This window comes from Cognatundibacterium curvum (assembly GCF_014284235.1).
Taxonomy (GTDB): domain Bacteria; phylum Pseudomonadota; class Gammaproteobacteria; order Burkholderiales; family Burkholderiaceae_D; genus Undibacterium; species Undibacterium curvum.
The window spans coordinates 263,893-364,912 of the sequence record NZ_JACOGD010000006.1 but is presented as its reverse complement, the minus strand read 5'-3'; the positions used below and the strand labels follow the sequence as shown (position 1 = coordinate 364,912).

General features: G+C 51.0%; 96 protein-coding genes. 54 read left to right on the top strand and 42 right to left on the bottom strand.

Annotation, left to right across the window (positions count from 1 at the left end):
• Window positions 1-559: 559 nt before the first annotated feature.
• A complete protein-coding gene (locus H8K43_RS13465; RefSeq protein WP_186904341.1) occupies window positions 560-1,198 on the top strand; it encodes a hypothetical protein in 639 nt (212 codons plus the stop codon).
• Window positions 1,199-1,372: 174 nt separating this feature from the next.
• Entirely contained in the window at window positions 1,373-2,641 is a 1,269-nt protein-coding gene (locus H8K43_RS13460) for a tetratricopeptide repeat protein (RefSeq protein WP_186904312.1), read from the top strand.
• 235 nt (window positions 2,642-2,876) lie between these two features.
• Here H8K43_RS13460 and H8K43_RS13455 read toward each other — a convergent pair whose 3' ends face one another.
• The 3 genes from H8K43_RS13455 to H8K43_RS13445 are packed head-to-tail and all read right to left on the bottom strand — an operon-like array spanning window position 2,877 to window position 5,577.
• Complete coding sequence (locus tag H8K43_RS13455) at window positions 2,877-4,457, bottom strand: ammonium transporter (RefSeq protein ID WP_186904311.1); 1,581 nt, start codon at window positions 4,455-4,457, stop codon at window positions 2,877-2,879.
• Between the two features lie 21 nt (window positions 4,458-4,478).
• Entirely contained in the window at window positions 4,479-4,817 is a 339-nt protein-coding gene (locus H8K43_RS13450) for a P-II family nitrogen regulator (RefSeq protein WP_162019765.1), read from the bottom strand.
• A gap of 13 nt (window positions 4,818-4,830) precedes the next feature.
• Window positions 4,831-5,577, bottom strand: a complete 747-nt coding sequence (locus H8K43_RS13445; protein ID WP_186904340.1) for a TorF family putative porin — start codon at window positions 5,575-5,577, stop codon at window positions 4,831-4,833.
• A gap of 514 nt (window positions 5,578-6,091) precedes the next feature.
• Here H8K43_RS13445 and H8K43_RS13440 point away from each other — a divergent pair.
• The 5 genes from H8K43_RS13440 to H8K43_RS13420 all read left to right on the top strand — a co-directional run bounded on the left by H8K43_RS13440 (window position 6,092) and on the right by H8K43_RS13420 (window position 11,702).
• Window positions 6,092-6,334: an accessory factor UbiK family protein gene (locus H8K43_RS13440; protein WP_186904310.1), complete on the top strand. Its 243-nt coding sequence runs from the start codon at window positions 6,092-6,094 to the stop codon at window positions 6,332-6,334.
• Window positions 6,335-6,350: 16 nt separating this feature from the next.
• A complete protein-coding gene (locus tag H8K43_RS13435) occupies window positions 6,351-7,868 on the top strand; it encodes a YifB family Mg chelatase-like AAA ATPase (RefSeq protein ID WP_186904309.1) in 1,518 nt (505 codons plus the stop codon).
• Between the two features lie 55 nt (window positions 7,869-7,923).
• The gene (locus H8K43_RS13430) at window positions 7,924-8,634 is read left to right on the top strand and encodes a DUF2076 family protein (protein WP_186904308.1); all 711 of its coding nucleotides are present in this window, start codon (window positions 7,924-7,926) and stop codon (window positions 8,632-8,634) included.
• Window positions 8,635-8,872: 238 nt separating this feature from the next.
• Window positions 8,873-10,462, top strand: a complete 1,590-nt coding sequence (locus H8K43_RS13425) for a DUF1800 domain-containing protein (RefSeq protein ID WP_186904307.1) — start codon at window positions 8,873-8,875, stop codon at window positions 10,460-10,462.
• Between the two features lie 16 nt (window positions 10,463-10,478).
• Window positions 10,479-11,702: a DUF1501 domain-containing protein gene (locus H8K43_RS13420; protein WP_186904306.1), complete on the top strand. Its 1,224-nt coding sequence runs from the start codon at window positions 10,479-10,481 to the stop codon at window positions 11,700-11,702.
• Window positions 11,703-11,750: 48 nt separating this feature from the next.
• Here H8K43_RS13420 and H8K43_RS13415 read toward each other — a convergent pair whose 3' ends face one another.
• Window positions 11,751-13,940 carry a PAS domain S-box protein gene (locus H8K43_RS13415; protein WP_186904305.1) on the bottom strand — a complete coding sequence of 730 codons (2,190 nt, stop codon included), beginning with the start codon at window positions 13,938-13,940 and terminating at the stop codon, window positions 11,751-11,753.
• A gap of 389 nt (window positions 13,941-14,329) precedes the next feature.
• Here H8K43_RS13415 and H8K43_RS13410 point away from each other — a divergent pair, with 389 nt between their 5' ends.
• Window positions 14,330-14,617, top strand: coding sequence for a DUF1161 domain-containing protein (locus tag H8K43_RS13410; RefSeq protein ID WP_186904304.1), 288 nt, complete (start codon window positions 14,330-14,332; stop codon window positions 14,615-14,617).
• On the opposite strand, the gene H8K43_RS13405 is transcribed toward H8K43_RS13410, so the two are convergent.
• Both H8K43_RS13405 and H8K43_RS13400 read right to left on the bottom strand, forming a co-directional pair.
• Complete coding sequence (locus H8K43_RS13405; protein ID WP_186904303.1) at window positions 14,601-15,104, bottom strand: GNAT family N-acetyltransferase; 504 nt, start codon at window positions 15,102-15,104, stop codon at window positions 14,601-14,603. The two genes, H8K43_RS13410 and H8K43_RS13405, sit on opposite strands and share 17 nt — an antisense overlap.
• Window positions 15,105-15,114: 10 nt before the next feature.
• Window positions 15,115-15,489 (bottom strand): hypothetical protein, encoded by a 375-nt coding sequence (locus tag H8K43_RS13400; RefSeq protein ID WP_186904302.1) that lies wholly within the window; start codon window positions 15,487-15,489, stop codon window positions 15,115-15,117.
• Window positions 15,490-15,711: 222 nt separating this feature from the next.
• Between H8K43_RS13400 and H8K43_RS13395 the strand changes: the two genes are divergently transcribed.
• From H8K43_RS13395 to H8K43_RS13335, 13 genes are all read left to right on the top strand, one after another.
• The gene (locus H8K43_RS13395; protein WP_186904301.1) at window positions 15,712-16,644 is read left to right on the top strand and encodes a DMT family transporter; all 933 of its coding nucleotides are present in this window, start codon (window positions 15,712-15,714) and stop codon (window positions 16,642-16,644) included.
• A gap of 14 nt (window positions 16,645-16,658) precedes the next feature.
• Window positions 16,659-17,186 (top strand): hypothetical protein, encoded by a 528-nt coding sequence (locus H8K43_RS13390; RefSeq protein ID WP_186904300.1) that lies wholly within the window; start codon window positions 16,659-16,661, stop codon window positions 17,184-17,186.
• Between the two features lie 125 nt (window positions 17,187-17,311).
• A complete protein-coding gene (locus H8K43_RS13385; protein ID WP_186904299.1) occupies window positions 17,312-17,656 on the top strand; it encodes a DUF1840 domain-containing protein in 345 nt (114 codons plus the stop codon).
• 4 nt (window positions 17,657-17,660) lie between these two features.
• Complete coding sequence (locus tag H8K43_RS13380; RefSeq protein ID WP_186904298.1) at window positions 17,661-18,530, top strand: alpha/beta hydrolase; 870 nt, start codon at window positions 17,661-17,663, stop codon at window positions 18,528-18,530.
• A gap of 177 nt (window positions 18,531-18,707) precedes the next feature.
• The gene (gene rsmB / locus H8K43_RS13375) at window positions 18,708-20,105 is read left to right on the top strand and encodes a 16S rRNA (cytosine(967)-C(5))-methyltransferase RsmB (protein WP_186904297.1); all 1,398 of its coding nucleotides are present in this window, start codon (window positions 18,708-18,710) and stop codon (window positions 20,103-20,105) included.
• 54 nt (window positions 20,106-20,159) lie between these two features.
• Window positions 20,160-20,747, top strand: coding sequence for a DUF4390 domain-containing protein (locus tag H8K43_RS13370; protein WP_186904296.1), 588 nt, complete (start codon window positions 20,160-20,162; stop codon window positions 20,745-20,747).
• A complete protein-coding gene (locus tag H8K43_RS13365; RefSeq protein WP_186904295.1) occupies window positions 20,744-23,089 on the top strand; it encodes a sensor histidine kinase in 2,346 nt (781 codons plus the stop codon). Before H8K43_RS13370 ends, H8K43_RS13365 begins: the two co-directional genes overlap by 4 nt.
• 89 nt (window positions 23,090-23,178) lie before the next feature.
• Window positions 23,179-23,874: a response regulator gene (locus tag H8K43_RS13360; protein WP_186904294.1), complete on the top strand. Its 696-nt coding sequence runs from the start codon at window positions 23,179-23,181 to the stop codon at window positions 23,872-23,874.
• 1 nt (window position 23,875) lies between these two features.
• Window positions 23,876-24,280 (top strand): GTPase, encoded by a 405-nt coding sequence (locus H8K43_RS13355; protein WP_186904293.1) that lies wholly within the window; start codon window positions 23,876-23,878, stop codon window positions 24,278-24,280.
• Window positions 24,281-24,487: 207 nt separating this feature from the next.
• A complete protein-coding gene (locus H8K43_RS13350) occupies window positions 24,488-24,745 on the top strand; it encodes a BTH_I0359 family protein (protein ID WP_186879477.1) in 258 nt (85 codons plus the stop codon).
• Between the two features lie 215 nt (window positions 24,746-24,960).
• Complete coding sequence (xdhC, locus tag H8K43_RS13345; protein WP_186904292.1) at window positions 24,961-25,839, top strand: xanthine dehydrogenase accessory protein XdhC; 879 nt, start codon at window positions 24,961-24,963, stop codon at window positions 25,837-25,839.
• A complete protein-coding gene (locus tag H8K43_RS13340) occupies window positions 25,836-26,873 on the top strand; it encodes an adenosine deaminase (protein WP_186904291.1) in 1,038 nt (345 codons plus the stop codon). The genes xdhC and H8K43_RS13340 overlap by 4 nt, the downstream gene beginning before the upstream one ends.
• A gap of 190 nt (window positions 26,874-27,063) precedes the next feature.
• Window positions 27,064-27,594 (top strand): DUF6985 domain-containing protein, encoded by a 531-nt coding sequence (locus H8K43_RS13335; RefSeq protein WP_186904290.1) that lies wholly within the window; start codon window positions 27,064-27,066, stop codon window positions 27,592-27,594.
• Here H8K43_RS13335 and H8K43_RS13330 read toward each other — a convergent pair.
• The 5 genes from H8K43_RS13330 to H8K43_RS13310 form a co-directional block, all read right to left on the bottom strand.
• A complete protein-coding gene (locus H8K43_RS13330; RefSeq protein ID WP_186904289.1) occupies window positions 27,591-28,439 on the bottom strand; it encodes a type 2 periplasmic-binding domain-containing protein in 849 nt (282 codons plus the stop codon). The genes H8K43_RS13335 and H8K43_RS13330 overlap by 4 nt on opposite strands.
• A gap of 150 nt (window positions 28,440-28,589) precedes the next feature.
• A complete protein-coding gene (locus H8K43_RS13325) occupies window positions 28,590-29,681 on the bottom strand; it encodes a porin (RefSeq protein WP_186904288.1) in 1,092 nt (363 codons plus the stop codon).
• Between the two features lie 180 nt (window positions 29,682-29,861).
• The gene (uraD, locus tag H8K43_RS13320) at window positions 29,862-30,389 is read right to left on the bottom strand and encodes a 2-oxo-4-hydroxy-4-carboxy-5-ureidoimidazoline decarboxylase (protein ID WP_186904287.1); all 528 of its coding nucleotides are present in this window, start codon (window positions 30,387-30,389) and stop codon (window positions 29,862-29,864) included.
• Window positions 30,386-31,345 (bottom strand): allantoinase PuuE, encoded by a 960-nt coding sequence (gene puuE / locus H8K43_RS13315; RefSeq protein ID WP_186904286.1) that lies wholly within the window; start codon window positions 31,343-31,345, stop codon window positions 30,386-30,388. The genes uraD and puuE overlap by 4 nt, the downstream gene beginning before the upstream one ends.
• The gene (locus H8K43_RS13310) at window positions 31,342-32,067 is read right to left on the bottom strand and encodes a GntR family transcriptional regulator (RefSeq protein WP_186904285.1); all 726 of its coding nucleotides are present in this window, start codon (window positions 32,065-32,067) and stop codon (window positions 31,342-31,344) included. The genes puuE and H8K43_RS13310 overlap by 4 nt, the downstream gene beginning before the upstream one ends.
• 252 nt (window positions 32,068-32,319) lie before the next feature.
• Here H8K43_RS13310 and uraH point away from each other — a divergent pair, with 252 nt between their 5' ends.
• The 7 genes from uraH to H8K43_RS13275 all read left to right on the top strand — a co-directional run bounded on the left by uraH (window position 32,320) and on the right by H8K43_RS13275 (window position 39,302).
• Entirely contained in the window at window positions 32,320-32,685 is a 366-nt protein-coding gene (gene uraH, locus H8K43_RS13305) for a hydroxyisourate hydrolase (RefSeq protein WP_186904284.1), read from the top strand.
• A 39-nt stretch (window positions 32,686-32,724) separates the two neighbouring features.
• Complete coding sequence (locus H8K43_RS13300) at window positions 32,725-33,933, top strand: urate hydroxylase PuuD (protein ID WP_186904283.1); 1,209 nt, start codon at window positions 32,725-32,727, stop codon at window positions 33,931-33,933.
• Between the two features lie 10 nt (window positions 33,934-33,943).
• Window positions 33,944-34,969, top strand: coding sequence for an allantoicase (gene alc / locus H8K43_RS13295; protein ID WP_186904282.1), 1,026 nt, complete (start codon window positions 33,944-33,946; stop codon window positions 34,967-34,969).
• A 70-nt stretch (window positions 34,970-35,039) separates the two neighbouring features.
• Complete coding sequence (locus H8K43_RS13290) at window positions 35,040-35,534, top strand: ureidoglycolate lyase (protein WP_186904281.1); 495 nt, start codon at window positions 35,040-35,042, stop codon at window positions 35,532-35,534.
• Window positions 35,535-35,587: 53 nt separating this feature from the next.
• Entirely contained in the window at window positions 35,588-36,430 is an 843-nt protein-coding gene (locus H8K43_RS13285; RefSeq protein ID WP_186904280.1) for a DUF817 domain-containing protein, read from the top strand.
• 1,052 nt (window positions 36,431-37,482) lie between these two features.
• On the top strand, window positions 37,483-38,679 hold the full coding sequence (locus H8K43_RS13280; protein WP_186904279.1) for a M20 aminoacylase family protein: 1,197 nt from the start codon (window positions 37,483-37,485) through the stop codon (window positions 38,677-38,679).
• A 17-nt stretch (window positions 38,680-38,696) separates the two neighbouring features.
• A complete protein-coding gene (locus H8K43_RS13275; RefSeq protein ID WP_268971145.1) occupies window positions 38,697-39,302 on the top strand; it encodes an ATP-dependent Clp protease proteolytic subunit in 606 nt (201 codons plus the stop codon).
• A gap of 75 nt (window positions 39,303-39,377) precedes the next feature.
• Here the strand turns inward: H8K43_RS13275 and H8K43_RS13270 are convergent, their stop codons facing one another.
• The 6 genes from H8K43_RS13270 to H8K43_RS13245 form a co-directional block, all read right to left on the bottom strand.
• Window positions 39,378-41,123 (bottom strand): methyl-accepting chemotaxis protein, encoded by a 1,746-nt coding sequence (locus H8K43_RS13270; protein WP_186904277.1) that lies wholly within the window; start codon window positions 41,121-41,123, stop codon window positions 39,378-39,380.
• A gap of 62 nt (window positions 41,124-41,185) precedes the next feature.
• Window positions 41,186-42,775, bottom strand: a complete 1,590-nt coding sequence (locus tag H8K43_RS19095) for a methyl-accepting chemotaxis protein (RefSeq protein WP_186904276.1) — start codon at window positions 42,773-42,775, stop codon at window positions 41,186-41,188.
• 215 nt (window positions 42,776-42,990) lie between these two features.
• Window positions 42,991-43,407, bottom strand: coding sequence for a type 2 periplasmic-binding domain-containing protein (locus H8K43_RS13260; RefSeq protein WP_408058539.1), 417 nt, complete (start codon window positions 43,405-43,407; stop codon window positions 42,991-42,993).
• Window positions 43,408-43,414: 7 nt separating this feature from the next.
• Window positions 43,415-44,611 (bottom strand): hypothetical protein, encoded by a 1,197-nt coding sequence (locus H8K43_RS13255; protein ID WP_186904275.1) that lies wholly within the window; start codon window positions 44,609-44,611, stop codon window positions 43,415-43,417.
• A gap of 428 nt (window positions 44,612-45,039) precedes the next feature.
• Entirely contained in the window at window positions 45,040-46,506 is a 1,467-nt protein-coding gene (locus H8K43_RS13250; protein WP_186904274.1) for a metallophosphoesterase family protein, read from the bottom strand.
• Window positions 46,507-46,515: 9 nt separating this feature from the next.
• Complete coding sequence (locus H8K43_RS13245) at window positions 46,516-47,712, bottom strand: serine hydrolase domain-containing protein (protein WP_222611042.1); 1,197 nt, start codon at window positions 47,710-47,712, stop codon at window positions 46,516-46,518.
• Window positions 47,713-47,753: 41 nt separating this feature from the next.
• Between H8K43_RS13245 and H8K43_RS13240 the strand changes: the two genes are divergently transcribed.
• The 5 genes from H8K43_RS13240 to H8K43_RS13220 all read left to right on the top strand — a co-directional run bounded on the left by H8K43_RS13240 (window position 47,754) and on the right by H8K43_RS13220 (window position 54,117).
• A complete protein-coding gene (locus H8K43_RS13240; protein ID WP_186904273.1) occupies window positions 47,754-49,022 on the top strand; it encodes a glycerate kinase type-2 family protein in 1,269 nt (422 codons plus the stop codon).
• Between the two features lie 227 nt (window positions 49,023-49,249).
• Window positions 49,250-50,830 carry an ABC transporter ATP-binding protein gene (locus tag H8K43_RS13235; RefSeq protein ID WP_408058536.1) on the top strand — a complete coding sequence of 527 codons (1,581 nt, stop codon included), beginning with the start codon at window positions 49,250-49,252 and terminating at the stop codon, window positions 50,828-50,830.
• Between the two features lie 31 nt (window positions 50,831-50,861).
• A complete protein-coding gene (locus H8K43_RS13230; protein WP_230403947.1) occupies window positions 50,862-51,887 on the top strand; it encodes an ABC transporter permease in 1,026 nt (341 codons plus the stop codon).
• A 3-nt stretch (window positions 51,888-51,890) separates the two neighbouring features.
• The gene (locus tag H8K43_RS13225; protein ID WP_186904270.1) at window positions 51,891-52,802 is read left to right on the top strand and encodes an ABC transporter permease; all 912 of its coding nucleotides are present in this window, start codon (window positions 51,891-51,893) and stop codon (window positions 52,800-52,802) included.
• A gap of 175 nt (window positions 52,803-52,977) precedes the next feature.
• A complete protein-coding gene (locus H8K43_RS13220) occupies window positions 52,978-54,117 on the top strand; it encodes a BMP family ABC transporter substrate-binding protein (RefSeq protein WP_186904337.1) in 1,140 nt (379 codons plus the stop codon).
• 86 nt (window positions 54,118-54,203) lie between these two features.
• Here the strand turns inward: H8K43_RS13220 and H8K43_RS13215 are convergent, their stop codons facing one another.
• Entirely contained in the window at window positions 54,204-55,130 is a 927-nt protein-coding gene (locus tag H8K43_RS13215) for a LysR family transcriptional regulator (protein ID WP_162019667.1), read from the bottom strand.
• Complete coding sequence (locus tag H8K43_RS13210) at window positions 55,127-55,909, bottom strand: class II glutamine amidotransferase (RefSeq protein ID WP_186904269.1); 783 nt, start codon at window positions 55,907-55,909, stop codon at window positions 55,127-55,129. The genes H8K43_RS13215 and H8K43_RS13210 overlap by 4 nt, the downstream gene beginning before the upstream one ends.
• A gap of 150 nt (window positions 55,910-56,059) precedes the next feature.
• On the opposite strand from H8K43_RS13210, the gene H8K43_RS13205 reads away from it, so the two are divergent.
• Window positions 56,060-56,404, top strand: coding sequence for a hypothetical protein (locus H8K43_RS13205; RefSeq protein ID WP_186904268.1), 345 nt, complete (start codon window positions 56,060-56,062; stop codon window positions 56,402-56,404).
• Between the two features lie 47 nt (window positions 56,405-56,451).
• Here the strand turns inward: H8K43_RS13205 and mnmE are convergent, their stop codons facing one another.
• The 5 genes from mnmE to rpmH all read right to left on the bottom strand — a co-directional run bounded on the left by mnmE (window position 56,452) and on the right by rpmH (window position 61,254).
• Window positions 56,452-57,858: a tRNA uridine-5-carboxymethylaminomethyl(34) synthesis GTPase MnmE gene (mnmE, locus tag H8K43_RS13200; protein ID WP_186904267.1), complete on the bottom strand. Its 1,407-nt coding sequence runs from the start codon at window positions 57,856-57,858 to the stop codon at window positions 56,452-56,454.
• Window positions 57,859-58,604: 746 nt separating this feature from the next.
• The gene (gene yidC, locus H8K43_RS13195; protein ID WP_186904266.1) at window positions 58,605-60,335 is read right to left on the bottom strand and encodes a membrane protein insertase YidC; all 1,731 of its coding nucleotides are present in this window, start codon (window positions 60,333-60,335) and stop codon (window positions 58,605-58,607) included.
• A gap of 8 nt (window positions 60,336-60,343) precedes the next feature.
• Window positions 60,344-60,598 (bottom strand): membrane protein insertion efficiency factor YidD, encoded by a 255-nt coding sequence (gene yidD / locus H8K43_RS13190; protein WP_408058544.1) that lies wholly within the window; start codon window positions 60,596-60,598, stop codon window positions 60,344-60,346.
• A 55-nt stretch (window positions 60,599-60,653) separates the two neighbouring features.
• Entirely contained in the window at window positions 60,654-61,064 is a 411-nt protein-coding gene (gene rnpA / locus H8K43_RS13185) for a ribonuclease P protein component (RefSeq protein WP_162019657.1), read from the bottom strand.
• Window positions 61,065-61,119: 55 nt separating this feature from the next.
• Window positions 61,120-61,254: a 50S ribosomal protein L34 gene (rpmH, locus tag H8K43_RS13180; protein WP_061535510.1), complete on the bottom strand. Its 135-nt coding sequence runs from the start codon at window positions 61,252-61,254 to the stop codon at window positions 61,120-61,122.
• A gap of 643 nt (window positions 61,255-61,897) precedes the next feature.
• On the opposite strand from rpmH, the gene dnaA reads away from it, so the two are divergent.
• The 4 genes from dnaA to H8K43_RS13160 all read left to right on the top strand — a co-directional run bounded on the left by dnaA (window position 61,898) and on the right by H8K43_RS13160 (window position 68,732).
• Window positions 61,898-63,292: a chromosomal replication initiator protein DnaA gene (gene dnaA, locus H8K43_RS13175; protein ID WP_186904265.1), complete on the top strand. Its 1,395-nt coding sequence runs from the start codon at window positions 61,898-61,900 to the stop codon at window positions 63,290-63,292.
• Window positions 63,293-63,584: 292 nt separating this feature from the next.
• Window positions 63,585-64,691, top strand: a complete 1,107-nt coding sequence (gene dnaN / locus H8K43_RS13170; RefSeq protein WP_162019655.1) for a DNA polymerase III subunit beta — start codon at window positions 63,585-63,587, stop codon at window positions 64,689-64,691.
• Window positions 64,692-64,993: 302 nt separating this feature from the next.
• Window positions 64,994-67,492 carry a DNA topoisomerase (ATP-hydrolyzing) subunit B gene (gene gyrB, locus H8K43_RS13165; protein ID WP_186904264.1) on the top strand — a complete coding sequence of 833 codons (2,499 nt, stop codon included), beginning with the start codon at window positions 64,994-64,996 and terminating at the stop codon, window positions 67,490-67,492.
• A 313-nt stretch (window positions 67,493-67,805) separates the two neighbouring features.
• Window positions 67,806-68,732 carry a nucleoside triphosphate pyrophosphohydrolase family protein gene (locus tag H8K43_RS13160; protein ID WP_186904263.1) on the top strand — a complete coding sequence of 309 codons (927 nt, stop codon included), beginning with the start codon at window positions 67,806-67,808 and terminating at the stop codon, window positions 68,730-68,732.
• A 19-nt stretch (window positions 68,733-68,751) separates the two neighbouring features.
• Here the strand turns inward: H8K43_RS13160 and H8K43_RS19270 are convergent, their stop codons facing one another.
• Entirely contained in the window at window positions 68,752-69,072 is a 321-nt protein-coding gene (locus H8K43_RS19270) for a helix-turn-helix domain-containing protein (RefSeq protein ID WP_186904262.1), read from the bottom strand.
• 47 nt (window positions 69,073-69,119) lie between these two features.
• Between H8K43_RS19270 and H8K43_RS13150 the strand changes: the two genes are divergently transcribed.
• Genes H8K43_RS13150 through H8K43_RS13140 form a run of 3 tightly spaced genes read left to right on the top strand, consistent with a single transcriptional unit; the run spans window position 69,120 to window position 71,314 of the window.
• Window positions 69,120-69,428 carry a DUF4031 domain-containing protein gene (locus H8K43_RS13150; RefSeq protein WP_186904261.1) on the top strand — a complete coding sequence of 103 codons (309 nt, stop codon included), beginning with the start codon at window positions 69,120-69,122 and terminating at the stop codon, window positions 69,426-69,428.
• Between the two features lie 9 nt (window positions 69,429-69,437).
• Window positions 69,438-70,649: a nucleoside triphosphate pyrophosphohydrolase family protein gene (locus H8K43_RS13145; RefSeq protein WP_222611041.1), complete on the top strand. Its 1,212-nt coding sequence runs from the start codon at window positions 69,438-69,440 to the stop codon at window positions 70,647-70,649.
• Window positions 70,646-71,314, top strand: a complete 669-nt coding sequence (locus H8K43_RS13140; protein WP_186904260.1) for a uracil-DNA glycosylase — start codon at window positions 70,646-70,648, stop codon at window positions 71,312-71,314. Before H8K43_RS13145 ends, H8K43_RS13140 begins: the two co-directional genes overlap by 4 nt.
• Here H8K43_RS13140 and H8K43_RS13135 read toward each other — a convergent pair.
• The 5 genes from H8K43_RS13135 to H8K43_RS13115 are packed head-to-tail and all read right to left on the bottom strand — an operon-like array spanning window position 71,311 to window position 74,435.
• Window positions 71,311-72,138: a thymidylate synthase family protein gene (locus H8K43_RS13135; protein WP_186904259.1), complete on the bottom strand. Its 828-nt coding sequence runs from the start codon at window positions 72,136-72,138 to the stop codon at window positions 71,311-71,313. The two genes, H8K43_RS13140 and H8K43_RS13135, sit on opposite strands and share 4 nt — an antisense overlap.
• A 2-nt stretch (window positions 72,139-72,140) precedes the next feature.
• Window positions 72,141-72,776, bottom strand: a complete 636-nt coding sequence (locus H8K43_RS13130) for a C1 family peptidase (RefSeq protein WP_186904258.1) — start codon at window positions 72,774-72,776, stop codon at window positions 72,141-72,143.
• Complete coding sequence (locus H8K43_RS13125; RefSeq protein ID WP_186904257.1) at window positions 72,773-73,810, bottom strand: ImmA/IrrE family metallo-endopeptidase; 1,038 nt, start codon at window positions 73,808-73,810, stop codon at window positions 72,773-72,775. Before H8K43_RS13125 ends, H8K43_RS13130 begins: the two co-directional genes overlap by 4 nt.
• A complete protein-coding gene (locus tag H8K43_RS13120; RefSeq protein WP_186904256.1) occupies window positions 73,810-74,178 on the bottom strand; it encodes a helix-turn-helix domain-containing protein in 369 nt (122 codons plus the stop codon). The genes H8K43_RS13125 and H8K43_RS13120 overlap by 1 nt, the downstream gene beginning before the upstream one ends.
• Complete coding sequence (locus H8K43_RS13115) at window positions 74,175-74,435, bottom strand: hypothetical protein (protein ID WP_186904255.1); 261 nt, start codon at window positions 74,433-74,435, stop codon at window positions 74,175-74,177. The genes H8K43_RS13120 and H8K43_RS13115 overlap by 4 nt, the downstream gene beginning before the upstream one ends.
• Before the next feature lie 165 nt (window positions 74,436-74,600).
• Between H8K43_RS13115 and H8K43_RS13110 the strand changes: the two genes are divergently transcribed.
• Together H8K43_RS13110 and H8K43_RS13105 are read left to right on the top strand one after the other, a co-directional pair.
• Complete coding sequence (locus H8K43_RS13110) at window positions 74,601-75,290, top strand: DUF2971 domain-containing protein (RefSeq protein ID WP_186904254.1); 690 nt, start codon at window positions 74,601-74,603, stop codon at window positions 75,288-75,290.
• Window positions 75,291-75,460: 170 nt separating this feature from the next.
• Window positions 75,461-77,776, top strand: a complete 2,316-nt coding sequence (locus H8K43_RS13105) for a tetratricopeptide repeat protein (RefSeq protein ID WP_186904253.1) — start codon at window positions 75,461-75,463, stop codon at window positions 77,774-77,776.
• 71 nt (window positions 77,777-77,847) lie between these two features.
• Here H8K43_RS13105 and H8K43_RS13100 read toward each other — a convergent pair whose 3' ends face one another.
• The 6 genes from H8K43_RS13100 to H8K43_RS13075 all read right to left on the bottom strand — a co-directional run bounded on the left by H8K43_RS13100 (window position 77,848) and on the right by H8K43_RS13075 (window position 82,798).
• A complete protein-coding gene (locus H8K43_RS13100; protein ID WP_186904252.1) occupies window positions 77,848-78,801 on the bottom strand; it encodes a caspase family protein in 954 nt (317 codons plus the stop codon).
• A gap of 33 nt (window positions 78,802-78,834) precedes the next feature.
• Window positions 78,835-79,251, bottom strand: coding sequence for a TIR domain-containing protein (locus H8K43_RS13095; protein WP_186904251.1), 417 nt, complete (start codon window positions 79,249-79,251; stop codon window positions 78,835-78,837).
• 41 nt (window positions 79,252-79,292) lie between these two features.
• Window positions 79,293-79,796 (bottom strand): hypothetical protein, encoded by a 504-nt coding sequence (locus tag H8K43_RS13090; protein WP_186904250.1) that lies wholly within the window; start codon window positions 79,794-79,796, stop codon window positions 79,293-79,295.
• 249 nt (window positions 79,797-80,045) lie between these two features.
• The gene (locus H8K43_RS13085; protein ID WP_186904249.1) at window positions 80,046-80,978 is read right to left on the bottom strand and encodes a DUF4928 family protein; all 933 of its coding nucleotides are present in this window, start codon (window positions 80,976-80,978) and stop codon (window positions 80,046-80,048) included.
• A 176-nt stretch (window positions 80,979-81,154) separates the two neighbouring features.
• On the bottom strand, window positions 81,155-81,568 hold the full coding sequence (locus H8K43_RS13080; RefSeq protein WP_186904248.1) for a very short patch repair endonuclease: 414 nt from the start codon (window positions 81,566-81,568) through the stop codon (window positions 81,155-81,157).
• A gap of 24 nt (window positions 81,569-81,592) precedes the next feature.
• Window positions 81,593-82,798: a DNA cytosine methyltransferase gene (locus H8K43_RS13075; protein WP_186904247.1), complete on the bottom strand. Its 1,206-nt coding sequence runs from the start codon at window positions 82,796-82,798 to the stop codon at window positions 81,593-81,595.
• Between the two features lie 373 nt (window positions 82,799-83,171).
• On the opposite strand from H8K43_RS13075, the gene H8K43_RS13070 reads away from it, so the two are divergent.
• The 11 genes from H8K43_RS13070 (at window position 83,172) to H8K43_RS13020 (ending at window position 95,065) form a co-directional block, all read left to right on the top strand.
• Complete coding sequence (locus H8K43_RS13070; RefSeq protein WP_186904246.1) at window positions 83,172-83,546, top strand: helix-turn-helix domain-containing protein; 375 nt, start codon at window positions 83,172-83,174, stop codon at window positions 83,544-83,546.
• Window positions 83,547-83,987: 441 nt separating this feature from the next.
• Complete coding sequence (locus H8K43_RS13065; RefSeq protein ID WP_186904245.1) at window positions 83,988-84,662, top strand: TnsA endonuclease N-terminal domain-containing protein; 675 nt, start codon at window positions 83,988-83,990, stop codon at window positions 84,660-84,662.
• Window positions 84,634-86,037, top strand: coding sequence for a DDE-type integrase/transposase/recombinase (locus H8K43_RS13060; protein WP_186904244.1), 1,404 nt, complete (start codon window positions 84,634-84,636; stop codon window positions 86,035-86,037). Before H8K43_RS13065 ends, H8K43_RS13060 begins: the two co-directional genes overlap by 29 nt.
• Window positions 86,034-86,684, top strand: a complete 651-nt coding sequence (locus tag H8K43_RS13055; RefSeq protein WP_186904243.1) for a hypothetical protein — start codon at window positions 86,034-86,036, stop codon at window positions 86,682-86,684. The genes H8K43_RS13060 and H8K43_RS13055 overlap by 4 nt, the downstream gene beginning before the upstream one ends.
• Window positions 86,681-87,634, top strand: coding sequence for a TniB family NTP-binding protein (locus H8K43_RS13050; protein WP_186904242.1), 954 nt, complete (start codon window positions 86,681-86,683; stop codon window positions 87,632-87,634). Before H8K43_RS13055 ends, H8K43_RS13050 begins: the two co-directional genes overlap by 4 nt.
• Window positions 87,631-89,463 carry a TniQ family protein gene (locus tag H8K43_RS13045; RefSeq protein WP_186904241.1) on the top strand — a complete coding sequence of 611 codons (1,833 nt, stop codon included), beginning with the start codon at window positions 87,631-87,633 and terminating at the stop codon, window positions 89,461-89,463. The genes H8K43_RS13050 and H8K43_RS13045 overlap by 4 nt, the downstream gene beginning before the upstream one ends.
• Window positions 89,448-91,313: a TniQ family protein gene (locus H8K43_RS13040; protein ID WP_222611040.1), complete on the top strand. Its 1,866-nt coding sequence runs from the start codon at window positions 89,448-89,450 to the stop codon at window positions 91,311-91,313. The genes H8K43_RS13045 and H8K43_RS13040 overlap by 16 nt, the downstream gene beginning before the upstream one ends.
• Before the next feature lie 170 nt (window positions 91,314-91,483).
• Window positions 91,484-92,926: a metallophosphoesterase gene (locus H8K43_RS13035; protein WP_186904239.1), complete on the top strand. Its 1,443-nt coding sequence runs from the start codon at window positions 91,484-91,486 to the stop codon at window positions 92,924-92,926.
• A gap of 37 nt (window positions 92,927-92,963) precedes the next feature.
• A complete protein-coding gene (locus tag H8K43_RS13030) occupies window positions 92,964-93,416 on the top strand; it encodes a 3'-5' exonuclease (protein WP_186904238.1) in 453 nt (150 codons plus the stop codon).
• Window positions 93,417-93,502: 86 nt separating this feature from the next.
• Window positions 93,503-94,282 (top strand): metallophosphoesterase, encoded by a 780-nt coding sequence (locus tag H8K43_RS13025; RefSeq protein WP_186904237.1) that lies wholly within the window; start codon window positions 93,503-93,505, stop codon window positions 94,280-94,282.
• Window positions 94,283-94,432: 150 nt separating this feature from the next.
• Window positions 94,433-95,065, top strand: coding sequence for a class I SAM-dependent methyltransferase (locus H8K43_RS13020; RefSeq protein WP_186904236.1), 633 nt, complete (start codon window positions 94,433-94,435; stop codon window positions 95,063-95,065).
• 89 nt (window positions 95,066-95,154) lie between these two features.
• Here the strand turns inward: H8K43_RS13020 and H8K43_RS13015 are convergent, their stop codons facing one another.
• From H8K43_RS13015 to H8K43_RS12990, 6 genes are all read right to left on the bottom strand, one after another.
• Window positions 95,155-95,865, bottom strand: coding sequence for a hypothetical protein (locus H8K43_RS13015; RefSeq protein WP_186904235.1), 711 nt, complete (start codon window positions 95,863-95,865; stop codon window positions 95,155-95,157).
• 139 nt (window positions 95,866-96,004) lie between these two features.
• Window positions 96,005-96,448, bottom strand: a complete 444-nt coding sequence (locus H8K43_RS13010) for a hypothetical protein (RefSeq protein WP_186904234.1) — start codon at window positions 96,446-96,448, stop codon at window positions 96,005-96,007.
• A 179-nt stretch (window positions 96,449-96,627) separates the two neighbouring features.
• Window positions 96,628-97,512, bottom strand: coding sequence for a plasmid partitioning protein RepB C-terminal domain-containing protein (locus H8K43_RS13005; RefSeq protein WP_186904233.1), 885 nt, complete (start codon window positions 97,510-97,512; stop codon window positions 96,628-96,630).
• A gap of 2 nt (window positions 97,513-97,514) precedes the next feature.
• Entirely contained in the window at window positions 97,515-98,411 is an 897-nt protein-coding gene (locus tag H8K43_RS13000; RefSeq protein ID WP_186904232.1) for a ParB/RepB/Spo0J family partition protein, read from the bottom strand.
• The gene (locus tag H8K43_RS12995; protein ID WP_222611039.1) at window positions 98,408-99,973 is read right to left on the bottom strand and encodes a recombinase family protein; all 1,566 of its coding nucleotides are present in this window, start codon (window positions 99,971-99,973) and stop codon (window positions 98,408-98,410) included. The genes H8K43_RS13000 and H8K43_RS12995 overlap by 4 nt, the downstream gene beginning before the upstream one ends.
• Window positions 99,974-100,063: 90 nt before the next feature.
• The gene (locus H8K43_RS12990; RefSeq protein WP_186904231.1) at window positions 100,064-100,537 is read right to left on the bottom strand and encodes a hypothetical protein; all 474 of its coding nucleotides are present in this window, start codon (window positions 100,535-100,537) and stop codon (window positions 100,064-100,066) included.
• Between the last annotated feature and the right edge of the window lie 483 nt (window positions 100,538-101,020).

The following is a 101,020-nucleotide window of genomic DNA, read 5'->3' as shown; positions in this document are numbered from 1 at the left end:
GTCACCGCCGGACCGGAAATGCTGAGCGCACGCGGGTGGTGGAAGCGTTGGGGCATGATGGGGCTCCTGGATGGGAAACAGAAATGAATGCCTGTCATTAAGCGACAATTGCTAATTGTCAATAAATCAATGACTTTTGTATATTAATTGAGTTTCTAAGCTGGCTGCACAGCGCTGCGCGCTAACTGACAATTGTTTGCATTCAATGCAATATCTTGGACTTTGATGCACAACTGCATTTCATCTAAGCTGAAACAGTAACAAAATCGTCAACACATATTAATGAGGACTTACGCAAAATTGTCCCGGCAAGGCTTGGCGACGCAGGCAGTACGAGTTGTACGACAAGGAGCCATAAAGCCGCTGGGGCGGTTTTGCGTAAGTCCTGTCATTGTTGACCTCGAGCAAGCATGAATAGTCCCGGTGGCATTATTTGGCAATACTCAAAAAATAGTCATTTAGATAAAGTTATCTCAGCTAGACTAAGCTCCTTATTGAAGCCTAAGGCATGCATTCAGGCGCTTACGGCCTGGACTAAGTCATCGTAAAGGATAAGCCCGTGCAAGTTTTTCCATCGCAATTTGAGCCGCGTTTCCCGGCGCAGCGCCAGTTGCCAGCCCTGTTACTGGTGCTGGCAATCCATATGGTGTTTTGGCAGGCGTGGCAACATCAGCGCCAGCAGCATCAAACTGAAGCCCAGACGGTGCGGTATCTGGATTTGTTTCAGGTAACGCCAGCGAAACCCGCAACCAATACTGTCAAAGAAGCGCTTCCACCCAGCAAGGTACCCAGAACAACACCTGCGATCCGGAGTAAGCCCGTGAACAAATCTCAGGCCCTCACTGAACCCACTACTGACGCTAAGGCTGAAACCCGCCCGGCTTTTCCGCTTATCACTGAGACTGAACCCGTACCAGCCCAAAGCCATGCTGAAACCAGTAGCACCAGTAATAGCAGCAGCCCAGGCATCGATCAGTTGCGTAAGAGTGGACTACAAATCGATAAAGAAATACAAAAAAGCACGATAGCCCAGATTCAGGCCAGCCATTTGCGCATAGACACGCTGGAGACTGAATTGGCGAAAGGTACGAAAAAAGCCGAGCGCAAGGATTGCCGTAAAGCCTTTGCCGGACTCGGCTTACTGGGACTGGTCCCGCTGGCAGCCAGTACGGTGACGGATTTGGGTTGCAAATGGTAAGCAAGATAAGTTATTTCCGTCTTTGCAAGTCTGCGTTTTGCCGTAACCCTGCCGGAAAGCCTCAGTTATAATGCGCGCTTCGGCCTCAGCACTGTCAACAGACCCTGGTGACTGCGCGTTATGCAGCGCAGAGCCGTAACGATACGGTCATCCAACTTTTTTAGCGGATCATTCATGAAAAAAACGTCTTTCCTGTTCGCTGCAATGTTAGTTGCAGCAATCGGCTCTGGTTTCAATCCTGTCAGCATTTCCAGTGTTCATGCACGTGCGGACGAATCCGCGGAAAAGCCAAAAAACACAGTCCGTAAAGAATTCGGCGTAGCACTGCCAGACATACAAAAATTGTTAGACGATAAGCAATATCCACAAGCGATGGAAAAAATCGCTGCACTGGAAGCAATGGATAAAAAAACGCCTTACGAGGAATTCGCGCTGCACCGTATGCGTGCCATCGTTGCTTCCAGCACCAACAACACACCCTTGCTGGCGGCATCGTTTTCCGCCATGATCAACTCTGAATTCCTGAAAGACAATGAAAAACTGCGTCTGATGGAAGGTCTGGCGGGCACCTTTTACAACGAGAAAAAATACGATGAAGCGATACAATGGGCCAATCGTATGCTGGAAAAAGATCCGGCGAATCTGCAAACCCATAATCTGATCGCCAAAGCCTATTATCTGAAACAGGATTACCAGGCTTCGATCAAAAAGATCAATGAAATCCTGGCACTGGACGATGCAGCGAAACGCGCACCCACCGAAGAAAGCCTGCGTCTGCTGGCCAGCTGCTATCAACATTTGAAAGACAACGCCGGTTACACGACTGTACTGGAACGCATGGTGGCGCATTACCCGACGCGCGAATACTGGGGCGACATGATATACCGCACCGAACACAAAGCCGGTTTCTCTGACCGTCTGCGTCTGGATCTGTATCGCCTGATGCTGGCGACTGGCAATATGGATGATGCAGGTCAGTATGTAGAAATGGCTGAGCTGGCATTGCTGGCGGGTTTGCCAGCAGAAGCAAAAACCGCGATGGATGCAGGCTATGCAGCAAATCTGCTGGGCGTTGGTAAAGAAGGTGTCAAGCATAAGCAATTACGTGACCGCGTCAATAAGCAGGCATCGGAAGATCTCAAGACGCTGGATGCAGGTGAAGCCTCTGCGAAAACCGCAAAAACCGGTACCGGTCTGGTCAACATTGGTTACAACTATGTGATCAATGGTCAGGCTGAAAAAGGCATACCGCTGATGGAACAAGGTATCGCCAAAGGTGGCCTGAAGTCGGTCGATGAAGCCAAACTGCATCTGGGTATGGCTTATCTGAAATCAGGTAATCGCGACAAAGCAAAGGAATTATTCCAATCACTGCAAGGCAATGATGGCGCAGCAGATATAGGCCGGCTGTGGCTGTTGGTACGTCCGCTGGCTGACAAGTAATTACATCCGGCATCAATGAAAACCAGACCTGCGGGTCTGGTTTTTTTTACCCTGTCGGATGAACGTCAACTGGCTGAAGTATCTGCCACTTATCAGCAGGTATGCCGGGAATGAGGGTTCGATGACATACAAAAATCACGAAAAAAAGGTGGTTCTGCTATCGCAAAACCACCTGTGAATTCAGCACTGTGCGCTCTATACACGTACTGAGGATACTACTTGCACTTCACTCCGGTCAGGAATGATAAGCCGACTCGCCGTGGCTGGTGATATCCAGACCTTCGCGTTCCTCATCTTCAGGAACACGCAGTCCAATCACAAGATCAACCAACTTGTAGGCAATCACTGAGACCACGGCAGACCAGATGATGGTGACACCAACTGCGGTAGCCTGGGTGGTAACCTGAGCGAAAATCGAGTAAGGATCTGCCGACATTTTATTCGTCACGTAGTCGAAGATACCCTGGCCACCGAGCGATGGTGCGGCAAACACACCCGTGAGCAGAGCACCCAAAATACCGCCTACACCATGTACACCAAATACATCGAGCGAGTCATCAGCACCGATCAGGCGTTTCAGGCCATTCACGCCCCACAGACAAACCACACCAGCGATCAGACCGATCATCAATGCGCCCATAGGACCGACATAACCGCAAGCTGGCGTAATCGCGACCAGACCAGCCACCGCACCGGATGCACCACCCAGCATCGATGGCTTACCTTTGGACATCCATTCACCAAATACCCAGGATACAGTCGCTGCAGCCGTTGCCAGCAAAGTATTCACGAATGCCAGTGCTGCCACATCGCCTGCTTCCAGTGCAGAGCCGGCATTGAAACCGAACCAGCCCACCCACAGCAAGGAAGCACCAATCATCGTCATCGTCAGCGAGTGAGGCGCCATCGCTTCTCTGCCATAGCCTACCCGTTTGCCTATCATGATCGCACCGACCAGACCGGCTATCGCGGCATTGATATGCACTACCGTACCGCCAGCGAAATCGAGTGCACCTTTTTGCCACAGATAACCGGCTTTGGCAGTTTCAGTTGCCAGTGTGGCCGCATCTTTGATCGCATCCGGCCCCGTCCAGAACCAGACCATATGCGCTATCGGCAGGTAGCTGAAGGTGAACCAGATCACGACAAATGCCAGCACTGCAGAAAACTTGGCACGTTCAGCAAATGCACCGATGATCAGGCCGCAAGTGATGGCTGCGAAAGTTGCCTGGAATGCGACATACACAAACTCAGGAATTACAACGCCCTTGCTGAATGTGGCAGCAGTGGTGAAGCTGGCTTTAGCCGGGTCCCAAATTCCTTTAAGGAAGACGCGGTCAAAGGAGCCGATGAAATTGCCGCCTTCGGTAAATGCCAGTGAATAGCCGTAGATACACCATAAGACGATGATTACAGCAAAAATCATGAACACCTGCATCAGCACAGACAGCATGTTTTTGGTGCGTACCAGGCCACCATAAAACAGCGCCAGGCCTGGCAGAGTCATCAGAATGACCAGCAAGGTAGCAACCAGCATCCAGGCTGTATCCCCTTTGTTGGGAACTGCAGCAGGTGCGGCAGCGGCAGAAGCAGGTGCCGCCTCAGCAACCGGCGCGCTGGCTGGTGCAGTGACGACAGTTGCGGCCGGTGCTGCGCCAGTGGATGCGGCAGCGCTGTCTGGCGCCGCTGCAGGAGCGGATGCAGGCTCAGCCACCACCACCGCTGGTTTCACATCATCTGCCATCACCAGCTGACTGCTGCCAGCACCCAGCAATAAGGCACTGGCCAGTATTACGCTTTTTAAAATCCGTTTCATATCAAGTCCTCGCTTCGCGTATCAAAGGGCGTCATTGCCGGTTTCACCGGTACGGATACGCACTACTTGTTGCAGGTCGTAGACGAAAATTTTGCCATCGCCGATTTTTCCGGTACGTGCCGCACCTTCAATCGCTTCTATTGCACGGTCAACGATCGCATCGTCCACGGCAGCCTCGATCTTAGTCTTAGGCAGGAAATCCACTACATACTCGGCGCCGCGGTACAACTCGGTATGGCCTTTCTGACGGCCGAAGCCTTTGACTTCGGTCACGGTAATACCCTGCACGCCCATTTCGGACAGTGCTTCACGGACTTCATCCAGTTTGAAGGGTTTAATAATCGCGGTAATGAGTTTCATACTATCCTCGGATTCAGAAGGTTTTGACTGCAGTCAGTACCAGGGTGGTTTTGCCTGTAAATTTGCCGGATGGTGTGACATAAACGGTTTTGTCTGCATTGGTACCCAAAGCAGCCAGGCTGAAAGTCACACCAAAAAATTCTTTGCTGACGCCGACTTTCCAGTCGCTGTAAGAAGCAGCCGAGTTATTTTTCACGATCTGACGACCCGCATGCAGGTTCAGGGTATAGCCGTCTTTGAGTTCAAGATTGGCACCCAGGTCCAGGTAGCCACTGTTTTTGCTATTAACGAAACCGAACAGATTAGTCACTGCATGGGAATATTTCGCATACACTGGGCCAGTCCCGATCTGACCGTAGATTTCCGTAGTGTTTGCATTTGCAAATCCAGCCACCTTATCCAGACCATTAGATGGATAAACATAAGTCAGCACACCGACGTCGTAGCTGACATCCTTCGTGATTTCGCCTTTTTTACCAGCGTAAATATCCCACTCAACATCACCACCACCGCCGGCATCTTTAGTCCATTTAATGGTCGATAGCCAGGTTCCGGCATAAAAGCCGCTAGGATTGTGAGTGTAGTCAGCACCACCCTGCAGCGCAGGATCCAGACGTGATTGCGAAATCGCACGATAGCGGTATTCGCTGGCGACACCGACATTAAAACTGACTTCATGTTCCGGCTTAGCGTCTTCTGCTAAAGCAAATCCACTGACAAACGTAGTGGCAACTGCAGCGGCGAGTACTAATTTTTTCATCATGCTTCTCCTGATATGTATGTCTAACATTGAGATTGAATAAAAAACTAAAACTGAACTCACTTCGTGAACCACCGGTAGACATAGCCGGAAGATCATTCGCGGCTCTGTTAGAAATGAAGTTTGAAATCGAGAGTTACCGGCTTATTAGCAGGAGTCGTGCCAGCAGCCCGCCGGGTATGAAAATTATGCACTTTGTGCGTCTGCAACCTGACCTGCGAGCGACACCCGATTTCGCTCCAATCATTGACGCGTATAAACATCTGAACAGTGCATTAGGCACTCCCTGCGCTTTGGAGTATGATTTCTCTTTCGACAAAATCAGCAAACACAAAGACACGGACAGGCTCAAAAATCTGCACCAATTTGACGCGCATTCTCTGACTGCAACTACAGCATAGGATTTACGCACCAGTTATGTGCAATTTTTTTTTGTGGTCCGCAAGCTGCTATCGCATGTGGTGGTTTGCCGGGTCAGCTGGTATGGTCGGCCCCTTCAGGTATGGAGCTCAAGATGGATAAGCAAAATTTTTTAAATGACATACAGGCTAAATTCAGCGCTGCACTGGAAAACTCCCCCGCTAAAGACTTGGAAAAAAACGTCAAAGCGATGATGACTCAAGGCTTTTCCAAACTGGATCTGGTCACACGTGAGGAGTTCGACATTCAGGCACAGGTATTAGCCAAGACCCGTGCGCGCCTGGAAGCACTGGAAGCACGTGTAACTGCGCTGGAAGCGCAACTGAGTCAGAAGTAATTCAGCCTGTAGCGCTATGTCGCTGGCCGTTCTGAAAAGCCGGGCATTGAACGGCATGGATGCACCTCAGGTCACAGTTGAAGTGCACCTGGCTAACGGCTTACCGGCCTTCACCATCGTGGGGCTACCGGAAACGGAAGTCAAAGAATCCAAAGACCGGGTCCGCGCTGCCTTACAAAATGCGCGCTTTGATTTTCCGGCACAAAGAATCACGGTCAATCTGGCACCGGCCGATTTACCCAAAGAGTCAGGCCGTTTCGATCTGCCGATTGCACTCGGCATACTCGCGGCCTCAGGCCAGATTCCAGCCGATGCGCTGGACGGCTATGAATTTGCCGGTGAATTATCCCTGTCCGGCGAACTGCGTCCTATCCGTGGCGCACTCGCCATGACCTTCGCGATTTGTCAGAGTCATCACGCGACGCAAGCTGCCTTTATCCTGCCGCAAGCCAATGCCGCCGAAGCCGCACTGGTCAGCGATGCCGCCATTTATCCGGCCCGCTCACTGCTCGATGTTTGTGCTCACTTCGCCGCAGTCAGTGAAGACAGCAAGCTAAGTCGTTATCGACCAGACTTACAGGCGGTACGTCCTGCCTACCCGGATTTTTCTGATGTCAAAGGCCAGCTACCCGCCAAACGCGCACTGGAAGTCGCCGCTGCGGGCGCTCATTCGGTGCTGATGCTGGGCCCGCCCGGTACCGGTAAATCCATGCTGGCTGCCCGTTTCCCAGGCATTCTGCCCGGTATGACCGATCAGGAGGCGCTGGAATCGGCGGCGGTGCAATCCCTGACCTCCGGCTTTTCCATAGAGCGCTGGAAAGCACGCCCATTTCGCTCACCACACCATACCGCCTCAGCGGTGGCCCTGGTCGGCGGAGGCAGCACACCGCGACCAGGTGAAATTTCACTGGCCCATCGGGGCGTGCTGTTTCTGGATGAATTGCCTGAATTTGACCGCAAGGTATTAGAAGTCCTGCGTGAGCCTATGGAGTCAGGACGCATTCATATTTCACGCGCCGCGCGTCAGGCAGAATTTCCGGCGGCGTTTCAACTGATCGCCGCGATGAATCCCTGTCCCTGCGGCTATCTGGGTCATCCGAACGGTAAATGTCGCTGCTCCCCGGATCTGATCGCGCGCTATCAAGGTAAGATTTCCGGCCCGCTGGCAGACCGTATTGATGTACAGATTCAAGTTGGGGCACTGCCCCAGGCAGATTTAACCCGTCAGGCCGATGGCGAATCCAGTAGCGCCATTCATGCACGGGTGGAAGCGGCGTTTGCACGTCAATTGCAGCGCCAGGGCTATGCCAATAGCTTACTCAATACCCGTGCCATCGACACCTATTGCCGTACTGACCAGCGCGGCGAAGCACTGCTGCAGCAAGCCATGCAAAAGTTCAGCTGGTCAGCCCGCGCCTACCACCGCGTGCTCAAACTGGCACGCACCATCGCTGATCTGGCTGACAGTGAGCTGATACAGCCGCCGCATATCGCCGAAGCCATACAATACCGGCGCGCGCTGGCCGAGCATTGAAATCAGCGCAGACATGACCAGATAGGGGAAGTACTGTCTTCCTCAGGAGTCCATCATGTCCCCACAAGAAACCCAGGTATTACAGAATTTTCTGGAGCAGTTAGTTCAGGTCAGCGCTGTGAATCCCGACCCGCAGGCACAAACCCTGATACAGCAGGCGGTCAGCAAACAGCCGCATGCCAGTTATCTGCTGGTGCAGCGTGCATTGCTGCTGGAACAGGCGCTGGCAGACGCTAACAGCCAGATCGCCGCATTACAAGCGGATATACGTGAACAAAAAGCACTCAATCAATTGAATCAACAGACCAATAGCCAGACATCACCGCGTTTTCTGGATGCGGGCAATACAGGCTGGGGCAATAGCGCAGTGACGCGCCCGGCAGCGACATCTCCATTGGCAGCAAGCACCTATCCGGCTACGACGCCTTCCACTCCGGCCTGGAATCCCGCACCGGCAGCGGGTTCCGGCCTGTTCGGCCAGTCTGGCTCCATGCTGGGCACGGTCGCAGCAACGGCAGCAGGCGTGGCAGCCGGCGCCTTTTTGTATCAGGGTATCAGTCACATGATGGGCAGCCCGGCACAACAAGGGCTGGCTTCCGCCCCATCCGGTGCCGCCAGCCTGAGCAATAACGATGGCGGACTACAGCCCGGCTATTTTGATCAGAATCAGCCGCTCAGTTCACCACTCGAGAGTCTGGATCAGGACAGTGTACAGGCGCTGGATGACAGCGCAGGTTTAGACAGCAGTGACATGGATCTGATCTGAAGATACCCGCAGCTCAGTCCGGCCCCGCACAGGAATCCCATTCCGGCGGGGCTTTTTCTTTTTTTGGGCAGCCACACATAGTCAGGCGCAGGCAGACGATACAAAGCGTAACATAGGCATACATTTCTTTAGCGAACTACTTTTAAAATCAGTCATCCAATACGGATTGGATTCGTTGTATGCTCACGGGCAACCATACCTATCTAGTGTCTGACGTACCTGAAGAAAAAGAGAGCTCATGTTTACCGCAACAAGACTGCAAAAAATTCTCAGCATCAGCGTTATCTGTGGGCTGAGTGCATGTACCGGACTGAACTCCTCCCGCCCGGAACACAGCCGTCCCGTCCTGCCGCCGCCATCCAATACCTTGACCAAAGCGGGTGTAACGCCTGAAGCCTTACTGAACCGCATTACCTGGGGCAGTAACTTCAGCACCAAACAACAAGTACAGGCTGTCGGATTGGATCGCTATCTGGACCAGCAACTGCGTGGTCAGACCAGTGTGGTGCCGCCAACGATACAGAATCAGATCAATGCACTGACGATTTCTCAGAACTCATTTGAAAGTCTGGTGCGGCAAATGGAGGCAAAACGTATCGCCTCCGAACAGCAAAAGGGCACTGACGACACTTTGCGTAAAGAGTATCAGCAAGAGATGAACCGGCTCGCCAAAGAAGCTGCCAGCCGCTCGCTGCTACGACAGATTTACGCCAGTAATCAACTGCATGAACAAATGAGCTGGTTCTGGATGAACCATTTCAACATGCACAATAGCAAACACAATCTGCGTGTCATGATAGGTGATTTTGAAGAGCATGCGATACGTCCGTATGCACTCGGTAATTTCCGCGATTTATTGCGCGCCACAGTGTTTCATCCGGCCATGCTGCGCTATCTGGACAATGAATATAACGCTGTCAATCGTATTAACGAAAACTATGCGCGTGAGCTGATGGAGTTACATACCATGGGCGTCAATGGCGGTTATAGCCAGCGCGATGTGCAGGAGCTGGCGCGGGTACTGACCGGCGTTGGGGTCAATCTGAGTAACGACGCGCCGAAAATTAAGCATGAAATCAGCCATTTATATATAAGACGCGGTTTGTTTGAGTTCAATCCGCAGCGTCACGACTTTGGCGATAAACAACTGCTGGGCAGCACGATCAAAGGCAGGGGCCTGAAAGAAGTGGATGAAGTGCTGGACCTGCTGGTCAGACAACCGGCGACTGCGCATTTCATCAGTCAAAAACTAGCTAATTTCTTTGTCTCTGACCAGCCTTCGGAGGTCCTGGTCAACGCGATGGCGCAAAGCTTCCTGAACAGCGATGGCGATATTGCCTTCACCTTGCGCACCTTATTTGACTCGCCGGAATTTATCGCTTCGCTGGGTAAGAAATTCAAGGACCCGCTGCATTACGTCGTGTCCTATGTCAGGCTGGCCTATGATGGTTCTGCCATTACCAATACTTCACCGTTGCTGAACTGGCTCAATACCATGGGTCAGCCATTTAATGGCCGCCAGACACCGGATGGCTATCAAATGACGGCCAGTGCCTGGGCCAGTCCGGGCCAGATGAGTACCCGTTTTGAAATCGCCCGCCTGCTGGCGAATGGCAGCCCGAATCTGTTTAAACCTGAAAAAACCGAGAGTAACGCTGCGGTTCTGGCACCGGCCAGTATTCCATCAGCCAACCTAGCCAGCTCTGCCTACCTGAAAAATTGGGTAAAAAGCGCCAGTCCACGCACACAGGAAGCGCTGGCTAAATCTGGCTCTCCGACAGAGTGGAATCTGTTCTTCCTGTCTTCACCAGAAATGATGCATCGTTAATTGTAAGGAATCCACTATGCAACGCCGTCAATTTTTGAGCGCCATCGCTGCGCTGTCCGGTGCCAGTGGCCTGAGCTGGAGCAGTCAGGTAATGGCAGGTGCCGCCAACGCAAGTTCACAAGCGCGTTTTCTGCTGGTTTTTCTGCGCGGTGGCTATGATGCGAGTCATTTCCTGATCCCGCACAGCAGTCAGTTTTATTATGATTCCAGGCCAAATATCGCGATCGCCCGCCCTGGTAGTCAGCCTGACAGCGGCTTATTGCTCAATAGCGAATGGGCGCTGCATCCGGCCTTACGCGAAAGTCTGTACCCGATGTTTCAACAGGGTGAAGCCAGTTTCATTCCATTTGCCGGAACCGATGATTTGTCGCGCAGCCACTTTGAAACCCAGGACAGTATAGAGATGGGACAAGCCTTGCAAGGCAGTCGTGATTTCCATTCCGGTTTTCTGAACCGGCTGTCGACCGTATTACAAGGCAGTCAGGGCGTCGCCAGCATGGCATTTACCGATCAATTACCGATTATTTTACAGGGGGCGACCAGTACCACCAATCTGGCCCTGAAGAACCCGTCGAAAACCAGTGTTGATGAGCGCCAGCGTGCCATCATCAGCGAAATGTATGGAGACAGCGGGCTCGGTGCTCAGGTCAACACCGGTTTTCAGACCCGCGCCGACGTGATCAAAGAGCTGCAGGAAGAAATGAATTCAGCCAACAGAAATGCGATCACAACGAAAGGATTTGCGCTGGAGGCACAGCGGATTGCCAAATTGATGCGCGAAAAATATGCCTTAGGTTTCGTCGATGTCGGTGGCTGGGATACCCACGTAGATCAGGGAGGGGCGAGAGGCACGCTGGCTGGAAAATTTGAAGAGCTGGGTCGTGGTCTGCAAAGCTATCGCGAGGAAATGGGCAGCCAGTGGAAAAACACCACGGTGGTCGTCATCAGTGAATTTGGCCGCACCTTCCGTGAAAATGGCAAACGCGGTACCGATCATGGCCATGGCACGGTGTACTGGGTGCTCGGTGGTGGCCTGAATCGCAACCAGGGTCAGGGTCGTATCGCGGGTGAGCAAATCATACCGGCACCGGGTAAATTATTTCAGAACCGCGACTATCCGGTACTGAATGAATACCGGGCGGTATTCGGCGGTCTGTTTGCACGTATGTACGGTTTAAACAGCAAACAGCTCGATACTGTGTTTGCGGGAGTGAAAAGCAAAGACCTCAGCATCCTTTGAGTTCTGCGCAATGCACGCCTGACTGTCTCACGTCAGGTATGCTTTGCGCTACGCTTTTACCGTTGTGGTCTGCAAGGGCAGATCGATGTAAAAATGCGCACCGCCGCCTTGTTCAGGGCTGGCATTATAAAAGCCGATGTCACCATCCATGTAATGCACGATGACTTTCGAGATTGCCAGCCCCAGACCGGTACCGCCCTTAGAGCGTGTGTCGGAAGAATCGGCCTGTGAAAATTTTTCAAATATGCGGTCACGGAAATTCTCAGGTACCCCCTCCCCCTGATCGGCCACTACGATACGCACCCGATTCGCAGCAATCATTTGCGTCATGACACGGACTTGTCCACGGTCCGGTGAATATTTACAGGCATTAGAAATCAGATTCGCCATGACTTGCTGGAAGCGTCCGGCATCGACCCGTAATAACATCGCCCCCAACACGCTCAAATCTTGCTCAGCAGACTCATCCAGCAACAGCGAAACGCCGAGACTGGCCGCCATGCTTTGATTCTGTTGTATAGCATTGTCCAGTAACTGACGCAGCGGGAAAGAAGCGAATTCAAAATCCATTTTTCCGGCTTCAATTTTTTGTACATCGAGCAGATCATTGATCAGCCGGGTCAGGCTTTCGCTATTCTTTTGAGCAATCTGGATCAGACTGCGCATTTTCTCCGGCACAAAGCCGATCGCCCCGCCACCGATCAGTCCCAGCGCACCGCGTATCGAGGTCAGCGGCGTGCGTAACTCATGACTCACGGTAGATATAAACTCAGCCTTCATGCGCTCTATCTTGCGCCGTTCTGAAATGTCGCGCACGATGATGATCAGCTTGCGTTCGCCAGCAAGCTGATAGGCACTGATAGATAACTCGGCCGGAAAAGGTGTGCCATCCTTACGTACCCGCTCTGTTTCCAGGCGCGCTTTACCAGTCAGTTGGAAACTTTGCTGTGATAAGGCGAGTTCCAGTAAATCCTGCTTACCTGGGGGTGCAAACAGCTGGCTGTTTTTACCTATCACCTCTTGCGCACTGTAACCATAAATCGCTTCTGCCACCGGATTGACCGCCTCGACCTGGCCCTTATGATCGATCATCACAATGCCGTCGGCTGCATTTTCGAATATCGCGGCGAGACGATCTGAAGATACTTTCAGTGCAGTTTGCTGTTCAGTCAGATTCTCCAGCAAAGTGGTTTGATTTTGATTAATCACATCAGCTTCACGTTTTAAGGCGGTCATAACCTGCATATCGCGTTCACGCTGCAGAAATAACTGGATCAAAATACGGAATGCGGCAATCACCGCTGCAATCGCGCCTGCTGTGACGATGGCAATTGCCATGCTGATTTTGCGCCAGTCTGCCAGATAGAATTCTTCATCCACAGAAAAATTCAGAATCAGCGGATATTTATCCAGGGTCTTAATCGCCGTCATACGTGTCGTGCTCCTGGCCGGATCTGCGCTGGGTACCGGCTCAGTGATAAATATGCCGGAACGTTTTTCCTGCTCATGTACGCGTTGATACATACTCCCGTCCTGCACATTGCGCTGGCCTATTACCACATTGTTTTCCGGCCAGCGCGCCAGATAGGTCAGGTCTTCGCGTAACAGGGAAATCGAGGCACTGCCATTAACGCTGAGTTTTTCATACATTTGCGCATAAAAATTCGGCGATAAACCCACAATCACGACACCGATGAACTCACCGTCGCTGCCAGTCAGGCGATGACTCAGAAAAAACAGCCATTCGCCAGTCGCTTTACTGCGCACAGGATTGCTCAGATAGATCCCTACTGACGGGCTGTCACGCTGCACTTCAAAATAATCACGATCTGCCAGATTGTATTTAGGTGCAGGGTACATTCTTGAGCTACTGACGACATTGCCATTCACATCCACGACTGAAATCACTTCTATGGCAGGGAAAAAAGCAACTTTCTCGCTCAGCACCTGATGAAAATCTTCGGTACTCAACTGCTTAGTCAGATACTCGGCACTGACACTCCAGCGATCCTGAATGCGTTCGGCCACACTGGAGATTGCCGTGTAGGCGAAGTCCATCTGCTGGCTGGTGTTTTCCGCCAATACCAGACTGAAGGTTTCCGCCTGTTTCTCCCATTTATGAATTTCCTGCAACCTTAAGGTCCAGATAAATGCACTGGCGGCCAGCAAGATAGCCAACACCAGGCAGAATCCAAATGCCCGTGCAATGCGACTGGTACGTACTCCTGCAGGTTTCATGATGTAATTTCGAGACAGGTCAGATCAATAGTGTTGCTTATCAACATATTTCCTGATTGCACTTTATATAAATTTTGTGAAATGATAGGGCATTACTGGCAGAGGTTTCTATGTTAATTGCAATTAATTCCCGTTGGAAACATTTATTTCCTGCCAGCGTTAACCTGCATGCAAGTCCGGCGTCCTCGGCATGATGTCTGACAGTCTGAACAATGGTGTTTTCATGATCGGCAAAAAAATAAAGGAAAGTCAGGCAAGATAACTGTAAGCCAGTCTTCGCGCTGAATAACGCATTTTTGAACGGTGTGTCGCAAATTCACCAATTTCAATAAGCAACAATTTCTACCTGGCAACAAGTAAGCATCCATCACCTATGAGGAGAACGCTGTATGAAACATGCAATGATCAAGACTGGTCTGTTACTCGGTATGCTGCTGTCATTCGCACCGGCCCACGCGGCCAAACTGGCCTGCGATGCGATCATAGAAAAAATCAATACCAAGCTCGATGGCAAAGGCGTACACGACTACACCCTCAAGGTGATCAGTAAAAATACAGAAACGAAACATAGAGTGGTGGGCGTGTGCGAGGGTGGTAGTCAGAAGGTGATCTATATCCGAAAAAAAACGGCCAAAAAGAATGATGCGGCTGACGCAGAGCCTAAGGCAGGTGCCTGAGGCAGTAATAGGCGGAACCGGAGTAGGTAGCTAGCAAAGCCTCTTGCTCCGGCGTCAGCATAGTTTCTTGCTCGAAACCAAAACGCTGCCAGAAGGAAAGTGTGTTTTGTACTGATACCAGACACAATGCAGCATAACTGCGCTGCCTGGCCAGCTGGGTCGCTGCCTCAAATAAACGCGCGGCCACCCCTTGCCCTGCCAAACGTGGCGCCACTGCCATATCATGCAAATACAATGCATTGGCCGCAGAAGCCGGTGCAAAGTCTGCCCCCAAAGGCGAGATTTTTCCGGTCACCGACGGATAGCCAGCCAGATAAGCACCGACACCTGCCTCATCTTCGGCAACCCATGCGGTATCCGGTGCCACTTGCAAACGTTCAAGTAACAGAGATTGCGGTTCTACCATAGCCGCGACATAGACTTGCGCCTGCACTGCGTAAACGGCAGACACATCATCAACACGCATCGCGCGTATACTGATTGGCATAACTAAAAACTTATTTTTTTGATTTGGCGGAGGCCGAGGCGGAAGCAGAAGCTGACGCTGAACTTTCTTCCTCGCTGTGTTCTGCTTTGGGCGGAGGCGGCTCGTTCGGTGCGATTTCGGGTTTGACGTTCTCTATTTTGTTTTCGCGCATATAGTCGTTCATTTCTTTCCAGCCTGCGTAGACCGCTGCTCTTGCCGCATCTGGATTGAGCGCATAACAATCTTCAATCGCACGGCCAGCATGGCGACAGGCGCTGCCGGTCGCCTTGGCATCAGATTCTTTTTGCGCCGCTTCCTTGGCCGGATCAGCCAGACCAAGGCGATCGCAAGCAGTGGTCAACAACAAGAGTGCTGCAGCAATAGCGAGAGAAGAACGAAGCGACATAACTCCACCAGAATAAAATGAGCAGAAGTCCTGACCGGGCTCCAGCGAAAAGGTTTGCCATCCTGCACAATAGTGACCAGGATGTAAATTCGGGTTTATGATACCCCAGTGTAGCCAAGCTTAGGCAATCCTTATCATGCGTTTAAACATGCAAAACCCTTTCTGTTCGGCGCTTACCCCTATTTCTGCTTTTTATCTGTCTATGCCAATCACGGCGCATTCATGCTGAGCGGGATCTTAGCCGCGCTGAGTGCAGGCATAGTGTGGGGCCTGGTGTTTGTCACTCCCCTGATCTTGCCGGATTACACTGGCATACAATTATCATTTGGCCGTTACCTGGCCTTCGGTCTGATAGCCTTGCTACCGGCCTGGCTGGACAGACCTCAGATGCGCAAGCTCACACGCGCAGACTGGCTATGCGCATTCCGGCTGGCACTGGTGGGTAATCTGATTTACTACGCGGCATTGGCCAGTGCGATACAACTGGCTGGTGCGCCCCTACCCACGCTGATTATCGGCACCTTGCCAGTCGTGATTGCGATCTGTGCTAAATTATTTGCGACTGAAGAGGACCATCACATCGCCTGGCGCCATTTAGTGTTGCCACTGGGGCTGATCGCCAGCGGACTGGCGCTGGTCAACAGCGCAGAGCTTGCCCAGCTCCATCCCGGACAATGGCGCAGCTATTGGCAAGGCGCATTACTGGCCTGTATCGCGCTGGCCGCTTGGACCTGGTACCCGCTGCAAAACAGTCGCTATCTGCAACAACATACGCATATTTCAGCCAGCACCTGGGCCAGCGCCCAGGGCCTGGCCACACTGCCCCTGGCTGCAGCCGGCATGCTGGTCTATGTTCTGTTACAGGACTCCAGCCTCCCCATTTACGCGCGGCTGACCGGGCCAGAGCCCTTAAGCTATCTGGGCCTGATGCTGGTACTCGGTTTTTTCGCCTCCTGGCTCGGCACCCTGCTATGGAATTACGCCAGTCAGCAATTACCACGCGGCCTGAGTGGACAGCTCATCGTGTTTGAAACACTGGCTGCACTGACCTACGCCTATTGCTGGCGTCAGGAATGGCCCGCACCCGCCATCCTGCTTGGGATCGCCCTGCTGGTCTTAGGTATCATGGCAGCCTTAAAACGTTTTCAATCCTGAATGAGGTGGAAGCTGTGTATAACTACGTTTTTTCAAGATGCGCAAAATACGCCTGGCTGGCATCCCTGAGCCTGCTGCTGTGCGCGTGTAGCCCACGCTTTGACTGGCGCGAGGTCACAGGCAGCGAGCAGCCTTATCAAGTCTTAATGCCAGCCAAACCAGCATCGATGTCCAGAGTGGTCCAATTGGCAGGACAACAGTTAAGCATGCACATGTTGGCGGCGGAAGCCGGGCAGATCAGCTTTGCCGTTGGCAGTGTGCAGGTAGCAGACCCCGGACAAGCCGGACTGGTTGCCAAAGCGATGCGCGAAGGCATGCTGGCAAATCTGCGTGCTAAACCCGAACAAATACAAACGCTGGCTAACGGTAACATCATCGCCAGCGGCAGCAGTCCGCAAGGCCAGCCCTTAAAAATGGCAGCGCGCTTCATCATTGATGGCAAATGGGTGTATCAACTCGTGGCCATCGGGCCGGAACAGGCTTTACAGGACGAAGTGGCAGACAATTTTTTGCAATCTTTTAAAGTGAATAAATCGAAATGAACCTTTCAGGTACAGAATTCGGATTATGATAGAAGTGCCTGCAATTTATGTTCTGCAGGCAATTCTGTGTCATGGTAAGTAGCACAGAATGAAACGATTCCATCCCAAATCAAGGAGAACCGACCATGCTGATCACATTCAAATCAAAAGCGGCAAGCGAGATCACCATGTACAAAGAGCATGCCAAACGCATACTCGAAATCCTGCAAAAAGATGTGGAACGCGGCGTAATTACGCCAGCTGAGCTGCCGCATGCGATAGAAAAAATTGAAGCCGCCGTCGCCGACAGCAAAGCCCATCCGATTTCCGATGAAGTCAGCCGCGATGTGAATGCCCACCATAACGCCAACGGTGATGACAATGATCACGAAAAGCCTGAACCTGTGACCTTTGCCACCCGGGTCTATCCGGTACTCGAAATGCTGCACGCCGCCAATAAAATGCAGCGAGAGGTGATGTGGGGAGTGTGAGCGCATGAGCGCCCATATCGAACCAACCCGGGAATGGGAATACATCAGCACTGATGGTATTCCCTTATTCGTCAGGGACTGGCCGGGCCCGTCTGCAGGCAGCGCGCAGGATCAGGGCGTACTGATTTTGCATGGCATTGGTGAACACTGCGGACGGTATGCGCATCTGGCGCGTTTTTTCAACCGGCTGGGCTTCAGCGTCAGAACCTATGATCATCGAGGCCATGGTCAATCCGGCGGACGCCGCGGTGACGTACCCGACAGCCAGCGCATCTTGCACGATGCACAGGCTGTGTTGCAGGAATTCCGCAGCCATCTGGGCAGCGATCCGCTGCTGTTTGGCCACAGCATGGGAGGACTGTTCGCGGCCCGGCTGGCGACCGGCAATCTGGTCAAGATACGCGCGCTGATCCTGTCCTCACCGGCGCTGGCGATACGGATGAACCGGGCGCAACAGTTATTGGCTGCGGTCGCACTCAGGCTGTTTCCGGGAGTGCCGGTACCTAACGGCTTGCACACCCGTTATCTGAGCCATGATGCTGAGGTAGTACGTGCCTATGAAAACGACCGTCTGGTTCACGGTGGCATCAGTGCGCGGCTGCTACATTGCATGCTGGACGCCATGCAAGCCAGTCATACGCAGGCGGCCAGCCTGACTATCCCGGTATTACTGCAATTTGCCGGCGATGATCACCTGGTTGATCCGGCAGGAAGTCTGCGCTTTGCCAGTCAGTTACCCGCCAGCTTGTTGACCATGCATCAGTATGCGGGCTTGTATCATGAAATTTACAATGAACTCGATGCCAGCACGGTGTTTGATGACCTGCGCAGCTGGCTGGAGCAACAACAAATCACCCCGATTGTGGCTGACTGAACCCTGCATGCTGCGCTGTCGCTGATGTGCTGAACAACACCATAACAGCCCCGCTTCAGCGCAATACCAGACCGATTTCCGTCAACAGAACTGAATCTGTCATAGCGGTACTACGATGCTCACTGTTACACTAGGGGCTGTTTACATCATGCCAGAAACCGGTATTCACCTATATATATGCAAGATCAACCAAGAAAAACCCTGACCAGACCCAGCCGCCCTGCGAGCGCCAAACCCTCGGAAACCAGCATACCACTGCTGGACATCAAACCGGATTCACTGGCTTTCAGCCTGGCCGGTGCGGCTCAGGCCGTTGCCTATGTGCTGGAAGGTACCGCACTGCCGCAGGCCCTCAGCAAGGTATTTGCGCAAACCGATGCACAGCCTCAGGCACGCGGAGCGATTCAGGATATTTCTTACCGTACCATGCGTAAGGTCGGAAAAGTCGATGCGCTGCTCAAGGCCATGACCAATAAAACACCGGAACCTGCTTTGCTGTACGGCTTGTTATGCTGCGCACTGACTTTGTTGGTGCGCAATGAAGGCGAAGAAGCACCTTACGAAGATTTTGTGGTGGTTGATCAGGCGGTCAATGCGGCCAGCTCGAACTCGCACATGGTGTTTGCCAAGGGCATGGTCAATGCGGTACTGCGCCGTTATCTGCGTGAAAAAGACGAATTACTCAAACTGGTCAGCAAGCAACCGGCGGCTGTCTGGAATTATCCGCAGTGGTGGGTCGATCAGACTAAGGCCGCCTGGCCACAAGACTGGCAGACGATACTCAACGCTGGCAATGTCGCACCACCGATGACGCTACGCGTGAATCAACGTCAGACCAGCCCGCAAGCCTATCTGGCCCTGCTGGCAGAACACGGTATCGCCGCCAGTCAGATTGGCCCGGTCGCGATCAAACTCAAAAAACCGATGCCGGTTCAACTGATACCCGGCTTTGAAGATGGCATGGTCTCGGTACAGGATGCCGCAGCACAGCTGGCGGCCCCTTTACTCGACATCGCGCCCGGCATGCGGGTATTGGATGCCTGTGCGGCACCCGGCGGCAAAACCGGGCACTTGCTGGAACTGGCAGATATCGACTTACTGGCGCTGGATGTCGATCCGGTGCGGATAGAAAAAATCCATAATAATCTTGCCCGTCTGAAATTATTCGGCGCCATTAAAGATGGTGATGCGAGTCGCTCCGGCTGGTGGGGCAGAAAGCCATTCGACCGCATCCTGGCCGATGTGCCGTGTACCGCATCCGGCGTGGTCAGGCGTCATCCTGACAGCCGCTGGTTACGCCGCAAAACTGATACTGCGCAACTGGCTGCCTTATCCACCCGTATTTTGGATAATCTGTGGCGCATGCTGGCACCAGGCGGAAAAATGCTGATGGTAACCTGCTCGGTCTGGCCCGCAGAATCTGAATTGCAGGCCGCCGCATTTGCAGAACGTCATGGCGCGATCCGTCTTGCTGCGCCAGGTCAGTTATTGCCTAGTCTGGGTAATCCGTCCGATCCTGACAACGAACATGACGGATTATTCTATGCCTTGTTCCAAAAGCCCATGCAAAACTGACGAGCTGCTCTGCTTCAAGTTATTATTCAGTTCCACAATTTTTTTTCACTTTGCATGCTCCTGAGTCTGAAAGATAAGTTAAACCGTTTGCTGCTGACATGCGTGTTAGCGCTGACGGCTATACTCATCTGCCCACAGACCCGGGCAGCGGAAGTGGAAATTACCTCGGCACGGATAGAAACTTCAGACGAAGGCTATAAGCTGTCGGCCAGCTTTGCATTCGAACTCAGTCATGGACTAGTCGATGCGATTTCCAAGGAAATTCCAATTTCATTCACCACCGAGGTGGAACTGACCCGGCCACGCTGGTATTGGTTCGATGAAAAAACCATACGTGCCGTGCAAACCGTACGTATAGGTTATAACCCCTGGACCCGGCAATACACCGCCAGCATCAACAATGGCTTGCAGCAAAGCTTTCCCACACTGGAAGAAGCGATGGCGCTGGTACTGCGGCCACGGCGCTGGGTGGTAGCGGACAAGGGTACGCTGACCAATGGTGCAGTCTACAACGTGGCAGTCAAACTGAAACTCGATCTCAGTTATCTGCCTAAGACCTTCCTGATTACCTCAATTAATAACAGCGACTGGCGCTTCTCCTCGGATTGGAAACGCTTTACTTTCAAGGCTGAAGACAAGTGACACGATTTTTGCGGTATGCCTTAATCATAGGCGGGGCTCTGATGAGTATCCTGCTTTTTTTACTGACCACCGCATCGGAAAATTCCGCGCGTTTTGAACAGTATTATGGCTGGTTACTGGCATCCAATGCGGTCGTCGCTTTGGCGCTGCTGGCTTTGATTGTCGCCTTGTTGTGGCGATTGTTCAGTCGTTTCCGCAGCCGTGAATTCGGCTCACGCCTGATGACCAGACTGGTGTTATTGTTTGCGCTGGTCGGTATTTTGCCAGGCTCGGTGATCTACATGGTTTCCGTCACCTTTGTGTCGCGCTCGATTGAATCCTGGTTCGACGTCAAAGTCGAATCTGCACTCGACTCCGGAAAAAATCTGGGTCTGAGCGCGATGGATTTCCTGCTGGCGGATCTGCAATCCAAAGCGCGCGACATGGCCAGCGAATTATCCACACCGTCCGAGACACCGCTCAGTATCCATCTGTCACGCCTGCGTGAACGCGCTCAGGTACAGGAAGCCACCATCGTCAACAGCCGTGGCCGCGTAGTGACCAGTGCGACCCAGAATGTCGCCAGTCTGGTGCCGGAATTACCGACCGCTGACATGATACGACAAGCCAGAAACAGCCGTATGTATGCGGCGATAGACGAAAAAATTCTGGCTAGCGAGAGTGGTGATAAGAACGAAACCAATGGTGCGAAACGGCCTATCCTGGCACAGGAACCGGCCAAAACACTACGCACCCGGGTCGTGATCCAGCTACAAAACAGTGACATGGCCTTGTCCATGAATCGGGATACTTACTTCCTGCAACTGATACAAGCTGTCCCGGAAAATATCGCACGCCATGCTGAAGCCTTGCGCAACGCCACCAGTGAATATCAGGTACGCTCACTTGGCCGTAACAGTCTGAAGACGATGTATATTTTCACGCTGACCTTGACGCTGCTGCTGGCAATTTTTGCAGCGATCACCAGTGCCTTCCTGATTTCCGGTGAATTGGCGCGCCCTTTGCTGTTACTGGCGGAAGGTACCAAAGCAGTCACCGAAGGGAATTTCTCACCGCGTCCTATCGTCGCCAGTTCTGATGAACTGGGCAGCCTGACTCAGTCATTTAACACCATGACGCGCCAGTTATTCGACGCCAGATCAGCTGTGGAAAAAAACCGTGCTGAACTGGAAAACGCGAAAGCTTATCTGGAATCCGTACTCGCCAATATGTCGGCGGGGGTGATGGTGCTCGATCAGTCCGGCAAGCTGGTGACTTGTAATGAATCGGTAGAGCGCATCTTGCAGCGTCCGCTGGAAAGCGAAATCGGCAAGCCATTCGCCGACATCCTTGGCATGCAGACGTTTGCCGATGCGATTGATAAAGCATTCTCGGAACAACATGCACAAACTGCGGCTGGTGGCGATCAGCAGGAACAACACTGGCAACAGCAGATAGAAGTACCGCGTCCGGATGCAGACCCTGAGCAGGAAACAGCTGCCGATGCGATGCCTGATCAGCAAAAACAAAGCATTACCCTGCTGGCGCGTGGTTCGCATTTACCGGTTGGTGCCGGCGAAGGCTATGTCATCGTGTTCGATGACATCAGCAATATCATTTCTGCCCAGCGCTCTATCGCCTGGGGTGAAGTGGCACGCCGCTTGGCGCATGAAATCAAAAATCCGCTCACACCTATCCAGTTATCGGCCGAACGTCTGCAAATGAAATTGCAGGATAAACTCAACGAAGCTGACGCCGCGATACTCAATAAGAGCACCACAACCATCGTCAATCAGGTCAGTTCGATGAAGCGCATGGTCGATGATTTCCGTGATTACGCCAGAACACCGCCCGCCGTCCTGGCACAGCTGGATCTGGGAAATCTGATCGATGAAGTGGTGCATCTGTATCTGGCTGGCGATGGACGCGATATCATCCGTCTGCAGCTCGCACCGGACCTGCCTAAAATCATGGGCGATGCAACTCAGCTGCGTCAGGTCATACATAATCTGCTGCAGAATGCGCAGGATGCTGTGACGGATCAGCCTGATCCCGGTTATCCGCCGCGCATCGATGTGATCACAGAACTGGTCCGTTATGCAGGCAAAGGCAATGATATGCAATCCGCCGTCAAACTCTCTATCATCGATAATGGGCCTGGATTCTCCAGCAAAATTCTGGCGCGTGCGTTTGAACCTTATGCCACCTCCAAACCACGCGGTACCGGTTTAGGACTGCCTATGGTGAAAAAAATTATCGATGAACATGGTGGCCGAATAGATATTCAAAATCGTAGCGATACAAACGGTGCAAAAGTAGCGATTTTGCTGTTAAAGTTAGCACCGGATACAAATGCAGTATAAAAAAGCGTGCAGGTCTTCACCTGACATTTCCAGCAGAGAAATGCAGGTATAAAAATCAAAAACCACAGGGGCAGTAATAGGGTAAATTTATGGCAAATATTCTGGTCGTAGATGATGAAATGGGGATCCGTGAATTACTCTCGGAGATACTTGGGGATGAAGGACATGTAGTACAACTCGCGGAAAATGCGCAGCAGGCGCGCGCCGCACGACAAGAAGCAAAACCGGATTTAGTCTTGCTCGATATCTGGATGCCGGATACCGACGGTGTCACCTTGCTCAAGGAATGGCAGCGTGACGGTTTGCTCAATATGCCGGTCATCATGATGTCGGGTCATGCGACTATCGATACCGCGGTGGAAGCGACACGCATCGGCGCATTGAATTTCCTGGAAAAACCTATCGCTTTGCAGAAGTTACTCAAAGCGGTACAACAAGGTCTGACCCGGACACCGGAACCGGTAAGGCCTGCCGCACCTGCCATGCGTGTGATGAATGCGGAACCGGTCAACACAGCGGCAAACAACTTTGAAAACCGCGGCTTCAATGCGGCGGCGGCAACACCGGCGGCACCGGTGAATCAGTTCGCCAGCCTGTCTTTCGATCTGCCTTTACGTGAAGCGCGCGATGCGTTTGAACGTATTTATTTCGAATACCATCTGCATCGTGAAAGCGGCAGCATGACACGGGTGGCCGAAAAAACCGGGCTGGAACGTACCCATCTGTATCGCAAACTGAAACAGTTAGGCGTGGAGTCCGTCAAGTTCGCCAAACGCGGCGAATAATATGCCGCCTGCGATAGCGCTGACGCTGGTTGCCGGTGGCAGCTATGCTCAGCGTGAGCAGGCGATAGCAGAACTCTGTGAGACTGACGCAGCATCAGTTGCACCATCAGCCGCACCATCATCCTGCATCGCAGTGGTACTCGAAGGCTTGCCTGCAGGTGACTTTTTGTTGCAGAGCTCTGGTCGCTTGCTGGTACACAGAATTGCGCCGGGTTGTTTTTGCTGTATCGGCAATCTGACCATGAAAGTCACGCTGAACCGCTTGCTGCGGCAGCCACTCTCCCACCTCTATCTGGCAGTCGCCAGCAGCACGCATCTGGATAACATACAGCTAACACTGACACAGCCACCGTATGACAACTGGTTTACAGCGCCCAGGCTGCTCGGACTGGATGCCGGGCCATAGTGGGGCTATAAGAAATTGTTGCACATTGTTGCCAACACTCAGCAAACACTGGCGCAGTGCGCAAAATATTCATACACTGCAAATGTAAGGTTCAGGTTTTGCACTATCGCCTTACAGTCTGCCCTTATCGCTTGAAAATCGCCGTAATCAGCACCATGTCCGGTTAACCAGGAGGTCCAGCCTCCACAGCCAGAAAGGATGCCAATAATGAATCTCATTTATAACAGCGACAACTTCAGTGTCATTGAATACGGTGCCGATGCAGATCATGAAGCACTACGCTTTGGTGGCTTTGAAATTACAGACAAAACTGTAAAACGTGAATGGTTTATCGGCGGCCCGTCGGCACTGAATTTCCGCAATGATGTGACCGAACTGATTGCCGGTGAACCCAGCATGGAAGAAGTGGATGACTTCCTCGGTCAGTACCATGGTCTGGTCACACAAAACGTCTATTTGCACTGATATCCTACCCGCTATAGCCAGCATCACGCTGGCTATATACTTAACTTCCGGCAAACTGCTATCGTGTTTCTCTACACTGTTGTAGAGACTGATGCTCACTGTAACTGCCAGGCCTTGTTTCACGCTTTGTCAGTTACTGTGTCTGTCATTGTGTCTGTCACTTTGTCATACGCTACAACCTGAGCGCCTTACCACAGCCGGATGGAGTAAACCTGATGCACAGCGCCCCCGATTATCTGCAAGCCTTGCAACGACTGACTCCGGCAGATAAAGCCGTGCTGATCACCATCACTGACGCCAAGGGCTCCACCCCGCGCATTAGCGGAACCCGCATGTTAGTCACTGCGGCGACACAGTTCGATACCATAGGCGGCGGCCATCTGGAATGGAAAGCTATCGCCACCGCCCGGCTATGGCTGGCCGAGGCGGGCGCACCAGGACCGGCCCGCGAATTACATCTGGCACTAGGCCCCAGTCTGGGTCAGTGTTGTGGCGGCGCACTGAGCCTGAAACTGGAAAGAACTGACGGCTGGAGTCAAGCCGAATGGCAGCAACAGACAACCAGCATGCAGCGCGAACGTGCAGCTTTGCCCCAGCTGTATCTGTTCGGCGCTGGCCACGTCGGTCAGGCGCTGGTCAATATTTTACAAGCCACGCCCTGCCAGATTACCTGGGTCGATGAACGTGATCATTTGTTCCCGGCGAACCTGCCACCACAGGTGATATGCGAAGCGACTGATACGCCGGAAGCAGTGATTGCAGCCGCGCAGCCGGGTGCCAGCTTTCTGGTCATGACTCACCATCACGGACTGGATTTACTGCTGACTGAGCACATCTTAAAGCGTGTGGATGCAGGCTGGTTCGGCCTGATCGGTTCGCAAACTAAACGTGCGCGTTTCGAACACCGTTTAATCGAACGCGGCATCGCAAAGCAAGACTTAACACGCATGGTTTGTCCTGTCGGATTGCCCGGTATCAAAGGCAAAGAGCCAGGCGTGATTGCCGTGGCTGTTGCTGCACAGTTATTGCAAGTCTGGGCCGCGCGCCCTACACTCTCGCCCTTCACCCCTCAGCTGATTCAGGACGCACGATGAGTACAGAACTCCACCAATTTATCCGTGGCTTGCCCAAAGCCGAACTGCATTTACACATAGAAGGCTCACTGGAGCCGGAAATGATGTTTGCACTGGCCCAGAAAAATGGCGTCAAGCTGCCTTATGCCTCGGTCGCCGAAGTGCGTGCGGCGTATCAGTTCAGCGATCTGCAATCCTTTCTCGACCTGTATTATGCAGGCGCTGCAGTACTGCAGACAGAACAGGATTTTTATGATCTGACCGCGGCCTACATCCAGCGTGCCCTTGCAGACAACGTACGCCATGTCGAATTGTTTTTCGATCCGCAAACCCATACCGCGCGCGGCATCGCGATTGAGACCGTGTTTGCAGGCATCGCCTCAGCCTTACGCGATGCCAAGACACAGCATGGTTTTTCCGGCAGCATGATACTGTGCTTCCTGCGCCATCTGAGTGAGGAAGATGCCATGTCCACGCTGGAATCTGCACTGCCGCTGCGCGACGCGTATGCCGATGTCTGGATAGGGGTAGGACTGGATTCATCCGAAGTTGGCAATCCACCGGAAAAATTTGCCCATGTGTTCACCATCGCTCAGGCCATGGGCTTACACGTGGTTGCGCATGCGGGTGAAGAAGGCCCACCCGCCTACATCCACGACGCTTTGGATGTGCTGCAGGTAGAACGTATCGATCACGGCGTACGCGCAGAAGAAGACCCAGCTTTGATGCAGCAACTGGCAGCCAGCCGCATGCCGCTGACGGTTTGCCCTTTATCCAATCTGAAGCTATGCGTGGTCAAGGATTTGCGCGATCACAATCTGGCCCGTATGTTGCGCGCCGGCTTGTGCGTCACGATTAACTCTGACGATCCGTCTTACTTCGGCGGCTATATGAATGACAATTTCATCGCTACCGCCGATGCGCTGGATCTGAGCCGCGCTGAGCTGCTGCAGATCGCACGCAATGGCTTTGAAGCGGCCTTCGTGAGTGAACAACAGAAGCAAAGCTGGTATGCAGAACTCGATGCCTATCAAGCCACACAGGCCACTATTTAAGCAGGCATAGCGCAGCGGCAGGCAACAACGGCAGCCAGCACTCACACTGGCGCCTGAATTGACTAATACAGCTTAATACCGCTTAACAAAAGGTGCAGGATAGTCCCCAAGCCTGCTCATGCTTGGTAGAATGCGGCGTTCCGCGGGCATCTGTGCTTCGCGGCTGCTGCAGACTACCGGGAAAATCACTATGCATATCGCTCCATTTGGCAACTTCATCAAAGACGAAGAAAATGACTGGCTGATCAGTCCGCCGCTGGCTCTGCCACTGTTTGATCAGGTCGATTGCGAATTCCTGCTGGAGGGCTATGAGACTGACTCTCAACAGGCTGAGTTTGTGAGTGCCATCCAGAATTTCCTGAGCCTGGATCAGTCCGCGCTCAAGGCCGCACAGGATGCGATTTTCCATTACTACCTTGATTGCTCACGGCTGGCCAAAGCAGATGGCCTGCACTGCGTAGAGATCGCAGCACCACAAGACGTATGGCAGCACATCCAGCCTGGCTGGGAAGCGCTGGTATGCCGTCGTCAGACTGGCGATCAGGCAGTGTATGTGCTGTTTGAATGTGACTGCGACTGGAATGAAGAAGAAGGCTTACAACTGGTCTTCAAAAACGGCCAGCAGATCAGCAAAGTCGGCCCTTTTGATGACTTCCTGAGCTATGCCGATGTGTATGGCTTGCCTGAGCTGGATAAGGTGTTGTACCAAAGCCGCGGCTAGGGCCTGCCGTTTTTCTTTTTTGGCGCAGTCTGATTTTCCAGCTCTTCACGCAGCTGCGCCAGCGTCGTCCACAGTTGTTCTATGCGTTCAGGATGCGTGTGATAGACCTCTTTATTCACTAACAGGAAATAGGGTTTTTCTATCAGTGGGATGGGCAGGCGTTCTATTGCCCCCGCATAGGGTGGGCCTTTCAACAGACGATCGCCTTCTTCGGCAAATACTGCGGCCACCTGTGCACGCCCCGCCAGCAGCTTACGCATGACCACGTCCACCGTACCCGGTGTTTCATCCGTCGCGACGCCCAGATTACTCAGATCCTTGATGACAGAATAGCCTATCTGCGCGACCACAGGTCCATTCAGATTGAAGAAATGTTTGCCATCCCAATCCACATCCGTACCACGCACACGGTATAAGGCATAAGTTCCGTAACGCAGACGCCGGCTAACATCGAGCTTTCCCTGGGGCGTACCAGGATAATACGCGTAGGCAGCACGCTCCTCACTGTAGCTGCCGTCGACCGCACCGGAGCGCAGCCCCATACTGACGTCACGCAGACAACGCTTCCATGGCAAAGGATCAAGTTGTATACGCAGATTCAACTTTTCCTGCGCAATACCAAGCAAGCGATTGAGTACACCTCTGCCGTTATGTGTCAGCCAGAGTTGGGTGACCGCAGAGTCGTAGCAAAAAGACAGACGTAATGGTTCGGCAGCCAATGCAGCCCGGGACTGCAGCAATACAGCACTGCATAACAGCAGACATCCTTGCCGCAGCAAACGCCGGGAATAAGGACGGATCAGTTTTGTAGCCATGTCGACATTGACAGACGGAAAAGGCTTCATGCTGGCTGCGCAGGGTAATCAGTTGGATTTTTCCATCACTGTACCATAGGGGCTGAGCAGCAAGGACAACAAAAAGGCCGGGAACTATCACGGCCTTTTCCATCATTCTGAATTACAGGCAGCTGCATGACACAAGACTGCCTGTCGCGATCAGAACTTGTGACGGATACCTGCTGCCACGCTGTTAGCACGATCAGCAGTGCTGAGTTTATCGCTCATCACCAACGCATAGACATCAGTACGTTTGGACAGATTGTAGTCATAGCCAGCGCTGAAGGTATCGCGTTTCAGCTCAGCACCGACCAGGTCGCCACTGCGCTTGGTGCTGGCAAAACTGGCCAGGATGTCGCCGCCGCCAGCCGGGATTTTTGCGCCCAGTGTATAGGTTTTGTCATCCATGCTTTTCGCCACGGCTGTGTCGTTTTTATTTTTAGAATAAGTCGCGTACAGCTTAGCGACTGTCAGGTCATAGCTGGCACCAACAAAAAAACTTTTCTGATTATTGATCGCCGCGAAATTCACTGGTGCAGCGGTCGCATCAACGATAGCACCCGGTGTAGGATTGCCGACTTGTACCTGATGGTAATAGGTACTCAGGGCCAGCGGACCGCTGAAATACATCGCATTGAAACCCAGATTTTTGCTGCCAGTATCGCCAGCTTTTTCACCAAATTGGTAATGGAAGTTTGCGCTCAGACCATTGATGTCAGGCGTCGAATAAATGATTTCATTACTCCAGCCAGAATCACCTGCGGCGCTGTTCGCCCAAGTACGTTTGCCGAAATCACCGCTAGGAACCCAGGTATGCAGTACCAGTGGCGAGAAGCTGAAGGAATCGCCGAAAGGATTGAAAATCACGGTAGGCAGGAAATTAGGTGCCAGATCGCGACCGATAGAAACGCGGCCAAAAGAACCGGACAAAGCCACATTCGCATCACGTGAAAACATGGTGTCGCCAAAGAAGCGGCCAGATGCGCCGGTATCGGCTTGCAGGAAACTGGTCAGCGCAAATTCCGCCTTGAGGCCACCACCCAGATCTTCCACGCCTTTGAAACCCAGCCAGGATGTGGTCATACCGCCACTGTTGACCGAGCTGCGCGCACCGTTATCGCCACTGAATTTGACCGAGCCGGCATACACATCGACCAGACCTTGTACCGTCACATTGGATTGCGCCATTGCGCTGCCAGCCAGCAGGCAGGAGCCGATTGCCAACACCAGAGATTTTTTTGAAAATTGCATAGGTTTTCCTTTAAAGAGTGAAAACAGAAGTTAAAAATAGGACTTACGCAAAATTGTCCCAACAAGGCATGGCGACGCAGGCAGTACGCAGTGTACGACAAGGAGCCATAACGCAGCTGGGGCGGTTTTGCGTAAGTCCTAAAAAATTCTGTGCAGCCCGGCTCCGGTATCAGACCAGACTCAGTCGGCCGGTATCAGGTCAGCCAGCCGGAAAGCGGCGATCCTGGCGATCTGCTCTATACATTCCTGCATTTCCTGCTCACGTGGAGCCTGTATGCGCTGCGAAAAATGCCGGATGATACTTTGTCTGTCATGCCCGCGTACAGCAATAATGAAAGGAAAACCGAATTTTTTGTTGTAATCGGCATTCAGTTGCTGCAATTGCGCGAACTCTTCCGGACTGCATTGATTCAAGCCCGCACCACTTTGTTCCCGCGTCGACTCAGCGGTCAGCTCGCCACAAATAGCAGCTTTGCCAGCCAGTTCAGGATGGGCCTGTATCAGGGTCAGGCGCGCGGTTTCGCTGGCAGCGCGGACCGCAGCCGCCATCGCTGCATGTAAATCCCTCACACTGGCAAATGGACGTTGTGGCAGCACCGCTTCCGCGACCCAGGGTGAATGTTCAAAAATGCCGCCCAGAATATGCACAAATTCTGCCGCTTCAGCTTGATTCAGCGCTTGCAGGCTTAAGGTTTGAGCTTGATTCATGCTTGATTACCCTTGTCAGACGAATACGGATGCTGTTGCATCCAGTGTTGCGCGATATCGATACGGCGGCAAATCCAGACTTGCTCATGCGCCTGCACATAATCGAGGAAGCGTTGTAAGGCACGGAAACGTCCGGGTCTGCCTAACAAACGACAATGCATACCGATAGAAAGCATTTTGGGCGCATTGTCACCCGCCGGATCGCCTTCTGCGTACAAGACATCAAAGCTGTCTTTCAGATACTGGAAAAAATGATCTCCGGTATTGAAGCCCTGCGGCGTGGCAAAGCGCATGTCATTGCTGTCCAGCGTGTACGGCACGACCAGATGCGGTTTGCACTCGCCCTGACTGGTTTCAACCTCGGTCCAAAATGGCAAATCATCGCCGTAATAATCAGCATCGTAAGCAAAACCGCCGTGCTCCACCACCAGCCTGCGGGTATTTGGCGAGTCGCGTCCGGTATACCAGCCCAGCGGCGCCTGACCGGTCAGCTCACGCATGATCTGCACCGCTTGCTGCATATGGGCGCGCTCGGTGGTTTCGTCCATGTGCTGATAATGTATCCAGCGCAAACCATGGCAGGCGATTTCATGGCCGAGTTCAGCAAACGCCTGCGTCAATTCCGGATGGCGCTGCAAGGCCATCGCGACGCCAAACACGGTCAGCGGCAACTGGCGCTTTTCAAATTCACGCAAAATGCGCCAGACCCCGGCACGTGAGCCATATTCATAAATCGATTCCATCGACATATGACGTGCTTCATACGCGGCAGCACCAACGATTTCCGATAAAAACTGCTCTGAAGCGGCATCACCATGCAGCACACAGTTTTCACCACCTTCTTCGTAATTCAGCACAAACTGAACGGCAATTCTGGCCTGTCCCGGCCAGTTAGCATGCGGCACATGGCGGCCATAACCAATCAGATCACGCGGATAAGTGACGGTAGTCTTCATTTCTGGATTTTCCGGGGTTTCAGTGCGGCTTTCAGATCAAAACCCTTGCCAGCATTTTTCGGGGTACGACATGCGCATTGATGCAAATGTTGTGCCATTTCTGACAGGGCAGTTTTTTTATCTTTTTTCTCCAGTGCTTCCACCACCCGCAAATGCTCGTCAAAAGAGCAGGGACGGGTAGCCGGCACTTCCTGGCTGGAAATCAAGAGCGTGGTACGTGAGACCAGGCGACGCAGCATATCGACCAGCAAATCATTGCCGGACAGGCGCGCCAGCTCGATATGAAAGTCGGCCGATAAGCGTATCCAGAGCGGGCGATCTCCCTGCTCATAGGCCAGGCGCTCGCGCTCCACCATCTGCCGCAATTGCCGGATAGCTTCAGCCGACGCATGCTGAAAGGCTTTTTCCAGCGCCAGCTGCTCCAGCGACTGACGCAACTCAAACATATCCTGCGCCTCTTTTTCATCCGGACTGGCAATAAACGCACCACGGTTGGGCTCCAGATCGACCAGTCCATCATGCGCAAGCTGGCCCAGCACCTTGCGCACGCCATGTCTGGCCATGTCATAAATCTGGCTCAGAGATTGCTCCGTGAGCTTAGTACGCGCAGGCAGGCGATGATCCATGATGGCGTCATAGATATCGCGATACATGCGTTGCTCTTTGTCGTTGCCGCTTTCGGTGACGACGCTGAGCCTGGAAATAGTTTTAGTAGCAGACATAATTTTCAAAGTCAGAATTTGCGCTTATTTAATCACGATTGTCGACAATTTTTATATACATAGACCTGATAAATTTCAAACTCTGTGGTAAAACTGCTCTAAACCACTGTATTTAAGGGTTTCGTTTGACATGCTTAAATTCAAAAGCTTAAGATTGTCGACAATTTTTCAAAGACCGACCAGATCTGCCGCAGCATCAGCATTCAGCACAGTGGCAGGCTGGTGACTCACCTCATTTCAGGAAGGAAGCAAATGGGATCACACACCGGACGGCTGACCACGCATGTGCTTGATACCGCCCATGGCAAGCCGGGACGCGGTATCAGCGTGCACTTATACCGTCCCCATGCGCATGGCAGAACGCTGATCTGCAGCCGCCTGACCAATGCCGACGGACGTTGCGACCAGCCCTTGCTGGAAGCAGATGCGATGGAAAGCGGCACCTATGAGCTGGACTTTGATATCGGCAGTTATTTCGCCGCACTGGGCACGGACTTGCCGGAACCGGCTTTTCTGAACATCGTCACGCTACGCTTTGCGATTGCCGACGCCAACGCGCATTACCACGTGCCTCTGGTCTGCACCCCCTGGTCTTACTCGACCTATCGCGGCAGCTAAATCCGAGCTGCTGCCCGCCCCGACCCTTAAGGACGTTTCATGGAAGCATATTTGTTAGATTGGGCCAATCTCTTGCTGCGCTGGCTGCATGTCATCGTTGCCATTGCGTGGATAGGCTCCTCGTTTTATTTTGTGTGGCTGGATAATCATCTGACTGCCCCGCAAGATCCGCAGCTGAAAGACAAAGGCGTGGGCGGTGAATTGTGGGCCGTGCATGGCGGTGGTTTTTATAATCCGCAAAAATATCTGGGCGCGCCACCGCGTCTGCCGGAGCAGCTGCACTGGTTTTACTGGGAATCTTACAGCACCTGGTTGTCCGGTTTTTCGCTGTTCCTGCTGGTCTATATCTTTAATGCGCGCAGCTATCTGATCGATCCTGCGGTGGCGCAACTGAGCCCGGCAGTGGCGATCACGGCGGCCTTCGCTTTTCTGGTGGTGGGCTGGCTGGTGTATGACGCGCTATGCCGTTTGCTGGCAAAAAAAGAGCAATTACTGTCGATACTGATCGTGGCACTGGTGGTACTGGCCGCCTGGAGCGCCTGCCATCTGTTTTCCGGACGTGCGGCATTTCTGATCGTCGGTGCCATGATGGCCAGCATCATGAGCGCCAATGTGTTTTTCTGGATTATTCCCGGCCAGCGCAAAGTGGTAGCTGCCATGCGCGCCGGTGACCCTGTCGATCCGGTACACGGACAACGTGGCAAACAGCGCAGTGTGCACAATACCTATTTCACCTTGCCGGTGTTGTTCGCCATGCTGTCGAATCATTACAGCATGACTTACAGCGCGCAGCACAACTGGCTGGTATTGGTCGTCATCATGCTGGCGGGCGTGCTGGTGCGTCAGTATTTCATACTGCGCCACAAAGGAAAGAATCAGCTGGCTTATCCGCTGATCGCGATCGTGCTGCTGGCAGCGATTGCGGCCTGGATCGCACCGCGTCCCGTCAGCGCTCCGGCTGCAGCCACACCTGAGAATGCAACAACTACAGTCACGCTGGCTCAGGTGCAGGGCGTGATTCAGGCGCGCTGCGTGCAATGTCATTCCAGCCACCCGACTATGATGGATAGCCCGGCCAAAGGCTTGCTGCTGGAAACGCCGGAACAAATACAAGCCAAAGCGCAGCTGATTTACCAACAGGTGGTACAGCAAAAACTGATGCCGCTCGGTAATCTCACCCAAATCACTGAACAAGAACGCGCGCTGATTGCCAACTGGGCAGAGCAACGGCCTGCAACGCAACCTTAAGGAACTTCTGATGGCTATTATTACCCTGGACCCGAATGCACCGGAATTTTCCCGTCGCTATCCGAATCTGGCTGATGCACGCCTGGGCGCACGTGCACTGAATTGCAGCGATGATTTTTTCGCCGAAATGGCGCGCATGCTGAACCCGGAACCTGCTGTCTTCATCCCTGGCAAATACGATACTAACGGCAAATGGATGGATGGCTGGGAATCCCGCCGCAAGCGCGTCAATGGCTATGACTGGTGCGTGGTACGACTGGCGCGTCCCGGCATACTCAAAGGTGTAGACATCGACACCAGCCACTTTACCGGCAATTATCCGCCTGCGGCTTCTCTGCAAGCTTGCCTGGTGGCCGATGGTGAGCCGGACGCCAACACGGTGTGGCATGAGGTTTTACCCTCAGTGAATTTGCAAGGCAACAGCCACCACTATCATGCGATAGAAGCAGAGCATACTTACAGCCATATCCGCCTCAATATCTATCCGGATGGCGGCGTTGCGCGTCTGCGTGTGTATGCGCAACCGGACAACAACTGGTCTGCGGCAGATCCAAATGCGCTGCATGATCTGATCGCGATGGAAAATGGTGGCTATGTAGTGGCCAGCAATAATCAGCATTTTGGACTCGCATCCAATCTGCTGATGCCTGGCCGTGGCGTCAATATGGGCGATGGCTGGGAAACCCGGCGCCGTCGTGAACCGGGCAATGACTGGTGCATCATCGCACTTGCGCATCCTGGCGTGATTGAACAAATAGAGGTCGATACCTGCCATTTCAAAGGTAACTACCCGGACCGCTGCTCTATCCAGGCCGCCGCCATGCAAGGTGGCACAGAAACATCGCTGATCACCCAGTCTATGTTCTGGCCCGAATTGCTGGCACCGCAAAAACTGCAAATGGATCATCAGCATGTCTACAGCAGTGAAGTGCAGTCACTTGGCGTGATCACCCACATACGACTGAATATTTTCCCGGATGGCGGCGTGTCACGTTTGCGCCTGCTCGGCAAACTGGCCCAACTCAAGGCTGAATAACACCAGCTGCGCAGCGGGCAGCAGCGTTCTCATGCGAGCTGCCCGGCGTCAAAACTAAGCGGAGCACGCTATGCCACAACTCATCCCCGAACCCCTGAGCCGCGCAGCCTTTGCCCCGTTTGGCGAAGTCATTATGCTGGAAGGTGCGCGCCACTATCCGATCAACCAGGGCACCACCGAACGCTATCATGCGCTCGCCTGTGCCGATACCCAGAGCGAAGGCGGACAAACCATACTGAGCCTGTTCCGCGCTCAGCCGCGCAGCCTGCCGCTTGCCATCGAAATCATGGAACGCCATCCGCTCGGCAGCCAGGCCTTTGTGCCGCTGAGCACAGACCCTGAGCACACCTATCTGATCGTGGTTGCGCCTGCAGGAGAATTCGGTCCTCAGCAAATGCGTGCCTTTATCGCACGCGGCTGGCAAGGTGTGAATTATGGCAAAGGCGTCTGGCATCATCCTTTGATCGCACTAAACAGCGTCAGCGATTTTCTGGTGATGGACAGGATAGGTCAGGGCAGTAATTGCGATGAAATTACATTGGATGGCAGCTGGATGCTGGGATAATAGCGGCTCGCCTGCCAACCGCTATCCTTCTCTATCCACACTTACCTGCCGCTATGCCACTGAGTTCTATAGACCGCTATCTGCATCAACCGCCGCCAGCCAATTTACAGGGCTGGGCGCACGGCTGTCTGGAGTTTCTGTATTTCGGCATCAAAGAAGCGCGTGCCTGCCTGTTTGCCGGCCTGTTTTTCGCTTCTGTGTTACTGGTACCCAAATCAGGCTGGCTGGGGATAGCGAGATATGATTTATTGTTCCTGATCGCCATCGCCATACAGCTGGGTATGCTGTGGAGTAAGCTGGAAACGCTGGATGAACTGAAAGCCGTCGCCTTGTTTCATGTGGCGGGATTTGCACTGGAAGTATTCAAGGTCTCGGGCAGTATTCAATCCTGGGCCTATCCGGACGCCGCCTATACAAAATTCTGGGGCGTCCCCTTGTTCAGCGGTTTCATGTATGCCAGCGTAGGCAGCTATATCATTCAGGCATGGCGCCTGTTTGATCTGCGCATACGCCACCACCCCAGCTATTGGATGGCGACACTGATCGCCATCCTGATCTATGTAAATTTTTTCAGCCATCATTACATAGGCGATTACCGCTGGTATCTGGCAGCCTGTGCGCTGGGCTTGTATGCACGCGCTACCGTGCAATTCCGCACCTGGCACACCACCCGTAGCATGCCCCTGTTCCTGGCATTCATCCTGATCGGTTTTTTCATCTGGCTGGCAGAAAACCTGGGGACTTTTTTTGGTATTTGGCGCTATCCGAATCAGATCGGTGCATGGTCTGCCGTTCATGTCAGCAAATGGAGCTCGTGGAGCCTGCTGGTCATCATGAGTTTCACCATCATTGCCAACCTCAAGCATATTAAGCAGGACATACACATACCGGATTAAGGCAGTAAGGTTTTTCGTGCAGATAAAAAAATAGCCCGCTAGCTGCGGGCTAAAATCCAAACCTTAGGAGGTGTTGGAGGAGACAGGTGTAACTATATGGCAGTGCAGCATAGCTGTCTGCTTTATTATTCGTATACCAGCTATTCGCCATACTTATACCTGAGGTTTGCCTGCATGGGCTGCAGTGCACAAACTGAACTGACTGCTACTCTGGTCTCTGCCCATACTCAGTGAAGATACAAGAACAGGATTGCAAAAAATACCTGGTAGCATCCCGTTTCGGCTCCGAATCGGGGTTACGCGCCAATTCGGGTTGGAAACACGCAGACATTGAGTTCATCGCTACATCGCCGGTCTCAATTGCAGAAACGCAGCAATGGGTAGTTCACACATCGTGAAAAGAAGAATGCACGCTGAAAAGCGTACAGATAAAAAAATAGCCCGCTAGTGGCGGGCTAAAATCCAAACCTTAGGAGGTGTTGGAGGAGACAGGTGTAACTATATCGCAGCGCACCAAATTCACCAACTGAATTTTTTGCATATCAAACATTCACAAATCGAATATCCGCTGACGCTCAGTACTCAACGGCGTCAACATAACAAAAATACTTTTCATTTCCACAAGGAAATTATGCTGCTAATTTTCCCGATTAGCACAGAAATCATCGATAACCGAGTTTAAATAGCGATATCTCAATGGTCTCAGCGGATTCGAAAAAAGAGCAAAAAAAAAGCCCGCGAGCGAGACGCTTGCGGGCTAAATCCAAACCTTAGGAGGTGTTGGAGGAGACAGGTGTAACTATATGGCAGTGCAGCATAACTGTCTGCTTTATTATTCGTATACCCGTCATCACCCAATTCCATAACACGAACTTCGCTGTGTTCCTGCCTGCTATTGCATCCAGGCATGTAGGTCGACAAAGAATCTGGTATCGTAGACCCCATATCAAATCAGCCACCCCCAAATATCTGCTGAGCGAATGACTGGCAACATGCAGACTGGTCAGACCGTGCATTTTCACGAAGCCTGGGTGCGCTGCGAGGGAGACAACATGAAACTGATCGATCCTATATTGCAATTTCAATCAGAGATACAAGAAATACGGCGCGACATCCATGCGCATCCGGAACTCTGCTATGAAGAACACCGGACTGCCGAAGTCGTCGCAAACCAGCTCACGCAATGGGGCATACCGGTAGTCCGCGGACTGGGTAAAACCGGGGTACTGGGCATCATCCGCAACGGCGACAGCCCGCGTGCGATTGGTCTGCGCGCCGACATGGATGCCTTGCCTATGCAGGAACTCAATACCTTTGCCCATACCTCACGCCATGCCGGGAAAATGCATGCCTGCGGTCATGACGGGCATACCGCGATGTTATTGGGCGCAGCTAAATATCTGGCGCAACACCGCGACTTTGACGGCACCGTGTATCTGATTTTCCAGCCAGCAGAAGAAGGCGGTGGCGGTGCGCGTGCCATGATGCAGGATGGCTTGTTCGAGCAATATCCTATGGAGGCGGTGTTCGGCATGCATAACTGGCCGGGCATTGCGAGTGGCCATTTCGCCGTCACGCCCGGGCCTATGATGGCTTCCTCCAATGAATTTTATGTGACGGTACGCGGCAAAGGTGCGCATGCTGCGCAACCGCATAAGGGCATAGACCCGATCATGACTGCGATACAGATTGCGCAAAGCTGGCAAACCATTGTCAGTCGCAATGCCAGCCCGCTGGAATCGGCTGTATTGTCAGTGACGCAGATTCACTCCGGCAGTGCGACCAATGTGATCCCGGATGAAGCGACGCTGATCGGCACCGTGCGCGCCTTCAGCACTGAGATGATCGATCTGATCGAACGACGTATGCAGACCATCGCTCAACATACGGCTGCCGCATTTGATGCGGAAGTTGAATTCAGCTTTAAACGTAATTATCCACCGCTGATCAATCATGCGGCTGAAACCGCCTTTGCGACTGAGGTAATGCGCGCTGTGGTAGGTGCAGATAAAGTCGATGCGCATACTGAACCCACTATGGGTGCAGAGGATTTTGCGTTTATGCTGCAAGCCAAACCCGGTTGCTATGTCTTCCTCGGGAATGGCGAAGGATCACACCGCGATGCAGGTCATGGCTTAGGCCCGTGTAATCTGCATAATCCGAGTTACGATTTTAATGATGAACTGCTGCCTGTCGGTGCGACCTATTGGGTCAGACTGGCAGAGAGCTACTTGAAAAAATCCGCCTGAACCCTCATATTCCCCCTCTGAATTCAACTAGAAAGCGCAATAACATGGCAGACGAAAAAGAATCTAACGAAGCGCAACGCAGCAGCTTCCTCGAAGAAAAAGCCTTCCAGTCCCGTACTGTGCTGGTGTTTGGCACCATCAACGATAAACTGGCGGCAGAAGTCAGCAAGCGTCTGATCGCACTGGCTGCAGAATCCAAAGATCCTATCACCATGTTAGTGTCTTCCCCGGGTGGCCATGTGGAATCCGGCGATGTGATCCATGATATGGTGAAATTCATCGATGTACCGGTCAATATGGTCGGCACTGGCTGGGTCGGCAGCGCCGCAGTCAGCGTGTTCCTGTCGGTACCGAAAGAACGCCGCGTCTGCTTGCCAAATACCCGTTTCCTGATCCACCAGCCTAGCGGTGGTTGCGGTGGTCAGGCTACTGATATCGCGATACAGGCGCGTGAAATCGTCAAAGTGCGGGAACGCATTTCTGCATTGATCGCACGCGAATCCGGCCAGTCTCTGGAACGTGTGACCAGTGACATCGACCGCGATTACTGGATGAGTGCAGAAGAAGCCAAAGAATACGGCCTGATTTCGCGCACTATCGTACGCCAGGGCGAGCTGAACTAAGCGAGCCTCCATACGAGACTCAAAAAAATGGCAGAGTTAACTCTGCCATTTTTTATGTTTATTTAAAGTACAGGATCAGAATTCTTCCCAGCCATCTTCATCCTGTTTGGCCGGCGCTGCTGCACGTTGCGTGGCTGGGGCTGGCTTACGTGCTGCCGGAGCCGGGCGCGGTAACGACCTGGTCTGCGCTGGTTTAGCGCTGTGTTTGGAGGCAGACTTCGATGCTGGCTTGGCAGCCGCAACCACAGGGCGGCTGCTTGCCGGTGCGCTGTAGGCGTCCAGCTTAAACACACTGACGACTGCACTCAGGCGATTGGTCTGTTCATTGAGTTCGGCGGCGGATGCGGCAGCCTCCTCAACCAATGCCGCATTTTGCTGAGTCAGGGTATCCATGTTAGATACGGCATCATTGATCTGGGAAATACCTGCGCTTTGCTCCAGGCCCGCTGCAGTAATTTCACTGATAATGTCACTGACCCGCTTCACGCTGTCGACCACCTCGCTCATAGTGCTGCCGGCCTGATCGACTAAACGCGTACCCTGCTCCACTTTCTCAACTGAGTCGTTAATCAGTTCCTTGATTTCTTTCGCAGCATTGGCCGAACGCTGTGCCAGATTACGAACCTCAGAAGCGACCACCGCAAAACCACGCCCCTGTTCACCCGCTCGGGCAGCCTCAACCGCTGCATTCAGCGCCAGAATATTGGTCTGGAACGCGATACCATCAATCACCGCAATGATGTCAACAATCTTCTTGGACGATTCATTGATAGAGCCCATGGTATGCACCACCTCAGACACCACCTGACCACCACGCTCTGCGACTTCCGATGCGGAATGGGATAACTGATTCGCCTGACGCGCATTATCGGCATTGTGCTGTATGGTTGAAGTAATCTCTTCCATCGACGATGCCGTTTCTTCCAGTGAGCTGGCCTGAGATTCAGTACGGTTAGACAAATCCATATTGCCATGAGCGATTTCAGATGCAGCATGGCTAATTTCATCGGTACCGTGGCGCACTTCTGTCACCACTTTTTTCAGACTGTCATTCATCTCACGCAAAGCATTCAGCAACAAACCGGTTTCGTCACTGCTACGCACTTCGATCTGGCTGGTCAGGTCACCGGCTGCCACCGTCTGCGCCACCTGCACTGCATAGCTGAGCGGACGCGACACAATACCTGCGATCCAAAATGCGAGTGTCAGACCAATCACGATACTGACTGCCAATGCAATCAGTATCAGCACGCGCGAGCGCTCATAGACTGCAATACTGTCTTTGTAGGCTTTGATACCGCCATTGGCATTCAATTCCACCAGTTTATCGACCTGATCGCGCAATTTTGCATTGGTTTTCGACGACTCACTGCGTAATATTGCCACCGCCTCTGCCCCATTACCGGCAGACGCCAGACTCATCATTTTCTCGGAGATTGCCAGATATTCCGCTGCCAGCTTGCTGTATTCCTCAAACGCTTTACGCTCCTCCGCTTCACTGATCAGACGGCTGTAATCCTGCTCATTTTCTTTCAAGCCAGTGATCGCTTCTTTTGAGCGTTTGATGTATTTCGCCACCTCTTCCGGATTTTCAGCAAATACCATCTGCGCCTCTTGCGCACGCAAGCGCGACAAGCGCTCTTTCACACCCATCGCCGCTTTAACGCTGGGCATCCAGTTGGTTCCCAAATCCGTCGCTGACTGATTGACGCGCGCTAATTCATAGATAGAAAAAACACCGATTAAAGCCGTCAATACCAACAGTGCGATAAAGCCCGTCAGTAATTTGGCGCTAATTTTCAGGTTATTAAAAAACATCATTTTGAACTCCACATAAAATTCTGAACGGCTCCTGTTTCATCCAGGAACCAGCATGGCTATTGCTATCGGCTAAGTGCCGCAGTTGAAAACTGGCGCTCAGCCGGTTCCAGCCTGAATACACTGACTACTTTGCTTAATTTTGCAGCCTGCTCTTGCAAAGAACTGGCCGCTGCTGCAGCCTGTTCGACCAGCGCTGCGTTTTCCTGCGTCATTTGATCGATATGTATAACCGCCGTGTTAACCTGCTCGATACCGGCACTCTGTTCGCTGCTGGCTGCGGTGATTTCACTGATGATGTCGCTCACGCGCCGCACGCTGTCGACCACTTCCTGCATGGTTTTACCGGCATCACTGACCAGACGGTTGCCTTGCTCCACCTGTTCCACCGAACTGGTAATGAGTGTCTTGATCTGGCGCGCCGCATCAGCTGAGCGTTGTGCCAGACTGCGCACCTCAGAAGCGACCACCGCAAAACCGCGTCCCTGTTCACCCGCACGCGCAGCCTCGACAGCTGCATTGAGTGCCAGAATATTGGTCTGAAAAGCGATCCCATCTATCACAGAAATGATGTCCACAATCTGCTTGGAAGATGTATTAATGGAATCCATGGTGGAAACTACATCGGACACTACTTTGCCGCCACGCTGCGCCACTTCACTGGCAGAATGCGCAAGCTGGCTGGCCTGGCGCGCATTATCGTGATTATGTTTAACGGTAGAGGTCAGTTCTTCCATCGAAGAGGCCGTTTCTTCCAGCGAGCCAGCCTGACTTTCAGTACGTGAGGATAAATCCATATTGCCTGTCGCTATCTCTGACGAAGCAATGGCGATGGTGTCAGTGCCGCTTCTTACCTGGCTCACCACAGTCAACAAACTGGCATTCATCTCCTTCAATGCATCCAGTAATTGTCCTGTTTCATCTTTGGAGTGACTTTCGAAACGGCTGGTCAGATCACCCGCTGCTACCGTTTTCGCCAGTTTCACCGCATGTTGTAAGGGTGTAGCGACTATCCGGGCGATCCAATATGCCAGGCTGATGCCAATGGCGACACTGATTGCCATTGCCACCAATATCCAGTTACGCGACGAGTTGTAGATACGCGCACTGTCATCATAAGACGCCTGACCGCCATCCACATTGAGTTGGACCATTTTGTCGGCCAAGGCAAGGATGTCTGCATTCAGAGTCGATGAGGTACCCCTCAATACAGCCAGTGCGGCATCTCTGTCATTTTGCCTTGACAAGTCGACAAGCTTCGCATTTTCGAGCAGATACTGACTCCACTTCTGCTTATATTCCGCAAACAGCTTACGGTCTGCTTCAACGGTAATCAGTTTTTCATAAGCGTTTTCATAGTTGTGCAATTCGGCGGAATATTCATCAAAGCGCTTTTTATATTTGTCGATATTTTTAATATCACCCGCTGATAACACGATTTGCATTTCCTGGGTTCTCAGGCGCGACATACGCTCTTTAACGCCCATCGCTGCATTCACACTCGGCATCCAGTTACCACCCAGATCAACCGTAGTCTGATTCACTGCAGACAACTGATAAATGGAAAAAGCGCCGAGTATGCCAGTCAGCAACAGTAAGGAAAAAAAACCGGCATAGAGTTTGGATGCAATGCGCAGATCGTAAAACAACTTCATGGTATTCCCCAAAAAAGTAAGGCCATCAAGATTGCTTAAAACGGATAAATCAGATTTTTCAGGCTGAGCGATTAAAACGCTTAACAAGCCACAGCTTCCTCCAGCTTAGGTGCTGCACATTAAAAATACAAAAAGGAAAGCAAAGCGGTTTTGACTTTCCTTCTGTATACGAAGCTGGCTGTACAGACAGGCACAGCCAGCCTAACACAAACCAATTACTGCAAAGTCGTAATAACTTTGACCGTGGAATCGACGGCAGACTTATCAATGTAACCAATGCCGGTCGGATTAGCAGCAATTGCTTTTTTCACCTCAGCGTTAGAGCTGTACTCTTTCGGTGCAGCGGCTTTACCGGTAAACACCAGCTTGGACCAGATACCCTTGACTTCAGCCAGATCTTTGTCGCAGACTTTTTTATAAAATTCGGCGCGGATTGCTGAACTTTCAGATTGATCAACCGGTGTGAACATGGCCGATTTACCCAGGAAAAACTGGGATGCCTGAGTCGCGGTCATCGAAGTCGCAGGATTCGCAGGATTCACAATCACCACGATTTCACCAGCTTGGACCAGGCCTGAAGCTGCCATCAGAGCTAAAGCAGCAGTCGCTTTATTCAAAATAAATTTCATCATTGCCTCCTCAGAATACGAAGTCGATGCCTGCTGCAATCACATTCACCGGACCTTTAAAGCCTGGCTTAGGATTGACAAAGGTACCGGCGCCATCTTTAGGAGTCAGACGGTCATACTGCACTTTCAAGGCCGCAGCCTTATGGAAATCCCAGCGCAGGCCGATGCTGTTACTGGATTGCACCGCAGTCAGGGAAGCAAAATTGTTTGCACCGGCAGTCAATCCCGCCAAAGGACCTGTCGTTGGCAAGCCTGCCATCGTGCGAGGGGTATCTTGCTTCACTTCAGAATGGACATAGTAAGGCGTGAATGCACCGTAGCGGTAGCCGAGCAGGGTATACCAGGATGTGGTGTCCGGCAGGCTGCGGCTTTCCGATTTACGAACGCCATACTCAGACTGAACGATGATATTTTTCCAGTTCACCCCCAGACCCAGCGAAGTGAATGAGGCTTTGTTATCTTTCAGGCGCAAATCGTTCGCAGCAGAGGTGAAACCGAATTTTTCCAGACCACCCAGTACCGCATTCAGAGAAGCAGAATCTTCCACACTGAATTTAGTCGTGATATGGCCGAAACGCACGGTAAATGGGCCGTTTTCCAGTACCAGATTGATACCTGCTACCTGACTGAACTTCGCAGTGTAGCTGTTGGCGGTACCTTTGGATTCCGATTTACCCAACGCGAACTGGCTGGTCAGCGTAGTATCACCAAAGTCTGTCTGGTAAATTGCATCCACGCCATCCACCGTCTGCAGATTCACCTGGCTATACATTTCAACCGGCGGACGCAGGAAAGTATTGGAATAACCGACGTTCAGATAGTCAGAAATCATGTAGACCGGCAGACCCATACGACCTACGCGGATATTCAGCTTGTCAGTCGCCTTGAATTTGGCAAATGCCCAAGTCAGTTCTGCACCATATTCGTCGGTAATATGCTTGCTGACCAGACCTTGCGCAGTCAAAGATATCCAGTCATTGGCTTTGTACGTCGCCTGCAAACCAAAGTTGGAGTCCACGCCGGTTTTTGCAGAGGTTTTGACCCCTGCCAGTTGACCAAGACGTGCAAATTCAGCATCGTCAGTATTACTACGGGTCAATGCGGCGGTACCGAAGCCACTCAGGGTGAAATTCGAATTTTCGTCTGCCCAGGCGCCAGAGGCCACCACAGACATCGCTATCATAGCGACAACAGGTTTCAACTTCATACTATCTCCTTGAAAGTGATTTCATTTTATCTTCTGAAAATATTTCCCAATAGAACCAAAATTCTAAAATATTGTTTCTGAATAGTAAGACTGGAATATGAAGCAATGATGAAAAACGATGAACTTGCCAAAATTTCCCTATGGAAACCACGTTGTCACACCGAAAGATTTCCTTTATTCAAGTTAATGGATGGCACGCAAGGGAGCCAGAGGATTTCACCATTTCTGACATTTTCGTGGTGAAATGTCTACAAAAATGCCCCAAAAAAAGCCTGAGCTCCCATTTTCGGCGCATATCATCCGCAACTGACCCAGCCTGTCAGCTGAAGCAGATGAAAAAGCAAAGCAATTGCAATGAAGAATTGAGAAATCGGAGGCTGGAGGCTGGCTATATGATGCGCTGAGGCATCATATAGCCGGGATTCCACTCAGGATGGGACACGGCATTGTGTACGCTGATTGTGCATGTCGCACTCCGCCAGCAAACGGCCAGCCAGATTCCAGGCCTGGATAATCCAGCGTTGCCCCTTGCGTTCCATCAGCATGTAACCGACATCATTGGAATTCGTGAAGAAATCCACAGTCGCACCAGCCAGCGGCGTGGCGCCCGGCTGCAAAGGCATGGGCAAAGGAAAATCCAGCGAGGAGCCGCCATTACCGGACACAAACTGGGTCGGCTGCCCGGTGCTGAAAGTTAAGGCTTCGAACAAATGCACATGGCCCGCCAGCGTGGCCTGCACTTTTTCCGGGAACAGGCGTACCGGATGGATCTGCTGCATCACATCCTGCAAAGCCAGCGCACCGGGCCAGATTTTCAAATCACCGCTCTTGCCGCGCTCCACCGCAAACGCCAGGATGGGATGGTGGTTGATGAAGAAGTTAAAGTCGGCCTGCTCAGCCAGTTGATCAACTTGCTTGAATTGCTGCATGTACGTGGCATACACAGGATCGTCTTTGGCCAATACTTTGTACGGCACTTTAGATGAATCGAATACGATCAGCTGCGCCTGCTGGCCATTCAGACGACCCAGCGGTACCGCGTACGGCGGACTGTAATCACCCTGGCTGTCATTCGCAGCCAGATTGCAATCGCGCCCAGCCTGCAAAGGACGTGGATCGAGCAAGCGCCACCAGCCTTGTCCGGCCCGTACGCAAGTCTCGTGGTTACCGCGCACCATGACCCACGGTGCTGCCTTCAGCAAAGCCTGAGCCGGTGCAAAGAAATCAGCCTGCCAGGTATCCCAGCCATAGCCCCAGGGGCTGCCTGCGCATTCAGGGTTGCCTTCCGGGCAGGCGTTTTCGCGGTAATGGTAATCCCCCACATGCACCACCAGATCCGGTTGCAGGCGGGCTGCGGCTGTCACCATCTGGCGGAATGCCCATTTATCGCTGTCATTACAGGACTGAAAATAATTGTCTGCGGTTTTCAAACGACAACCGGTATCGCCGATGACTAAAATTTTCTGCGCCACCGGTTTAGGTAAAGGCAGCGCCTGACCTGCGATGCTGGCGCTTTGCACGCCAGGCTTCAGCACTGCTTCGCAAGTCAGTACCGGAAACGCGGAGGGCTTGGAATCTTCCGGCTTGCTCGCAGTTTTACGCTGCGCGATGGTTTCAGCGCCAGCACGTAATTGCATGGCGCTCGTCTGACCATCCTGCACGATGTCGGGACAACTGGCCGCGCTGGTCACAGCACGCGCAATTGGCTGGCCCTGTTCACCCAACACCACCCAGCGGCTTTGCACAGCAGCAGCTTGCGTATTGTCTACCTGAGGTGCTTGCTGCAAGCCGGAGCATGCGCTCAGGATCAACATCAGCGCGGGTATCAGTGCTGGCAGCAGCACGCGCCTGCTGTTTGTTTGCTTACTCAGTTTTTGCTGATTCAGTTTTTGCATATGCAATCCTTATTTAGCACCGACGGCCTGATAAGCCAGCCGTTTAAAATCAAATGAAAACGGATGCCAGAAGCTCATCAGCTTCTGTGTCATCAGTACACCGGCGATCTGATGACGCGGCGAGATCCACCAATGCGTACCCGCGATACCACCCCATTCAAATTCACCCGCTGAAGCAGGCGGATCATTCACATCGGGCTGCAGCGTGACGGCACCGCCCAGACCAAAGCCCTTATTCGGTACATTGCCGATGCCGGGAAAACTGATCCCTGTCCCGGCTGGCAGCTGGTTTTGCATCATCAGGGCCATGCTTTCCGGCTTCAGGATCGCATCGCCACCCGGCAGGAAAGTGCGCATCAGCGCCAGCATATCGTGCATGCTGGAGACCAGGCCACCGCCACCCGACAAGCGCGCGACCGGCTGGGTAAAAGCACCCGGATACGGCGATTTATCCAGCCTGCGCAAACCACGCTGCAGGATATTCTGCGGATCGGCGCCACTGTAATACGCAGTCAGGCGACCGAGCTGGGCTTGCGGCACATAGAAGCCGGTATCATCCATTCCGAGCGGATTAAAGATGCGCAAACGCAGGAACTGATCGAAATCCCTGCCACTGACCACTTCGACGACGCGCGATAAGACATCGGTCGCAATCGAATATTGCCAGGCACTGCCGGGATGAAAATTCAATGGCAAGTCTTCCAGTAAAGTGATCATCTCCGCCAGGGTCTGAAATGCATTCAGTACCCGTCTTTCGTTATAGGCTTTGTAGAGCAGGCTGCCATGATCGAGCAAGCCATAGCCGAGGCCGGAAGTATGGTTCAGTAACTGGCGTATTGTGATCGCTGAGTGCGCCGCTTCAGTATCGTCCAGACTGCGCGCATCGGGCCGCAATACGCGGCGCTTAGCCAACTGCGGAATATAAGGGTCGACCGGATCATCCAGTCCCAGTTTGCCATCTTCCACCAGCAGCAGGATCGCCATCGAGGTGATCAGCTTGGTATTAGAAAAAATCCGGAACAAATGATCTTCGCGTAGCGGGATGTCGTGTTCCTTGTCAGCCCACCCGGCGCAATGCAGATGCACCAGATCCTGAGCTTTCAGCACCGCAGTGGAGACACCCGCCAGTATCTGGCGGTCCACATACTTTTGCATCGTTGCATTGACTTGAGCAAAATCGTAAGACATAGGTTTAAGATGAGTCATGCGCAGTTTCGCGCAAAACCGTCATCTTACTCCTCTACGCCATGACTATTTCGTCCCCACGCCAATTTCTGCATTCCCTGTTCGACTGCGCCGTCGCTGCCGCCAGCGCCAGCCAGCGTCTGCCTGCCTTCTTGCCCAGCCCGCCGACGCAGGGCCGCACGGTCGTGATCGGTGCCGGGAAAGCCGCAGCAGCCATGGCGCTGGCGGTAGAGCAGCACTGGCAAGGACCGCTGTCCGGGCTGGTGGTGACACGTTATGGGCATGGTGCGCCATGTCAGCAGATCGAAGTCATCGAAGCCGCCCATCCGGTACCCGATGCAGCCGGACAGCAGGCCGCACAACGCATATTGCAACAGGTACAGGGGCTGACTGCGGAGGATCTGGTGCTATGCCTGATTTCCGGTGGCGGTTCAGCCTTGCTGGCCTTACCGGCACCCGGCATCACGCTGCAAGAAAAACAGGCGATCAATAAAGCGCTGTTGCGCAGCGGAGCCAGCATCAGTGAAATGAATTGCGTGCGCAAACATCTGTCTGCCATCAAAGGTGGTCGCCTGGCACTCGCGTGCGGACCGGCACGCGTGGTGACGCTGTTGATTTCCGATGTGCCCGGCGACGAAGCGCACGTGATTGCCAGTGGCCCCACCCTGCCCGATCCCGGCACCTGTGCACAGGCACTGGCCATCATGCAAAAATACCAGATCGCGCTGCCTGACAGCGTATTGGCAGACTGGCACAGCGGCGCAGCTGAAACCCCCAAGCCCGGCGATCCGCGCTTCCACGGGCATACGCATCACATCATCAGCACGGCACAACAATCGCTGCAGGCGGCGGCAGCCAAGGCCCGTGAAGCTGGTGTCGCGGCTTATATCCTGTCCGATGAAATCGAAGGCGAGGCAGCCGATATCGGTCTGATGCATGCGGCATTGGCGCGTCAGGTCGCACAACATGGCCAGCCATTCCAGACGCCTTGCGTGCTGTTATCGGGCGGGGAAACCAGTGTCACGGTACGTGGTCAGGGGCGTGGTGGCCGCAATGCCCAGTTTTTGCTGAGTTTTGCACTGGCCTGTGCGGGCCATCCGCGCATCCATGCACTGGCCTGCGATACCGATGGCATCGATGGTACCGAAGACAATGCGGGGGCGTATTACGGCCCAGAAACCTTAGCCCGGGCCAGCGCGTTGCAACTGTCTGGCCGGGCGATGTTAGAAAACAACGATGCCTATCATTTTTTTTCATTTGTTAATGATTTGATCATCACTGGCCCGACCCGTACCAATGTCAATGATTTCAGAGCGATTTTGATTGTGTGAAAGCAGGCCGCTGGCATTTATAATGCTGCCCGAATACAGAACATGTGATTTTTATGATGATGTAGCGCATGCCGCATCTCTACCCTGAAAACGCTGTTGTTGTTGAATTTCATGCCGGCATTCCGGCTTTCTGCTGAATTTTCTGCTGACACCCTGATGACCGGATACCTGTTCCGGTCTGTTCAGGCATGTGGCCAGTACCAGTTTTCCTGGTTGGAAAGGATAATGTGACCTCAACCGCTGCAATCACCGGTTCCCGGCTGGAACTCGTTGACATCTGCAAAAGCTATCCCTCCGTGGTCGCGAATGACCACATCTGCCTGCGCGTGGCGCCGGGCGAAATTCATGCCGTGCTGGGCGAAAACGGCGCGGGCAAATCTACCCTGATGAAAATCATCTTCGGCGCAGTCAAACCGGATTCCGGTCAGATGCGCTGGAATGGGCAAACTGTACAAATCAGTTCGCCGCAGGCCGCGCGCAAACTCGGCGTCTCCATGGTGTTCCAGCATTTCTCGCTGTTTGATACGCTGACCGTCACCGAAAACATCGCACTCGGGCTGGAACCCGGCATCGATATGGCGCAATTGGCAGAGCAAATACGCCAGACTGGTCAGAATTATGGTCTGGAGCTGGAACCACACCGTCATGTGCATACCCTGAGCGTGGGTGAACGGCAAAGGGTGGAAATCGTACGCGCCTTGCTGACCAAACCGCAATTACTGATCCTGGATGAACCCACCTCGGTGCTGACGCCACAGGCAGTACAGAAGCTGTTTGTGACCTTACGCAAGATCGCATCTGAAGGCTGCAGTATTCTGTACATCAGTCACAAACTCGATGAAATCCGTGAACTCTGCCATTCCGCAACCGTCATGCGTATGGGTAAAGTCACTGGCCATTGCGATCCGCGCCAGGAAACCGCAGCCAGTCTGTCGCGTCTGATGATAGGTGATACCGAAGTCAGCCATGCCGATCACGGCCCGCAAACCACCGGTGCGGCCAAGCTGGTCGTGCAGGGGCTGAGTCTGCCCAAATCCCATGCGTTTGCCACCGCGCTGGACGATATTTCGTTTGCCGTCCATGCCGGTGAAATCGTCGGTATAGCCGGGGTGTCCGGCAATGGACAGCAAGAATTACTGGCCGCCTTATCGGGCGAAGACCGGCGTGCCAAAGCCGACATGATACGGCTGCAGGATAAAGCGGTCGGTAATCGCGGCCCGGCTGCGCGGCGCGCCTTAAAGCAAAGCCTGGTGCCGGAAGAAAGACTCGGCCGTGGCGCGGTGCCTGAACTGAGCCTGACCGACAATATGCTGTTATCGCATCAGCGCGCACCATTCGTGCGGCACGGCATGATCCAGTTTGCCCACACCATCGATGCAGCCGCTGCGATTATTGCGCGTTTCCGCGTCAAGGCTTCAGGACCGGCCGCACTGGCACGCAGTTTATCGGGTGGCAATCTGCAGAAATTCATCGTAGGGCGCGAAATCACGCGTGAACCGGAAGTGTTCATCGTGGCGCAACCGACCTGGGGTGTGGACATCGGTGCCGCCGCCCAGATACACAGCGAGATCCGCAAGCTGCGCGCCGCAGGTTGTGCGGTACTGGTGATTTCGGAAGAACTGGATGAATTATTCAGCTTATGCGATCGCATACATGTGATCGCCAAAGGCCGGCTGTCGCCCTCAATTGATAGCGCAGCAGCCAGCCGCGAACAGATAGGATTATGGATGAGTGGTTTGTGGAATAGTGAAGATGGTGGGAATAGCGTGAATGCGGTGCAGCCGGCACAGGAGGCTGAACGTGTTTAAACTGGAATTACGACCTGGCTCATCGCGCCTGATGGCGTATTGCTCACCGCTGCTGGCGGTGGCGCTGACCATATTCTGTGGCGCTCTGCTGTTCATCGCATTAGGCAAAAATCCTGTCACCGGCCTGCAAGTATTTTTACTCGAACCGCTGCGCAATCTGTCAGCAATCTCAGAACTGCTGTTGAAAACTACACCGCTGGTGCTGTGCGCACTCGGTTTATCGGTCTGTTACCGCGCCAATGTATGGAATATCGGTGCGGAAGGGCAATTGATCGCTGGCGGTCTGGCCGCCGGTGCCACCGTACTGTTTTTTGATCAGGGCAGTGGAGCCAGCCCCTGGCTGGTTTTACTTACTGCTTCAACGGCAGGCGTCGCCGGTGGTGCCTGCTGGGCCAGTATCACAGCGCTGTTACGCGACCGTTTTCATGCCAATGAAATTCTGGTGTCGCTGATGCTGACTTACATCGCGCAGTTATTCCTGATGTATGCGGTGAATGGCCCGCTGAAAGACCCGAATGGCATGAACTTCCCGCAATCCAAAGTCTTTTCCAGCGAATATCTGCTGCCGCATCTGTTTTCCGGCAGCCGTCTGCATGTAGGCTTTATCGTGATGCTGGCAGCGACGGCAGCGATGGCGGTGTTCGTGTATCGCAGCTTCGCCGGTTACCGCCTGACGGTGGGTGGACTGGCGCCGCTGGCGGCACGATATGCCGGTTTTTCCAGCCGCAATGCACTTTGGACTTCGCTGCTGATTTCCGGTGGTTTCGCCGGACTGGCCGGTGCGTTTGAAGTGACTGGCCCTATCGGTCAGGTACTGCCGTCGATCTCGCCGGGGTATGGCTTTGCCGCGATTATCGTGGCGTTTATTGGCCGCCTCAATCCTATTGGCACCATCTTTGGCGGTCTGGTGTTATCGCTGTTTTATCTGGGTGGAGAATTGGCGCAATCGCGTCTGGGTCTGCCATCGGCCATCACCGGTTTGTTCCAGGGCATGCTGCTATTCATGCTGCTGGCCTGTGACACGCTCATCCACTACCGTCTGCGCTGGAAAAAATAATTCATGGAAAACTTTGCTTCTTTAATTGCCGCCTCCATCAATTCCGGCACCCCTTTGCTGATTGCCGCACTCGGTCTGCTGATCAATGAACGTGCAGGTGTGCTGAATCTGGGTGCAGAAGGCATGATGCTGGTGGCGGCCATCGTCGGTTTCGCAGTCGCGCACCAGACTCACAATCCCTGGCTGGGCTTTGCCGCAGGTGCAGTCGCCGGCATGCTGATGGCGACGCTGTTTGCGTGGCTGGCCTTGTCACTGGCAACCAATCAGGTCGCGACCGGGCTGGCCTTGTCTATTTTCGGCACCGGCTTATCGGCTTTCATTGGTCAGTCTTTTGTGGGGCAATCGCTGCCTGCAGGCAGCCACGGCATTCCAGTACTGAATCAATTGCCCTTTGTCGGTAAAGCCTTATTTGATCAGCATCTGGCGGTGTATTTCAGCCTGCTGTTATGCGCAGGACTGATCTGGTTCCTGTACCGCAGCCGTGCCGGACTGGTATTGCGTGCAGTTGGCGAATCGCCGGAATCGGCCCATGCGCTTGGTTATCCGGTATTGCGTATCCGCTTTCTGGCCTTGCTGTTCAGCGGTGCCTGCTGCGGTATCGCCGGTGCCTATCTGTCGATTATCTATACGCCAATGTGGGTGGAAGGCTTGGTCGCGGGTCGCGGCTGGATTGCACTGGCGCTGACCACCTTCGCCACCTGGCGTCCGGCACGGGTCTTGCTCGGTGCTTTACTGTTCGGCAGCGTGACTATCCTGCAATTTCATTTTCAGGCGATAGGGATAGCGATTCCATCGCAAATCCTGTCTATGCTACCTTATGTTGCCACCATCGTGGTGCTGGTCCTGATCTCGCGCAATCCTGACTGGATACGCCTGAATATGCCAGCCTCGCTGGGTAAGCCCTTCCGTCCGTAAAGACGGGACTGCTGATTTTGTGAGGACTGACACAAAATTGTCCCGGCAAGGCATGGCGACGCAGGCAGTACGAGCTGCACGAGCTGTACAAAAAGGAGCCATAACGCCGCTGGGGCGGTTTTGTGTAAGTCCTATGTAATGAATTTACTGTTTTGTTCACTTAAGGAAGTCCATGATGACAATCTCCCGTAGAAAAACCCTGGTCGCTGCGATCTCGTTTGCCGTACTCGGACTGGCCGCCTGCGGCAAGAAAGACGAAGCGCAGCCAGCTGCTTCTGCAGCATCCGGTGCCACCGCTGCCAACAGCGCAGAAGCACTAAAAGTCGCCTTCATTTACGTGGGCCCGGTCGGCGATGCAGGCTGGACTTACGCGCATGATGCGGCCCGTAAGCAAGTCGAGGCACAGTATGGCGAAAAAGTGAAAACCACTTTCGTCGAAAACGTCCCCGAAAGCGCAGCCGATGCAGAACGCGTGATCCGTGATCTGGCCAGCCAGGGCAATAAGCTGATCTTCGGCACCACTTTCGGCTATATGGAAGCGATGGTCAAAGTCGCCAAGGATTTCCCGGATGTGAAATTCGAACATGCGACTGGCTTCAAAACCGCAGCCAATATGGCGCAATACGATGTGCGTACTTATGAAGGCGCGTATCTGGCCGGTGTCGCTGCCGGTAAGCTGAGCAAATCCGGCAAACTGGGTGTGGTTGCTTCGGTACCGATTCCTGAAGTGCTGCGTAATATCAACTCCTTCACACTGGGCGCACGCTCTGTGAATCCGAATGCCACCACCAAAGTCGTGTGGGTCAATAAGTGGTTTGATCCGGGCAAAGAACGCGAAGCAGCGACTACCCTGATCGGTCAGGGCGTGGATGTGCTGATGCAAAATACCGATTCCGCAGCAGTGGTGCAGACTGCAGAAGAAAAAGGCGTACTCGCATTTGGCTGGGACAGCGACATGACTAAGTTCGGTCCGAAAGCCCACGTAGCCGCCTCCACCATAGACTGGAGCGTGTACTACAACAAACGCGTAGGCGAAGTGCTGGAAGGTAAATGGAAATCAGACACCACCTGGTGGGGCCTGAAAGAAAACATGATAGACCTCAAGGCTTTCAATGCCACGCTGTCTGATGAAGTCAAAAAACTCATCGCAGAACGTCGTCAGGGTGTGATTGATGGCACAGCACCCATCTGGAAAGGTCCGATCAAGGATAATACCGGTAAAGAAGTGCTGGGCAAAGATGCCGTGGCAGACGACAAATTCCTGCATGAAGTGAAGTTCTATGTGGAAGGCGTGGACGGTAAGGTTCCGGGCTAATACCAGGTTGATCTAAGCTGAGCTCAGCTTAATTAGACTGACCTAAATAAAAACGCGGCTCAGCAGTGAGCCGCGTTTTTTTATGGCTAAGCGCACACCTGTTGCGCTGACTCGGCAATGATTTTGCGTAACCATTGCACTTCCGCCGCCGCATGCACACGTTCATGCCAGAGCATGAAGAATTTCATCTTAGGCATAGGAACCGGTACCGGCAGCACTTCTATCGGCCAATCTTTCGCACATTGCACCGCAAAGCTGCGGCTGGTGGTGAAGAGCAAATCGGTGCGTGACAAGACATACGGCACCATGCCGAAGTAAGGCAGGGTCATCTGAATTTTGCGCTTATGCCCCAGCTCAGCCAAGGCCGTGTCGATGATGCTGCGGTGTCCTGCCATATACGGCGTCGGTGCCAGATGTGGCATATCCAGATAGTAGCGCAGCGACAGTCCTTTGCTGACCACCGGATGCTTGCGGTTCACCATGCAGACCAGCTCATCTTCAAATAACTGAGCGATATGTAATTGCGGCGGCAGATCCGGCCAGTTCCCGATTACGCAATCGAGTTCGCCGTTTTCCAGTGCAGTCGCATAATCAAAACCGGCATTCAGCGCATGAATCACCAGGCCTGCGTTTGGTGCCAGTTCCCGTACTTTTTCCATCACCAGCGGCAGCAGTAACACACTCAGATAATCCGGTGCGCCCAGATGAAATACGCGTTGGGTAGTCGCCGCGACAAAGGCGGGCGCGGGACTGGCAATACTCTCCATCACCTTCAGTCCCTGCTGCGCCAGTTGCAGTAATTCCTGACCACGCTCGGTCGGTGTCATGCCGTTTTTACCGCGCACCAGAATCGCATCGCCAGTGATATCGCGCAGACGTTTGAGCATATTGCTGATCGCTGGCTGTGACTGTCCCAGCTTCATCGCGGTGCGGGTCACACTGCGCTCAGTCAGCAAGGTATGCAGCACGCGCAGTAAATTGGTATCGAGCTGATCGACCAGACGCGGGTTCATGCGGCGTCTCCTGCCAGCCAGACATCGCCATCCACGAAGACCTTCATCTCACCGGGCTGGTACTGGGTCCAGTGTTCATTATGGGTCAGAGGCTCAGTCACGATCACCGCCACTTTGTCGCGTGGCGTGGTCACTTCAGAAAAATCCACACTCATTTGCTCATCCGACAGGCTAGCGGTAGGGAAAGGATACTGACGCACGATGTAGTGCAGCTTGGTCGAACAATGGGTGAACAAAGCTTCTCCATTCGACAGCATCAGATTGAAAGTGCCATAGGCCGCGATTTCACGGCAGATGTCTTGCATGAAGCGGCTCAATGCGGGCAAGTCCGGACTTTGCTCTCCGAAGCGTTCACGCATGCGCTGTAGCAGATAACAAAACGCCATTTCGCTATCGGTGCTGCCGACCGGCAGAAAGCTGCCATCGAGTTCAGGCGCAAAATTTTTCAGATCGCCATTATGGGCAAACACCCAGTATTTGCCCCAGCATTCACGTACAAACGGATGGCAGTTTTCCAGCGTGACTTCGCCCTGCGTCGCTTTGCGGATATGCGCAATCACATTTTCGGATTTGATCGGATAGCGTTTGATCAGCTCTGCCACCGGCGAACTCATCGCTGGCTGATGATCGACAAACAGGCGCACGCCATTGCCTTCAAAAAAAGCGATGCCCCAGCCATCCTTATGCTCATCGGTCAGGCCGCCGCGCGTCGCAAAACCGGTAAAGCTGAACACGATATCGGTCGGGGTATTGCAATTCATTCCTAGTAATTGACACATGATGCAGAGTTTAAATGTTCACACGATCTACCTTAACATAAGCCAGCTGGCTATTGCGCTCCGGGCTGCGCAGAACACGTAAATCCTTGCCAAGTACCGAACTTGCTGTGCTATATTGGCAATTAATTAAGCAATGTAGATGGAGGGGAAATGATTTATCACGGCTACTTATACGACTCTATTCTCAGAGCTATCCCAGAACTGGCTGAAGTCGCGCCAGCACGCTATCCGGCATTATTGGAAGCCGCTCAGCAAACGGCTTTCAACAGCCAGCGCCGTCACTGGTGGGCAGTTGCCAGCGGTGCGATCTACATCCTGGCCTTTGTAGCGTTTATGTATGATTCAAAAACGTTTGGAGCGCTGACTATGGTAACGCTGAGTTTCTTGCTGCAATTTCTGGCTGATTATCTCTACCTGCGTACCTTGCGCCCTGCGGTGCTGGCCTTACTGGATAAGGAACAGCTATCAGCATCTGGCGGCGTACAGCACGCCTGACAGATGCGCAATACTGGCAGGACGCTGCAAGCAGCGCTGCCAGTCGCTTATTTACCGATACAAAAACGCGAGAAAATCACGCCCAGCAAATCATCGCTGGTGAATTCACCGGTGATGCTGTTAAGTCTGTCCTGCGTCAGGCGTAATTCTTCGGCGAATAAATCGAGTAACTGATCGTTTTGCGCCGCATACTCCGCCGCTTGCTGCAGATGTTCATGTGCGTGTTTGAGGGCGATCAGATGACGTTCACGTGCCAGATACAGAGACTCACCGGTTTGCTCCCAGCCTGCGATACGCAGCAATTCCTGACGTAATAAATCTATCCCTACATGGTCCTGTGCCGACAGATAGATGTGGGTCGCATCTTCCATAGGATCGACACTGGCATGATGGCCGGATAAGTCAATTTTGTTCCACACACGGATGACAGGCACGCCATCCGGAAAACGTGCCACGATGGCTTCATCGGCGCGGGTAGGGCCGCGGCTGGCATCCAGCAAATGCAGAATCACATCAGCTTTTTCCACTTCGGCCCAGGTGCGTTCTATGCCTATGCGTTCGACCGCATCAATCGCATTCACGATGCCGCCCGGCTCTGTATCATCATGCTCATGCCGGATACCGGCGGTGTCGATGATATTGAGCGGGATGCCTTCGATGTGAATAGTCTCGGTGACTTTATCGCGCGTAGTTCCGGCGATAGGTGTGACGATGGCGACATCATCTCCGGCCAATGCGTTGAGCAAAGAAGATTTGCCCACATTCGGCTGCCCGGCCAGCACCACGTTCAGACCCTGGCGCAATAAAGCACCCTGTGCGGCCTGTTCAAATACTTTTTGCAAAGCTGCCTGTATGGTACTGAGCTGACCGCGTGCATTGGATTTTTCCAGGAAGTCGATTTCTTCTTCAGGAAAGTCCAGCGTCGCTTCCACCAGCATACGTAAATTCACCACCTTATCGACCAGCTCATGGATCACACGTGAGAAAGCGCCGGATAAGGATTGGGACGCCGATTTAGCAGCGGCCTCGGTCGAGGCTTCGATCAGATCAGACACCGCTTCCGCCTGCGCCAGATCGAGCTTGTCGTTGAGGAAGGCACGCTGCGTAAACTCACCCGGCTCGGCCAGCCGCAACCCAGCGGCCTGACCCGCTTCCAGACAACGGCTCAGTAACATCTGCATCACTACCGGGCCGCCATGGCCTTGCAGCTCCAACACGTCTTCACCAGTGTAGGAATGCGGTGCCTTGAAATAAATCGCGATCCCCTGATCGATCACACTGCCATCGGCTTGCGTGAACGGCAAATACGTTGCATGGCGCGGTTTGAACTGGGTGTCGTTAAACAAAGCCCGTATCACCGGGCTCAGGTCTTTGCCCGAAATACGGACAACGCCGATACCACCGCGTCCGGGCGCGGTTGCAATAGCGGCGATAGGGATAGGTTCATAAATCATAAGTAAATTCTATCTGTGCTCTGAGTTGGCACCCAGTAAGCTTGTGTTTTCGATGTGTATTGTGTGACGGAAATGCGACAAAGTTTGCGGGCTTAGTTATTTGGCTTCGTGGATGCTTTGGCTAAGCTTTGGCTAAGCTTTGCCGGGTGTGGCCCGGCGGCCACTCCCTTTTCTTTGCTTCGTCAAAGAAAAGGAAGCAAAAGAAAGACGACCGCAAGACTCGCCCTTCGGGTGCTTACGCTACGCTACAGCACAATTGATGTGCTCAGTAAAATGGGAAATGACCGCAACTCGCTGCGCTCAGACAGCGGTCATTTCTGATCCATTTTCCAGCCCACATCAATTGCATCGTCTCAAGCGGATCACCTTCCGACTACGGGCGATCGTTGCGCGCGGGAGTGCGGCACTATCCGCTCAGGCACTGCCTTTGATGCGAGTTAAAAAATGGAATAAGAAAGCTTCGTTGTCTGAGCGCAGCGAGTTTCGAAGCTTTCCCATTTTTTGGCTCGCAGCAAAGGGAACCCCGCAGGGGCAGTGACATTGCGGTCGCCTTCTTTTTGCTTACTTTTTCTTGGCGAAGCAAGAAAAAGTAAGTGGCCGCCGGGCCACCCCCGGCAACGCTTAGGCAACGCTTAGTCAAAGCTTAGACAAAGCTTAAGCAAAGCCCCCACGAAGCCTGGCCCAACAACAAAACAAAACAAACCCACCCAAAAAACAAGCCCGCATCTGCGGGCTTGTTGTGTGCATTAGGCCTTGTGCTCTGGCGGGATCATCTTGTTATTGATCACCCACTGCTGACCAATAGACAGGATGTTATTGACTACCCAGTACAACACCAGACCCGATGGGAAGAAGAAGAACATGACCGAGAAAATCAAAGGCATGAACATCATCATCTTCGCCTGTACCGGATCAGCCGGTGCAGGATTGAGCTTGGTCGTGATAAACATAGAAATCGCGTAAATCACAGGCAGAATGAACAGCGGATCTGGCGAGGTCAGATCGGTGATCCAGCCCATCCACGGCGCGCCGCGCATTTCCACACTCGCTTGCAATACCCAGTACAGTGCCAGGAAAATCGGCATCTGGATCAGGATAGGGAAGCAGCCGCCCAGAGGATTGATTTTCTCTGTTTTGTACAGATCCATCATGGCCTGATTCATTTTTTGCGGATCGTTTTTATAACGCTCACGCACAGCCTGCATCTTAGGTGTGACAACTTTCATTTTCGCCATACTGCGGTAACCGGCAGCAGACAAAGGGAACAGCGCCAGTTTGATCGCGATGGTGAAGACTACGATAGTCCAGCCCCAGTTACCGATCACGTTGTGGATCAGTTCCATCAGCCAGAACAGCGGCTTGGCGATGAAAGCCAGCATGCCGTAGTCTTTGACCAGATCCAGACCAGGTGCGATTTTTTCCAGGCTGGCGGTGGATTGCGGACCGGAATACAGACGCAGGTCATTCGCCACAGTCGCACCCGGTGCCACGCTGCCAACTGGCAGGATATTACCGACTGCATACAGATTGGTATCGACTTTCTTGGTGAAGATATCACGCTGTGCTTTGTCAGCAGGAATCACGGCAGAGACAAAGAAATGCTGCAGCATGGCGACCCAGCCACTGTCAGCCTTCATCGCATGGCTGGCAGTATTTTTCTCGATTTTTTCGAAATCCAGTTTCTGGAATTTTTCTGCTTCGCTGTACACAGCCGGTGCATAGAATTCGCCGGTCGCAGAGAACATGCCGCCGGATTCAGGCTTGGTGCCGTCATGCAGCAACTGCATGTAGACCGAAGGCGTGATCGCCGCTGTCGTGTTATTGGTGACTTCATGACGCACGTCGATGATGTAGTCACCACGTTTGAAAGTCAGAGTCTTGGTCAGCTTCACACCGCCGACTTCCGATTCCAGCACCAGTTGAACCTGCTTGGCGCCGTCAGTGAGTGTGCGCACACCTGGCTTAGCCACAAAGGCAGATTTATGGTTAGGGAAATTACCACCGATCAGACCGGATTGCGCCAGATAAGTACGTTTTGCACTTTGATCAAACAGCACGATATTCAGACTAGGCTGGGCTGCTTTTTTGCTGCTGAACAGTTCCAGGAAAGGCTCATACCAGTGATCGTGATGCACGGCTGCCTTGAACTGCAACAGTTCCAGACGCTTCAGCTCACCACCCTGAGTATCAATATCTGCTTTGAATACGTCGGTCGTGATGGTGATCACTTCACGCTTGATTTCAGGCGCGCCTGGCACCGCATTGGAAGCTGCGGCAGCCGCAATGTTCGCAGCCGGTAAAGTCCCTGCATTGGCAGAGGCACTGGCAGCAGCGCTGGCTTTCGTATTCTGTTGTGCCTGTTGATTCGCGCTAGGGAAGAACATCGAAGCCTTGCCAGTATGGCGGGCCCAGTTATCCCAAAGCAGCAACAGTGACATGGAGAAGATAATCCACAGGACGGTACGTTTGATATCCATTTTGTATGTCAGGAAAGGTGAGAAGAATGACCCTTGCTGTCAGTCTGCTCAGCGTGGGCAGGACAGCATTGGACGGATATGGGGGCGTTTGCTTTTTTTTCACCTGCGGCCGGCACGTGATCGACACCGCCCGGATGCCAGGGATGGCATTTGCACAGGCGTTTGCCCGCCAGCCAGCTTCCTTTGGCAGCGCCATGCAGCTGTATGGCTTCGGCTGCGTATTCAGAGCAGCTGGGATAAAAGCGACAGTTCTGCCCCAGCATAGGACTGATTGCGTACTTATAAAAGCGTAGCAACAGGAGCAGCAGCGTTTTCATGTCAGCCCGTCAGTTTGCAAGCCGGTGCAGCGAACAGACGTAGCAATTCCGCCCGCAGCTCACGTTTAAGCTGGGCAGTGGTAGCAGGACCATCTTTGCCGTTCACAGGCCGCGACAGACGCACGATGCAATCCACAGACTGCAAAGCAGAGCATCTGAAAATCTCACGCGTGACGCGTTTGATCGTGTTGCGGGTCACGGCGCGCGGCGCAAAGCGCTTGGCAGCCACCACCCCCAAACGGGCATGTGTCAGTTCATTGGTTCTGGCATAGAGCACAAAGTGCGCAGTTTTATACACGGGCCGCAAACGAAAAACGGATGAAAATTCATCCGTTTTAACGATGCGGCGTACGCGGGCAAAATCTGCATTGCCTGCATTTGCCAGAACCGGGTCAGCTAAATGATTGATCATGCGATATCAGCCGGGGCTGGCGCAGACCAATTATTTACAATCAAGCTGCCAGATCTCAGGCTGCCAGGCGTTTACGGCCTTTAGCGCGGCGCGCGTTCAGAACAGCGCGGCCACCGCGGGTTGCCATACGTGCGCGGAAACCGTGGGTGCGCTTGCGGCGAACGACGGAAGGTTGGTAAGTACGTTTCATGTTGGTCTCGCTATTTGAGCAATAAAAAAAATCGGAATTACGGATAAAGGCTGTCGTGCATACGACTTCGGCTCGCGCATAACGTCAGGCCTTTCGCCTTTACTGCCCCAAAACCGCTGCTCATGGCTTGCTGCATATTAGTACAAACAATGCACCATCCAATAAAAGAGGGTAGGGAACCCTGAATTAGACACCATTTTTGGCTTACGTGTCAATCACTTAGCACAAAAATTAATCAAAACGGGTTTACCCCCAGTGCTGCAGTGCAAAGAATAAATTTAATCATCAGGCTGTGGATAACTACCGCAGTCGGGGGTAAAATAGAGGATTAGCGCGGCACCGATTTATGTCTGTAAGACAACTTTTACCCGGATATCCTTGATTTCACTGGTAAAAGTCCCTGAGTCAGCTGTGGAAGACTGGCGAGTTATGCACCGTGGATTGCGCAGCAATCAGGTATGACTGGCTGACATTCCGCACATTCCTCCGATAAAGCGGCATCCGCGCATTTGCATTTAATACCTAGGACTTACGCAAAATTGTCCCGGCAAGGCTTGGCGACGCAGACAGTACATTTGTACGGCAAGGAGCCATAACGCCGCTGGGGCAGTTTTGCGCAAGTCCTAATACAGTAAAGTTATTCATGGAAAATTTCTGGCAAGCCTGTTCTTCCCAACTTGAGCAAGAGCTTCCTCCGCAACAGTACAGTGCCTGGATCAAACCGCTGGTACCGCTCGATTTCGAGGACGGTAAGCTGCGCATCGCTGCGCCTAACCGGTTCAAGCTGGACTGGGTTAAAGCCCAGTTCGCGAATCGTATCTCTGAGCTGGCGAATCAGTACTGGGATGACGCGGTCGAAGTCCAGTTCGTGCTCGATCCACGCGGTGGCAAGAAGCCGGTCGCGGCATCGTCCGCGCCTGCGCCTACGCGTGCTGGCAGCGATCAGGACAAGGGCACGCTGAGTGTGGAAATTATTCAGGAACCGGCTGCAGCACCAGAAACCTCGCCGCGCCGCGAGCAAAGCCGCATCAATTCTGATCTGACCTTTGACAGCTTCGTGACCGGTAAGGCCAACCAGCTGGCACGTGCCGCAGCCATTCAGGTCGCGAATAATCCCGGCGTCTCGTATAACCCGCTGTTCTTGTATGGTGGCGTTGGTCTGGGTAAAACGCATTTGATCCACGCAATCGGTAACCAGATTCTGGTCGATAACCCGAATGCCAAGATACGCTACATCCACGCTGAACAATATGTACGTGATGTGGTGACCGCTTACCAGCGCAAAGGCTTTGACGAATTCAAACGCTATTACCATTCGCTCGATCTGTTGCTGATCGATGATATTCAATTCTTTGGCGGTAAAAGCCGTACCCAGGAAGAGTTTTTCTATGCGTTCGAGGCGCTGATCGCCGCGAAGAAGCAAATCATCATCACCAGTGATACCTATCCAAAAGAAATCACCGGCATGGATGATCGCCTGATCTCGCGTTTTGATTCCGGCCTCACGGTAGCGATAGAACCGCCTGAACTGGAAATGCGGGTCGCGATTTTGCTCAAAAAAGCGCATTCGGAAGGCGTCAATTTCTCTGACGACGTGGCGTTCTTTGTGGCGAAGCATCTGCGCTCGAATGTGCGTGAACTCGAAGGCGCATTGCGTAAGATTCTGGCCTATTCACGCTTCCACGGCAAAGACATCACGATAGATGTGGTCAAAGAAGCGCTCAAAGATTTGCTGTCGGTGCAGAACCGTCAGATTTCTGTGGAAAACATCCAGAAAACCGTGGCTGACTTTTTCAATATCAAGGTCGCCGACATGTATTCGAAAAAACGTCCGGCCAATATTGCGCGGCCGCGTCAGATTGCGATGTACCTCGCGAAAGAACTCACTCAGAAGAGCTTGCCGGAAATCGGCGAACTGTTCGGCGGACGCGACCACACCACGGTCTTGCATGCGGTACGTAAAATCACCGCTGACCGGGCTAAAAATCCGGAATGCAATCACGAATTACACGTGCTGGAGCAAACCCTGAAAGGCTGATGCGCGACAGCAGGTAAGCCGCGATGCTGCCCACCTTAGCACCCTGCCGGACAACACTGCGCAGCGGCGCGTCATCAGGGGGCAACAACAAGGGATTAAGCTGCGAACGCCACCAATCTTGCCGGGCATAAATTTTGCAAGATTTCCGACAGGAAATTGTTGCAGGCAGCATGCAAGAAATGCACAACAGATGGCAAAACATCTGACAGAACAGACGGTATACGTGACAATTATGTATAGCAGGGATGTCAGTTATTTCAACCCAAACAACCACAATTAGCGAGGATTTCAAATGCAATTGGTAAAAACCCACCGGGACACACTGCTCCGGCCTTTGCAAATTGTGAGTGGTATTGTCGAGCGTCGGCACACATTGCCGATTTTGGCCAATATCCTCATACGCAAAGATGGTGAGCAAGTGTCGTTCCTCTCGACCGATATTGAAGTGCAGATCACGACCAAGGCCGAAATCGGCTCCGGTGGTGACAGCATCGCCACCACCGTGGCTGCACGTAAATTGCTGGATATTCTGCGCGCACTGCCAGACGACAATGATGTCGTGCTCAAGCTCGACAACAAACGCATGAGCGTACAGTCCGGCAAATCCCGCTTTTCGCTGCAAACCCTGGCGGCAGAAGAATTCCCGACTGTGGCCCAAGCCGAGCATTTCAATGCCAGCGTGAGCTTGCCGCAAAAGACCCTGAAACACCTGTTCAACATGGTGCATTTCTCCATGGCGCAACAGGATATCCGTTACTACCTGAACGGCTTGCTGCTGGTGGTTGATGGTAAAAACGTGATAGCGGTTGCGACTGACGGTCACCGTCTGGCCTTCTGCCAGGTGGAAGTGGAACAGGAATTCCCACGCCACGAAGTGATCATCCCACGCAAAACCATCATTGAATTGCAGCGCCTGCTGGAAGATAAAGATGATCCGGTGCAGCTGGACATCGCTAACAATCAGGTGAAGCTGACTTTTGCCGACATCGAACTGATCTCCAAGCTGGTCGAAGGCAAATTCCCAGACTTCAACCGCGTGATCCCTAAGGGCTATAAAAACAGCTTTACGCTGGGCCGCGAACAGCTGCTGCGCTCGCTGCAACGCGCTGCGATCATGACCTCGGACAAGTTCAAAGGTGTGCGCTGTGTGATCACACCGGGCAGCATGCAAATCCTGTCCACCAATGCGGATCAGGAAGAAGCAGCGGAAGAAATCGAAATCGATTACGGCGGTGATAACGTCGATATCGGCTTCAATGTCAGCTATCTGCTGGATGTATTGAACAACCTGAAATGCGACCAGGTCAGTATCTCGCTGGGCGATTCCAATTCGTCCGCACTGATCACCATTCCAGACAACACTGACTTCAAATACGTCGTCATGCCTATGCGAATTTAAGCCTGACATGAAGCCTGACTTCCCCTCTGCCGCTGGCGGCCGGGGGGAGGATGAGGTGGATTCAGCGCTGCAACAGCAGCATATTCCAGCTGACATCACGCTGCCGGTCTGAGTTCAAAGCTAAGCCCATATCAAGCTGCAAGCAAGCCGACAGCCCATCCTCATCCCGCTCTGCTGACATCCGCAGAAGCGTAAGCGCAACCCGGAACAGTCAGCATCGTTAAGAGCAAAGCAGTAAGACAGACGCATTAAGACCGAATCAGTAAGACCATATCAGTAAGACCAAATAACAGAAGGTAGCCATGTCCGATAACACCCAAGACAACACTCCAGCGCAGCCAAATCAAGCTTACGGCGCGTCCTCCATCCAGATTCTGGAAGGCCTGGAAGCCGTGCGTAAGCGCCCCGGCATGTACATTGGCGATACCTCGGACGGCACTGGCCTGCACCATCTGGTATTCGAAGTGCTGGATAACTCGATTGATGAATCCTTAGCCGGTCACTGTACAGAAATCAATGTCACCATCCATTCGGATAACTCGATCTCCATCACCGACAATGGCCGTGGTATTCCGACTGGCATTAAATGGGATGACAAAAACGATCCTAAGCGCAGCGCTGCTGAAATCGTCATGACCGAGCTGCATGCCGGTGGTAAGTTCGATCAGAACTCCTATAAAGTGTCCGGCGGTCTGCATGGCGTGGGTGTATCCTGCGTGAATGCGCTGTCCAAATTGCTGAAGCTGACTATCCGTCGCGATGGCAAAGTGCATCAGATGGAATTTTCTAAAGGCGTGGTACAAAACCGCGAACTGGAAACCGTCGACGGCGTCGTCACCTCCCCGATCAAAGTCACAGGCGAGACCGATAAACGCGGTACCGAAGTGCATTTCTGGGCCGACGAAGAAATCTTCAATCACGTCGAATTCCATTACGAAATTCTGTCCAAGCGTATCCGCGAATTGTCCTTCCTGAACAATGGCGTACGCATCAAACTGAATGACCACCGCACCGGCAAAGAAGAATTGTTTGCGTTCGAAGGCGGCACCCGTGGCTTCGTTGAATACATCAACAAAGCCAAAAGCGTACTGCATCCAACCATATTCCAGGCCACCGGCGAACGCATGTCCGACCAGGGCACCAACATCACCGTTGACGTTTCCATGCAATGGAATGATGCCTACAACGAACAGGTACTGTGCTTCACCAATAATATTCCCCAGCGCGACGGCGGCACCCATCTGACCGGCCTGCGCGCTGCGATGACACGCGTCATCAACAAATACATAGAAGAACACGAATACGCGAAAAAAGCCAAAGTCGAAGTCACCGGCGACGACATGCGCGAAGGTCTGACATGCGTGTTATCCGTCAAAGTACCGGAACCAAAATTCAGCTCGCAGACCAAGGACAAATTAGTCTCGTCAGAAGTGCGCGGCCCGGTGGAAGAAATCGTCGCCAAAACCCTGACCGACTTCCTGGCTGAAAAACCAAACGACGCCAAAATCATTTGCGGCAAAATCGTGGAAGCCTCACGCGCGCGCGAAGCAGCCCGTAAAGCACGCGAACTGACGCGGCGCAAAGGCGTGATGGATGGCCTGGGCCTGTCATCGAAACTGGCTGACTGCCAGGAAAAAGACCCGGCGCTGTGCGAACTCTACATCGTCGAGGGTGACTCTGCGGGCGGCTCGGCCAAACAAGGCCGCGACCGTAAATTCCAGGCGATTCTGCCACTGCGCGGTAAAGTGCTGAACGTAGAAAAAGCCCGCTTTGAAAAAATGCTGTCGTCCGAACAGATCACCACCCTGATCGCCACCCTCGGCACCAGCATAGGCCCGGACGAATTCAACGTTGAAAAACTGCGCTACCACCGCATCATCATCATGACCGATGCGGACGTCGACGGCGCCCACATCCGTACCCTGCTGCTGACCCTGTTCTACCGTCAAATGCCACAACTGGTGGAACGCGGCCACATCTACATCGCCCAGCCACCACTGTACAAAGTCAAAGCCGGCCGCGATGAACGCTATCTGAAAGACGATGCCGAAGAAGCGCAATACATGATGACCGTGGCCCTGAATGGCGCCGCCCTGATCCCTGGCACCGGTGCCGACCCTATCATGGGCGAAGCACTGGGCGAACTGGTGCGTCAGTACAACCTGGCCAATGCCGTCATGACCCGCTTAACCCGCGTGATCGACCGCGCCGCGCTGACCGCCATCATGACCGGCGTCACCCTGAAACTGGACAGCGCAGAAAACGCACAAGCCTCTGCCGACGCCATGACCGCCGCGATTGCCGACCCATCCGTCAAAGCCATCGTACGCAGCGACGAATTGTCCGGCGCCTTCAGCCTGCGCGTAGAACGTCTGCATCATGGCAATATCAAAGTCAGCCATATCGACGCTGATTTTGCGGATAGCAATGACTACAAAGTGCTGGAACACGCCGCCAACACCTTCACCGGCCTGATCGGCGACGGCGCATTCATCCGTCGTGGCGAAGGCGAAAAAGCCAAGGAAATCGCGGTACAAGACTTCCACAACGCCATGCTGTGGCTGCGCGACGAAGCCGAACGCGGCGTCTCCAAACAGCGCTATAAAGGTCTGGGTGAAATGAATCCGGAACAGCTGTGGGAAACCACCATGGACCCAACCGTACGCCGCCTGCTCAAAGTCCAGATCGAAGACGCCATCGCTGCTGACCAAATCTTCACCACCCTGATGGGCGACGACGTAGAACCACGCCGCGCGTTTATTGAAGGGAATGCGTTAAGGGCGGGGAATATTGACGTTTGATTTGTCGGATGACGGAGGCAGTCAAAGTTAGTGCAATCACAGCTCATTTTTTGCAATCAAAAAGTCGAAGTTATTGCAATCTGCCTCGTGCCCCTAAAAGGACGGCGTACGTAATTCGGCTTCCTCACATGGATTTCGTCTATCCCGACCGCGGCGTCAAGGCCGCGGAGTTATTCGGGTTATGCCAGTTATATGCAATTCCTCAAGAATAAGGAACTGACGGGCAGTCATAACTATTAATTGCATTTAGTTAATTTTATTGGCAATATCGCCATATGAGTAGTTCTTATCGTTTTATTGTGTAAGGACGCATATGGCCACACGTTCTCAAAGAAAACAAAATACACTCGTTCAAATCAAGACATTTGACGAGTATCAGGCCATGGTTGAGCGCACGGATGAGCGCAAGACTCGTATAGTGTCGCTATTGGGCTTAGTCGGCGAAATTGGCGATCTCCATAGCATGATTAAGAAGCTGGTTCTGCAACGGGACAACCCCCTGTTTCAACAGGAACTGCGCGAAGAGTTCGGCGACATCCTGTGGTACTTAACGAGCTTGGCTTCGCTCTACAAGATTCCACTCAGGGAAATCGTTCAAACGAATGCAGAGAAAGCGGAGTCGCTTTATTCCAAGGGCAAAGTAGCTGTCTTTGACCTCAGCTATCCTTTGGATGAGCGAATTCCGCGAAAGTTCGAAGTTAGTTTCCTCGAAAAACCTTTAAAGAACGGTATCCAGGTACGCATTTCAATCAACGATGTTGCCATTGGCGATGCGCTTACGGACAACGCCCATACAGATGACGGCTATCGTTTTCATGATGTTTTTCATTTGGCGTATGCGGCCGTATTGGGCTGGTCACCGGTAACGCGCTCCCTTCTGAAAAGAAAGCGGAAATCGGACGACAAAGTGGATGAAGTTGAAGACGGAGCCAGGGCAGTTATTGTTGAGGAAGCTGTGTCCATCCTGGTCTTCAACCAGGCACAGCAACGTGGATGGTACTTGGAGAAATCCTCGATTGACATTGGTCTTCTGAAGACAATTCGCCGCATCGTGGATGGACTGGAGGTGCGTGCATGTACTGCGAAACAATGGCAGGACGCGATTCATCAGGGTTACGTGGCCTTTGAGCAGTTGAAGAATAACTGCGGTGGAATCATTACCGTCGACTTGGACCACCAATCGCTTACGTATCGGCCGGCACCACGCCGGCGACGCCAGGGAGCATCGCGCCAAAGTTGATACAGCGGCGCTGCGCTCCTTATTCCAATTTTTCAAGTGCTTCGATTAGGCGCTTACATGCGGCCAGGTGACGTGGTGATCTGGAAGCCAATCGTTCGAATCGAACTGACAAATCAAGGACTGGTTCGGTGAGGCGAACATGCAAATATTTTGCAAATTTTTGCAAATTTGGAGAGAGTACTTTGAAGTCGCCAGATTCGAACCTTGAGAGCTGTCCGTAGTGGACATCAATCTTTGATGAGATGTCGACAAGCGTTAGCTTACGACGCTCCCTGGCGCGCTTAAGTTCGCCTCCAAAAATGGTTGCAATGTGTGGCTCAACTGGCTTGTGTTTCCTCATAGGTTTGCATATTATATCGAAATATTTGCAAATATTATGGGTGTTGAATGGCCGTGTATATCGACGACGAGTGCATCGAATGGCGCGGCAGGATCTGGTGCCATATGGTTGCCGATACTCCAGATGAACTGCATAGGTTTGCGGCCAAGGTTGGGCTGAAGCGAGCATGGTTTCAAAGCCAATCGATTTACCCACATTACGACGTGACATTGTCCGTTCGTGCCAAGGCGCTTCAGATGGGCGCTATTTTGGCCGACCGTGAAGTGCTGATTGCGTGCGCGCGCGAATTGAAGCGACAAATTACCGCACAACAGGCTGAGCCGGCACAGCAACTTTCACTGCTCCTTACTGTCTAAGGAAAGTCTATGGATTGCACTTCTGACGTAGATATGCTGCTGGTGGAATACCAAACTCAATCGGCCTATTCAGACCAGTTTGGTGAGAACGTTGAAGCACTTAGTCAGATGCGCTACGGTTTCTTCGGCGAAGCCGGTGGCCTGCTCTCCGCGGTGAAGAAATTCCATCGTGAGACGCCGCTGTCAGTCTCGAAGCAGGAAATCGCGCTGGAGGAAATTGGCGACGCCCTTTGGTATTTGGCCGCCTTTACCCGACGGATTGGCGTGGGCCTTGATAAGGTCGGCGAAATGGCATTGCTACATCTTCAGAAGCGCTTGGGTATCTCGAAAGTGGAGCGATTTGGCAAGGGCATTCGATTTAGTCAGATTGACGGTCTCATCGCCTTCCAGATTGATCATATGACCGATGATTTCGGGAAACTGCTTTACGAGTTGGCTGAAAGTACCAGTGGTCTGTTCGAGAACTTCAGTGCAGCGTCAGAGGAACTTAGCAGCGACGCCAATGTCGAACTGTATGCCAAGCTTCTAGAATTGCTGGCATTGGTTGCCGCCAGCAATGGATTGAAAATGACATCAGTGTCGACTGCCAACCTGCAGAAAATCGAATCGCGCTGGCGGCGCGATGACGCTCCCTATGGGCCGTACTTTGATGAAGACGACCTCGAGCACGAGCAATTGCCGCGCGAGTTGGAAATTGAGTTTATTGAGCGTACTGTGAATGGGCGGCTCTTCGTTGTTCAGCGCTGGCGTGGCGTGAACATTGGGGATCCACTGACTGATAATCGTCTTGAGCAAGACGACTATCGTTTTCATGACGTGTTTCACCTGGCATATGTGGCTCATTTAGGTTGGTCGCCAGTTATCCGTGGCTTGCTGAAGCTCAAGCGCAAGAGTCGCTCGACGGTCGACGAGAATGAAGACGGAGCTCGCGCGATGATTATCGAAGAGGGAATTGCGACCTGGATTTTTAACCACGCGCGCGACAAGGGCGAATTCTTCAAGGACGTTAAGGAAGGTAAGTTAGAATACGCCCTCCTCAAGCAAGTCCAAAGCATGGTTGCCGGGTATGAGGTTGACAACTGCCCCTTGTGGCAGTGGGAGCGTGCAATTCTAGATGGCTTCCAGGTCTTCCGCCTACTGCGTAAAGATCGTTGCGGTATTGTTAAGGTCAATATGCATGATCACACGATCACCTATGTTCCTCAGAAAGCCCAATCGTGAACGCTAAGAAATTTGTTGCTGCGCTGGCAGAAATCAGTCTACCCAATGTCTTTAACCCGTATGCAGATCAATGCGATGCCTGCGACCTGGACAATGCTGCGACAGTCCGACGTAAGAATTTGAGGTCCTATCTGCAGGCGGTTGAGGAGTTGGCCGTCGACACCATCTGGATGGGGCGCGATTTGGGCTATCGTGGAGGGCGACGCACGGGCTTGGCTCTGACCGACGAGTCGCATTTGACCCAATTTGCTGCGCGCTATCCTGGCAGCGCTCCTAAGCGTGCGACCCGCGGTCCGTTGGTCGCAGAGCGCACTGCTACCGAGATCTGGGCCGCCATTTGCGCGTTGCCACAACCTCCTCTGCTTTGGAATGTCTTCCCATTCCACCCCCATGTGCAGGACGACGAAATGACAAACCGTCGCTTCACGTCTCACGAGCTGAAGTTAGTTGATGCGTTGAACCGTGAACTGGTGAGCTGGCTGAACATCAAGCGTATTATCTGCATCGGGCAGGATGCGTCCAAGTACGCCAGTTCTTTTGGCGTGGAAGTCGAATGTATTCGCCACCCGAGCTATGGTGGCGTGAGTGACTTCAGAGCAGGCATTGAGCGCCTTTACGGGCCGGTTCTGAAGAATGTAGCATCAACACAGGCTGATTTGTTTTAATCAGGTTTATAGGAACCCAGCAGCTTCCTCGTTTTAGTTACGCCGCCCCAGGTGCTGGTATCGAGGGTGGCGAACGTAGAGATGCAGGTCAACTGTCCGACTTCGAGCTCCGCTTCCTTCGCGACAAAGTTAAGTAACCGGGCCAAGCCCACCAGATTTCCCAGCGCGCGAGCACAATAGTGGTGCGAACGATAAATGGCGGTCAGGTTCACTTTATCGGTGTCGACGAGCTTAAAGCTCACATGACTTAAGCATGGGCGATTGCGAGTCGCCTTGGCATCGAGCACGGCTTTGTAGGTAGGGATATCTCCGCCATCGCCGAACAAATCCAGGATTGGCGCCAGATCCGCCTCGGGATCACTCAAGTTCAATTCATACGCAGACTTGAAGCTTTGGCGGGCTTTGCCGTTCGTACGAAGCTTTTCAACCAGCATATTCAAGGGATTGATGGTGTTGATCCCATCTTTGGCAGGATGAGACATAATTCGCTCGGCGTAAGTGCCCCAAGTACCGCTCTTCTTTCCACGATCCAGCGCGCTGAAGTATTTCTTGTACATGGCCGGTCGGCCATGTCGTTCATACATGCGGTAGGGGAAAATGGTGGACGCGACAGTGTCCAGGGTGAGGTCGCAGCCGGGAGACTTCAGCGCCACGTCAATCTGACGCATCAGTTTTTTGTCTTCTTCGGTCACCGTCATTGGATCAATAATCTCGAGAACGAGATTCATGTCAGTTCGTTCATGGGCATGCAGCAAATGCGTTGCCGCCGCATGCCAAATCGGGACAATACGATTCCCAGTAGTGCCGTCAAAGATTTTAGCCATAGTTAACCGATCAAGGACTGAAGAAGGTGGGTTTTTAAATAACGCTCAGGGAGCCAAGCGTGTCCCCTGTTGCCCCAGTTGGGGCCCCAGCTATTGCGTACCAGGATAAAGCGCTCACCTGCTGAATGGTCGATGCCCAGACCCACAGCAAGGACCGCATGCCTGTCATTGGTGTAGGTCGTCAGATATTTGATGACTCCGTGCTGAGGGGTGAACCATTCGTCATTAATTGCCATGCCAAGGCAAACCGGCTTCTTCGCCTGTAACGCGGCAAGTACGGTTGATTCGACCTTGCCGTTCTGGTTTGCAGTACACATGTAAAGCTTTCCCACATTGGATGGCGGAGCAGCCAATGGCTGGTCGTCTTTCGACGGAACATATGGATAGCCGCTTTCAAGCGGCTGGCCAGGCGTCGCCAATGCTTTCACTACGACCTCAAAATTGAGGCCGTGGACCGGTGTCCAACCAGGCATAGCTTTAGCGGCGTGGTGAGCTAGGTATTCAACACTGAGATAATCAGACAGCCCGTTGATCCGCTGATTGAGGTCAGAGGAAGCGAAAGCCAAGCACATTCCGCGCATATCTTGATCGCGGGCTGGTCCCAGCACCGCAGAGAAGTCAATCAAAGATTCGATCATGCCGTCGCCTTCACTTCCTCAACGCGACGCATGCGTTCCTTTGGGTCGAGACCATTCGTAATAAACTCAAATTCGGTGTTGAACGTACACTGATTGTCAGTTCCCGCCAGAGGACGATTCTCCCAGGGGCGACGTTGATACATCGAAAACGCTTCCGAAGTGCCGGGCTTTACGTCATCGCCAGCTGCCGGAATGGCCACGAACCGCCGGGTGTTGACAGGACCAAACTCCGGATTTTGGCCAAAATGCTGCTCCACGGGCGTTTCCCGTACATCGTTTTGTAACGGCTCCACCGCGTATCCTTTTGCAACGACATCGTCCAGAGACCAGACATAGCCGGCACCGGCTTTGCTGGGCAGGTCGAAAACAAAGTAGTCCGACTTGTGTGGTTCAAGGATGGAATTGCGATCATGTTGATCAACCAACCAAACATCGCCTTTATCATCTGGTACTTCGCCGCCAGTAAGGTGCTCTTTGATCGTCTTTGGCGTGACATGAGCCAATTCATTCGCTCTCGCAGGGCTAATGACGTGCATGCGCTGCAGCGTCCAGATGGTCGATGTGTAGCTGGTACCAAGGCGCAAGGATAGTTGGTACAACACGACTGGATCTGCAAGTGAAGTCCATTCCTTACGGCTCATGATCTCTTTGACTAACCACCTTGGTAGCAGGAGCGAAAATGCGAACTGGTCGGCTTGTCGCTCAACGATGTTGGCCAGGTCACCATACTCGACTAACAGATCTGTCTGAGGTTGGTGGCCCAGGAAAAAATGCCCCAATTCATGGGCGCAAGTCATGTGGACTAGGCCCGGGCCACGGTTGATGTTGACCATGATGCCGGGGCGCCCCTCGTTCAAGTAGGCCCCCAGTAGTTTGTTCAGTGGCTGAAACATGACCGGAACATCTGCGTTTTCAGCAATGCGAACCGGATCGATGCGGGTGTATCCCAGCTCGATGCGTTTGCGGACTTCAAATTCATCCAGCACTTCATTTGCTCTGCGTGCGGCATTGAGCAGGTCATCACGTGTAGACATCACTTACCTCGGCGGCCCGGTTTCGACGAATTACGTAGATATTCAGTAAAGCGGTACAGCTGATCAAGATCGGAGTCAGAAAGTCCTTGGGTCGCACGGGCCAAAAAGGCGACACGCTCACGATCGATATTTTGATGCCCGGAGAGTAACTCTTCGGTGGTAACCCCGAACAAGCTCGCAAGCTTGCTTAGTTCTAAGGCTTCGACTTTCCGTGCGCCGGATTCGATATTGGTGACCGCCGGCCTAGATATACCTAGTGTGGTTGCGACATCATCTTGCGACATCCCCACATATTCGCGGGCTTGTCGGATACGTGCACCCAGCTCGACCCGCTGCTGGGTATCTTGGTCAAGTTGTTCGCGGCTCATGACTTGCTCGTTAAGTGCTTCAAAACTGAAGCGGTAAGCTTGTCTAGAAATTCATCCTTGGTCATGTATCCACCAGCCTGGATGACCGTGTTGGGAATTTTCTCCCCGGTGATTTTGTCAAGATCGACTAACACCTCAACGGCCGTCAGGGATTCAACTGGTGCGACCAGGGCATCAACGATGCTCCCGCCATCCTCGGTTGGGATCGCCCTATCTTCCCAAAATGTGTCTAGGATTTCCCGGATCTTGGATTCCATTTCCGTCACGCCATCCTCCCTGTATAGTTTTCAAACCGTCCTAGTACGAAAATCGTACACTGTATATATATCCAGGTCAAGCGAGATTCGTTATCAAATCAATATATACTATAGTTGCAAAATGGAAATTCGACTAATTGATCAACAACGGGCTGGGGTATAGGAATGACGAATGCATCTGGGATGAGTGCTGGTCGGCTTTATCGTATTTTGGATTTCAGCCGTGCGGTTCAGATTTTTGAGAGTGAAAGCCTCCACTTCGCACATCCAAGCGCCTGGGATGATCCATACGAAACGCGGATCTCGCATCAGGTAAGTCACGCGTTGTTCGCGCAATGCTGGGGGCAATTGGGCGTGTCTGATGCAATGTGGAGAATCTATTCGCCGACGCATATGGGCGTTCGGCTGTCTACTTCCACCAAGAAGCTTTCTCATGCTGTTAGGACTGCGAGCAAGGCTGGCGGCTATCATTGCACAACTGGAAAGGTGGAATATCTAAGCCAGCACAATCTGAACCTCAAGGTTCGCGAGATCGCCTCGGCACTAGAGAATGAATTTGACTTATCAACTGCAGCGAAAATCTTGTACTACAAGCGAGAGGCTTTTACTCATGAGTCCGAATGGCGCGCCACGATCTACTGTCCAGATGTAGAGCGACTTCAAGTCCCAAAGGGAATCGCAGTACCAGTCAATCCGCATAAGCTCATCGATAACATCCTTCTTGACCCTCGGGCTCCCAAGGAGCTGGTCGATGCGTTTACGTACTATTTCAAAGAAAAACTGAAATTCAAAGGGCGAGTGGGGCGTTCAGTGCTCTACAAGTCGCCAGCGAAAATCGAACTTGTTGATCTGTAACCTTGTTTGAACCAGGCATAATCGGAAAATCATCAATTACATTTTCATGGCTCTTTGCGACTCAAAATAACTAAAAATTTTGGAATGGTTGTTTACAAACAATTAACCTTCAAAGCTACAAGCATTTCCAATATGTCAAAATAGTAATTTTTTGCATCAGGAGAAATTACTTGTCAGTTCAGAAAATTGCAATATTTATCTCGTCTCGTTTTTCAGAGTTCAGCGATTTCCGCAAAATGATCGCGCAAAAATTGAATGACTTCCCACATGTGCCGATACACGCGGTAGAACTAAATGACAATGGTGCAGACACGGAATCGCCGTCTGCCCTTTGTATGAGTTGGGTAAAGCGTTCAGAACTTATGGTGCTTTTGGTTGGCGATACATATGGCCCAAAAATTCACGGCACAGAATTAAGCTGCACACACATTGAATATCGTACGGCGATAGAGGACGATTGCGAAACACGTGTTTTACCTTTTTTTATTACTTCTCCACAGACCAACGATCAAATTTTGCAATCGAATTCCAGTCTTGAAGAATTCAAACAAGAAGTGATGCGCAACCAGCGTGCAGCAATGTATGACCGTCCAACTTGTGTTGAAGAATGGCAATCACTAATAGATAGCGTCGTTGGCGCAATAATTAGAACCGTTTGGGAAATCCGTTTTCAAGAGAATGGTCAGGATTCAAGTGCGGACTGGGAAATCGGAGATGAAGTTGCTGGAATCCCTGATGCCGAATTGATGAAACTGAATACAATGCACGCAGAACCGATCTCTGAATTAGCATTGTTATTAAAATCACCATCAGCAGAATCAGCTCTGGAAATAGCCAGGAACCAGCGAGCTTTTGCCGCAGATGAACAACTTCGTGAAGCGCAGCTTGCTCTGCAAATAGGTGAGAGAGGCATCGCCGAGAAACATTTAAGAGAAGCGTCCTTACTTCGGCCACTTGATCCTGTTGCCAACGAATGGCTGGCCCGGGTCCTTTTGAGTAAAGGACGAGTTAAGGCCGCTCAAGAAGCAACTTTATTTGCTGACAGAGCGGCTCGAATTTACGGAAAGACTGACCAACCATTAAGGGCAGCGGCATCGTTAATTCTTGCTGCTCGCGCCGTAGCAGGTGTCGATCGAGAACAAGCGCAAATTTATGCAGAGAACGCTGTTGAGCAAGCCGGGTGGTACGCACAAACTCATTTGGAGCTTGCACGTCAGCGCGCATATGCAGACAAACTACCGGGGTCCTTGGAGTCATTGAGACAGGCGTTTTATTGCCATCCACTTGTACTAGACAATATCTTGTGCGATCCCGCGTTTGAAGCTCACAAGGATGGTCTCAGTACCTTCATAAAGGATATTCAATCCAAAATCGACACCCCTGCAAAAAACATTTGTGCTTCAGAAAATACAATAGCAGAAATTTTTGGCATCGATTCGACTAACGATCGAAGCATGATCACCAACCCCATTGTTTCAAGAAGAATATTTTCATGCAGACGATCAATCCAACGCCAATTTCGAGAGATACATGTTCATGCATGCGAATTTCTTAACGCATCTAAGTTAAATTCAATATCACCGACCCCAAATTCCACATACGTATTAGATGCTGGAAAACTCACGTTAAACGGAAGAAATACGCTCGAAATTATTACATATCCGCGTGTTGGCGACGTTATTTCTGCTGGCCAACCGGTGCTTAAATATCGTTTGTCTAATTCGTCAATGACTCATATTTGGAAAGCCCCCACCACCTTGGAAATTTTAAATGTCTCAAAAATACATGGTGGAGCTTTTACAGCTATGGATCAAATACTGACTTGGACGCCATGTTCTGCCTCAGCATCTGCTTACCAACATCGCGTGGAAGAAAAAAACTATAGAAACTCACTTGCAAAACAAAATGAAGCCCATTCTTTATTGATGGATAAAGAAAAAAAACAAAGCATTTTTCAAAAATTAGCGATAGGTATTACTGGAATTTCGTGGATTTGTGTATTACCTTGGGTTCCGTCTACCCCGGTGCGGGTTCTCGCAGCAATTATGGGAGTAATCGCGATTGTGCAGGCATTCAAAGCATGGAATGCCTTAAAAGATATTCGACCTCAACTTAAACAAAGTGATCTTTATATTAGCAACCTGCATAATCAGATTCTGGATCTTGAAGGAAAAATTGCGACCATTGCCAGACGTGCGACTGAATTGAAAAATAGATTGCAAGCTGCAATTTTAACTTTCGAACAGCAAGCTCTCTCGATGTTTTCAGTTGCGATGCCATTCACCGCACTCCGAAGCGCACGCGTCGGCGACTGGGTCATCGTAGAATTAAAATCAATCGAAAGTTATGCCGCGAAAATAGGAATTTACGTTACATTCCGCGAGGAGGATTTTTTTCCAACAACAAGCAATCTTGCATTGTTTCGCGTCTATCAAAAATCTGGGAACGAAATCAAATTAACTCGTGCCGGAGCATATCTGCCCTAGAAGCCTGTTTAACATTAAGCAGGCTGCAATCTATATAACGCAAACATTTCACGCCGGCATCGCGACGAAAACTATATTAATTTTCTCGCGACCAGCCGGCGATAATGTTCGCCAAGAACAGTTAATTTACAAGCTTTATTGTTCATTGCCGCATGATACATATGCGGTGCATCAACCGGTACCAAGAGATTGGTTCGATTGTATTTTTGCAATATTGAGAATATTGAAGTTTTATCAGTGTTCGGGTGTTCACTCTCTGGCTCGTATGAAGGGTCCAATTTAAACTCAATACCAGGCTCAGGAAAAAAATCTGTTATTCTCTGCAGCTCTTGCAAGCTAATGGGTGCCTGAACAGTTCTCAACGAAACAAAGCTTTTCACATTTGTTTTAAAGACGGGACGCTGATCCCAGGGCCCCAGAGATTGATCAATATGCGCGTATACGCTACCTGGCGTCACGTCTCCAACCAAGTTGCCTGCTGCCCCGTTAAGTGCGTCGACAAATAAGGTCGTAAAAACTCCGGCTCCATTCTCCTCACTCGCATATTGCTGATCTGTAGAGGCGGTAAGAATGGTTAGTCCTTCTGTCATTTCTGCCAATTGCCTTGAGGGTGAAGTATTGCCGGCTACCCCTGAATGACAACTGTCCAATACAATAATTTTATTGTGGGCCTTAGATTGATTTGCAATATTAACGACATCCGCCAATGACAATCCATCATCACCGCTCTCACAGTCGCTTGCGCACAAATATCCGCCTAAGTCCTCTATATATCCATGACCCGCAAAGTAAAAAAGCGCAATTTCACTATCGTCTGCAAACAACTCTCGAACCGCGCTTTTAAGTTCAGTGCGAGTAATTTTGTCATTTTGAGCTGTTGCCACTTTGAGGCGGACTGAGAAGTTAATAGACCCGTCACTATGTCGCTCCAATCCATTCTTCACCGCATATGCGTCATTTACGCACCCAAACAAACCAGAAATATTATCGTAGTAATTAATTCCTACAACTAACGCCTTCCTCATATTCTCTGATTCCCTACTTGGTCGATTGATTTTTCATGCTGACACTTCGCGGATAGCTTTGACAATCGATTCGGTGTTCCAACCGACAATCGCATCAGCATTTTCTTTCACGATCTTCGAAGTCCGCTCTGCACCCCAAGGTTGAATCGCAATGATTGGTTTTTTCGTCCCGAATTCAGTTGCACATATGGCGATTTCTTTATTAATCCATTTACTATAAGTTGAGTAAACGCCTGCAAAAATCAAAACGCAATGACATGGAGCAATTTGACGCTTTATCGCCGCATGCAAGTCTTTATCAGTACCACGTGTATGAAGTGGATCATTCTTGGGGACAGAATAGTTTTTGTAAAAAAAATATGGACGTGTATCCAATAACTCAATTAGTCGATCGTATGCGTCACCATATGCCCAAGAATGGCTAATAAAAAGATTGTATGTATTACTCATTTGAAATCCAATCACACGTCAAATCAAAAATATCACCAATTTCAATGAAGCAAAATGACCGGCCGAATCCTGCGCCAAAACCTAGATTCATGCGGAGTACTTCCCAGTGCCTCGCAAGCTCTCAAATAGCTGCGTTCAAACAATCCAGGATGTTGTGCGGGCTCGCTCGATTCAATTTCACTGCAACGCGCAGCCCATTGATTAATATCTGTCTCAACAAAATTGGTTTCGCCGCCGAGTTCGATATCATGATCCAAGCGTGCCCATTCAGCACTGCGTTTTGCACTATCCCTTGCCTTATTTCCAAAACCAAAAACAAGGGACATCACACTGGAAACGGTAATCAAGGACGCACATATCTGAATACTCAATGGATCCATCAGTTTGGTAAACGCCACCGTGCCGCCGAGGATGGAAATGATTTTGACCATGCCTTCACGAGATTCAAATATCCTCTGTCGTTCTTGGTAATAAAAACGGTTTGTCAGCGCCCGTAGCTTAAGACCACAACGTCTTTGCCATAAATGATCTGCAAGAGTATCCATATTCCAAATTCATTTAGAAGGCGGTCGAGGCGGATGTTGTGTTGGACGAGGAACATGTCCTCTCTGTTGCGTACCTGGATGAGGTGTTGGCTGAGGAATGTTTGGAGAGGTCGCCATATCAAGAAATAATGTTGCTAAGTTGAATGTATTTTACATCTTAGCATTCATTTTTAACAAATATTTATGGTATTGAGGTTTCAGCAGTACAAACACTATTTCTAATTTTTAGTGCTTGCTCTGATGAAAAGTTTATCGCCCGTGTGCAAGCTCAATCATCAGGCTCGGGTCCGTCTCAACCTCATTAATGATTTGATTGTAACGCTCAATTATTTCCTCGACCTTGACCCTTCGCTGTTCAAGCGAGAATCTTCCCAGCTCATGTATGTTGGTAGCAATGAATTGTTCGAATTCGATAATATCAATACGGTCTAAAATGTGCGCATTTTCAGCTAATCCTTCTGCAACGACCGCCCCCTTCCGTCCGGTGATAATCATAGGCTTTTGGCCGATAGAGAGATTTTCAACGCATTTCTGAATAAGAGCTTCACTGGGAGCTGTTGAGACGTGAATTGAAACGTCGCCAATATCAAAATCTCCGGTTCTACCTTCCTTTTGATCATTTTGATTCGCATTGTGGTGCTCGATGCTGCTTTCTCCTTTTAGAACAATATCGAGCTTAGCGCCAACCAAATGCTGCATAACAGTTCCCAGGAACATCGTACCGGTATCGGCTTTTTGGCGCAGGGACGCCTGATCCATTAAATTGCGCACAACTGCTCTCAATCCTAATTGCGGATCAAGTCGCAGAGTGAACGGTTTTCCCGCGAAGAATGCCTCAACCCGACCAATCCAAAATTTTTCAGCGATTTCAAGATCCAATACATTTTCAGCATGCATTTGATTTAAAAATTGAATATAGCTGATCATATTTGGCACACTACCTCGGCTGGTGCGCCCCCCCTCTTTAGCCAGTACTCGACTAATGCCGTTGCGCGTTAAAATGGCCTGCACTGAAGCTAAGCCAAGACCAGCCACTTGCGTTCCACTTTCCGCAAGAAAATCATTTGAATCCAGTGGAAATGTTTTATTTTTTACTCGTTCTGTAATGACAAGAGCAACGCTCAGCGGTCCTTTACCAGTAAATTTATTATCGCGTGCAAATGTCTCAAGATTAGATTTCATTCAGTTTTTTCTAAAAGTCTGGCTAAAAGCAATGTTAGACAAGATTAGGATTTATGTTGAAGTAATTTTTACATGCCGAACTGCTTACAACAAGTTCGGTATCTCCGAAATGCAGCACCCGCATTCTCTTCATAGTCGGGTCTAACCGACATAGATATTATCGTGACCAACTAAATTTACTTTTCTACCTGCAGGAATTGAACAAGTTGTCGGCGAAGAAAATCAATATTTTGAGTTTCGCACTCCCAAACAATATGTACTCGCCACCCAAGTCGCTCCAGTTCTAATTTTGTCTTAGCATCTCTCTCGATGTTGCGATCGAGCTTGGACTCCCAATACTCGCGCCGAGTTGTCGGCCGCAAAGCACGTTTACAACCGGAATGTTGATGCCAAAAGCAGCCATGAACAAAAATAACGGCATTAAAACGTGTTAAAACAATATCTGGCTTACCTGGCAAGTCTTTCCGCTGAAGTCGAAATCTGTATCCAGCGCCATGAAGAAGTCGGCGCACTACGAGTTCAGGTTTGGTATCACGACTCTTAACTGCAGCCATCGCCCTACGTCTTTGCTCTGGAGTCAGAGTATCCACGTTGCTTAACCAACCTAATCTTGTTTAAGCGGTCTCGAGAGCCAACTGACCTCGAGTTCTTTTCTTAAGCGATTTCTGCGCCGACAATCCTACTGGACGCAAAATATGTTGCTCAATCCAGCTGACAGCCGGCACAACAACACCGTCGCCGGTCAGATGATATGCGTCGTTATATCGATTCGGTAAAATGTAAGTTTCCGGCAAACCCATCAAACGCGCTGTTTCTCGTGGGGAAATAAGCCGCGAACGAACTGTGTTTCCATCTACAATCATAACGATTTGACGGCTTGAACCTCCCGATGGCGTGCGTAGACAACCGCTGACTCCATCAAAACGAATTTCAGCACGCTGTATGCCATCACGTGTACGCTTATAAATGGTTCCGACCTGGAATTGTCCCGATTTCTTTGCTTCTTCGACTTTATTCAAGTTGGCAGGCGTCATCATACTCAACAATTTTTTTGTTTCTGCGCCACTGTGCCACTCCACACCAATAGGTTCCGACTCAATTATTTCAGAGAGGTGAGGTGCCTCATTCGTTGGTAATGGTAACTGCCACCATAACCAGCTTTTCTTTATCTCCGAAGGGAGCGCTTCCACAACGTTTTGCAACGAAGTGGGGTGCCAGCACGGATTCGGCACTTTCGCGGTCAATCCTTTGGGTATCGAAACGCCCCGAGCGACAGCAATGAGAAACAATCTCGGACGAGATTGCGCGACAAATAATGCGCCGTCTACCAACATTGCACCAATACGATAACCGTCTGTCGAAAGAGCCGTAATCAGGTTTGTCAGATCTTTGCCGCCATGAGACGTAATTAGTCCTGAAACGTTTTCTAGTGCAATGATCGGCGGACGGCGTCCTTCCTGGCCGAGACCCTGCATCAATTTCCAAAATGCCCAAAACACACCAGATCGGTCACCTGCAAGACCTTTCCCATTTCCTGCAAGACTCAAGTCTTGACAAGGAAATGAAGCCCAGGCAAGAGTTGGAACATCCGGCATTTGATGTAAAGCGATTTTGGCAACGTCTTCGTGATGCATTTCATTATCCGAAGAGAAATTTTGCCTATACGATGCAACTTTTTTTTCGTCGAAATCATTCGCGAATAAACATTGCCACGCCGCCCCAAGGCCAAGCCTTGCCATCCCTCCGCCAGCAAAAAATTCATAAAAGCCGAACGGATTTAAGACGTCCAAGTCGAACGCTTCTATTTGCTCAATTTGCATATCTTTCTCCGTTGCTTATTAGCTCGCGATTATAGCAGCATAGCTGTATGTCCATACAGGGAAGTGAATCATCACGAGCGACATTGACACTCTCCTACCCATAATTTACACCGCACTCCGACTGTCACTAAAAAATCAAAAAATCACCCATCCGTTGTTAACTTACAACTGATTAAAATTTCTTTTCGATTTCAACAATTCATATTATTTTCGTATCTATATAACAATACAAAAAACACCCTTCCAAGACCCGCATCAACACTCACTTTCAAATTTCTGTCATCGTGCTTTTTCAACTTTCTTCCACATTTTCACGTTCTTGACCCATTTCAAATTTTGGCAAACACTGTCCAAAATTATCTTTGGGGGTCAAATGCAAAACAGTTTCGGAGAACTCCTTCGCTCGCTTCGTAAGAAGAAAAAAATGCGCCTGCAAGATGTCGCTTCACGTGCTGACATTGACTTGAGTTATTTGAGTCGCATCGAACTCGGTGCACGACCTGCCCCAAAAAAATCCATTCGGCACGCCATTTATGAAGTACTGGTTTTAGAAAAAGCAGAAATTGACCAGGCTGAAGCAAGCGTCAGTTATAAACCGACAAACTCTATATTCAGGGCGCCTCTGAGCGGAGGAAAAATGCTTTTAATGGTAGTCAATATCAAAGATATCGGAAAATTATTGAGTACTACGGACATGGGCCTGGAAAAATTTGTATCCGGGCTGGAAATTGCGGAGGCCGATATGTAAAAAACAAAACCGCCATCATCCATTGAAATGAGGCGGCTGTGTCGCTGCAACTACTTTGAATACTGATCTGGTAAATCAAGTATCCATCTAGCCAGCGACCCAGTCAAGCCACATCCCATATTTCATGTTGTGTTTTTACACAGCACGGGTTCGTTTTTGCCAATTTTTTTGGCCATTTGACTGAGGACGCCAACACCATGAACATTTTCAATATTTATCGCAGCAATTTTTGTTGCCGCCATTTTCCATCTGAATTTTCAGATACTGCTTTCATGCGTAGCGACTAACTAAGTCTGCACTCAAAGCTTTTTATTTTCGATGAGCAGCAGTTAGTCCGGAAAGATTCGGGTTCCGTCATCAGTCGCGGTCGTCCCGGTCCTGCCGCTCATCCTATTTCCGCAAATTTAATTTTCCGTCTAAAAGATGGAAGGGAGAGTTCTTGTGTCTGAGTTTCATAAGCCAAGGAATATAGTCACTCGTTCTGGCGGCATTTTGCGCGGTTTTTTTTCATCGCAAAAATATAACAAGCAAATCAAATGGGAGGGGTCGATCGAAAAAGATGCGGTCGCACTTTTTGAATTTTCCGCGGGCATTAACGATGTCGTCAGCCAACCATTTCGTTATTCATTCGTCGTCAACGGGAAAAAAACGTCACGAACAGCAGATTTTCTAATTACGACCAGCTCTGAAAACATCCTGGTCGAATGCAAACCAAAAGCCATGCTGTTACGCGAGGAAGTCAAACTTCATCTGAAAATTGCAAAAGAACATTTTGAAAAATTGGGCTACCGCTATTTGATCGTCACTGACCAGATGTTGCGTTCAGGTACGGCGCTCGCCAACGCAAAAAAATTGCTTCCATTTCGCATACGCAATATACAAAGTCATTTGGAAACGCACAGAATTCACCAGCAGCTAGAGCTTTTGAAATCCAGTTTTCCCTTCACAAATTTACGGGAAGCCAGCGACCATCTCAGATCAGAAACCGACGTTCTCGTCATGCTCGCTTCAGGATTGGCTTTTTTTGATTTTCATCAAGCCATTTCGGACAGCACACAAATTTCATTTTCTCAATTGGAGAAGACACATGATGCAGCGCGCTTCATTTTCCCTTAACAGCAAATTTCGCTGGCACGAAAAAATATTCGCAATCCAGCAAATATCAAATCAAGATCAGGTTTTGCTGAAATCTGAAACCGGCAATTTCAGAACCACGACGATCAACGATTTACTGTCCTCTTATAACGATGGCGAGATCAACTTCAACATAAAAAACATACTACCAACTAGAAATGAAACCAGTCTTCATACCGTTACGGCAGGAAGGCAATTAAACGACTTTTCAGAAGCAACTCAAAAACACTCATTGCGCTTTCATAAATACATAAAACGACTTCTTCAGGACGGTCCCATATCAATTGATCGAGCAGGAATTATCGATGAGAAAATTGCAGCAATTGCTGCGCAATTAGATGATGCAAATCCGCCGCATCGGACCACAATTTTTAGATGGTACAAAAAATATCTTGCTTCATCTTGTGACCGTCTTGCCGCGATCTATCAATTTGAGAATCGCGGTGGAAAAAATCAAGCTCGCGCAAGTAAAGAGGAAATTGAAATTCAAGATAAATTAATTGAAGAACTTTATCTGAAAGAGCGCGGTGCCAGTGTTGAGGATCTGGTAATGCAAATGGATCTGATCTGCAGAAAAGAAAATCAATGGCGTATTGACGGAAACAAGTTGCGGTCGAGATCCAGATCAAGTTTTATGAGACGCATTAAACAAATAGATCCATTTGAAGTCATGGCTGCAAGAGCTGGCCTGGCAGAGGCTCGACTCCGCTTCTGCTTCAACGGTAAAGTTCCAAAAACATTTCGCCCACTGGAAATTGTCGAAATTGATCATACTCCAATCGACTATTTCGTCATCAACCTTGTAAAGGGCATACCACTCGGAAGGCCAACGCTAACCATGGCTTGTTGCCGAGACACAAAAATGCCTTGGGGCTTACACATCGGCTTTGACGACTGCAGTACTGAAGCTGTTATCGCCTGCATTGAAAACGGCGTCAAGCCAAAAACTTATGTACGCGAGTTGTTTCCAAAAATTCAGGGAAACTGGCCAGTCTTCGGAATTCCTGCGGAACTACGCTGCGACAACGGCCAGGAATTTCATTCAACGACGCTGAAAATTATTGCCGAAGAAATGGGATTCGAATTGGCTTACTGCCCAAAGAAGCAACCAAACTGGAAGGGTTCCATAGAGTCATTTTTAAAAACGTTCAATTATCAGTTCATCCATAAGTTGCCGGGAACAACTCTGGCGAAATATTACAAACGCAAGGACTACGATCCGTTAAAAGCGGCTGTTATCGACTTTAACGAACTTAATCGCTTAGTGCATTTATGGCTCATTGATATTTATATGAATAGCTTCCATCGTGGTCTCGGCTGCACACCCATTGAGGCCTGGCGGCGAGATGCAGAATGAGTACCGGATATCTTCCCTTTTCTGTCCATGACATTGAGATTATCTGCAATGAAACGCTTTTTCGTCCGATTTGGGCGTATGGCGTCGAACTCAATAGCAGACAAAAGTATATTTCTCCTGCGCTAGGAAATTTGCGGATGCGTATCGGGGTGAACGCGGAACATGGTCGCTCGCTGTCAAAAGTCAAAATTAAAGCACCGAAATTAAATATTGGCAGCATTTGGGTGTTCGATCCATTTGAAAAAATGTGGATCAAGGTAAGTAACGTGAATCCTGACTACGCTGAAGGATTAACGCTATATGAACACAAATTGATCAAGAAATTTGCTCATGATCTCTATCACGAATCGGATGATTACAAGATACTGATTGAGGCAAAAGAATTGATGCGTCAACACGTTGTCGGACTATCCAACAGTAAATTACTAGCGGATCGAAAACGCGCTGCAAAGATTGTAGGCACTACGTCACGAAAACATTCCAAAAAAACGCAAAAACCCGATTTAGTTTTAACGGATCATGACGAACTGGATTTAGTCGATCCGACAGAAAATTATCTACCGACTGAACGGCACGAAACACGACCGCCGCCACAAGATGAGTACGAAATTGAACCCCACAATCTTTTTCGATCGGAATCAGCATGAGCATAGATCAGCAGCTCGTAAAGCACACGAATTATGCGATCATTGCCGATTGTGTCGAACAATCCCATCAGTCGTATAGAAGTAACGGAAAACCAAAAAATTTGCTGATCATTGGTGTCAGCGGTGTCGGTAAATCGACGCTGCTAAAAGCCTATCGTTCAAGGTACCCTCGTTACGATACAGAAGTAAAAACTGTCATCCCCATTCTTTACATTTGCCTCCCAAGTAAGCCTACGGAGTCCGCAATGTACAGCGAAATTCTCTGTGCCCTCGGCGATCCTTTTCCTTTTCGAGGTAAGGTTCCGGAGCTTCGTCATCGCGTTATCCATTTAATCAAGAACTGCAACGTGGAACTTCTCATCGTTGATGAGATACAGCATTTTTTGGACCGCGGGAAATTAAAAACCCACATGTCCAATGCTGATGCGCTCAAGTCTTTGATCGATGCAATAGAGATTCCAGTTATTTTTTCAGGGGCACCACGCTCAAAAGAATTATTCCGCATTAACACACAATTAAGAGGTCGATTCAAAACAGCAAAGGCGTTAATGCCATTTTCTATTTTCATTGAAGAGTCAAGAATGTCATTTCAAAAGCTGGTCAAGGCATTATTGAAAAATTCTATTTTTAAAAACAACGATTTCTTTGATGAGGCTCATCATTTAAAGCGACTATTTTATGCAACCGATGGCATTCTTAGAAATACAGTCGATTTATTTTGTGAAACAGAAATATTGGCTGAAAAAGAAAATGAAAATACCCTGACATTCAGGTTTCTTCAATCAGCATTTCAAAACTGGATATTGAATGAGTCACGATTCAAAAAGAGTCAACATCCAAATCCGTTTAGTAAAGATTTTGAAGAACGGCGTCTCACGCAGCCTGGAGAAATTTATGAACCTTCTGACTTGGATGGAGACAATCATGGTTGGCGGGAGATTGGAAAATGAATGCCGATAATATTTCGAATATGCGACAGCGTGAATTTCTCATACGGCCAAAACGGTACGCACACGAGGGACATTTAGGATATCTAGCCCGGGTAGCTGAAGAAAATGGCTATTGTTCGGCAGGCATACTGCTGCGCAATACAGTTAAAAATTATTTGACGACTACACCGGCTTTCGATACCACTTTTCTGAGCAGTATGTTGCGGCTCAACAAAAATGACATGTGTATGCTTTTTGGGCGAAAAGATAGCTGGTCAGTCATTGAAAATGATTCAGATATTAATTACTGGGATGCACTGAATTGCGTTGAACACACTCGCTATGCAGCTCCCGAACGGTTTATGACTGAGCCCCGGCGGGTCTGTCCCGCATGTCTGGCAGAAGCCGCTTATCATCGTTGGATATGGGAACAAAATTGGTACGTTATATGTGATAGACATCAGCTCCGACTAGTCGACCAGTGCTCACGATGCCGCAAGCGACTTAACTGGCATATTGATCGTATCAATAATTGCGCATGTGGTCAGGATTTTCGAAGTCTAAAAGCAACGTCAACAGACCATGATGTCTTTCACTTTCATCTGAAAATCTTGCACTTCGCAATGGGGAATAAACAATTGTATGAAATCGATAAAGAAAAAAATATCTGCTATCTGCCTGAGATTTCGGAAAAACTAGGAAAACGATACTGGTCAATAATTAAATTTCTAGCCTGTGCTCACACAGTACGGCCAACCGAGTTGAACTATATTTCGATCAGATTGCTTTCATCGCTTGAAATCTATCAGATCATAGAACGCGCGAATGCTGCACTAACGACGCAATACGGGAATTGCCTTGCTGGCATTTTCGATTATTTTGAATTTGAATGTGTCGCATGTCCTTCAGAATTGCCATTCTGGTTCCCATTTAAGTTTCCAACAATTGTCAATGCTCTTAACGTGGTGACGTCTGATGCCGTGATTAAAGAAAGAAAAATGGTTAACGCTTCTGCTGATTTTTTATCCGCGCACAGTCAAGACGCACAGTTAACAAAAACGGGCGAGAAACTACAACCGCCATGGCATAATTCAAACCGTTTAATCAGTATCTTTTATACTAACGAAAAAAGCTGTCAATACTATTTAAAAATCAATAAAGCAGAATTGGACTGGATTACCAGCTCTCAATTCTTGACTGATTGCGGAATTGAGTATGACGTAAAATCTTCATCATATTTATATCCGCGAAAATTTGTAAGTCAATTAGGAAAGCAATTTTCTCGTTTGGTTTCAAAAGCCAATTTAGCCAGATTTTTGAACGTAAAACCATCGGTAATTAATACTTTGGTCAGCGAGGGATACATTCGTCCATATAACAACAATGCATCCCTTCGTTTTGCAAGATTCGATCTGAAACAAATTGAATCTCTCTGCATCACGTTGCAAAGCATTAGTAGACAGAGTCAAGGTTCTGCGAAATCTGCCGGCGTATTACTAATGGAGTGGGAGCATACCAAAGCAGCTATTGAAAACAGACTCAATCTCGGGAAGCTATTAACGTGTCTCCTCAAGTTTGGCATTCGACTAAATCAACGGTGCATCCATCGCCCATATCTTGCCAGCCTGTTTATCACAGAGAGTGACTGGTCAACGTTGCTTTCAAGAATGCCATTTCTCAAAAAAACCGGGCTAAAAAATGACGCGCATTATCGCAAAATTCAATGCTGCTCATTCGATTCAATTTTAGGCAGAAACACCACGTTTCATGTTTCAGCGCAACAAGTTATTGAAGCCGCCGGTAAGGAGAATTTAACCGGACATAACCTCTGTCAATGCGCTTTACGATGATATCGCACACATCGCAAAATTTAAAGGTTGCGGTGCGCAGCGTTGCATTTCAACAGCTATTGGCTCGACCAGTATGGAGGAGCGGTGAGGGAAGACTTGGTTACTTGAAGCGGGTCGCAACTGAAAATGATCTGAGCAATTCAATGCTTAGCGAAGTCGATTTCGCTGCAGCGCCAAATTTTCTTGCATACAACAATTTCATCAATTGCTTACCAAGCTCATCATGGAATATTCGATTCGCTCGATTCTGCCCTTATTGCCTGGATGTTGACCCCATTTGGAGACGCGAATGGGAGCTGCTGTTTTTTGACTCCTGTCCAATGCATCAATGCCAGCTGATCGATATCTGTGCGCAGTGTTCAATGCCGTTAACCTGGAGACGGAAACACCTTCTGATCTGCGATTGCGGTTTACAACTGCAACATATGAGACCGCATCCCTGTTCGAGAAATGTTTCGCAACTATCTCTTGCTATCAGCAATAGTGTTGCTCCTGTCGGGAGTATTGGAGAATTTTCAACTTTACATAACCTGACGACAGCGCAGATCCAACGTGTCGTAAGACTGCTCGGCAGCGTAGGGGATGTTTCGAGAAATATTCGATCTCAAAAAATTGCATACGTTGATCGTATTGAGGTTTCAAGCATTTTGACTAACGTGGCCGCCGACATTTTGATTGACTGGCCAACGGCATTCCATAAGTTACTTATCTCATTGGAACACCAGTATCGAACATCGTTCTCATCACGCCGCTTGCCAAAATGTTTTGGCACTTTGCATGCGAGCATTTTTAACACGTTGCACGATCCATGTTATGAATTTTTAAGATCGGCTTTCAATCAATATGTGCTGATAAACTGGCCAGCGCCCATTGCAAAAAGAAATAAAAGGATTCCGGAAAACCAAAGAATGCATGGAGCATGGGTGCCGTCTAGCCACGCCTGCCACGAGTTGAAAATTTCACCCAGACGCCTACAGAAAATGATTGAAGATGGATTGATTATTGGTGAAATTCGAGTCAATTCAGAGAATGGTCGCAACTACACTGTTATCCAACGTGAGCAGCTCAATGCCTCCAGTCAACACGTGCATAATTTCGTCGACTTGCAAACTGCAGCCAAGCTGATCGGATTCAGCAAGAAGCGAATCGGACAGCTACGAAACATACTTTTCCCAGATGCAAAAAAAACGCTAGAGATCAACAATGCCCCCTGGATGATTAATTTGGCAGACATTAATCGAATATTGGATGTCGGCCAGGCTTTACTTGAATGCATGCCATCATTAGAAAGCGAGATAACGTTCAGCCACATGATCCGTCACTGGATGTGGGGTCACGCTGACATTGCTGATTTTATCGTTGACTGTGTACGCGGCGTGATTCGTCCCATATCACTCTGCACTGGAAAGCGCGGCATAGGCAGTTGGATATTTTCGCGTCAGGTAGTAAGTCAGTGGCTGGCTAAGCACAACGCAATAAACCGCTTAGATATGTCGGTACAGGAATTTGCACGGTATTTTGGTATCAAACAAGAAGTTGCATATTTTTTAGTTCGCAACGATTTCATCACGTCGATAGAATCAGTCCTGCCGCGCGGAAGGGAAAAACGTATTTCTTTCAAATCTGCCGACGACTTCTCAGAAAGATATGTTTTTCTTGCCGAGTTAGCGAAGAGAACAAAATGCTCCTCCAGAGGTCTGCTGTCCAGGCTTGCGGCAATGGGCATTCACCCTGTCTCAGGACCGCATATTGATGAGGGAAGGCAGCTTCTCATGCGCAAAAATGCGCAACTTGAACTTGCGATAACCCAAATTAGCCTGGAACAGGCTAACCGATATCATCCTCAATAGAAACGACATATGCAATAAATTTTGATTTTTGAGAACGAGCACAGGTATATGACTGAGATCCTTTTCAGCATAACGAATGACCTTTCTCACAACGATTGAATTTCTCTATTCGTCAAAGACTTTATCAATCATATTTTCCATCGAATGAAGCACTGCCATTAATCATATTCATGAAAATTCACCTTCTCTCCGACGTTCACCTGGAATCGGGCCCGTATCAGCTTCCCTCAGATTTGGATTGCGACGTGATTGTTGCTGCCGGCGATATTGGTTTCGGCACAGAAGGCGTTGAGTGGCTTAAAACGCTGGAAAAACCTGTCATTTATGTTTTAGGAAACCACGAATACTGGACAAAAAAAGACGCGCCAGTGGATATGTCAGTGATTCTCAAAGATATCAAAGATGCTGCTGCCGGCTCGAATGTTCATGTGCTTGAAAACGAATTTATTACTATCGACGACGTTCGCTTTTTCGGCGCCACCTTTTGGACGAATCTGGGTAAGTTCAACACAACACTGATTGATGAAGCACATCACATGCGTGACTACACAAACATTTATTGCAAGGGCTTGTATGAGGATAAAAATTTTCTCGCTCGGTTTTATCGATGCGTAGACAGGTATTGCGCACTCGAAGAAATTGACGACAACAGCTACCGGCGGCATGTTCAGGAGCAATACATCAACACGGGGAGATTTCATCCATTTGTCGGTTATCTGCTGAACGAAAAATCCTGGAAAACGATTCAGGAAAAAATTCTGTATCGAGAGACGCAGTCCGACGCGTCATTCAGCAAAACGGTCGTTGTCACACACCACCATCCTTCTTACCAAAGCCTGCGATTAGATGGCCTCACCGAAAACGAAATTTATCCGACAGGCGTTGCCGCCGGAAACGGCCGGCAGCCCAATGGCAGGATGTATCAAACAGCCGCCTACGCCAGCGAACTAACTTTTTCTAATTTTGGTTTCTGCTCGGACAAACCTCGTATTGATGCCTGGCTCTGTGGTCATATCCATCGCAAAATGAATTATGCTTTTGATGGCACGCGTGTCATTTGCAATCCGCGCGGACGTCACATGAAACCCATGACGGAAGACAGTGCAAAAGCATACGCCCTGTTCGGCCTTCCGATTTCGGAAGAAAGTGTTCAAGAGTCTCAGCAGCGTTTTGCAGCAAATCCGTTCCAAGGCGACGGCGTGGAATTCGATGCGAGCCTGCTCATCGATTTGCGAGACGGTGCGATTCCACCATTACGAAGCGAGTTCGCTCAACACATTCCTGAGCTACTGCGATGGCATGCGGAAATTCAGCAATTCGCCGGTTGCATGAAAGGTGCGGCGGGACCGGTCATCAAAGCGTTGGAAGAATGCATTGAGACGCGCGCCGATGAGTTCGAGAAATGCGTGCGGGAATTGGAGATGTTGATCAAAAAAAATACGAATACGTTTGCGGATTTTTCTACTGCCGGATTGAATTACGAGACATATCGGCACCAGTTTTCAATTGGTGACGATGCCGTTGCTGTCAGCGAAAAAAACAACGCGATGATTACAGCGCAAAATAGTGTCATTCAAAAGTTGATGGCTTTTGCTCAGAACGGTGACCTGTGAGAAGTTTCTTTCGGAATAGCGGACAAGAATGCAAAGCATGGACTACTTAATCAACAATACTCGCCCGAACGCCCCGCTCCTGGTCATAGACCTTGAAGCGACTTGCTCAGACGATGGCCTGATCACGCCCGAAACCATGGAAACGATCGAGATCGGCGCCTGCTGGATCGGCGTCGATGGAACGGTGATCGACAAATTCCAATTCAGCTGGGGCGTCTACGATCGTAAACAATTCGAGAGGGATAGCGTCCGTCATGGCGTGGTTAATCCCGTCGCACTATCGCACCTCAACGCCAAACGAATGTTTGCCAAGGCCCAAAAGATTGGCAAAGAAGTGGGGATGGCCAAAGCTTGCCAGCTTACCGGCTTGCAGTTGGAGGGGAGCCACCATCGGGCGCTGGACGATGCTACGAATATTACCCGGTTACTACCGTGGTCGTTTGGAGAGCAAGCCTTGCCTAAACGAGATGCACCCGCGTCAAGCGTTTGACCAAAAGAATCCTGGAAATCTCCACTTGTAGCGAGCATTGCAGACTGACGATCTACAATTCAGCAAAAATTAACCAAAACAATTCTATGCGCATCCTACCCCTCTCGGATTTACATCTTGAACTGTGGAAAGAGTTCGCCCCGAAAATTGATATCACGATCAGCCGCCCGGACGTGGTTATCCTGGCCGGCGACATCCATACCGGTGCTAAAGCCGTGGAATGGGCGCATCAAACCTTTGCAGATATCCCTGTTTTGTATGTCCACGGGAATCACGAAGCTTACGGTAAAAATCTCGATGATATACAAGTAGAGATAGCAGAAGCCTGCAAGGCGATCGGCCATGTGCATTTCTTAAACGAAGGCGAACTCATTGTAGATGGCGTTCGCTTTCTAGGCGCCACCATGTGGACGGACTTTTGTCTGTTCGGAGCCGACACCAAACAAGCCGCCATGCGCGAAGCTGAGGCGGTGATGATGGATTACAAGCGCATTCGTCTGGCCAATGCTGGTTATCGAAAGCTAAGAGCAGCCGATACAGCGAAAATGCATGCGGAGCAAAAACACTGGCTGAAGGCGAAACTGGCTGAAGCATTTTCTGGAAAGACGGTCGTTGTCACGCACATGGCGCTATCGAGGCTTTCGGTTGCCGAACGGTACGCGGACGATCCAGTTTCTGCGGCATATGCCTCTAACTTAGATGACCTCGCGATGCAGGCTGATTTGTGGATTCACGGGCACATGCACGATTCGTTTGATTATCAGATTGGGGAATGTCGTGTCGTTTGTAATCCCTGCGGTTACATGACCAGAGGTGGCGGTACTGAGAATGGTAGCTTCGATCCGAATTTGGTCATTGCAATCTAGCACTAAAAAATCTGCTCACAGTACTTGCTCGACAATCTATCCGGCCGGTCGCCGGAAAAAATTGGCTACCCGCTTTAAACTAAAGAGCAATCGGCCTCGGCCGATGGTTCGGCCTTGATAAAGGTAGAAACAATATATTGGAGTTGGGGAATGAGCAATCAATCACATTGGGAAGGTGTTTATCAAACCAAGGCACCCGAGGCCGTGAGCTGGTACCGTCCACACCTGGAAACGTCGCTAGAACTGATACTGAAAACGGGAATTCCATCCAAGACGGCGGTCATCGATGTGGGGGGAGGCGAGTCAACACTAGTCGACGATTTGATTCATCTTGGATATCGCGATATCAGCGTGTTCGATATTTCGCAAACCGCGCTTGAAGTGACGAAGAAGCGCCTCGGCAAGGCTGGCGACTCAGTTCACTGGATCGTAGGTGACATCGTCCAAGCGGAATTGCCCGCACAGCGCTACGACGTCTGGCATGATCGCGCCGTATTTCACTTCCTGACGACCCCGGAACAACGCGCGGCCTACATTAAGCAAGTTGCCCGATCGGTGAAACCTGGTGGCCACGTGATCGTCGCAACCTTTGCGCCAGACGGACCGGAAAAATGCAGCGGACTCGAAGTCGCCCGCTACGATGCCGAAGCACTGCACGGGCAATTCGGTACGGAATTCAACTTGATCGAAAGTCGTGGCGAAAGCCACCAAACACCGTTTGGCACGACGCAGGCATTCGTGTATTGCTTTTGCCGCATGCTTCCGTCACTGGATCCGACCTGATTTCACCGGACTCAATCAAATGGCAAGCTTAAAAAATTTGAGCACCAAGTAATCTAGCGCAGCGGCAATTGCGCAATGGTCGTTTTGGGCTACTTACTCTTGATATCCGTGACGTGAGCTTGGAGCCGCGCTCTCATTTGAGATTGTTTCTCTGGTCCACCATACCAAGAGAGTTCCCAGAAAATACTGTGGAGTATCTGACCCAAATTGATACCTGTGAGTTGGACCTTTTCCAATTCCTGCGCATACTTTTTGGCGGACAAGCCATTTTCACAAATGCTGACGACAGGGTTAAAGCGGATAGGGAGCGCCAGTAATTCACGGACGGGCGTCATGGAAACGCTGCAGTGAATTCTCGTGCCGGCAGAGTATATACAGCCATGTCCATGATTTAGGTCCTCACGTAACTCATAACCTATTCCGTGAAAGTCTAATCGGTGCACTGGCTCATATTCACGCGTGGCGGTATTCAAATGCCAGCATTGATACAGCTCTAAAAACTCAATTCCCTCGGGTGAGTAAGCATGCTTAAAATCGGGTGCAACACCTTTTCTGGCCTCAACTAGTAATTCATTGCTGAAGTCCCGGCGTAATATGGCCGTCAGTATCGGTGCTGCGTCGAGTAACTTAAAAATATCTGAGAGCAATACGTCCTTGTCGATGGTCGCAGATTCAAATAGGTATTCATGTGCGACAGTAGTGACATCGAGGTCGATATAGCGCTCTTCATCGGTGACACTATCGTATTCCCGCTGCCGCCAGAGCAACGTGGGGCCGGATTTCAAAATGAGTTCGGACATGATTGAGCTTTCAAGCAAATGATCGCTGCGCGTAAGGTGCCTGAATACATTTCAGGTCGTAGAGAAATGATCTCTTGTTTGATAGAAACTGTCTCCGCGCGACAGAAAAGAGAGTATCCCGCACAAAAGCGCGTTGAATTCAAATGATGTAACCAGTTTGATCCGCATTAGGATGTAGTTGTATACGAACCATATTCATTGCTGGGACGGCGAAGTTGAGGGCGAAATGCTCGACTCTGTCCCCCCTTTCGCTACGAATGTGAAGTCGTTTGCAGGCCGAAACTTTGATCAGACAAAGCATTTGGTAATTTCGACCTGGCTGATCAGTGATTAACGCTATATCGTCGTGTTTGTCGGCGTAATATTGGCTCCAACAGAGTTGATTGCCATGCATGTCCTTTTTCCAGTCTTGAATAAGGTCACGCGAGTAATGTACAAATTCATGGACATTTTGAGCATGAGGATAGCAGTCATTGCACTCTGTATGACCGCAGGTGAGTACATTCACCTGCCCCAGTGATGTAGTGACAATGGCTTTAAAGGCAGAATCAATCGTTGAATTGCGTATGGGACCAATCGGCATTTTTTTCTCCGTGAACGGCCAACGGCCGATACTTTCGATATTTGAGGGTATTTTCGTCGGTGATGTTGAAAGTCCCTATGGCGCATCGCACTAAATGAGTAGAGTATTTTCAGCAACACATGACTGCATTGTCAATCGTCCTGGAAGCAAACACTGCTTTTTGGGAAATTATAAAATTTTCAATGCTCAAGCGTAACCGTCTTCACGATTGCTTCAAACTCCGCCATCACTTCGGGATGTTCCTGAAAAAGGCACCGAGAAACGGCCTGATTCTCAAAAATCTTCACCAAGTAGCCCCGCGCTAAAACAAGGTTCAAAACATCCCGACCGTACGACTGCTCCACCAATTTGTACTGCGCCTGCAAACTTCCCATCTCGCGCTCCATCTTGGCAATCTGCTCCTTCGATACGCCGGTGAGTTTTTGCGGTTTTTTTCCATCCACCAGCATCTCGACCGGCGTTGCCACCAACATCGCCTCCGCATAAGAGACGGTCACGACATTGGCCGACACCATCAATTCCGCACATTCGATTTGTCGGGTCGGTTTCATTTTCCTCAGTACCCTGGCAATGTCCGTCGAAAACTGCCGGTCCTTAAGCAATTCGGCCGCTTCTGGACAAATGCCTTTCAAGAGAGACATTTTTTTCAGGATCTGGCTAATATCGACACTCAGCACTTCGGCCAGACGCTGTGGCGACACGCCTCTCTCAATGGCACGTCGTATCATCAGATGTTCCTGGATCGTCGACAGCCGATTGATACGACTATTGTAGGTATAACCTTCGTCGTCATTGGCGACCAGGCACTGCGCATCGACATACCCAAGATCGCGCATCGCCACCAGGCGAACATGGCCATCAAGCAGCATGTGATGTTCGGACTTTTTGATGACGGGCGTGATCGACAGCGGTTCGATCAATCCGATCTCTTTGATCGAGGAGAGTATCTGTTTGAATTTGCGGGAGCTATCCAATTCTTTCGGGATATTGCGCGACGGCAGGATATTCACGAGCGCCACCGACAAAGGTTCCATGGAAAACCCCAATGCCACACCGTCGGCCATCGTCAGCTCCCTTTGGACCAGACTCGTTCAGCTAAGTAAGTCGGCAGCGTATCCAGCCCTTCCGCACGCAATAGGTTGATGAAATTTTCATTAGAAAATAACTGTCTTAATGCGCCGACGACAAACATCAAGCGCTGCTGCGTCATCTCTGCTTTCTTGACCATCATGCGCTGGCGTTCGACTTCTTTCTGATACGTCCGTACTAAACTGGAGGTGGTGACATCGCTGCGTTTGCGCGACATGCCGCGCTCCAGCGTTCTTCCCAACGTATGCCGGCATTCGATCACCTTTTTTGCTTCGAATAATTGTCTTCCTCTGAGCTTGCCTGACTCATAGGCATCCTGCAGTGCTTTTTGCACCGCCTTATCGTCATCTTCGCCACCCACAATAGCGAGCGCCGCCGTCAACGGAATCTTGCCCCGTTCGACGGCGACGAGCAGCCGCTCCTCTCCTCGTTCCAACAAGATCAGAATGCCGCCGACCCATTCGACCGTAAGTCCAGTTTTGGCGGCGATCGCTTTTTTGTCGTAACCCTGATTGCGCAGAGTCTCAATATTGGCCAACAGCTCCAGCGGTCGGTATTGCCGTCGGGCGATGTTTTCAGCGAGGCTCATGATGAAGGCCTCTTCATCGCTGACGGTCACCACCAATGCCGGAATATTGGCCTGACCCAGAGACATGAAGGCTTTCATGCGCCCCTCGCCGCACACCAGCAGATAACGCTCTTCGCCATTTTTACCGGAGCGCGGCGTCACCGTGATCGGCTTCTTCAAACCCAGCGCTTTGATGTTTTCAACGATCTCGTCAAAAATTTTAGTATTGCGCTCTCGGGTATTCAGGATATCGATCTTGTTGATGGGGATCAACCGCAAATCGCCAGGCGGCGCCGTCTTGCTCATGCTACCCTCCGCAATCGGGTGCGTTCTGCCATCCCATACAAATAGTCCAGGGTATCAAAGCGATAGGTTTCAAACTCGGCGGCATTTCTGTCGGCCAGACTGAAATGGTGGGTTCCAAAATCCAGTCGCGGCAATAGAAAATAATCCAATGGGCTCTGGTTGCTGTTATCCAGGCGTACTGCGACTGTCACATCCGGCAGCAGGGAAGCATCGAACCTGACTTTCCACCTATTCCTGCCGCCGTCGAGATGGTGGCAGCGCGCCAGTACGATGGAGACGGTAAATTCACGATTCACCATTAATAAGTCCGTCGCGGGATCGCGTAACACCTGAGCGCCGAGTTTGACAATCTTGTTCTCGGTATCGGCGACGATTTCAGGATGCAGGCGTCGAATAAAGCGATTTACCTCTAAATACTGATAATCGCGATCCGGTGTAAAGCCGACCATTTGATAGGCGCGGATCAGACTACCGAAGCGATAGGTATATACCGAGGAGGCCGGCATGCCTTCCATTTCATCGATGATCATGCCGGACAAGACGCCGCGGGATTGATACAGAGCGCGCAAACGCTCTATCAATTCTTCGTCGGTATAGCGGCGGGCGCGTGCCCGCATGATGCCTTGCACGGTATAGAAAATTTCCGTCGGAACAATGGGTTCAAATGCGCGTTCTTTTTTGATCCACATGTCGGGAGTATTCACGACGCGCGTTTTTTTGAGTTTGAAGGAAACGCGGTTGTAGACATTATTACCGATGTATTTTTCGTTGGTGAGTACCTCGTGGACAGTGGCCCTGCTCCAGGGCCGGTTGATTTCGGAATAAATCTGCATGGCGTTGAGGCGGCTGGCGATTTCCACTTCATTGATGCATTCATCGATAAACCAGCGATAGATTTGCGTGACGATTTTCAGTTCATGCTCAGGGCCGGGTATCAAGATGACGCGATCGGTTTGCAGGCTTTTGTGTTCTCCCCGTTGAAGTTCTCCTTTCTGGGTGCCATGTTGGTCGATCAATATCCGCCGCAATCCATAACCGGCGGTGCCGCCTTGCCGAAAACCAAGCTCGATCAGGCGGCATTGGCCAGCGAATACTTTGGCAGACAATTCCCGACTGTATTCACCGGCCATCGCACGTTTCACACCTTTGACTATGGTGGAGACAGGAGAACCATCGTTCTCAAACTGTTCCGCACAATAGACAACCTGAATGCCGGCACGCCTGCAGATGTATTCGTAGTAAGCGCTTTCGTCGGCATCCTGAAAGCGTCCCCAGCGACTGACGTCATACACCAGGATGGTATTGAAGGTTGCGGCGCCGCTCTCGACATCACGGATCAGCTGCTGCAGAGCAGGCCGACCGTCGATGCGCAGGCCGCTTTTACCTTCGTCTGCATAGGTCTTGACGATATTGACGTTGCGCTGTGACGCGTATTCGCGGATTTTTTGGCGTTGGTTGTCGGTGGAATATTGCTGATGCTCGGTGGACATACGCACATATTCGGCTGCCAGGAAGAATACTGGCTGCACGAACTTTTCGTAACTGTCTTGATCGGTTTTCATTTGCGTATCCGCTCCAGCTCTGGAGTATCGTGGAAGCCACACGGCCCGCACGCAGAGCAAGATGCGATTACCAAATTAGCAGACAGCAAGCTACTTTGCCACGCGTCCTCTCTTTGCAATCACGGCGACCTGGGGAAATTTGGGGGGCTGCAAGAGGGAAAGAAAGACATTCCACACGTTCTTCTTTGCAATCACCGGGTCAGGCAGCAGAATCAGCCGGTACAGTCCACTGGATAAGACTTTACGGGAATTTGACGCATCCATCTTTGCAATCATATTGGCGCGATTTTGGTAGTTGCGCACCAGCTGTTTCGTCCGATTATCGTCAACATACTGAGGATTCTGGCTGCGATATGTGCGCCAATAGTCAGGATTTCGCGCCGACCAGGCCTGCTGGGCACGCGCCTGATTGTCGACGTAGTCTTGATCGGTTTCGCGTTTGAGCTGCTGCCAACGGCGGCGGCGCTCTCGCTGGCAGGATTTTTTAGAGCAGTAGGTTTGGGTCGGGTTTTGAGAACGCGGTAAAAATAACTTGCCGCAAGCCGGGCATTCTCGATGTTCCATGATCACTCTCCAACAACCACTCCAACCATATGAAGAGTGTATCAGCCGACGTCAGCGGCCAGGAAAATGAAATGCAGGCGAGGCTTTTTTCTTAATAAATGCTTTAAATTAACATTTCATTTAAGAAATTAAATCCCCTTCAATTATTGATTGCATTAACTTCGACTAAAAAATAGGCGGATTGCAATAAATCTGAGAGAATTACGCACCCGCCCAAAACTTTGCAATCATCTCGGGGCCTTTATACATGCGATCTTTGATTGCACTAATTTTGAACGCCTCCGGATGACACAGAACATGAAAATTGTGCCAAGTAAGTGAAAACCTACTGCCATAGATATCGAAAAAATCGATATACGTAGCATATAAACGCCCGGTTAAGCCGGGCTTTTTTTTGGTTCTTCGTAGATTTCCGGGGACCTTTTCCGACTTGATATCCTATCTCCTCACGCAGTGGAGGTTGGCATGCTGGAGAGAAAAGAG

What these genes read in the sequence shown, in the direction of transcription:
- rsmB (WP_186904297.1), top strand. Translation starts at nt 18,708, where the DNA reads ATGCAAGATCAACCAAGAAAAACCCTGACCAGACCCAGCCGCCCTGCG.
- H8K43_RS13245 (WP_222611042.1), bottom strand. Translation starts at nt 47,712, where the DNA reads ATGACTCATCTTAAACCTATGTCTTACGATTTTGCTCAAGTCAATGCA.
- rnpA (WP_162019657.1), bottom strand. Translation starts at nt 61,064, where the DNA reads ATGATCAATCATTTAGCTGACCCGGTTCTGGCAAATGCAGGCAATGCA.
- H8K43_RS13070 (WP_186904246.1), top strand. Translation starts at nt 83,172, where the DNA reads ATGCAAAACAGTTTCGGAGAACTCCTTCGCTCGCTTCGTAAGAAGAAA.
- H8K43_RS13150 (WP_186904261.1), top strand. Translation starts at nt 69,120, where the DNA reads ATGGCCGTGTATATCGACGACGAGTGCATCGAATGGCGCGGCAGGATC.
- puuE (WP_186904286.1), bottom strand. Translation starts at nt 31,345, where the DNA reads ATGAAGACTACCGTCACTTATCCGCGTGATCTGATTGGTTATGGCCGC.
- H8K43_RS13215 (WP_162019667.1), bottom strand. Translation starts at nt 55,130, where the DNA reads ATGAACCCGCGTCTGGTCGATCAGCTCGATACCAATTTACTGCGCGTG.
- H8K43_RS13025 (WP_186904237.1), top strand. Translation starts at nt 93,503, where the DNA reads ATGCGCATCCTACCCCTCTCGGATTTACATCTTGAACTGTGGAAAGAG.
- H8K43_RS13010 (WP_186904234.1), bottom strand. Translation starts at nt 96,448, where the DNA reads ATGCCGATTGGTCCCATACGCAATTCAACGATTGATTCTGCCTTTAAA.
- H8K43_RS13360 (WP_186904294.1), top strand. Translation starts at nt 23,179, where the DNA reads ATGGCAAATATTCTGGTCGTAGATGATGAAATGGGGATCCGTGAATTA.
- H8K43_RS13040 (WP_222611040.1), top strand. Translation starts at nt 89,448, where the DNA reads ATGCGCTTTACGATGATATCGCACACATCGCAAAATTTAAAGGTTGCG.
- dnaN (WP_162019655.1), top strand. Translation starts at nt 63,585, where the DNA reads ATGCAATTGGTAAAAACCCACCGGGACACACTGCTCCGGCCTTTGCAA.
- H8K43_RS13310 (WP_186904285.1), bottom strand. Translation starts at nt 32,067, where the DNA reads ATGTCTGCTACTAAAACTATTTCCAGGCTCAGCGTCGTCACCGAAAGC.
- H8K43_RS13095 (WP_186904251.1), bottom strand. Translation starts at nt 79,251, where the DNA reads ATGAGTAATACATACAATCTTTTTATTAGCCATTCTTGGGCATATGGT.
- H8K43_RS13340 (WP_186904291.1), top strand. Translation starts at nt 25,836, where the DNA reads ATGAGTACAGAACTCCACCAATTTATCCGTGGCTTGCCCAAAGCCGAA.
- H8K43_RS13385 (WP_186904299.1), top strand. Translation starts at nt 17,312, where the DNA reads ATGCTGATCACATTCAAATCAAAAGCGGCAAGCGAGATCACCATGTAC.
- H8K43_RS13355 (WP_186904293.1), top strand. Translation starts at nt 23,876, where the DNA reads ATGCCGCCTGCGATAGCGCTGACGCTGGTTGCCGGTGGCAGCTATGCT.
- H8K43_RS12990 (WP_186904231.1), bottom strand. Translation starts at nt 100,537, where the DNA reads ATGGAACATCGAGAATGCCCGGCTTGCGGCAAGTTATTTTTACCGCGT.
- yidC (WP_186904266.1), bottom strand. Translation starts at nt 60,335, where the DNA reads ATGGATATCAAACGTACCGTCCTGTGGATTATCTTCTCCATGTCACTG.
- H8K43_RS13280 (WP_186904279.1), top strand. Translation starts at nt 37,483, where the DNA reads ATGAAACTGATCGATCCTATATTGCAATTTCAATCAGAGATACAAGAA.
- H8K43_RS13395 (WP_186904301.1), top strand. Translation starts at nt 15,712, where the DNA reads ATGCTGAGCGGGATCTTAGCCGCGCTGAGTGCAGGCATAGTGTGGGGC.
- H8K43_RS13035 (WP_186904239.1), top strand. Translation starts at nt 91,484, where the DNA reads ATGAAAATTCACCTTCTCTCCGACGTTCACCTGGAATCGGGCCCGTAT.
- H8K43_RS13160 (WP_186904263.1), top strand. Translation starts at nt 67,806, where the DNA reads ATGGCCACACGTTCTCAAAGAAAACAAAATACACTCGTTCAAATCAAG.
- rpmH (WP_061535510.1), bottom strand. Translation starts at nt 61,254, where the DNA reads ATGAAACGTACTTACCAACCTTCCGTCGTTCGCCGCAAGCGCACCCAC.
- xdhC (WP_186904292.1), top strand. Translation starts at nt 24,961, where the DNA reads ATGCACAGCGCCCCCGATTATCTGCAAGCCTTGCAACGACTGACTCCG.
- H8K43_RS13005 (WP_186904233.1), bottom strand. Translation starts at nt 97,512, where the DNA reads ATGGCCGACGGTGTGGCATTGGGGTTTTCCATGGAACCTTTGTCGGTG.
- H8K43_RS13240 (WP_186904273.1), top strand. Translation starts at nt 47,754, where the DNA reads ATGACTATTTCGTCCCCACGCCAATTTCTGCATTCCCTGTTCGACTGC.
- gyrB (WP_186904264.1), top strand. Translation starts at nt 64,994, where the DNA reads ATGTCCGATAACACCCAAGACAACACTCCAGCGCAGCCAAATCAAGCT.
- H8K43_RS13285 (WP_186904280.1), top strand. Translation starts at nt 35,588, where the DNA reads ATGCCACTGAGTTCTATAGACCGCTATCTGCATCAACCGCCGCCAGCC.
- H8K43_RS13120 (WP_186904256.1), bottom strand. Translation starts at nt 74,178, where the DNA reads ATGAGCCGCGAACAACTTGACCAAGATACCCAGCAGCGGGTCGAGCTG.
- uraH (WP_186904284.1), top strand. Translation starts at nt 32,320, where the DNA reads ATGGGATCACACACCGGACGGCTGACCACGCATGTGCTTGATACCGCC.
- uraD (WP_186904287.1), bottom strand. Translation starts at nt 30,389, where the DNA reads ATGAATCAAGCTCAAACCTTAAGCCTGCAAGCGCTGAATCAAGCTGAA.
- H8K43_RS13100 (WP_186904252.1), bottom strand. Translation starts at nt 78,801, where the DNA reads ATGAGGAAGGCGTTAGTTGTAGGAATTAATTACTACGATAATATTTCT.
- H8K43_RS13430 (WP_186904308.1), top strand. Translation starts at nt 7,924, where the DNA reads ATGTCCCCACAAGAAACCCAGGTATTACAGAATTTTCTGGAGCAGTTA.
- H8K43_RS13270 (WP_186904277.1), bottom strand. Translation starts at nt 41,123, where the DNA reads ATGATGTTTTTTAATAACCTGAAAATTAGCGCCAAATTACTGACGGGC.
- H8K43_RS13050 (WP_186904242.1), top strand. Translation starts at nt 86,681, where the DNA reads ATGAGCATAGATCAGCAGCTCGTAAAGCACACGAATTATGCGATCATT.
- H8K43_RS13435 (WP_186904309.1), top strand. Translation starts at nt 6,351, where the DNA reads ATGTCGCTGGCCGTTCTGAAAAGCCGGGCATTGAACGGCATGGATGCA.
- H8K43_RS13380 (WP_186904298.1), top strand. Translation starts at nt 17,661, where the DNA reads ATGAGCGCCCATATCGAACCAACCCGGGAATGGGAATACATCAGCACT.
- H8K43_RS13255 (WP_186904275.1), bottom strand. Translation starts at nt 44,611, where the DNA reads ATGAAGTTGAAACCTGTTGTCGCTATGATAGCGATGTCTGTGGTGGCC.
- H8K43_RS13420 (WP_186904306.1), top strand. Translation starts at nt 10,479, where the DNA reads ATGCAACGCCGTCAATTTTTGAGCGCCATCGCTGCGCTGTCCGGTGCC.
- H8K43_RS13020 (WP_186904236.1), top strand. Translation starts at nt 94,433, where the DNA reads ATGAGCAATCAATCACATTGGGAAGGTGTTTATCAAACCAAGGCACCC.
- H8K43_RS12995 (WP_222611039.1), bottom strand. Translation starts at nt 99,973, where the DNA reads ATGAAAACCGATCAAGACAGTTACGAAAAGTTCGTGCAGCCAGTATTC.
- H8K43_RS13015 (WP_186904235.1), bottom strand. Translation starts at nt 95,865, where the DNA reads ATGTCCGAACTCATTTTGAAATCCGGCCCCACGTTGCTCTGGCGGCAG.
- H8K43_RS13350 (WP_186879477.1), top strand. Translation starts at nt 24,488, where the DNA reads ATGAATCTCATTTATAACAGCGACAACTTCAGTGTCATTGAATACGGT.
- H8K43_RS13400 (WP_186904302.1), bottom strand. Translation starts at nt 15,489, where the DNA reads ATGTCGCTTCGTTCTTCTCTCGCTATTGCTGCAGCACTCTTGTTGTTG.
- H8K43_RS13455 (WP_186904311.1), bottom strand. Translation starts at nt 4,457, where the DNA reads ATGAAACGGATTTTAAAAAGCGTAATACTGGCCAGTGCCTTATTGCTG.
- H8K43_RS13410 (WP_186904304.1), top strand. Translation starts at nt 14,330, where the DNA reads ATGAAACATGCAATGATCAAGACTGGTCTGTTACTCGGTATGCTGCTG.
- H8K43_RS13075 (WP_186904247.1), bottom strand. Translation starts at nt 82,798, where the DNA reads ATGCAAATTGAGCAAATAGAAGCGTTCGACTTGGACGTCTTAAATCCG.
- H8K43_RS13110 (WP_186904254.1), top strand. Translation starts at nt 74,601, where the DNA reads ATGACGAATGCATCTGGGATGAGTGCTGGTCGGCTTTATCGTATTTTG.
- H8K43_RS13000 (WP_186904232.1), bottom strand. Translation starts at nt 98,411, where the DNA reads ATGAGCAAGACGGCGCCGCCTGGCGATTTGCGGTTGATCCCCATCAAC.
- H8K43_RS13335 (WP_186904290.1), top strand. Translation starts at nt 27,064, where the DNA reads ATGCATATCGCTCCATTTGGCAACTTCATCAAAGACGAAGAAAATGAC.
- H8K43_RS13135 (WP_186904259.1), bottom strand. Translation starts at nt 72,138, where the DNA reads ATGGCTAAAATCTTTGACGGCACTACTGGGAATCGTATTGTCCCGATT.
- H8K43_RS13115 (WP_186904255.1), bottom strand. Translation starts at nt 74,435, where the DNA reads ATGGAATCCAAGATCCGGGAAATCCTAGACACATTTTGGGAAGATAGG.
- H8K43_RS13250 (WP_186904274.1), bottom strand. Translation starts at nt 46,506, where the DNA reads ATGCAAAAACTGAATCAGCAAAAACTGAGTAAGCAAACAAACAGCAGG.
- H8K43_RS13055 (WP_186904243.1), top strand. Translation starts at nt 86,034, where the DNA reads ATGAGTACCGGATATCTTCCCTTTTCTGTCCATGACATTGAGATTATC.
- H8K43_RS13415 (WP_186904305.1), bottom strand. Translation starts at nt 13,940, where the DNA reads ATGAAACCTGCAGGAGTACGTACCAGTCGCATTGCACGGGCATTTGGA.
- H8K43_RS13405 (WP_186904303.1), bottom strand. Translation starts at nt 15,104, where the DNA reads ATGCCAATCAGTATACGCGCGATGCGTGTTGATGATGTGTCTGCCGTT.
- H8K43_RS13460 (WP_186904312.1), top strand. Translation starts at nt 1,373, where the DNA reads ATGAAAAAAACGTCTTTCCTGTTCGCTGCAATGTTAGTTGCAGCAATC.
- H8K43_RS13030 (WP_186904238.1), top strand. Translation starts at nt 92,964, where the DNA reads ATGGACTACTTAATCAACAATACTCGCCCGAACGCCCCGCTCCTGGTC.
- H8K43_RS13290 (WP_186904281.1), top strand. Translation starts at nt 35,040, where the DNA reads ATGCCACAACTCATCCCCGAACCCCTGAGCCGCGCAGCCTTTGCCCCG.
- H8K43_RS13045 (WP_186904241.1), top strand. Translation starts at nt 87,631, where the DNA reads ATGAATGCCGATAATATTTCGAATATGCGACAGCGTGAATTTCTCATA.
- H8K43_RS13300 (WP_186904283.1), top strand. Translation starts at nt 32,725, where the DNA reads ATGGAAGCATATTTGTTAGATTGGGCCAATCTCTTGCTGCGCTGGCTG.
- H8K43_RS19270 (WP_186904262.1), bottom strand. Translation starts at nt 69,072, where the DNA reads ATGAGGAAACACAAGCCAGTTGAGCCACACATTGCAACCATTTTTGGA.
- H8K43_RS13225 (WP_186904270.1), top strand. Translation starts at nt 51,891, where the DNA reads ATGGAAAACTTTGCTTCTTTAATTGCCGCCTCCATCAATTCCGGCACC.
- H8K43_RS13210 (WP_186904269.1), bottom strand. Translation starts at nt 55,909, where the DNA reads ATGTGTCAATTACTAGGAATGAATTGCAATACCCCGACCGATATCGTG.
- H8K43_RS13325 (WP_186904288.1), bottom strand. Translation starts at nt 29,681, where the DNA reads ATGCAATTTTCAAAAAAATCTCTGGTGTTGGCAATCGGCTCCTGCCTG.
- H8K43_RS13370 (WP_186904296.1), top strand. Translation starts at nt 20,160, where the DNA reads ATGCTCCTGAGTCTGAAAGATAAGTTAAACCGTTTGCTGCTGACATGC.
- H8K43_RS13060 (WP_186904244.1), top strand. Translation starts at nt 84,634, where the DNA reads ATGATGCAGCGCGCTTCATTTTCCCTTAACAGCAAATTTCGCTGGCAC.
- H8K43_RS13425 (WP_186904307.1), top strand. Translation starts at nt 8,873, where the DNA reads ATGTTTACCGCAACAAGACTGCAAAAAATTCTCAGCATCAGCGTTATC.
- H8K43_RS13205 (WP_186904268.1), top strand. Translation starts at nt 56,060, where the DNA reads ATGATTTATCACGGCTACTTATACGACTCTATTCTCAGAGCTATCCCA.
- H8K43_RS13220 (WP_186904337.1), top strand. Translation starts at nt 52,978, where the DNA reads ATGACAATCTCCCGTAGAAAAACCCTGGTCGCTGCGATCTCGTTTGCC.
- H8K43_RS13450 (WP_162019765.1), bottom strand. Translation starts at nt 4,817, where the DNA reads ATGAAACTCATTACCGCGATTATTAAACCCTTCAAACTGGATGAAGTC.
- H8K43_RS13260 (WP_408058539.1), bottom strand. Translation starts at nt 43,407, where the DNA reads ATGATGAAATTTATTTTGAATAAAGCGACTGCTGCTTTAGCTCTGATG.
- H8K43_RS13130 (WP_186904258.1), bottom strand. Translation starts at nt 72,776, where the DNA reads ATGATCGAATCTTTGATTGACTTCTCTGCGGTGCTGGGACCAGCCCGC.
- H8K43_RS13145 (WP_222611041.1), top strand. Translation starts at nt 69,438, where the DNA reads ATGGATTGCACTTCTGACGTAGATATGCTGCTGGTGGAATACCAAACT.
- alc (WP_186904282.1), top strand. Translation starts at nt 33,944, where the DNA reads ATGGCTATTATTACCCTGGACCCGAATGCACCGGAATTTTCCCGTCGC.
- H8K43_RS13330 (WP_186904289.1), bottom strand. Translation starts at nt 28,439, where the DNA reads ATGAAGCCTTTTCCGTCTGTCAATGTCGACATGGCTACAAAACTGATC.
- H8K43_RS13230 (WP_230403947.1), top strand. Translation starts at nt 50,862, where the DNA reads ATGGCGTATTGCTCACCGCTGCTGGCGGTGGCGCTGACCATATTCTGT.
- H8K43_RS19095 (WP_186904276.1), bottom strand. Translation starts at nt 42,775, where the DNA reads ATGAAGTTGTTTTACGATCTGCGCATTGCATCCAAACTCTATGCCGGT.
- H8K43_RS13090 (WP_186904250.1), bottom strand. Translation starts at nt 79,796, where the DNA reads ATGGATACTCTTGCAGATCATTTATGGCAAAGACGTTGTGGTCTTAAG.
- H8K43_RS13085 (WP_186904249.1), bottom strand. Translation starts at nt 80,978, where the DNA reads ATGAAATCTAATCTTGAGACATTTGCACGCGATAATAAATTTACTGGT.
- H8K43_RS13125 (WP_186904257.1), bottom strand. Translation starts at nt 73,810, where the DNA reads ATGTCTACACGTGATGACCTGCTCAATGCCGCACGCAGAGCAAATGAA.
- H8K43_RS13440 (WP_186904310.1), top strand. Translation starts at nt 6,092, where the DNA reads ATGGATAAGCAAAATTTTTTAAATGACATACAGGCTAAATTCAGCGCT.
- H8K43_RS13445 (WP_186904340.1), bottom strand. Translation starts at nt 5,577, where the DNA reads ATGAAAAAATTAGTACTCGCCGCTGCAGTTGCCACTACGTTTGTCAGT.
- dnaA (WP_186904265.1), top strand. Translation starts at nt 61,898, where the DNA reads ATGGAAAATTTCTGGCAAGCCTGTTCTTCCCAACTTGAGCAAGAGCTT.
- mnmE (WP_186904267.1), bottom strand. Translation starts at nt 57,858, where the DNA reads ATGATTTATGAACCTATCCCTATCGCCGCTATTGCAACCGCGCCCGGA.
- yidD (WP_408058544.1), bottom strand. Translation starts at nt 60,598, where the DNA reads ATGCTGGGGCAGAACTGTCGCTTTTATCCCAGCTGCTCTGAATACGCA.